117 protein-coding genes and 2 pseudogenes (2 of these 119 running past the window's edge) are annotated in these 107,673 nt (G+C 65.4%); 54 read left to right on the forward strand and 65 right to left on the reverse strand.

Annotated elements, in window-relative coordinates; translation table 11 throughout:
* Window positions 1–25, reverse strand: the 5' portion of a protein-coding gene (gene ahcY / locus AOA14_RS02670) for an adenosylhomocysteinase (protein WP_409372288.1). The gene continues 1,412 nt to the left of window position 1, outside the view; only the first 25 of its 1,437 coding nucleotides appear in the window; it begins with the start codon at window positions 23–25; its stop codon lies beyond the left edge, outside the window.
* A 432-nt stretch (window positions 26–457) separates the two neighbouring features.
* Here ahcY and AOA14_RS02675 point away from each other — a divergent pair, with 432 nt between their 5' ends.
* A complete protein-coding gene (locus AOA14_RS02675; RefSeq protein ID WP_062900658.1) occupies window positions 458–853 on the forward strand; it encodes a hypothetical protein in 396 nt (131 codons plus the stop codon).
* A 25-nt stretch (window positions 854–878) separates the two neighbouring features.
* Here the strand turns inward: AOA14_RS02675 and AOA14_RS02680 are convergent, their stop codons facing one another.
* Window positions 879–1,493: a YqgE/AlgH family protein gene (locus AOA14_RS02680; RefSeq protein WP_082819795.1), complete on the reverse strand. Its 615-nt coding sequence runs from the start codon at window positions 1,491–1,493 to the stop codon at window positions 879–881.
* A 112-nt stretch (window positions 1,494–1,605) separates the two neighbouring features.
* Here AOA14_RS02680 and AOA14_RS02685 point away from each other — a divergent pair, with 112 nt between their 5' ends.
* The 3 genes from AOA14_RS02685 (at window position 1,606) to AOA14_RS02695 (ending at window position 4,428) form a co-directional block, all read left to right on the forward strand.
* Window positions 1,606–2,088 carry a peroxiredoxin gene (locus tag AOA14_RS02685; protein ID WP_003040485.1) on the forward strand — a complete coding sequence of 161 codons (483 nt, stop codon included), beginning with the start codon at window positions 1,606–1,608 and terminating at the stop codon, window positions 2,086–2,088.
* Window positions 2,089–2,173: 85 nt separating this feature from the next.
* Window positions 2,174–3,658, forward strand: coding sequence for an AMP nucleosidase (locus tag AOA14_RS02690; RefSeq protein ID WP_003040488.1), 1,485 nt, complete (start codon window positions 2,174–2,176; stop codon window positions 3,656–3,658).
* Window positions 3,655–4,428, forward strand: coding sequence for an SDR family NAD(P)-dependent oxidoreductase (locus AOA14_RS02695; RefSeq protein WP_062900659.1), 774 nt, complete (start codon window positions 3,655–3,657; stop codon window positions 4,426–4,428). Before AOA14_RS02690 ends, AOA14_RS02695 begins: the two co-directional genes overlap by 4 nt.
* Window positions 4,429–4,434: 6 nt before the next feature.
* On the opposite strand, the gene AOA14_RS02700 is transcribed toward AOA14_RS02695, so the two are convergent.
* Window positions 4,435–4,917 (reverse strand): SRPBCC family protein, encoded by a 483-nt coding sequence (locus AOA14_RS02700; protein WP_062900660.1) that lies wholly within the window; start codon window positions 4,915–4,917, stop codon window positions 4,435–4,437.
* A 48-nt stretch (window positions 4,918–4,965) separates the two neighbouring features.
* On the opposite strand from AOA14_RS02700, the gene AOA14_RS02705 reads away from it, so the two are divergent.
* Complete coding sequence (locus AOA14_RS02705; protein WP_062900661.1) at window positions 4,966–5,292, forward strand: ArsR/SmtB family transcription factor; 327 nt, start codon at window positions 4,966–4,968, stop codon at window positions 5,290–5,292.
* A 46-nt stretch (window positions 5,293–5,338) separates the two neighbouring features.
* Here the strand turns inward: AOA14_RS02705 and AOA14_RS02710 are convergent, their stop codons facing one another.
* Complete coding sequence (locus tag AOA14_RS02710; protein ID WP_062900662.1) at window positions 5,339–6,445, reverse strand: fatty acid desaturase family protein; 1,107 nt, start codon at window positions 6,443–6,445, stop codon at window positions 5,339–5,341.
* A 118-nt stretch (window positions 6,446–6,563) separates the two neighbouring features.
* Here AOA14_RS02710 and AOA14_RS02715 point away from each other — a divergent pair, with 118 nt between their 5' ends.
* From AOA14_RS02715 to AOA14_RS02730, 4 genes are all read left to right on the forward strand, one after another.
* Window positions 6,564–7,733: a hypothetical protein gene (locus AOA14_RS02715; protein WP_062900663.1), complete on the forward strand. Its 1,170-nt coding sequence runs from the start codon at window positions 6,564–6,566 to the stop codon at window positions 7,731–7,733.
* A gap of 80 nt (window positions 7,734–7,813) precedes the next feature.
* On the forward strand, window positions 7,814–9,250 hold the full coding sequence (locus AOA14_RS02720) for a DUF1800 domain-containing protein (RefSeq protein WP_062900664.1): 1,437 nt from the start codon (window positions 7,814–7,816) through the stop codon (window positions 9,248–9,250).
* A gap of 3 nt (window positions 9,251–9,253) precedes the next feature.
* The gene (locus AOA14_RS02725) at window positions 9,254–10,387 is read left to right on the forward strand and encodes a DUF1501 domain-containing protein (protein WP_062900665.1); all 1,134 of its coding nucleotides are present in this window, start codon (window positions 9,254–9,256) and stop codon (window positions 10,385–10,387) included.
* Between the two features lie 94 nt (window positions 10,388–10,481).
* Window positions 10,482–11,408, forward strand: coding sequence for a class II glutamine amidotransferase (locus AOA14_RS02730; protein WP_082819796.1), 927 nt, complete (start codon window positions 10,482–10,484; stop codon window positions 11,406–11,408).
* A gap of 3 nt (window positions 11,409–11,411) precedes the next feature.
* Here the strand turns inward: AOA14_RS02730 and AOA14_RS02735 are convergent, their stop codons facing one another.
* The 8 genes from AOA14_RS02735 to AOA14_RS02770 form a co-directional block, all read right to left on the reverse strand.
* Window positions 11,412–12,404 carry a cyclic nucleotide-binding domain-containing protein gene (locus AOA14_RS02735; protein WP_062900667.1) on the reverse strand — a complete coding sequence of 331 codons (993 nt, stop codon included), beginning with the start codon at window positions 12,402–12,404 and terminating at the stop codon, window positions 11,412–11,414.
* Window positions 12,401–13,171 (reverse strand): exodeoxyribonuclease III, encoded by a 771-nt coding sequence (xth, locus tag AOA14_RS02740; protein ID WP_062900668.1) that lies wholly within the window; start codon window positions 13,169–13,171, stop codon window positions 12,401–12,403. The genes AOA14_RS02735 and xth overlap by 4 nt, the downstream gene beginning before the upstream one ends.
* 39 nt (window positions 13,172–13,210) lie before the next feature.
* Window positions 13,211–13,552 carry an iron-sulfur cluster insertion protein ErpA gene (gene erpA / locus AOA14_RS02745; protein ID WP_040589381.1) on the reverse strand — a complete coding sequence of 114 codons (342 nt, stop codon included), beginning with the start codon at window positions 13,550–13,552 and terminating at the stop codon, window positions 13,211–13,213.
* A 90-nt stretch (window positions 13,553–13,642) separates the two neighbouring features.
* A complete protein-coding gene (locus AOA14_RS02750; RefSeq protein ID WP_003040511.1) occupies window positions 13,643–14,272 on the reverse strand; it encodes a M23 family metallopeptidase in 630 nt (209 codons plus the stop codon).
* A gap of 184 nt (window positions 14,273–14,456) precedes the next feature.
* Window positions 14,457–15,248, reverse strand: coding sequence for a ferritin-like domain-containing protein (locus AOA14_RS02755; RefSeq protein WP_062900669.1), 792 nt, complete (start codon window positions 15,246–15,248; stop codon window positions 14,457–14,459).
* A complete protein-coding gene (locus tag AOA14_RS02760) occupies window positions 15,248–15,715 on the reverse strand; it encodes a peroxiredoxin (RefSeq protein ID WP_062900670.1) in 468 nt (155 codons plus the stop codon). Before AOA14_RS02760 ends, AOA14_RS02755 begins: the two co-directional genes overlap by 1 nt.
* Window positions 15,712–18,414 carry a bifunctional [glutamine synthetase] adenylyltransferase/[glutamine synthetase]-adenylyl-L-tyrosine phosphorylase gene (locus AOA14_RS02765; RefSeq protein WP_062900671.1) on the reverse strand — a complete coding sequence of 901 codons (2,703 nt, stop codon included), beginning with the start codon at window positions 18,412–18,414 and terminating at the stop codon, window positions 15,712–15,714. The genes AOA14_RS02760 and AOA14_RS02765 overlap by 4 nt, the downstream gene beginning before the upstream one ends.
* A gap of 54 nt (window positions 18,415–18,468) precedes the next feature.
* Window positions 18,469–19,263 carry a response regulator gene (locus tag AOA14_RS02770; RefSeq protein ID WP_062900672.1) on the reverse strand — a complete coding sequence of 265 codons (795 nt, stop codon included), beginning with the start codon at window positions 19,261–19,263 and terminating at the stop codon, window positions 18,469–18,471.
* Between the two features lie 211 nt (window positions 19,264–19,474).
* On the opposite strand from AOA14_RS02770, the gene AOA14_RS19575 reads away from it, so the two are divergent.
* Window positions 19,475–19,645, forward strand: a complete 171-nt coding sequence (locus AOA14_RS19575) for a NepR family anti-sigma factor (RefSeq protein WP_156000915.1) — start codon at window positions 19,475–19,477, stop codon at window positions 19,643–19,645.
* Between the two features lie 4 nt (window positions 19,646–19,649).
* Here the strand turns inward: AOA14_RS19575 and tgt are convergent, their stop codons facing one another.
* The 8 genes from tgt to AOA14_RS02810 all read right to left on the reverse strand — a co-directional run bounded on the left by tgt (window position 19,650) and on the right by AOA14_RS02810 (window position 27,297).
* The gene (gene tgt / locus AOA14_RS02775) at window positions 19,650–20,774 is read right to left on the reverse strand and encodes a tRNA guanosine(34) transglycosylase Tgt (protein WP_062900673.1); all 1,125 of its coding nucleotides are present in this window, start codon (window positions 20,772–20,774) and stop codon (window positions 19,650–19,652) included.
* Between the two features lie 89 nt (window positions 20,775–20,863).
* Window positions 20,864–21,352, reverse strand: a complete 489-nt coding sequence (locus tag AOA14_RS02780) for a hemerythrin domain-containing protein (RefSeq protein WP_003040526.1) — start codon at window positions 21,350–21,352, stop codon at window positions 20,864–20,866.
* 64 nt (window positions 21,353–21,416) lie between these two features.
* Window positions 21,417–23,540, reverse strand: coding sequence for a putative bifunctional diguanylate cyclase/phosphodiesterase (locus AOA14_RS02785; protein ID WP_234178548.1), 2,124 nt, complete (start codon window positions 23,538–23,540; stop codon window positions 21,417–21,419).
* 164 nt (window positions 23,541–23,704) lie between these two features.
* Window positions 23,705–24,730, reverse strand: coding sequence for a tRNA preQ1(34) S-adenosylmethionine ribosyltransferase-isomerase QueA (queA, locus tag AOA14_RS02790; RefSeq protein ID WP_062900675.1), 1,026 nt, complete (start codon window positions 24,728–24,730; stop codon window positions 23,705–23,707).
* Between the two features lie 25 nt (window positions 24,731–24,755).
* Complete coding sequence (locus AOA14_RS02795; protein WP_062763964.1) at window positions 24,756–25,502, reverse strand: peptidylprolyl isomerase; 747 nt, start codon at window positions 25,500–25,502, stop codon at window positions 24,756–24,758.
* A gap of 98 nt (window positions 25,503–25,600) precedes the next feature.
* Window positions 25,601–26,107 (reverse strand): pantetheine-phosphate adenylyltransferase, encoded by a 507-nt coding sequence (coaD, locus tag AOA14_RS02800; protein ID WP_003040543.1) that lies wholly within the window; start codon window positions 26,105–26,107, stop codon window positions 25,601–25,603.
* Window positions 26,107–27,006, reverse strand: coding sequence for a polyprenyl synthetase family protein (locus tag AOA14_RS02805; RefSeq protein ID WP_062900676.1), 900 nt, complete (start codon window positions 27,004–27,006; stop codon window positions 26,107–26,109). The genes coaD and AOA14_RS02805 overlap by 1 nt, the downstream gene beginning before the upstream one ends.
* 27 nt (window positions 27,007–27,033) lie before the next feature.
* On the reverse strand, window positions 27,034–27,297 hold the full coding sequence (locus AOA14_RS02810) for an exodeoxyribonuclease VII small subunit (RefSeq protein WP_058813173.1): 264 nt from the start codon (window positions 27,295–27,297) through the stop codon (window positions 27,034–27,036).
* 73 nt (window positions 27,298–27,370) lie between these two features.
* On the opposite strand from AOA14_RS02810, the gene AOA14_RS02815 reads away from it, so the two are divergent.
* The 5 genes from AOA14_RS02815 (at window position 27,371) to AOA14_RS02835 (ending at window position 32,087) form a co-directional block, all read left to right on the forward strand.
* On the forward strand, window positions 27,371–28,042 hold the full coding sequence (locus tag AOA14_RS02815; protein ID WP_062900677.1) for a hypothetical protein: 672 nt from the start codon (window positions 27,371–27,373) through the stop codon (window positions 28,040–28,042).
* On the forward strand, window positions 28,039–28,452 hold the full coding sequence (locus AOA14_RS02820; RefSeq protein ID WP_062900678.1) for a DUF2177 family protein: 414 nt from the start codon (window positions 28,039–28,041) through the stop codon (window positions 28,450–28,452). Before AOA14_RS02815 ends, AOA14_RS02820 begins: the two co-directional genes overlap by 4 nt.
* Window positions 28,453–28,584: 132 nt before the next feature.
* A complete protein-coding gene (locus AOA14_RS02825; protein ID WP_062900679.1) occupies window positions 28,585–28,881 on the forward strand; it encodes a hypothetical protein in 297 nt (98 codons plus the stop codon).
* Window positions 28,882–28,964: 83 nt separating this feature from the next.
* Window positions 28,965–31,220, forward strand: coding sequence for a phosphoribosylformylglycinamidine synthase subunit PurL (gene purL / locus AOA14_RS02830; protein WP_062900680.1), 2,256 nt, complete (start codon window positions 28,965–28,967; stop codon window positions 31,218–31,220).
* Window positions 31,221–31,346: 126 nt separating this feature from the next.
* The gene (locus AOA14_RS02835; RefSeq protein WP_062900681.1) at window positions 31,347–32,087 is read left to right on the forward strand and encodes a DUF72 domain-containing protein; all 741 of its coding nucleotides are present in this window, start codon (window positions 31,347–31,349) and stop codon (window positions 32,085–32,087) included.
* Window positions 32,088–32,104: 17 nt separating this feature from the next.
* Here the strand turns inward: AOA14_RS02835 and AOA14_RS02840 are convergent, their stop codons facing one another.
* A complete protein-coding gene (locus AOA14_RS02840) occupies window positions 32,105–32,923 on the reverse strand; it encodes a Coq4 family protein (protein WP_062900682.1) in 819 nt (272 codons plus the stop codon).
* A 151-nt stretch (window positions 32,924–33,074) separates the two neighbouring features.
* On the opposite strand from AOA14_RS02840, the gene AOA14_RS02845 reads away from it, so the two are divergent.
* On the forward strand, window positions 33,075–34,328 hold the full coding sequence (locus AOA14_RS02845) for a DUF418 domain-containing protein (RefSeq protein WP_062900683.1): 1,254 nt from the start codon (window positions 33,075–33,077) through the stop codon (window positions 34,326–34,328).
* On the opposite strand, the gene AOA14_RS02850 is transcribed toward AOA14_RS02845, so the two are convergent.
* The 6 genes from AOA14_RS02850 to panB all read right to left on the reverse strand — a co-directional run bounded on the left by AOA14_RS02850 (window position 34,321) and on the right by panB (window position 39,595).
* Entirely contained in the window at window positions 34,321–34,719 is a 399-nt protein-coding gene (locus AOA14_RS02850; protein WP_186402590.1) for an Hpt domain-containing protein, read from the reverse strand. The genes AOA14_RS02845 and AOA14_RS02850 overlap by 8 nt on opposite strands.
* Window positions 34,720–34,835: 116 nt before the next feature.
* Window positions 34,836–35,075: a sulfurtransferase TusA family protein gene (locus AOA14_RS02855; protein WP_062900684.1), complete on the reverse strand. Its 240-nt coding sequence runs from the start codon at window positions 35,073–35,075 to the stop codon at window positions 34,836–34,838.
* Window positions 35,065–36,441 carry a ribosome biogenesis GTPase Der gene (gene der, locus AOA14_RS02860; RefSeq protein ID WP_003040578.1) on the reverse strand — a complete coding sequence of 459 codons (1,377 nt, stop codon included), beginning with the start codon at window positions 36,439–36,441 and terminating at the stop codon, window positions 35,065–35,067. The genes AOA14_RS02855 and der overlap by 11 nt, the downstream gene beginning before the upstream one ends.
* Window positions 36,442–36,485: 44 nt before the next feature.
* Window positions 36,486–37,820, reverse strand: a complete 1,335-nt coding sequence (locus AOA14_RS02865; RefSeq protein WP_058813132.1) for an outer membrane protein assembly factor BamB family protein — start codon at window positions 37,818–37,820, stop codon at window positions 36,486–36,488.
* Window position 37,821: 1 nt separating this feature from the next.
* Complete coding sequence (locus AOA14_RS02870; protein WP_062900685.1) at window positions 37,822–38,604, reverse strand: tetratricopeptide repeat protein; 783 nt, start codon at window positions 38,602–38,604, stop codon at window positions 37,822–37,824.
* 124 nt (window positions 38,605–38,728) lie between these two features.
* Window positions 38,729–39,595, reverse strand: a complete 867-nt coding sequence (panB, locus tag AOA14_RS02875; protein ID WP_003040587.1) for a 3-methyl-2-oxobutanoate hydroxymethyltransferase — start codon at window positions 39,593–39,595, stop codon at window positions 38,729–38,731.
* A gap of 127 nt (window positions 39,596–39,722) precedes the next feature.
* On the opposite strand from panB, the gene AOA14_RS02880 reads away from it, so the two are divergent.
* The 3 genes from AOA14_RS02880 to AOA14_RS02890 are packed head-to-tail and all read left to right on the forward strand — an operon-like array spanning window position 39,723 to window position 40,851.
* Window positions 39,723–40,145 (forward strand): hypothetical protein, encoded by a 423-nt coding sequence (locus tag AOA14_RS02880; protein WP_062900686.1) that lies wholly within the window; start codon window positions 39,723–39,725, stop codon window positions 40,143–40,145.
* Between the two features lie 3 nt (window positions 40,146–40,148).
* Window positions 40,149–40,637 carry a DUF2178 domain-containing protein gene (locus AOA14_RS02885; RefSeq protein ID WP_234178545.1) on the forward strand — a complete coding sequence of 163 codons (489 nt, stop codon included), beginning with the start codon at window positions 40,149–40,151 and terminating at the stop codon, window positions 40,635–40,637.
* Entirely contained in the window at window positions 40,630–40,851 is a 222-nt protein-coding gene (locus AOA14_RS02890) for a helix-turn-helix transcriptional regulator (protein ID WP_040589196.1), read from the forward strand. The genes AOA14_RS02885 and AOA14_RS02890 overlap by 8 nt, the downstream gene beginning before the upstream one ends.
* Before the next feature lie 80 nt (window positions 40,852–40,931).
* Here AOA14_RS02890 and AOA14_RS02895 read toward each other — a convergent pair whose 3' ends face one another.
* The 4 genes from AOA14_RS02895 to AOA14_RS02910 are packed head-to-tail and all read right to left on the reverse strand — an operon-like array spanning window position 40,932 to window position 43,975.
* Window positions 40,932–41,876 carry an aldo/keto reductase gene (locus tag AOA14_RS02895; protein WP_062900687.1) on the reverse strand — a complete coding sequence of 315 codons (945 nt, stop codon included), beginning with the start codon at window positions 41,874–41,876 and terminating at the stop codon, window positions 40,932–40,934.
* Window positions 41,873–42,946, reverse strand: coding sequence for a glycerophosphodiester phosphodiesterase (locus AOA14_RS02900; RefSeq protein WP_062900688.1), 1,074 nt, complete (start codon window positions 42,944–42,946; stop codon window positions 41,873–41,875). Before AOA14_RS02900 ends, AOA14_RS02895 begins: the two co-directional genes overlap by 4 nt.
* Window positions 42,943–43,293, reverse strand: a complete 351-nt coding sequence (locus tag AOA14_RS02905) for an ArsC family reductase (RefSeq protein WP_062900689.1) — start codon at window positions 43,291–43,293, stop codon at window positions 42,943–42,945. Before AOA14_RS02905 ends, AOA14_RS02900 begins: the two co-directional genes overlap by 4 nt.
* Window positions 43,294–43,300: 7 nt before the next feature.
* On the reverse strand, window positions 43,301–43,975 hold the full coding sequence (locus AOA14_RS02910; RefSeq protein WP_062900690.1) for a cyclic nucleotide-binding domain-containing protein: 675 nt from the start codon (window positions 43,973–43,975) through the stop codon (window positions 43,301–43,303).
* Between the two features lie 257 nt (window positions 43,976–44,232).
* On the opposite strand from AOA14_RS02910, the gene AOA14_RS02915 reads away from it, so the two are divergent.
* Both AOA14_RS02915 and AOA14_RS19580 read left to right on the forward strand, forming a co-directional pair.
* Complete coding sequence (locus AOA14_RS02915; protein WP_062900691.1) at window positions 44,233–45,606, forward strand: class II 3-deoxy-7-phosphoheptulonate synthase; 1,374 nt, start codon at window positions 44,233–44,235, stop codon at window positions 45,604–45,606.
* Complete coding sequence (locus tag AOA14_RS19580) at window positions 45,603–45,773, forward strand: hypothetical protein (protein WP_003040612.1); 171 nt, start codon at window positions 45,603–45,605, stop codon at window positions 45,771–45,773. The genes AOA14_RS02915 and AOA14_RS19580 overlap by 4 nt, the downstream gene beginning before the upstream one ends.
* Window positions 45,774–45,799: 26 nt before the next feature.
* Here AOA14_RS19580 and AOA14_RS02920 read toward each other — a convergent pair whose 3' ends face one another.
* Both AOA14_RS02920 and AOA14_RS02925 read right to left on the reverse strand, forming a co-directional pair.
* The gene (locus tag AOA14_RS02920) at window positions 45,800–47,299 is read right to left on the reverse strand and encodes a M28 family peptidase (protein ID WP_234178544.1); all 1,500 of its coding nucleotides are present in this window, start codon (window positions 47,297–47,299) and stop codon (window positions 45,800–45,802) included.
* 82 nt (window positions 47,300–47,381) lie between these two features.
* Window positions 47,382–48,194 (reverse strand): HpcH/HpaI aldolase/citrate lyase family protein, encoded by an 813-nt coding sequence (locus tag AOA14_RS02925; RefSeq protein WP_062900693.1) that lies wholly within the window; start codon window positions 48,192–48,194, stop codon window positions 47,382–47,384.
* Between the two features lie 72 nt (window positions 48,195–48,266).
* On the opposite strand from AOA14_RS02925, the gene AOA14_RS02930 reads away from it, so the two are divergent.
* Both AOA14_RS02930 and AOA14_RS02935 read left to right on the forward strand, forming a co-directional pair.
* Window positions 48,267–49,187 carry an SPFH domain-containing protein gene (locus AOA14_RS02930; RefSeq protein WP_062900694.1) on the forward strand — a complete coding sequence of 307 codons (921 nt, stop codon included), beginning with the start codon at window positions 48,267–48,269 and terminating at the stop codon, window positions 49,185–49,187.
* Window positions 49,188–49,203: 16 nt separating this feature from the next.
* Window positions 49,204–49,650, forward strand: coding sequence for an NfeD family protein (locus AOA14_RS02935; RefSeq protein WP_062763996.1), 447 nt, complete (start codon window positions 49,204–49,206; stop codon window positions 49,648–49,650).
* 97 nt (window positions 49,651–49,747) lie between these two features.
* Here the strand turns inward: AOA14_RS02935 and AOA14_RS02940 are convergent, their stop codons facing one another.
* The 3 genes from AOA14_RS02940 to AOA14_RS02950 all read right to left on the reverse strand — a co-directional run bounded on the left by AOA14_RS02940 (window position 49,748) and on the right by AOA14_RS02950 (window position 51,912).
* On the reverse strand, window positions 49,748–50,278 hold the full coding sequence (locus tag AOA14_RS02940) for a GNAT family N-acetyltransferase (RefSeq protein ID WP_062900695.1): 531 nt from the start codon (window positions 50,276–50,278) through the stop codon (window positions 49,748–49,750).
* Between the two features lie 31 nt (window positions 50,279–50,309).
* Window positions 50,310–50,870 carry a hypothetical protein gene (locus tag AOA14_RS02945; protein WP_062900696.1) on the reverse strand — a complete coding sequence of 187 codons (561 nt, stop codon included), beginning with the start codon at window positions 50,868–50,870 and terminating at the stop codon, window positions 50,310–50,312.
* A 148-nt stretch (window positions 50,871–51,018) separates the two neighbouring features.
* Window positions 51,019–51,912: a metal-dependent hydrolase gene (locus tag AOA14_RS02950; protein WP_062900697.1), complete on the reverse strand. Its 894-nt coding sequence runs from the start codon at window positions 51,910–51,912 to the stop codon at window positions 51,019–51,021.
* A 77-nt stretch (window positions 51,913–51,989) separates the two neighbouring features.
* Here AOA14_RS02950 and AOA14_RS02955 point away from each other — a divergent pair, with 77 nt between their 5' ends.
* From AOA14_RS02955 to AOA14_RS02970, 4 genes are all read left to right on the forward strand, one after another.
* Window positions 51,990–52,598 (forward strand): TetR/AcrR family transcriptional regulator, encoded by a 609-nt coding sequence (locus AOA14_RS02955; protein WP_062902978.1) that lies wholly within the window; start codon window positions 51,990–51,992, stop codon window positions 52,596–52,598.
* 124 nt (window positions 52,599–52,722) lie between these two features.
* The gene (locus tag AOA14_RS02960; protein ID WP_003040638.1) at window positions 52,723–53,373 is read left to right on the forward strand and encodes an ATP-dependent Clp protease proteolytic subunit; all 651 of its coding nucleotides are present in this window, start codon (window positions 52,723–52,725) and stop codon (window positions 53,371–53,373) included.
* Between the two features lie 167 nt (window positions 53,374–53,540).
* Window positions 53,541–54,809, forward strand: a complete 1,269-nt coding sequence (gene clpX, locus AOA14_RS02965; protein ID WP_003040640.1) for an ATP-dependent Clp protease ATP-binding subunit ClpX — start codon at window positions 53,541–53,543, stop codon at window positions 54,807–54,809.
* 282 nt (window positions 54,810–55,091) lie between these two features.
* Entirely contained in the window at window positions 55,092–57,590 is a 2,499-nt protein-coding gene (locus tag AOA14_RS02970; RefSeq protein WP_062900698.1) for a TonB-dependent receptor, read from the forward strand.
* A 113-nt stretch (window positions 57,591–57,703) separates the two neighbouring features.
* On the opposite strand, the gene AOA14_RS02975 is transcribed toward AOA14_RS02970, so the two are convergent.
* The 10 genes from AOA14_RS02975 to AOA14_RS19585 form a co-directional block, all read right to left on the reverse strand.
* Window positions 57,704–58,114, reverse strand: coding sequence for a SufE family protein (locus tag AOA14_RS02975; RefSeq protein ID WP_062900699.1), 411 nt, complete (start codon window positions 58,112–58,114; stop codon window positions 57,704–57,706).
* Window positions 58,115–58,252: 138 nt separating this feature from the next.
* The gene (locus AOA14_RS02980) at window positions 58,253–58,507 is read right to left on the reverse strand and encodes a hypothetical protein (RefSeq protein ID WP_003040645.1); all 255 of its coding nucleotides are present in this window, start codon (window positions 58,505–58,507) and stop codon (window positions 58,253–58,255) included.
* A gap of 23 nt (window positions 58,508–58,530) precedes the next feature.
* The gene (locus tag AOA14_RS02985; protein ID WP_003040647.1) at window positions 58,531–58,800 is read right to left on the reverse strand and encodes a hypothetical protein; all 270 of its coding nucleotides are present in this window, start codon (window positions 58,798–58,800) and stop codon (window positions 58,531–58,533) included.
* Between the two features lie 33 nt (window positions 58,801–58,833).
* Window positions 58,834–59,082, reverse strand: a complete 249-nt coding sequence (locus AOA14_RS02990) for a hypothetical protein (RefSeq protein WP_003040649.1) — start codon at window positions 59,080–59,082, stop codon at window positions 58,834–58,836.
* A 16-nt stretch (window positions 59,083–59,098) separates the two neighbouring features.
* On the reverse strand, window positions 59,099–59,419 hold the full coding sequence (locus AOA14_RS02995; protein ID WP_003040652.1) for a hypothetical protein: 321 nt from the start codon (window positions 59,417–59,419) through the stop codon (window positions 59,099–59,101).
* A gap of 11 nt (window positions 59,420–59,430) precedes the next feature.
* Window positions 59,431–59,730 (reverse strand): hypothetical protein, encoded by a 300-nt coding sequence (locus AOA14_RS03000; protein ID WP_003040654.1) that lies wholly within the window; start codon window positions 59,728–59,730, stop codon window positions 59,431–59,433.
* Window positions 59,731–59,771: 41 nt separating this feature from the next.
* Window positions 59,772–60,152, reverse strand: a complete 381-nt coding sequence (gene pspC, locus AOA14_RS03005) for an envelope stress response membrane protein PspC (protein WP_003040655.1) — start codon at window positions 60,150–60,152, stop codon at window positions 59,772–59,774.
* A gap of 1 nt (window position 60,153) precedes the next feature.
* On the reverse strand, window positions 60,154–60,429 hold the full coding sequence (gene pspB / locus AOA14_RS03010) for an envelope stress response membrane protein PspB (protein WP_003040657.1): 276 nt from the start codon (window positions 60,427–60,429) through the stop codon (window positions 60,154–60,156).
* Window positions 60,430–60,441: 12 nt separating this feature from the next.
* Window positions 60,442–61,104 carry a phage shock protein PspA gene (pspA, locus tag AOA14_RS03015; RefSeq protein WP_003040658.1) on the reverse strand — a complete coding sequence of 221 codons (663 nt, stop codon included), beginning with the start codon at window positions 61,102–61,104 and terminating at the stop codon, window positions 60,442–60,444.
* Window positions 61,105–61,189: 85 nt separating this feature from the next.
* Window positions 61,190–61,330: a hypothetical protein gene (locus AOA14_RS19585; protein WP_156000919.1), complete on the reverse strand. Its 141-nt coding sequence runs from the start codon at window positions 61,328–61,330 to the stop codon at window positions 61,190–61,192.
* Between the two features lie 176 nt (window positions 61,331–61,506).
* Between AOA14_RS19585 and pspF the strand changes: the two genes are divergently transcribed.
* A complete protein-coding gene (gene pspF, locus AOA14_RS03025; protein WP_062900701.1) occupies window positions 61,507–62,550 on the forward strand; it encodes a phage shock protein operon transcriptional activator in 1,044 nt (347 codons plus the stop codon).
* A 1-nt stretch (window position 62,551) separates the two neighbouring features.
* Here the strand turns inward: pspF and AOA14_RS03030 are convergent, their stop codons facing one another.
* Window positions 62,552–63,067, reverse strand: a complete 516-nt coding sequence (locus tag AOA14_RS03030; RefSeq protein WP_062900702.1) for a hypothetical protein — start codon at window positions 63,065–63,067, stop codon at window positions 62,552–62,554.
* Between the two features lie 226 nt (window positions 63,068–63,293).
* On the opposite strand from AOA14_RS03030, the gene rplU reads away from it, so the two are divergent.
* The 3 genes from rplU (at window position 63,294) to AOA14_RS03045 (ending at window position 64,928) form a co-directional block, all read left to right on the forward strand.
* Window positions 63,294–63,764, forward strand: a complete 471-nt coding sequence (gene rplU / locus AOA14_RS03035; RefSeq protein WP_062900703.1) for a 50S ribosomal protein L21 — start codon at window positions 63,294–63,296, stop codon at window positions 63,762–63,764.
* A 47-nt stretch (window positions 63,765–63,811) separates the two neighbouring features.
* On the forward strand, window positions 63,812–64,081 hold the full coding sequence (gene rpmA, locus AOA14_RS03040; RefSeq protein ID WP_003040665.1) for a 50S ribosomal protein L27: 270 nt from the start codon (window positions 63,812–63,814) through the stop codon (window positions 64,079–64,081).
* Between the two features lie 250 nt (window positions 64,082–64,331).
* Entirely contained in the window at window positions 64,332–64,928 is a 597-nt protein-coding gene (locus AOA14_RS03045; RefSeq protein ID WP_003040668.1) for a GNAT family N-acetyltransferase, read from the forward strand.
* 18 nt (window positions 64,929–64,946) lie between these two features.
* On the opposite strand, the gene AOA14_RS03050 is transcribed toward AOA14_RS03045, so the two are convergent.
* Both AOA14_RS03050 and AOA14_RS03055 read right to left on the reverse strand, forming a co-directional pair.
* The gene (locus AOA14_RS03050; protein ID WP_062900704.1) at window positions 64,947–65,429 is read right to left on the reverse strand and encodes a hypothetical protein; all 483 of its coding nucleotides are present in this window, start codon (window positions 65,427–65,429) and stop codon (window positions 64,947–64,949) included.
* Between the two features lie 6 nt (window positions 65,430–65,435).
* Entirely contained in the window at window positions 65,436–65,987 is a 552-nt protein-coding gene (locus AOA14_RS03055) for a copper chaperone PCu(A)C (protein ID WP_062900705.1), read from the reverse strand.
* A gap of 163 nt (window positions 65,988–66,150) precedes the next feature.
* Here AOA14_RS03055 and dnaK point away from each other — a divergent pair, with 163 nt between their 5' ends.
* A complete protein-coding gene (gene dnaK, locus AOA14_RS03060; RefSeq protein ID WP_062900706.1) occupies window positions 66,151–68,055 on the forward strand; it encodes a molecular chaperone DnaK in 1,905 nt (634 codons plus the stop codon).
* Window positions 68,056–68,114: 59 nt separating this feature from the next.
* A complete protein-coding gene (gene dnaJ / locus AOA14_RS03065) occupies window positions 68,115–69,251 on the forward strand; it encodes a molecular chaperone DnaJ (RefSeq protein WP_062900707.1) in 1,137 nt (378 codons plus the stop codon).
* A 118-nt stretch (window positions 69,252–69,369) separates the two neighbouring features.
* Here dnaJ and AOA14_RS03070 read toward each other — a convergent pair whose 3' ends face one another.
* Window positions 69,370–71,679 carry a patatin-like protein gene (locus tag AOA14_RS03070; RefSeq protein WP_062900708.1) on the reverse strand — a complete coding sequence of 770 codons (2,310 nt, stop codon included), beginning with the start codon at window positions 71,677–71,679 and terminating at the stop codon, window positions 69,370–69,372.
* Window positions 71,680–71,858: 179 nt separating this feature from the next.
* Between AOA14_RS03070 and AOA14_RS03075 the strand changes: the two genes are divergently transcribed.
* Window positions 71,859–73,352 (forward strand): TadA family conjugal transfer-associated ATPase, encoded by a 1,494-nt coding sequence (locus AOA14_RS03075; RefSeq protein ID WP_003040680.1) that lies wholly within the window; start codon window positions 71,859–71,861, stop codon window positions 73,350–73,352.
* 26 nt (window positions 73,353–73,378) lie between these two features.
* On the opposite strand, the gene AOA14_RS19590 is transcribed toward AOA14_RS03075, so the two are convergent.
* Window positions 73,379–73,564, reverse strand: a complete 186-nt coding sequence (locus AOA14_RS19590; RefSeq protein ID WP_186402570.1) for a hypothetical protein — start codon at window positions 73,562–73,564, stop codon at window positions 73,379–73,381.
* A gap of 62 nt (window positions 73,565–73,626) precedes the next feature.
* Here AOA14_RS19590 and AOA14_RS03080 point away from each other — a divergent pair, with 62 nt between their 5' ends.
* Window positions 73,627–74,469 (forward strand): class I SAM-dependent methyltransferase, encoded by an 843-nt coding sequence (locus AOA14_RS03080; protein WP_062900709.1) that lies wholly within the window; start codon window positions 73,627–73,629, stop codon window positions 74,467–74,469.
* A 65-nt stretch (window positions 74,470–74,534) separates the two neighbouring features.
* Window positions 74,535–75,239 (forward strand): leucyl/phenylalanyl-tRNA--protein transferase, encoded by a 705-nt coding sequence (gene aat / locus AOA14_RS03085; RefSeq protein WP_238929716.1) that lies wholly within the window; start codon window positions 74,535–74,537, stop codon window positions 75,237–75,239.
* Between the two features lie 35 nt (window positions 75,240–75,274).
* On the opposite strand, the pseudogene AOA14_RS20040 reads toward aat, so the two are convergent.
* From AOA14_RS20040 to AOA14_RS03100, 4 genes and pseudogenes are all read right to left on the reverse strand, one after another.
* Window positions 75,275–75,511, reverse strand: a pseudogene (locus AOA14_RS20040) (DUF2155 domain-containing protein); the annotation flags it as partial.
* 170 nt (window positions 75,512–75,681) lie between these two features.
* On the reverse strand, window positions 75,682–76,068 hold the full coding sequence (locus tag AOA14_RS03090) for an NADH:ubiquinone oxidoreductase subunit NDUFA12 (protein WP_003040693.1): 387 nt from the start codon (window positions 76,066–76,068) through the stop codon (window positions 75,682–75,684).
* An 82-nt stretch (window positions 76,069–76,150) separates the two neighbouring features.
* Window positions 76,151–76,615, reverse strand: a complete 465-nt coding sequence (locus AOA14_RS03095) for a DUF192 domain-containing protein (RefSeq protein ID WP_062902980.1) — start codon at window positions 76,613–76,615, stop codon at window positions 76,151–76,153.
* Between the two features lie 74 nt (window positions 76,616–76,689).
* On the reverse strand, window positions 76,690–77,262 hold the full coding sequence (locus tag AOA14_RS03100) for a regulatory protein RecX (RefSeq protein WP_062900710.1): 573 nt from the start codon (window positions 77,260–77,262) through the stop codon (window positions 76,690–76,692).
* A 182-nt stretch (window positions 77,263–77,444) separates the two neighbouring features.
* On the opposite strand from AOA14_RS03100, the gene AOA14_RS03105 reads away from it, so the two are divergent.
* From AOA14_RS03105 to AOA14_RS03115, 3 genes are all read left to right on the forward strand, one after another.
* The gene (locus AOA14_RS03105; RefSeq protein ID WP_062900711.1) at window positions 77,445–79,196 is read left to right on the forward strand and encodes a fatty acyl-AMP ligase; all 1,752 of its coding nucleotides are present in this window, start codon (window positions 77,445–77,447) and stop codon (window positions 79,194–79,196) included.
* A 106-nt stretch (window positions 79,197–79,302) separates the two neighbouring features.
* On the forward strand, window positions 79,303–81,657 hold the full coding sequence (locus AOA14_RS03110) for a putative bifunctional diguanylate cyclase/phosphodiesterase (protein ID WP_062900712.1): 2,355 nt from the start codon (window positions 79,303–79,305) through the stop codon (window positions 81,655–81,657).
* 221 nt (window positions 81,658–81,878) lie between these two features.
* Window positions 81,879–82,442: a CHAP domain-containing protein gene (locus AOA14_RS03115; protein ID WP_003040706.1), complete on the forward strand. Its 564-nt coding sequence runs from the start codon at window positions 81,879–81,881 to the stop codon at window positions 82,440–82,442.
* 110 nt (window positions 82,443–82,552) lie between these two features.
* On the opposite strand, the gene AOA14_RS03120 is transcribed toward AOA14_RS03115, so the two are convergent.
* Window positions 82,553–82,822 (reverse strand): DUF3297 family protein, encoded by a 270-nt coding sequence (locus AOA14_RS03120; RefSeq protein ID WP_003040709.1) that lies wholly within the window; start codon window positions 82,820–82,822, stop codon window positions 82,553–82,555.
* 322 nt (window positions 82,823–83,144) lie between these two features.
* Between AOA14_RS03120 and AOA14_RS03125 the strand changes: the two genes are divergently transcribed.
* Both AOA14_RS03125 and AOA14_RS03130 read left to right on the forward strand, forming a co-directional pair.
* Window positions 83,145–84,077 (forward strand): hypothetical protein, encoded by a 933-nt coding sequence (locus AOA14_RS03125; protein WP_202988365.1) that lies wholly within the window; start codon window positions 83,145–83,147, stop codon window positions 84,075–84,077.
* 8 nt (window positions 84,078–84,085) lie between these two features.
* On the forward strand, window positions 84,086–85,726 hold the full coding sequence (locus tag AOA14_RS03130) for a ShlB/FhaC/HecB family hemolysin secretion/activation protein (protein ID WP_062900714.1): 1,641 nt from the start codon (window positions 84,086–84,088) through the stop codon (window positions 85,724–85,726).
* Between the two features lie 9 nt (window positions 85,727–85,735).
* Here the strand turns inward: AOA14_RS03130 and AOA14_RS03135 are convergent, their stop codons facing one another.
* Window positions 85,736–86,203, reverse strand: a complete 468-nt coding sequence (locus tag AOA14_RS03135) for a hemerythrin domain-containing protein (protein WP_082819801.1) — start codon at window positions 86,201–86,203, stop codon at window positions 85,736–85,738.
* A 194-nt stretch (window positions 86,204–86,397) separates the two neighbouring features.
* Here AOA14_RS03135 and AOA14_RS03140 point away from each other — a divergent pair, with 194 nt between their 5' ends.
* Window positions 86,398–87,126: an enoyl-CoA hydratase/isomerase family protein gene (locus AOA14_RS03140; RefSeq protein WP_062900716.1), complete on the forward strand. Its 729-nt coding sequence runs from the start codon at window positions 86,398–86,400 to the stop codon at window positions 87,124–87,126.
* A 36-nt stretch (window positions 87,127–87,162) separates the two neighbouring features.
* On the opposite strand, the gene AOA14_RS19600 is transcribed toward AOA14_RS03140, so the two are convergent.
* On the reverse strand, window positions 87,163–87,312 hold the full coding sequence (locus AOA14_RS19600) for a hypothetical protein (protein ID WP_202988366.1): 150 nt from the start codon (window positions 87,310–87,312) through the stop codon (window positions 87,163–87,165).
* 39 nt (window positions 87,313–87,351) lie between these two features.
* Window positions 87,352–87,555, reverse strand: coding sequence for a hypothetical protein (locus AOA14_RS03145; RefSeq protein WP_202988367.1), 204 nt, complete (start codon window positions 87,553–87,555; stop codon window positions 87,352–87,354).
* 327 nt (window positions 87,556–87,882) lie between these two features.
* Here AOA14_RS03145 and AOA14_RS03150 point away from each other — a divergent pair.
* Window positions 87,883–89,045, forward strand: a pseudogene (locus tag AOA14_RS03150) (IS30 family transposase).
* Window positions 89,046–89,083: 38 nt separating this feature from the next.
* Here AOA14_RS03150 and AOA14_RS03155 read toward each other — a convergent pair.
* Complete coding sequence (locus AOA14_RS03155) at window positions 89,084–89,467, reverse strand: hypothetical protein (protein WP_186402563.1); 384 nt, start codon at window positions 89,465–89,467, stop codon at window positions 89,084–89,086.
* Window positions 89,468–89,724: 257 nt separating this feature from the next.
* Between AOA14_RS03155 and AOA14_RS03160 the strand changes: the two genes are divergently transcribed.
* The gene (locus AOA14_RS03160) at window positions 89,725–90,219 is read left to right on the forward strand and encodes a GNAT family N-acetyltransferase (protein ID WP_062900719.1); all 495 of its coding nucleotides are present in this window, start codon (window positions 89,725–89,727) and stop codon (window positions 90,217–90,219) included.
* Here AOA14_RS03160 and AOA14_RS03165 read toward each other — a convergent pair.
* The 3 genes from AOA14_RS03165 to AOA14_RS03175 form a co-directional block, all read right to left on the reverse strand.
* Window positions 90,208–91,254, reverse strand: coding sequence for a S41 family peptidase (locus AOA14_RS03165; RefSeq protein WP_202988368.1), 1,047 nt, complete (start codon window positions 91,252–91,254; stop codon window positions 90,208–90,210). The genes AOA14_RS03160 and AOA14_RS03165 overlap by 12 nt on opposite strands.
* A 177-nt stretch (window positions 91,255–91,431) precedes the next feature.
* On the reverse strand, window positions 91,432–91,632 hold the full coding sequence (locus AOA14_RS03170) for a hypothetical protein (protein WP_062900721.1): 201 nt from the start codon (window positions 91,630–91,632) through the stop codon (window positions 91,432–91,434).
* A gap of 51 nt (window positions 91,633–91,683) precedes the next feature.
* Window positions 91,684–92,820 carry an acyltransferase family protein gene (locus AOA14_RS03175; RefSeq protein WP_062900722.1) on the reverse strand — a complete coding sequence of 379 codons (1,137 nt, stop codon included), beginning with the start codon at window positions 92,818–92,820 and terminating at the stop codon, window positions 91,684–91,686.
* Window positions 92,821–92,910: 90 nt separating this feature from the next.
* Between AOA14_RS03175 and AOA14_RS03180 the strand changes: the two genes are divergently transcribed.
* Window positions 92,911–93,762, forward strand: coding sequence for a LytTR family DNA-binding domain-containing protein (locus AOA14_RS03180; protein WP_062900723.1), 852 nt, complete (start codon window positions 92,911–92,913; stop codon window positions 93,760–93,762).
* 6 nt (window positions 93,763–93,768) lie between these two features.
* Here the strand turns inward: AOA14_RS03180 and AOA14_RS03185 are convergent, their stop codons facing one another.
* Window positions 93,769–95,286, reverse strand: a complete 1,518-nt coding sequence (locus AOA14_RS03185; protein WP_062900724.1) for an acyl-CoA carboxylase subunit beta — start codon at window positions 95,284–95,286, stop codon at window positions 93,769–93,771.
* A gap of 70 nt (window positions 95,287–95,356) precedes the next feature.
* Here AOA14_RS03185 and AOA14_RS03190 point away from each other — a divergent pair, with 70 nt between their 5' ends.
* From AOA14_RS03190 to AOA14_RS03205, 4 genes are all read left to right on the forward strand, one after another.
* Window positions 95,357–95,860 (forward strand): thioredoxin family protein, encoded by a 504-nt coding sequence (locus tag AOA14_RS03190; RefSeq protein ID WP_202988369.1) that lies wholly within the window; start codon window positions 95,357–95,359, stop codon window positions 95,858–95,860.
* Window positions 95,860–96,639 carry an SDR family NAD(P)-dependent oxidoreductase gene (locus AOA14_RS03195; protein WP_062900726.1) on the forward strand — a complete coding sequence of 260 codons (780 nt, stop codon included), beginning with the start codon at window positions 95,860–95,862 and terminating at the stop codon, window positions 96,637–96,639. The genes AOA14_RS03190 and AOA14_RS03195 overlap by 1 nt, the downstream gene beginning before the upstream one ends.
* A gap of 112 nt (window positions 96,640–96,751) precedes the next feature.
* The gene (locus AOA14_RS03200; RefSeq protein WP_062900727.1) at window positions 96,752–98,350 is read left to right on the forward strand and encodes a S10 family peptidase; all 1,599 of its coding nucleotides are present in this window, start codon (window positions 96,752–96,754) and stop codon (window positions 98,348–98,350) included.
* Between the two features lie 160 nt (window positions 98,351–98,510).
* Window positions 98,511–99,416 (forward strand): DMT family transporter, encoded by a 906-nt coding sequence (locus AOA14_RS03205; protein ID WP_062900728.1) that lies wholly within the window; start codon window positions 98,511–98,513, stop codon window positions 99,414–99,416.
* On the opposite strand, the gene AOA14_RS03210 is transcribed toward AOA14_RS03205, so the two are convergent.
* On the reverse strand, window positions 99,413–100,369 hold the full coding sequence (locus tag AOA14_RS03210) for an L-threonylcarbamoyladenylate synthase (RefSeq protein ID WP_062900729.1): 957 nt from the start codon (window positions 100,367–100,369) through the stop codon (window positions 99,413–99,415). The two genes, AOA14_RS03205 and AOA14_RS03210, sit on opposite strands and share 4 nt — an antisense overlap.
* A gap of 53 nt (window positions 100,370–100,422) precedes the next feature.
* On the opposite strand from AOA14_RS03210, the gene AOA14_RS03215 reads away from it, so the two are divergent.
* The 5 genes from AOA14_RS03215 to AOA14_RS03235 all read left to right on the forward strand — a co-directional run.
* Complete coding sequence (locus AOA14_RS03215) at window positions 100,423–102,165, forward strand: acyl-CoA dehydrogenase (RefSeq protein WP_062900730.1); 1,743 nt, start codon at window positions 100,423–100,425, stop codon at window positions 102,163–102,165.
* A gap of 113 nt (window positions 102,166–102,278) precedes the next feature.
* On the forward strand, window positions 102,279–104,570 hold the full coding sequence (locus AOA14_RS03220) for an EAL domain-containing protein (RefSeq protein WP_062900731.1): 2,292 nt from the start codon (window positions 102,279–102,281) through the stop codon (window positions 104,568–104,570).
* 666 nt (window positions 104,571–105,236) lie between these two features.
* Window positions 105,237–107,192 carry a ribonucleoside-diphosphate reductase subunit alpha gene (locus AOA14_RS03225; protein ID WP_062900732.1) on the forward strand — a complete coding sequence of 652 codons (1,956 nt, stop codon included), beginning with the start codon at window positions 105,237–105,239 and terminating at the stop codon, window positions 107,190–107,192.
* A gap of 12 nt (window positions 107,193–107,204) precedes the next feature.
* Window positions 107,205–107,594 (forward strand): SPFH domain-containing protein, encoded by a 390-nt coding sequence (locus AOA14_RS03230; RefSeq protein ID WP_062900733.1) that lies wholly within the window; start codon window positions 107,205–107,207, stop codon window positions 107,592–107,594.
* 31 nt (window positions 107,595–107,625) lie between these two features.
* Window positions 107,626–107,673, forward strand: the beginning of a protein-coding gene (locus AOA14_RS03235; RefSeq protein WP_062900734.1) for a ribonucleotide-diphosphate reductase subunit beta. Its footprint extends 1,014 nt past the window's final position; only the first 48 of its 1,062 coding nucleotides appear in the window; it begins with the start codon at window positions 107,626–107,628; its stop codon lies beyond the right edge, outside the window.

Below are 107,673 nucleotides of genomic sequence, written 5' to 3' on the forward strand. Positions count from 1 at the left end.
CGATTGCGGCATTGGCGGCGGTAATGGTGGCATTGGCTGCGGTGGTGGCCACGGGGGAGTCTCCATATTGGCGAGTACGGCCGCAGGCGAGCGGCCCCGAATTGTCGAGCAATTATGTTGCGCGCCCTAACCGAAAGCGCGTCGCCATTCAAATATAAACTTTTCTTTATATCTGCAAGGCGCGGGTCGCAGTCGGACGCGGCGCAGGCACGATTCGTCCGCCGCCAATCGCGAGGCAGCGCAAAATAAAATTCGGGCGCGCGCCAATGTTACAACCCGCGGGGCGCAATTGTGACACGGTCTTGCAACAGCCAACTTCCTAAGAAATTTGCCTTATAATGCGCCTTGCGCTCAGCATAGTCCGGCCATGTGACACCAATGTTACATAGCCGGCGATTCATTGACTTTCATCCCGACAAACGAGAAAATAGGTCAAAGTTTTCGGGGAGATACCTAGATGAAAAAAATTCTGCTCAGCCTGGCAGCCCTGGCCGTCGCGTCGCCGGCGATGGCTCAGTCGATCATCGTCACGGGCACCGAGGACAGCGCCTCGACGCCGCTGTCGGTTGCCTTTGAAGAATTGCAGGCGGGTGAAAACAAGGCGGCAGTGGCGAAGCTGACCGACGGCCGGGTCGATGCCCGCGATCCGTCGCGGCTGATCAATTTGGGCACCGCCTATGCCCGGCTTGGCCGCACCGCCGACGCCGCGACCGCCTATCGGTCGGCGATCGACAGCCCGATCCGCTACGACCTCGAGCTTGCGAACGGCGATTTCATGGATTCGCGCTGGGCCGCCCGCACCGCGCTCGCGCGGCTTGGCCAGGGGCGCCCGCTCCTCGCCCTGGCGCACTGACGCAGCGGATCGACGGGCGGCGATCCTACGCTTCGCCGCCCTCCACCGTCAGCAGGCGCGCATCGATGCCGGCTTCGGCAAAGGCCGCCTGCCACCGCTGCGCCGGCGGCGTGTCGAACAGCAACGCGTCGCTGCCGGGCGTCAGATGCCAGGCGTGGCGTACCATTTCCTCTTCGAGCTGCCCCGGTGACCATCCGGCATAGCCGAGCGCGACGAGCCATTGCGACGGCCCGCGCCCCTCGCCGATGGCGCGCAATATGTCGTGCGAGCTCGATATCATCCAGCGCCCCGACACCTGCACCGCGCCCTCGCCCGCCCAGTCGCGACTGTGGAGCACGAAACCGCGCGACGGTTCGACCGGTCCGCCCAGAAAGACCGGTTGATCGAGCGGAGCGTCGTGCGCGATATCGAGCTGATCGAGCACCGCACCGACGGTCATGCCGTCGATCGGATCGTCGATGCCGATCCCCATCGCACCATCCTCGTCGTGGCTGATCATCGCGATGACGGAGTGATCGAAACGCGGATCGCCGATGCCGGGCAGGGCGAGCAGCAATTGGCCGGTGAACCAGGTCGGCGCCTTTTCCATCGCCCCATCATGGACTGCCGGGCGCGCACGGTCCAGCGTCTTTGCGGCCATATCGACGAACGGCGGGGTCCATTGTGCAATGCGAACGCTGCGCCGCTTGACTCGCGGCGGCGCACACCCAATGTCTCGCCCGCACAAGACCCCCCAACGAAAGGATGCCAGCATGACCATCACTACCGGAGACTCGCTGCCCGACACCAAGCTGGTGAAGGTCACCGAAGGAGGCCCCGAACAGGTTTCGGCCGCCGATTATTTCAAGGGCCGCAAGGTTGCGCTCTTTTCGGTTCCAGGCGCTTTTACGCCGACCTGTTCGGCCAAGCACCTGCCCGGCTTCGTCGAGAAGGCAGCCGAACTCAAGGCCAAGGGCATCGACGAAATCGTTTGCACCGCGGTCAATGACGCCTTCGTCATGGGCGCCTGGGCGAAGAATGCCGGCGCGACCGACAGCGTGACGATGCTTGCCGATGGCAATGGCGATTTCGCCGAAGCGGTGGGGCTGACCATGGATGGCAAGGCGTTCGGCATGGGCAAGCGCGGCCAGCGTTTCTCGATGGTCGTCAACGATGGCGTCGTCGAGCAGCTCAATGTCGAAGCCCCGGGCGAATTCAAGGTGTCGAGCGCCGACCATATGCTCGAACAGCTTTGAGCGGTTTGCGGATTGAAATGAGGGGCGGCGCGGCGCGGCGCCGCCCCCCTTTCCTTTTGTCATATTTTCGTGCAACAGCGTCGCGATGACATCAGAATCATCGAACGAAAATATCGCCGACCCCACCACCCTTGTCGAAGGGGTCATCGCCGAACTTCAGTCGCGTTTCCGAACGTCGGTCGGCAATCTCAAATCCGCCATCGCCGCCTTCGTCCGTGACGGCACCTTGCCGCCCGCCGACGCCGCCGCGACCGGCCTGTTTGACTATCCGGCGCTGCGCCTCGTCACCAATGGCGAGTTTCGCGAAGGCCAGGGCGGCCACAACCTCGCCTTCGGTCATTTCGAGCGGGCGGGCGAGTTCGTCACGACGGTAACGCGCCCCGATCTGTTCGAGGCTTATCTGCGCGAACAGCTGACCCTGCTCGTCCGCCACTATGAGGTGACGCTGGAGGTGACGCGCACCGGGCAGCAGATCCCCTTCCCCTATGTGCTCGATGCCAGCGACGGGTCGGACATGGGCCGCGTCACTCCGCTCGAACTCGCGCGCCATTTTCCCACCACTGAGCTCGCCGATATCGGCGACGAGCTGGCCGACGGCCTGTTCGGCTTCGACCCCGCGGCGGCGCAGCCGCTCGCGCTGTTCGACGCGCTGCGCACCGATTTCAGCCTCGCGCGCCTGCGCCACTATACCGGCACCGCGCCCGAGCATTTCCAGCGCTATATCCTTTTCACCAACTATCACCGCTATGTCGACGAATTCGTCGCCTGGGCGGGAGCGCAGGTCGGCAAGGGGCGCTACACCGCGCTCGCCGGCGCGGGCGGCCTCTATGTCGACGAGCCGGATATCAATGCCAGCGCGCTCGCGAGCGACAGCGCGTGGCGGCGGCACCAGATGCCCGCCTATCACCTGATTGCCGAGGGCGGCAGCGGCATCACGCTCGTCAACATCGGTGTTGGCCCCTCGAACGCGAAGACGATCTGCGATCACCTCGCGGTGCTGCGGCCCGAGGCGTGGATGATGATCGGCCACTGCGGCGGGCTGCGTCCCAGCCAGCGGATCGGCGACTATGTGCTCGCCCACGCTTATCTGCGCGACGACCATATCCTCGACAGCGTGCTGCCGCCCGAGATTCCGATCCCGCCGATCGCCGAGGTCCAGCAGGCGCTGGCGAGCGCCGCCGAAGCGGTGTCGGGAACCAGCGGCGCCGACCTCAAGAAACGGATGCGCACTGGCACCGTCGTCACCACCGACGATCGCAACTGGGAATTGCGTTTCACCGATTCCGCGCTGCGTTTCTCGCAGTCGCGCGCGATCGGCATCGACATGGAGTCGGCGACCATTGCGGCGCAGGGCTACCGCTTCCGCGTGCCTTACGGCACCTTGCTGTGCGTGTCCGACAAGCCGCTCCACGGCGAACTCAAGCTGCCCGGACAGGCCAACCGTTTCTATGAAGAAGCGATCGCCGCGCATCTCCAGATCGGCATCCGCACCTGCGAATTGATGCACGACGAGGGCGCCAAGCTGCACAGCCGCAAGCTGCGCGCGTTCAACGAGCCGCCGTTCCGGTGACACAGGCAGCCGCCCTCTCGCGCTCCGTCGCGGGCCGCGTCGCAATCGTGACCGGCGCGGCGAGCGGCATGGGGCGGGCGACCGCACTGCTGCTGGCGCGCGAGGGCGCGAAGGTGGCGGTCACCGACCTTGACCCTGCCGCATGCGAGGCGGTTGCCGCGGAAGCCGGCGACGGCGCGCGCGCTTTCGCGCTCGACGTATCTGACGGCGAGGCGATCAAGCGTGTCGTCGCCGACGTCGCGGCGCATTTTGGCGGGATCGACATCCTTATCAACAACGCCGGCGTGTCGAGCTTCTGCCCGCTCGATGCAGGCGACGATTATGACGCAATCTGGCACCGCGCGATCACGGTGATGCTGACCGCGCACCAGCGCATGGTGCGCGCGGCACTCCCATGGCTGCAGCAGAGCGACGCGCCGCGCATCGTCAACATTGCCTCGACCGAGGGACTGGGCGCGACACCCGGCGACACGCCCTATGTCGCGGCAAAGACGGGCGTGACCGGGCTGACGCGTGGGCTGGCGGTCGATCTGGGCAAGGATGGCATCACCGTCAACTGCATCTGCCCCGGCCCGATCCGCACCGCGATGACCGACAAGGTGCCCGACGCGGACAAGGCGATCTTCGCACGGCGGCGCACCGCGCTGCGCCGCTATGGCGAGCCCGAGGAGGTCGCGCATGTGACGCTGAGCCTCGTCCTGCCCGCGGCGAGCTATATCACCGGCGCGGTGATCCCGGTCGATGGCGGGCTGATGGCGCGCAACGCGTAGACGGTATCAGACATAGAAATCGGCGCGCAGGTTTACGCCGCGTTCGACCCAGAGTTTGAGCGCGCAGAGCATCTGCGTCCAGCCATGGCAATTGCCGTAGCTGCCGTCGAGCGCCGCCTGCGTTTCGCGCCAGCCGCCTTCGGCGATTTCGACCAGCGTGCGGCCGTCGTCGAGCGGCTTGAAGGTCATCGTCACGCGGGTGCGGTAAGCGGCATCTTCCATCGTCCCGCCCTCTACCCCCGGCGCCTGGCCTTCATAGGCTGCCCATTCCAGCACGATCTTCTCATCCTGCACCACCTCGATTACATGGACCGGAAAGGCACCGGGATAATCGTGGAAATCCCACGTCACCACCGCGCCCGTCTCGAGCCGCCCCTGCGCGCCGCCGGTGGTGAAATAGCGCGAAAGCTGCGCGGGATCGGCAACCGCCTCGAACACCTCATGCACCGACTTGGCGATGCGCGCCGCGACCCTGAATTTCAGTTCCATCCTCATTCTCCGCTTGAGTCGCATTTAATTATGTTATAAATTTATAACATGTCAATCCACGACGATTTCGACCGCATCTTCAAGGCGCTCGCGCACGGCGTGCGGCGGCAGATTCTGGACGATCTGAAGGATCAGCCGCTCACGACAGGGGCGCTGTGCGACCATTTCGCCGATCTCGACCGCTGCACGGTGATGCAGCATCTGAAGGTGCTGGAGGAGGCGGGGCTGGTCATCGCCGAACGTCGCGGCCGCGAACGCTGGAACCATCTGAACGCGATGCCGATCCAGGACATTCACGACCGCTGGATCGGCCCGCATGCCGCAGCGGCGGCCGCGCGGCTTGCGCGGTTCAAGCAGGCTGTCGAAACGCAGTAGAAGCGGTCGCCGCCGGCCTTCTTTCAAGGGCCGACGCGGCCGAAGGTCAGCCGGCTGTTCCCTTGGCCGAGCCTGCGACCAGATTCATCACCAGCTTCGGCAGGCTGCGGTAATTGGCGGCATGATATTGCGAATCGCCCGGCAGTGCCGCCTGCAGGCGGCGGTGCGCCTCGGGCAACGCGTGATAGGGAACGCCGGGCAGCAGATGATGCAGCGCGTGATAGCGCAGTCCCACCGGCGCCCACAGCTCGGGAAGCAGGCCGGGCGGCGGGACGTTGACGCTGTCGAGGAACTGCGCGGTTACGGTCAGCACCTCGCCGTCATTTTCCCACAGATGCGCAACGAGCGTGCGGATCTGGTTGAGCACGAGGCTGGCCGCCGCGATGGCGCCGAAGATCAGTAGCGCGCGTAGCGGCACCCAGCCGAACACGCCCCCCGCAATCAGCAGCGTCGACCAGGCCCAGGCCCCGCCTTCCTGCCATGCCCACTGGCGGCGGAAATCGCCTTCGGGCCGGCGGCGACGGAACATCGGGTTGATGATCATCCCCGAATAGCGCTCCATCACCACGCGGCGAAGCGGCGGGATGACGAACGACAGCGGGGTCAGCACCGCAAAGCGGAAAAGCAGCGCCAGCGGCGCAAAGGCGGCCGCGACGACGAACAGCGGCACCGTCCACGGCTTCATCAGCGCCAGCGGCAGATATTCGGGATCTTCGACCGTGCCATATTTGGTACGGTTATGGTGGAGGCTGTGGATGCCTTCGTAAAGGAAGGAAGGGATAAGCAGCGGGATGCCGACGAGCAGGTTCCACACCAGCCGGAAACCGGGGAGCGCATTTTTGCGGATATGCGTCAGTTCATGGATGAAGCTGCCCGCGCGGTAGAGTGCTACGACGGCGATGAGCGCCGCGGCGAGCATCCATGCGGTCGATGGTGCCAGGATCGCAGCCGCGACACCGGCATAGCCGATGAACGCCGAACCGAGGAAATCGACCCAATAGATGCGCGCGTTCGGATTGACGAGATCGCGCGTCAGCTCCGAGGCCGCGCGGATCATCGCCATATCGTCGGCAATCGCCGATTTGGGGGGCTTGGTGGCCGGGGCCGCGGGGGGAGTCGCGATCCGTTCGGCAGCGGGATTGGTCGTGATCATGCCGGCGTCTTCACCATGATTTCGTGGCAGCATGATGGCCGAATACGGGTCGCCAGCGCCACAGCTATGCCCTAATGCGTCGCCACAAATATAGGCATCGTCATTCAGGAAACCAGCCATGGCCGCACATTCGCAAGGTCCCGTCTCCATCCATCCCGTCAAGGACAAGGCGGACAAGCGCGAATTCGTCGAACTGGCCTTTCGGCTCAACCGCGGCGATCCCGCCTGGGTGCCGCCGCTGAAAAACGAAGCGTTCGACCTGTTGACGCCAGGCAAGAACCCCTGGTTCGAACATGGCAAGGCGCAGCTGTTCCTCGCACGCCGCGACGGCCGCACGGTGGGACGCATTTCGGCGCATGTCGACTTCCTCGCGCTCGAACAGCCGGCGAGCCAGGGCATGGGTCCGGGGACGGGCAATTGGGGGCTGCTGGAGGCCGAGGATGCCGAGGTCGCGCACGCATTGATCGTCAGCGCCGAAGACTGGCTGCGCGGCCAGGGAATGAACCGCGCGCTCGGCCCGCTGTCGATTTCGATCTGGGACGAACCCGGGCTGCTGGTCGAAGGCTTCGACACGCCGCCGACGATCATGCTCGGCCACAACAGCCCGCTCTATCAGGGGTGGATCGAGGCCGAGGGCTATCGCCCGGTCAAGAAGCTGTTCAACTATGCGGTCGACATCGTCGACGGCTTTCCGCCGCTGGTAAACCGCATCGTCGCGGCGGGCGAGAAGAACGAGCGCATCCGCATCCGCCGCGTCGACAAGCGCAAGTTCGATGCCGAGGCGCAGCTGATCATGGGCATTTTGAACGACGCCTGGTCGGACAATTGGGGTTTCGTTCCGCTGACCGACAGCGAAATCGCCTATGTCGGCAAGAAGCTGAAGGACATTGTTTTCGAGGATCTGATCCGCGTCGCCGAAGTCGACGGCGAGGCGGTCGCGTTCATGATCGTGCTGCCCGACATCAACGAACTCCTGATCGGGATGGACGGATCGCTGTTCCCCTTCAACTGGGCGCGGCTGCTTTGGTGGCTGCGCAAGCCCAAGAGCAAGCGGCTGCGCGTGCCATTGATGGGCGTGGTCAAGAAGTTGCAGAACAGCCGCATGGCGAGCACCCTCGCCTTCATGATGATCGAATATATCCGCCGCGACGGCGTCGCCAAATATGGCGCCGAGCAGGGCGATATCGGTTGGGTCCTCGACGACAATCAGGGGATGAACGCGGTCGCCGACGCCATCAACGCGACGGTCAACCGCGTGTATCAGCTTTACGACAAGCCGCTGTCCTGACGCGGCGGGCCGCCATTCTGCTGGCATGATTTTGCGACAAAGGGCGGGCAGCTTCGGGGTCTGAACCCGAAGGATGCGCAATGCCCAGCCTTTATCTTGCCGCCAACCGCTTCGGCCTCGGCCGCCGCTTCGACGATCCCGCGACCGACGATCCGCAGGCCTGGCTGCTGCGACAACTTGACGACTATGACCCGGTTCCCGCACCGATCGCCGCCTTGCCCGGCCGCGCCGCCATCGCCGCCGCCTATGTAGAATATCAGGACGACCGGCGAGCGATGCGCCGCAATGCGCCGGATGATGTCGCCCGGAAGGACGGCACAGGCGCGGCGATGGACCCCGAACTGCAACGCCTGTCGCGCTCCGCAATCCGCACCCATTATGTCGATGCGGCCGCCGCGCGGCTTGCCAATGCGGTCGCGACGCCAACGCCCTTCCCCGAACGGCTCGTCCACTTCTGGTCCAACCATTTCGCCGTGTCGGCCGACAAGCTGCCGGTGATCGGTTTTGCCGGCAATTACGAGTTCGAGGCGATCCGCCCGCACATAATGGGCAAATTTTCGGACCTGCTGATCGCGGCGGTGCGGCACCCCGCCATGCTGCTCTATCTCGATCAGGCGCAAAGTTTCGGGCCCGACAGTCCGGTTTCCGATCGCATCCGCGCGCGAGGCCGGCGGCAGGCGCTGGGGCTCAACGAAAATCTGGCGCGCGAGATCATGGAATTGCACACGCTGGGGGTGCGTACCGGCTATACGCAGGCCGACGTCACTGCCTTTGCGAAGGTGCTGACCGGGCTGACCGTCGCCGGGCTTGGCCGCGGCGCCGGGCAGCGGATGATGCCTGCGGGCGCGGCCGACGGCGACACCGTCTTTATCGCACCGCTGCACGAACCCGGCGCGCAGTCGATCATGGGCAAACGCTACGCGCAGGGTGGCGCGGACCAGGCCGAGGCGGTGCTGCTCGACCTTGCGCGGCATCCGGCGACCGCGCGGCACATCGCCACCAAACTGGCCCGGCATTTTTCCGGCGACACACCGGCCCCCGCGCTCGTCGCGCGGCTCGAGGCCGATTTCCTTCGGACCGGCGGCGACCTGACCTCGCTCTACGGCACGCTCGTCGCCGCGCCCGAGGCATGGGCGGCCGAACCCGCGATGTTCAAATCGCCGTGGGACTGGACCGTATCGGTGATGCGAAGCCTGAAACTGCCGGCGCTTGGCGACCGGCAGAATGTCCCGGCGCTGTTCACCCAGCTCGGCCAGCCGATCTGGCGCCCCGGATCGCCCGCCGGCTATGACGATCTGGTCGCGACCTGGGCCGGATCGGCGGCGATGATGCAGCGCGTCGAGCTCGCCAGCCGGATCGCCGGTCGCATCGGCGACCGCGTCGATGCCCGCCAGCTCGCGCCGCTGATCCTTGCCGACGCCTTGACGACGCAAACCGCGCAGGCGGTCGCCCGCGCCGACAGCCCCGGCCAGGCGCTCGCGCTGCTCTATGCCAGCCCGGCCTTTCTGCGGAGATAGACGATGACCCTCTCGCGCCGCCATATGCTCATTAGCGGACTGACCATTGCCGCCGCCGGAGCGGTCCCGCGCTTTGCCTATGCCGCCGCGGCGACGCCGCGCCGGCTGGTGTTCGTGATCCAGCGCGGCGCCGCCGACGGCCTTGCGATCGTCGCACCGACGGGTGATCCCGCCTATGCCGCGGCGCGCGGCGCGCTCGCCGAAGAGGCCGGCGGCGCGAGCCTCAACGGCCTGTTCACGCTGCACCCGGCGCTTGCCGCCGGCGCCGATCTCTATCGCGCCAAGCAGGCGCATTTCGCGCACGCCGTCGCCACCGCCTATCGCGACCGGTCGCATTTCGATGGTCAGAATGTGCTCGAAGGCGGCGGCTCGCGCCCGTATGAAAAGAGCGACGGCTGGGTCGGGCGACTGCTGACGCTGCTGCCCGCCGCCGAGCGCGAGGCGCTCGCTATCGCGCCGGCGGTGCCACTGGCGCTGCGCGGCAGCGCCCCCGTCGCCACCTACGCCCCTAGCCGCCTGCCGCAGGCCGACGCCGATCTGATCGCGCGGCTGTCGGCGCTCTATGCCGGCGACGCACTGTTGCACCCGCTGTGGGACAGCGCGGTCAAGACACAGGAGCTGGCGGGCGACATCGGCGGCAACAATGGCCGCAATGGTGCCGATCTCGGCAAGCTCGCGGCATCATTGATGCTTCCTGCCGACGGGGCGCGGGCGATGATGATCGAAACCGGCGGCTGGGACACGCACAGCGGTCAGCGCGGGCGGCTGACGGCCCAGCTTCGCGGGCTCGACCAGCTGGTCGGCGCGCTGCAGGTCGGGCTTGGCCCGGCGTGGAACGACACGCTGGTCGTGGTCGCGACCGAATTCGGGCGCACGGTTGCGGTCAACGGCACCGGCGGCACCGACCATGGCACCGGATCGGCGGCGATGTTCTTCGGCGGTGCGCTGGCGGGCGGGGGGCCGGTCGCGGGCGGAATGGTCTCGGCCGACTGGCCGGGGCTGAGCGTCGCGAACCGCCTCGACGGCCGCGACCTCAAACCGACGCGCAGCCTCGAAAGCGTGATCGGCGCCGCGATCGCGCATCACTATGCGCTTGATCCCGCGCGGGTGATGCGGACGCTCTATCCCGACGCCTGAGACTATGGTGCCATCGCGACGGACCCGGCTGACGGCCTTTCATAACGGACCGAATGGTGTAGGCTGAACGCGAAGCAGCGGGCGGGGACCGATCATGTGCCGTGCGATGATGTATCTGGGCGAACCGGTGCAGCTCGACGATCTGTTGTTCAAGCCCGACTCCAGCCTCGTCAATCAGGCCTATATGCCGCGCATGTTGCACATGCTGAATCTCGCCGGGTTCGGGATGATGGCGTGGGATTCGACCAGTTTCGTGCCCGATGTGCCGCACCGTTACCGATCCCCCTCGCTGCCAATTTTCGACGGCAATCTGAAATCGCTGGCGATCAAGACGCGCGCCGAATGTGTGATCGCACATGTCCGCGGGGTGGCCTATTCGACCAGCGTCAAGGTGAGCGAACAGAATACCCACCCCTTTCATTTTCCCGGCGCCGCGGTGGCGATGGCGCATAATGGCGACATCTATCGCATCGGCGATCTCAAGCGCACGCTGGCGGAGGCAATCGCGCCCGACTTGCTCGCGCAGATCTCGGGATCGACCGACAGCGAATGGGTCTATGCGCTGCTGCTATCGCAGCTGGCCGACTGGCGCGCCGAGCCCGCGCCCGATGAACTGGTGGCCGCGGTCCAGCGGACGGTGGATCTGGTCGAGGCGGCGCGGCGCCGGCACGGCATCGCCATTTCATCGAGCTGCAATCTCTTTCTGACCACCGGCCGCCAGATATTGGGGCTGCGCCACTGTTTCGATTTCGGCCATTACCGCACCGGATCGCCCGACCAGCTCCACGAAGCCAATATGAACTTCCTGTCGATGTGGTTCACCACCGGGCGCGACTACGGTTTGCACGATGGCGAGTGGCAAATGGTCGGCGGCGAAGAGGAACCGCGCGCGATCATCATCGCGTCCGAACCGCTTTCGTCGAACAGCGCGACATGGATGCCGGTGCCCGAATATGCGATGGTCCACGCGGTTATGGACGGAAAGCGGCCCGATTTCCGGGTGATCCCGCTGGAGCGCTAGCGCCTAAGCGGCGACGGAATGTCCGCGGCGCATCGCCACGATCCGGGCCTCGACCTGATCGAGCGTATCGAGCGCGGTCACGAGATCGGCGTTGACCGACATACCGAGCTCGCGCGCCAGGCTGTCGCCGGTCGCCAGCAGTTCGGAAAAGATCGCGTGATCGAAAGCCAGCAGCGTGGTCTGCTCGCTGCTACGCAGCACCCGGTCGTGCGGGCTGTCCAACAGCGCGGGGGCCAGCCCGACGAGCTGCCCCGGTCCGGTCACGGTGAGCTGGTAAATGCCCGCGCGATGCGGCAGCGCGCTGCGCACCGCGCCGCGCACGACAAGCCAGATGCACGCGGGATCGCCGCCCGGCGCGGCCAGATCGCGATCGGCGGCCACATCGACACGGCGACCGGCATTCCAGAAAGCGAGCCGCTGGGCCGCGCTCATCGCCGCGCAGCAGGGCAGCCGCGCCAGAAAGGCTTCGGCGGCGAAATCATCTTCGGCGACAGGCGGCAGCGCGCGCTGCGGGCGGGCGGCAAAACTGTCCGGCCAGCGCGCGAGGAGCGCGGCAATGTCGCCGGTCTTCCCTTGGATGCGCTGCGCGATCGCACGGCCGAGGGCCGCCTGCAATTGCAGCGATGCCGGCCGAAGCTGCGCCAGCGCGGCGCGAAATTGTTCGGCCGGCAGGTGCCAGGTCGCCACCGGCCCGCGCGCGATGCCCATCGCCGACCGCCGAAGATCGCGGCCGATCAGCGCCATGTCGCCGATCACCTCGCCCGGCCCGGCCTGGGCCAGCGTGGCGAGCCCGCCACCGGGCAGCCGTTTGCCGATTTCGACGCGGCCGTCCGCGATCAGATAGAGACCGTCGGCGCGCTCGTTCTGGATCAGGATCGCCTCGCCGTCGGCGAAGTGGCGCGGCGCAAAGGCGGTCGCAAGTTCGTCCCGTTCGGCGTCACCCAGTCCGGCGAAGAGCGGGACGTCCGCCAGTTGATCGGCGGACAGCGGCGTCATGCAAAGGTGGCCCAGGTTGGCGCGTGGTCGCTCGCCTTTTCGCGGCCGCGATACGCCTTGTCGACCTGCGCATCGATCAGGCGGTCGGCCATCGCGGGGCTTAGCAGCAGATGGTCGATGCGGAAACCATGGTCGCGCTGCCACCCGCCGGCCTGATAATCCCAGAAGGTCCAGACATGCCCGGCCGGATGGCGGCTGCGGATCGCATCGGTCCAGCCATCGCCGAGAATTCGGAACCACGCGTCGCGCGATTCGGGCTGCATGAGCGCATCGTCCGCCATGCCGCGCACGTCCCACACATCGTCATCGTGTGGGATGACATTATAGTCGCCTGCCAGGATCGCGGGAATTTCGCTTGCGAGCAGCGCCTTCGCGCGTTCGCGCAGCCGGGCCATCCAGCGCAGCTTGTAATCGAATTTGGGGCCGGGATGCGGATTGCCGTTGGGAAGATAGATCGCCCCGATGCGGACGCCGAAAACATCCGCCTCCAGATAACGTGACTGTTCGTCCTCGGCCTCGCCGGCGAGTCCGCGCTGCACTTCGACCGGATCGGTCCCCTTGGCGAGGATTGCGACGCCGTTGAAGCCTTTTTGCCCGTGATAGAGGAAGCCGTAGCCCGCCGCCTCGATCTCCTTGGTCGGCATCGTTTCGTCGCTCGATTTCAGTTCCTGCAGGCAGACGACATCGGGCTGCGTTTCATCGAGCCATTCGACAAGACGCGGCATCCGCGCCTTGATCCCGTTGATGTTGAAGGTGGCGACTTTCATCGCCCCGCTATGGCAGGAAGCGCGCCGCTTAGAAAGGCGTCAGATCGAGAAGCTGGAGCCGCAACCGCAGCCCGAGGCGGCGTTGGGATTTTCGACCTTGAACGAAGATCCGCCGAGCGAATCGACAAAATCGACGATGCAGCCGCGCAACAGATCGAGGCTGATCGAATCGACCACCAGCTTGACCCCGTCGGTTTCGGTGACGCGGTCATCGGCGTCGATGCTTTCAGCCAGACCGAAGCGATAGGTGAAGCCCGAACAGCCGCCGCCGTCGACTGCAAGGCGCAGTGCAGGTTCCACGCCGCCCTTGCGTTCGGCGATCCAGCGGACGCGCGCCGCAGCGGCGGGAGACAGGGTGATATCGTCGATCTGCGTGGCCATCCTGTGAAGATAGGATTGCTAGCCCCAAAAGAAAAGGGCGCCCCGGCCGCTGGCCTGGGGACGCCCCTCCTCTCCGACCCAGAGAAACTGTTACTCGGGACCGCCCATGGCCAGCTTGTCGCCGGTGAGCGCCGCGATCGTCATCGAATCCGACCGCACGAACGGCATCGGGTTGACCGGTTCGCCGTCGATGCGGACTTCGTAATGGAGATGGTTGCCGGTCGAGCGGCCGGTCGAACCGACATAGCCGATGACATCGCCCTTCTTCACCTGCTGCCCGGGCTGCACGACGAAGGACGACATATGGCCGTAGCGCGTCTCGATCGCGTTGCCATGTTCGATTTCGACATAATTGCCGTAGCCGCCGAGGCGCTGGGCGCGGCCGACAATGCCGTCGGCGGTGGCGTAGATGGGGGTGCCATAAGGCGCCGGAATGTCGACGCCATTGTGACGCGCGAGCTTGCCGGTAATCGGGTGGACGCGCATGCCATACGAAGACGAGAGCGACATCTGCTCGATCGGACGGCGCGACGGGATCGCGATGCCAATATTGGCCGTCAGCCCCGTGTCGAGACGCTTCCACGCCTGAAAAATCGCATAGGCTTCGCTGTCGTCGCGCTGCGTCGGTGCCCCCGGGACGCTGTCCTCATCGGGTTCGTCGGGGACGACGATGCCCGCGTCGCTGCTGCCTTCGACCGCATGTGCAGCCGGAACAGTCATGCCTGTCAGTGCCAAGGCACCGAAAACAAGACCAAATCGGAACTTTTGCCCCAGAGAAGCGTTTCGCACGTATCGACCCCGCTATCGCCTTGTCGCCGACCCGTTTTACGGCGGTGTCGGCGCCGGTTGTTTCTCGTGGATGGGATTATTCCCTTGCCCGCGATGGTTACTGCGTGGGCGATCCTTACGAAGCAATAACAGCGTAGTATTCTTGCGTTAAACCGGCATCCCGGCGCGCCGAGTCGTTGAACGGCGGCTTCAGCACCCCGCGAAATCGCGATTTCACGAGGGTTTGCCATGTCGGCGCCGGGGCGAATCCCAATTCGTCGCACATCCAGTTGAACCAGACAGTGCCGGCGCTCACATGCCGGATCTCGTCGGTATAAATGCGCTCCAATATCTTTGCCGAAGCCTCGTCGCCTTGGGCGCGGAAGCGCGTGACGGTGGCGGGCGTCACGTCGAGGCCGCGCGCCTCCAGCACCATTGGCACAATCGCCAGCCGCGCGAGCGGATCGTCGGCGGTCGCCGCCGCCGCTTCCCACAGGCCTGCATGGGCGGGCAGCGCGCCATAGTGACTGCCAAGCGTGCGCAGGCGCCGCTCGAGCAGCGCGAAATGCATCGCCTCGTCGGCCGCGACGGCGATCCAGTCATCGACGAAGCCGCGCGGGAAGCGGTCGCCGAAGCGCCCCAACAGATCGACCGCCAGATCGATCGCGACGAATTCGATATGCGCCAGCGCATGGAGCATCGCGATGCGACCCCGCTCGGAGCCGCCCTTGCGGCGGCGCGGCATCTGGTTCGGCGGCAGCAGCGCGGGCTCGGCCGGCCAGGCGGGCTGATCCGGCATCGCCACGTCGCAGCGCTGGGCAAGCGCGCCGCGGCGCCACGCCCGCGCCAACGCCCGCGCCGCGCGGCGCTTGTCGTGCGGGTCCGCCGTCAGCAGGACCGCGCGCGCCGCTTCGCCCAGGCTTTGCATCAGAGCGTCTTTGCCGCCTCCAGCACCGCATCGGCATGGCCCTTCACGCGCACCTGGCGCCATTCGCGGGCGAGCTTGCCATCGGCCCCGAACAGGAAGGTCGAGCGTTCGATTCCCATATAGGTGCGGCCATAATTCTGCTTTTCGACCCAGGTGCCAAAGGCTTCGCACACGCTGCCGTCCTCGTCGGAGGCGAGCCGCACGGTCAGACCATATTTGTCGCGAAACTTGCACAGCTTCGCCGGCGCGTCGCGCGACACCGCGATCACCTGCGCATTCAGATGCGCGAAATCGGGTGCGAGCCGGGTGAAATCCTGCGCCTCGGTGGTGCAGCCCGGCGTATCCGCCTTGGGATAGAAATAGACGACCAGCGGCGCCCCCTTCAGCGCCTTGAGGTCGATCTCTGCGCCGTCGGCATCGGCAAGCGTGCCGGCCGGAATATCGTCTCCGATCGCGAGTGCGCTCATTCGTCCTTCTCCTTCTGGGGCGCGGCGGACCGAATCGCGGCCCACCAGTCGCCGACCTCCTGCCGCGCCGCATCGTGCGCGGCAAGCAGTTGCGGCCAGCCCGGTTCGCCGCAGGCGCTGGCGACCAGTTTGCGCGCCGCCGCGTTGGCGGGGGCGCCTTCGGGCGCGGTCAGTCGCAGCATGACGAGCATCCGCGCAAGCAGCGCATGCGCCGTCCCCATTCCGGTCGGCGCCAATGCCGCTGCTTCCAGGCAGGCGAGCGCGGTCGGGATATGCGGATCGCGACAGCGCCCGCTCGCCAGTTGCTCGGTCTGCATGGCAAATTCCAGATCGACGAGCCCACCGGGGCCGCCCTTGATGTCGAGCGCGCCCTGCGGCGGCTTATGCGCGGCGATCTTATCGCGCATCGTCGCGGCGTCAGCGACGACCGCGGCCCGGTCGCGCGGCGCCGTCAGGACCTTTTCGATCACGCGGCCCACCTCGGCGCGCGCCGCGTCGGAGCCATAGACAGCGCGCGCGCGCAGCAGCGCCATATGCTCCCACGTCCACGCCTCCTCCCGCTGATAGCGGTCGAAGCTGTCGACCGTGACCACCAGCGGCCCTTGCGCGCCCGACGGGCGGAGCCGGACATCGACGTCGTAGAGCTTGCCCGCCGCGGTCGGTACCGACATCGCCGCCGTCACCCGCTGCGCAAGCCGGTTGTAATAGGTGGTGGCGCCGAGCGGCCGCAGCCCGTCCGATTCCGCGAGATGGTCGCCGGTGAACAGATAGATGAGATCGAGGTCGGAGGCATGGGTCAGCGCGCTGCCGCCAAGCCGCCCGAGCGCGAGCACGACCAGTTCGCTGTTCGGAACGCGGCCGTGCGCGACGACGAATTCGGCAACCGTGGCGTCGGCGAGCACCTGCAACGCCGCTTCGGCCAGATCGGCATAACCGCGCGCGACGATCAGCGGGTCGGTCGATCCCGCGATCAGTTGTACGCCATAGGCAAAACGCCGCTCGCCCACCCGGTCGCGCACGCGGTCGAGCAACCGCTCATAATCGAGACCGGCAAGCGTCGGCGCCCATTCGGCGAGCAGTTCGGTCTTGCTGGCCGGTGCCTCGAACGCGCGCGCGTCGATCAGCCCCTCGATCAGCTCGACGCGCGCCGCGAGCGCATCGGAGAGCGCGGGCGCGAGCGCGAGGATGCGCGTCGCGATTTTCGCCAGCGCGGGCTGCGCCGCGAGCAGATGAAAGAAGCCCACCGCACTGGGCAGCCCCCCCACCAGCTTGTCGAAGCGGACGAGCGCCGCGTCGGGATCGGGTGCCGCGCCGAGCGCCCGAACGAGTTCGGGGAGCACCGTCTCCAGCGCCTCGAGTGCTGCCGGGCTGCGCAGCGCGCGCGCCTTGCCGCCGCGCCATTCGGTGATGGTGCGCAGCGCGGCGTCGGGCGGATCGAACCCCGCCGCGGCGAGCGCCCCCGCCAGCTCCCCCTCGCCCATCGGCAGCCCGCGCGCCACCGCGCGTTCGGCCACCAGCCGGTCGTAGACGGCGCCGACATCGGTAACCACAGGTTCGAGCGCGGCGAGCAGCGCGGCGCCGTTGGGCGCTCCGTCGAGCCGCGCCACAGCGTCGAGCGCGACGGGCTGGACCGGCAGGCTGTGCGTTTGCTGATCCTCGATCATCTGCAACCGGTGTTCGATCCGCCGCAGCACCGCATAATGATCGGCAAGCCGCGTCGCGATATCGGCATCGATCCGTCCTGCTCCGGCGAGCGCAGCGAGCGCGTCCACCGTCGCCGGCACGCGCAGCGACGGATCGCGCCCGCCGTAGATGAGCTGGTGAACCTGCGCGAAAAATTCGATCTCGCGAATGCCGCCGCGGCCGCGCTTGAGATCGAAACCCGGGCCGAATGCCTGCCCTTGCGCGAAATGGTCGCGGATGCGGTCGCTCATCGCGCCGATTTCCTTGAGCTGGCGGAAATCGAGGCTGCGCCGCCAGATGAAGGGCTGGATCGCGTCGAGGAAATGCTCCCCGAGCGCGCGGTCGCCCGCCGACGCACGCGAACGGATGAAGGCCGCCTGCTCCCATGCCAGCGCCTCCGACTCATAATAGGATATGGCGGCGCTTTCGGGCAGGACGATCGGCGTCACTTCGGGGTGCGGGCGCAGGCGCAAATCGACGCGCAACACATGGCCATCGGCAGTACGCGCCGACAGGATTTCGACCATCCGCCGCGCGATCCGCACCGCCGCCTCATCGGGGTCGTCGCGCGAGCGGCGCGGCATGGTGTCGGGGTCGAAGATCAGGATCGGGTCGATGTCCGACGAATAGTTGAGTTCGTGGCTGCCGAGCTTGCCGAGCGCAATGACGGCAATCCCGCGCGGCGCCTCTCCGGGGACGCGCTCGGCAAAGGCTGCGGCCAGCGCCGCGTCGCAGGCGGCATCGGCAAAGGCGGAGAGGTGGCGCGTCGTTGCCGCCACATCATGCTCGCCCGACAGATCGCCGAGCGCGAGCAGCAGCGCCGTGCGCCCGCGCCACCGGCGCAGCGCTGGCATGATGTCGTCGTCCGCCGCTGGCAGCGCCACCGGCGGCAGCGCCGCATCGGCCCCATCGGCCAGAAAGCGCGCCACGTCGTCGGGATAAAGCTCCGCGAGCCGCGCGAGAAACGGGGCGTTGGCGGTCAGGCGGTCGAGCGCGGACTGGCGGGCGGCTGTCATCGCCCGCCGCTATCGCCTGCTCAACCGGCGCTCGCAACCCTCACTGACAAAAGGTCAGGCCGGAACGGTGCTTTCGTCAAAGAACAGTACCTGCGAAATCGCGGCGCGGAGCGTGGCCGGCTGATAGGGTTTGGTCAGCAGGAAAGCCGGTTCGGGACGGTCGCCTGTGAGCAGTCGTTCGGGGAAAGCGGTGATGAAGATCACCGGCACGTTCATGCCGGTCAGGATTTCCTGCACCGCCTCGATGCCCGAACTATTGTCGGCGAGCTGAATGTCGGCGAGGACCAGGCCCGGCTTGTGCGTCTGCGCTTCGGCCACCGCCTCGGCGTGGGTGGTCGCCACCGCGACGACGTCGTGCCCCAGATCGCGGACGATCATTTCGATGTCCATCGCGATGATCGGTTCATCCTCGATGATCAGGATGCGCGCGCGCGTCTGGCGTTCGATTTCCTCGGTCGCCTCTGCAATCAGGGCGTTCACGGCATCGGTGTCGCGGCCGATGATCCTCCCTGTATCCTCGGCATCAAAGCCTTCGACCGCGGTGAGCAGCAGCGCCTGGCGTGCGAGCGAGGGGATACGGCGGAGCCGCGCGTCGGCGATCGCGATTTCGGGCGAGGCGCCATCGTCGTTCGCGGCCGCCTGTTCGGCGACGAGGCCGAAATTATCATGGACCATGCGATAGAGCTGGACGCGCAAATCATGATCGAGATCGACTGTGGCCGGGTTGGCCACCAGCGTTTCGAGCAAGCGTGCCACCAGCGCATCGCCCGCCGGCTGGCTTCCGGAAATCGCGCGGCCATAGCGCCGCAGATAGGGAAGATGCGGCGCGATCGCCTGACCCAAGGACATATATTACCTCCACATGCGGACGATGAACCCGCTTGAAAACCCGCAGAATATCGAGGGTCCGGCAAGGAAATGCGTGCGCCCCCGACATAATTTCACTTGATGGGAACGATTTAGCCGCAATTTGGTTTCATAGGGAAGGAACAAACGCGCCATTGCAGTTTGGTGAAGGCGCGGTTAGCAACGGGGCCCATGTCGCAAGGAAGCAACGATAATGACGTCTAAGGCCGGCTCGTCGCCCGAAAAGGCCGCCGGGAAAGACGCCGAGAAAAAGCTCCCCAGAAAGGCGCAGGATGTCAATCTTGCGCTTCGGCGCGCCTATGAGTCGGCGATCGACGAAACGATCCCGCAATCCATGCTCGACCTTCTGAACAAGCTCGACTGATTTTTCAGCGGTGGTATCGCGCCGCGAAATCGCTCTGGAAGGCGGCGAAACAGCCTTCGGCAATGGCGTCGCGCATCGCCTGCATCAACGCCTGATAGAAATGCAGATTATGCTGCGTCATCAGCATGGCGCCCAGCATCTCGCCCGACCGGACGAGATGGTGGAGATAGGCGCGCGACCAGGTCGTGCAGACGGGGCAGTCGCACGACGCATCGAGCGGCCCCAGATCCTCGGCATATTTGGCGTTGCGGATGTTGAGCGGCCCGTCCCAGGTGAAGGCCTGCCCGTTGCGGCCCGAGCGCGTCGGCAGCACGCAATCGAACATGTCGATCCCGCGCGCGACCGCTCCCACCAGATCGTCAGGCTTGCCCACCCCCATCAGATAGCGCGGCTTGTCGGCGGGAAGCTGGCCGGGCGCAAAATCAAGCACCCCGAACATCGCCTCCTGTCCCTCACCGACCGCCAGCCCGCCGATCGCATAGCCGTCGAAACCGATGTCGATTAGCGCCTCGGCCGATCGCGCGCGCAGCTTTTCGTCGAGTGATCCCTGCTGGATCCCGAAAAGCGCCGACCGCGCGGCGTGCGCCTCGCCCGCGTCGAAGCCCACGCGGCTGCGCGCTGCCCAGCGCATCGACCGCTCCATACTCGCCTCGGCGCGCTTGGCATCGACGCCGTTCGGCGGGCATTCGTCGAATGCCATGACGATATCGCTGCCGAGCAGTCGCTGGATTTCCATCGATCGTTCGGGGGTCAGCATGTGCCGCGATCCGTCCAGATGGCTCTTGAACGCCACGCCCTCTTCGCTCTGCTTGGTCAGCGCCGAGAGGCTCATCACCTGATAGCCTCCGCTGTCGGTCAGGATCGGCCGGTCCCAGCCCATGAAATCGTGCAGCCCGCCGAGGCGGGCCATGCGCTCAGCGCCGGGACGCAGCATCAGATGATAGGTGTTGCCAAGAATGATGTCGGCGCCCGTCGCGCGTACTTCGGCCGGGCGCATCGCCTTCACCGTCGCGGCGGTACCCACCGGCATGAAGGCGGGGGTGCGAATATCGCCGCGCTGCATCCGGATCACGCCGGTACGCGCGGCGCCGTCGGTCGCGGCGACCTGAAAAGCGAATCTGTCGGTCATGGCGCGCGCCTATGACGGGGACGGCGCCGAAAGTCGAGGTCAGAGCGCCAAGGACGCCGCAACGCTGTCCGGCAAACAGAGACCTCCGCCTAGGCGCGCTCGTGCTCGCTCGACGGTTCTTCCTCGGCCGCCTTGGCCTTTTCCTTCGGCTTTTCCTTTTCGAAGATGGCGAGCAATTCCTGCTTCTTCGCCTCCGAAAGATCCTTCTCGGCCTCCGGGAACATCTCTTCCTCTTCCTCGTCGATATGATGAAGATAGCGGTCCTTCATCGTGCGAAAGCGGGTGAGCCAGCCGGTCGAGGCAAAATCCATTTCGTAAAGCTCGGTCAGGAAATCCTCGATCTCCTTATGCTCCGACACGCTGTGCTGCGCATCGTCGCGCAGTTCAGGCTTGGCGAGCATCGTCGCATAGAGCGACATTTCCTCCGACGCGGCGTGCGCGGTCACTTCGACGCGGAACGCCTCGAACAAGGTGCGGCGCTCGTCGCTGTCGCCGTGGGTCTCGTCGATGCGCGCCAGCAGGTCGCGGTGGCGGTCGTGGTCGGCCTTCAGCCGCGCGAAAATCTTCGTCTCAGCCATGATGGTCTCCGTTCCGTGAATGGGATCGGAGGTAGAACGACCGACGCGCGGCGCGGTTCCCGGTTCAGGCGGCCTTCCAGTCGCTCGAGGTGCTGAACGCCGGCAGGACGAGCGTATTCGCAGCCTGCTGGCTCGCCGCCGCGATCAGATAGGGGGAGACGCGGTGGCGGGTGCAGAGCCCGCCATTGCCGTCGCTGACCATCGATTGTTCGAATTCGATGCCCTGCTGATGATTGATCGAGCGCCGCACCGTCGCCGTCGCGAGCTGGCCTTCGCCGAAGTCGATCACAAATTGCGTCCCGACCGGAACATCCAGAATTCCCTCGATGAAGGCGCCGGTGCGCGACAGGTTGCGGATCACCACCGCGTAGCGATGATTGTCGTGAATCGCATGCACCTTGCGGAACATCTGGAAGCGGTCGTTGCGCTGACGCGCCGGGCCCGACGGCTTGATCGTCCACGCGCCGCCCTCGGTACGCTCCACCAGTTCGGCATTGGCGACCGGTTTGCTGTAGACATAACCCTGGACGTGACTGACGTTGAGTTTGCGGATCAGGTCGAGCTGATCGAGCGATTCGATGCCTTCTGCCGTCGTTTCCATGTCGAGCGCTTCGGCGAGCGCGACGATTGCCGCAATGATCGCCGCATTGCGCGATCCCTTTACGGTCGCACCGCGCACGAAGCTCTGGTCGATCTTGATCTTGTCGAACGGCGCCGATTGCAGATAGCCGAGCGACGAATAGCCGGTTCCGAAATCGTCGAGCGCCAGCCGCACGCCAAGCGCCTTCAGCGCCGTGAACATCCGCGCCGTCTCGCTGGAATCGGCCAGGAATACGCTTTCGGTGATTTCGAGTTCGAGCCGGTCGGCGGGCAGTCCGGCGTTGGACAGCGCGCTGGTGATAATCTTGGGCAGGTCTCCATTGGCGAACTGGATCGCCGACACATTGACCGCGACACGCAAGTCGCCCGGCCAGCGCGCAGCATCCTCGCACGCCTTGCGCAGCACCCATTCGCCGAGCGGCCAGATCAGATTGGCCTCTTCGGCGATCGGGATGAACAGTGCGGGCGAGATCGGGCCGCGGTCGGGATGGTTCCAGCGCAGCAGCGCCTCGACGCCGGTCACCATATTGCTCTTGGCATTGACGACTGGCTGATAGGTCAACTCCATCTGCCCGCGCGCCAGCGCGTCGCGCAGGTCCTCCTCCAGCGCGCGGCGATCCTCGGCCGATTGATGCAGGTCGCTCGAATAGAAGCGGAACCGGCCGCGCCCGTTGCCCTTTGCGGCATAAAGCGCAAGATCGGCGTTGCGCACCAGATCCTCGCTCGACTGTCCATCGAAGGGCGCGATCGCGACCCCGACCGACGCGCCGATGATGCAGCGGCTGCCTTCGACCGAATAGGGCTGCGACAGGCTGCCGATAATGTCGGCGGCCATATCGCCGAGGCGCCCGCGATCCTCGATATCGGGCAGGATGATCTGGAATTCGTCGCCGCCCAACCGGCTGACCATCTCCTTGTCGCCGACGATCTTGAGCAATCGCTCGGCAACCTGCTTGAGCAGCGCATCGCCCGCCGGGTGACCGAGCGTGTCGTTGACCTGCTTGAAGCGGTCGAGGTCGAGCAGCATGATCGCGCAGCTCCGCTGCTGCTGCGAAAAGGCCGCGAGCGTCGTGTCGAGCTTTTTGGAGATGTGGAAACGGTTGGCGAGTCCGGTCAGCGAATCATAGAGCGCGAGCCGCGAAGCATCCTCGGCCGATCGGCGCTGCGCGGTGATGTCGGTGCCGCTGCCGCGATAGCCGCAGAAATTGCCCCGATCGTCATGGTGCGGCCGCCCCGAAATCGCCCACCAGCGATCATCGCCCTCAAAGGCGCTGCGCAGGGGCAGATCGTCGAATTTGGACTGGCGCGTCAGCAGGAACGGCAGCGTGCGCTGCCGCTCGCCATGGCTTTCGGGCGGCAGGAACAGATCGGTGAGCGGCGTGCCGAGCAGTTCGCCGCTCGACCGGCCCATCAGGCGTGCGACGGCATCGGTGATATAGGTCAGCCGGCCCTGGGTATCGGTCGACCAGAACCAGCCGCGGCCGCTTTCCTCGTAATTCTGGAGCAGCAGCAGCGCTTCGCGGGTGTGCAGATTGGGGATCGCTTCAGCGCCCGAACGCGCGGCGCGCGCGCCGAACTTGCCGAGCAAGCCGCGACTACCCGTCGCAGCGCCCCCATCGACATGTTCCCCGTCCCCGCGAAATGGCATGATTACAACGACACTCGTGCTGGTCCCCACTAGCGGAGATATTTGGGGCCAATGCCTTGCCATAATGTAAATATCCGCTTCCCGGCCGCGGAAAATTGTCCCGTTCAGGGTAGGAGCAAGCTCGAATCGCCGTAGCTGTAGAACCGGTATCCACCGGCAATCGCATGCGCATAGGCCGCCTGCATCGTCTCCAATCCCATCAGCGCACTGACCAACATGAACAAGGTCGATCGCGGCAGGTGGAAGTTCGTCATCAGTCCGTCGATGGCGCGGAAGCGGTAGCCGGGGGTGATGAAGATCGCCGTATCGCCTTCGAAGGGCCGGATTACCCCCTCCTCGCCCGCCGCGCTTTCGAGCAGGCGCAGGCTGGTGGTGCCGACCGCTATGACCCGGTTGCCGCGGGCGCGCACCGCGTTCAGCCGCTCGGCGGTCGCGGAATCGATCACCCCCCATTCGGCGTGCATGACATGATCTTCGGTATCGTCGGCCTTGACCGGCAGAAAGGTGCCCGCGCCGACGTGCAGCGTCAGCGTCTCGCTCTCGATCCCCGCCGCGCCGAGCGCCGCGAGCAGATCGGGCGTGAAGTGCAAGGCCGCGGTCGGCGCGGCGACGGCGCCGTCCTTTTGCGCGAACATCGTCTGATAATCGCTGCGGTCGGCATCGTCCGTGGCGCGCTTGCCCGCAATATAGGGCGGCAGCGGCATCGTGCCCGCGCGTTCGAGCAGCAGCTCGACCGGCTCTTCGCCCGGGAAGAAGAGGATGAAGCTGCCGTCGGCCAGCCGGTCCTCGGCGAGTGCGCCGACGCCTGCGCCGAAATCGACCGTCTCGCCGATGCGCAGCCGCTTGGCGTTGCGGACGAACGCCTGCCAGCGGCGCAGGTCGATCCGCTTGTGGAGCGTGGCGCCGATGCGCGCATCGCCGCGACGCCCTTCGAGCTGGGCGGGAATGACGCGGGTATCGTTGAAGACCAGACAGTCGCCCGGCCGCAGCCATAGCGGCAGGTCGCGCACCCCGGCATCGGTCATCGCACCGCCCGCCACGACGAGCATGCGTGCCGCATCGCGCGGACGCGCCGGACGGAGCGCGATGCGCTCGGGGGGCAGATCGAAATCGAAGGCGTCGACGCGCATTATCAGGATCGCGCGTGCGGCAAGGTCAGCGCTGGATCGGCGCGTTGAGCTGATCGGCCGTGATATCCGTGGCGGGCTTTGCCGGCTGATCCTCGGTCAGCATCGATGCCGGCGGCATCGGCTTGTTGTCGGCGGCCACCGACACCTGGACCATGCGGGACATCACCGCCGGCGGCTCGCCCTTGTGCACGGCATCGACGAATTGCATGCCCGACACGACGCGGCCGAAGGCGGTGTAATTATGGTCGAGGCTGAAGCGCGGCTGCAGCATGATGAAGAACTGGCTGTTCGCGCTGTCGGGGCTCTGCGCACGCGCCATCGACACGGTACCGCGCAGATGCGGCGTATCGTTGAACTCGGCCTTGAGGTCGGGAAGCTCCGATCCACCCTGCCCGGTCGCGGTCGGATCGCCCGTCTGCGCCATAAAGCCGTCGATCACGCGGTGAAACTTCACCCCGTCGTAAAAGCCGGCCCGCGCAAGCTGCTTGACGCGTTCGACGTGATGCGGCGCGACATCGGGATAAAGCTGCACCACGACGCGGCCGCCGGTCGAAAGGTCGAGGTTGAGCATATATTCGGGATTGCCCAGATATTGCTCGGGCTTGATCGTCGGCGCGGCTTCGGTCGCGGTATCGGTTGCCGGCGCCGCTTCGGTTGCGGGTGCGGCGGCCGCCACGGGGTCCGTCGTCGCCGGGGCCTCCTGCGCCATGGCGGGAAGCGCGAGCCCGAACGCAAGCGCCGTCAGGACCATGGGTCGGATAATCATCTTCATGCTGGGTCAGGCCTCTATCAAAAACTGCTTCGCGCCCCGTTGGCGCGACCTAGCGGGAAAAAGCTGAACGCTCAATGATCGGATTGCCGGCGACGGGATCAGCCCTCGCCCTGGCGAAGTCCGCGTTCGGATATCCGCGCGACGACGGCATCGCGAACGGCGGGGGTAACGAATTTGTGGATGTCGCCGCCGAAGATCGCGATTTCCTTGACCAGCCGCGACGCGATCGGCTGCAGGCTGACGTCGGCCATCAAAAACACGGTTTCGACGCGGTTGTTGAGCTGCTGGTTCATCCCCGCCATCTGATATTCATATTCGAAATCGGCGACGGCGCGCAGCCCGCGGACGATCACCGTCGCCCCCTCGCGCTCGGCAAAGTCCATCAGCAGCGAATTGAAGCCGACGACGCGAATGTCGCCATCGATCCCTTCTACCTCGCGGCGGACCATTGCCAGCCGTTCCTCGTCGTCGAACATCGGCGATTTGGTGATATTGGTCGTCACCCCGATTACCAGCCGATCGACCAGCTTGGCGCCGCGGCGGATGATGTCCATATGGCCGAGCGTGATCGGGTCGAAGGTTCCGGGATAAACCCCAATGCGCATCAACGGTCCCTTTCCACCACAAAGCGCGCGATCGCGCGCAGCAGCGCCGCCTCTTCGCCGAAACCGGCCAGATGCGCAATTGCCTGATCGACGAGCAGCCCGGCCTGTTCGCGCGCGCGGTCGATCCCCATCAGCGTGACGAAGGTCGCCTTGCCCGCATCCGCGTCCTTGTGCAGCGCCTTGCCGGCCAGCGCCTCGTCGCCCTCGACGTCCATGATGTCGTCGGCGATCTGGAACGCGAGGCCGATGTCGCGCGCATAGCCGCGCAGCGGGCGCCGCCCTTCGGCCGGAATACGCGCGAGGATAGCCCCCGCCTCGACCGAAAAGCCGATGAGGGCGCCGGTTTTGAGCTGTTGCAGCCGTGTCACCGTCGGCAGGTCGAAATTCGACGTTTCGGCCATCAGGTCCATCATCTGCCCGCCCGCCATGCCCGCCGGTCCGGCGGCCAGTGCGAGTTCGCGAACAAGCTCGCTGCGCACGAAAGGATCGGCATGCGTCGCCGGATCGATCAGCCATTCGAAGGCGAGCGCATGCAGCGAATCGCCCGCCAGCACCGCGGTCGCATCGTCGAACGCCTTGTGCACGGTCGGCTTGCCGCGCCGCAGATCGTCATCGTCCATGCACGGCAGGTCATCGTGGATCAGCGAATAGACATGCATCGCCTCGACCGCGGCGCCGACGCGCAGGCTGAGCTGACGGTCGACATGGAACAGGTCCGCCGCCGCGCAGACCAGCAGCGGGCGCAGCCGCTTGCCGCCGCCGATCGCAGCATGGCGCATCGCTTCATAGAGGCGCGCGCGCGGGTCTTGCGGGACCGCCAGCAGGCGATCGAACAGCGCGTCGATGCCCGCCGCCACTTCGACCAGCGCATTGCGGAGAAGATCGGAAGAATTCTGCATTGCCCCCTCGGCCAGTGCCACCGCGCCTCAGCCTTCGCCGAAAGGCTTGGTTCCGGCGGGCTGTCCGTCGGCGCCGAGCCCGACCTGCTCGATGCGCGCCTGCGCCGCGGCAAGCCGCGCTTCGCAGTGCGCGCGCAGGGCATGGCCGCGTTCGTACAGCGCCACCGATTCCTCGAGGCTGACATCACCGCTTTCGAGGCGGCGGACGATGGTTTCGAGTTCGCCCATCGCGGCTTCGAAGGACAGCGCCGCAATATCGGCGGCAGCGGCGGTATCGGGGGTATCCGTCATCCCCCAGCTTTGGCCCGCGAAGGGCGCTGCGGTCAAGCTTGACGTCGCCCTTTTCGTCGATAGCATCGCCGTCATGTTCGTCGGCCATTTCGCCCCGGCGCTCGTCGCCGCCACCCGGCCCAGGGCCCCGGGGCTCGGAACGCTGTTCGTGGCGGCGCAACTCGTCGATATCGGCTTCGCCGCGCTGCTGATCCCGGGGGGCGAGGCGATGCGCGTCGTTCCCGGCATCACGGCGATGAACCCGATGGACCTCTATCACATGCCCTACACGCACAGCCTGCTCGGCGCGCTGCTGTGGGGTGCGGCGTTCGGCGCGCTGGTCGGGGCGATTACCCGGCGGCGGGAGGCGGCGTTGCTGACGGCACTGGTCGTCGTTTCGCACTGGTTCGCCGACCTGATCGTCCATATCCCCGACCTCACCCTCTATGGCGCGCCGCCGAAACTCGGGTTCGGGCTGTGGAATTATCCGCTCGCCGAAATGCCGCTCGAGATCGGACTGACCGCCGCAGCGATGATCTATTATGCACGCCGGACCAGCGCGCCGACCGGCAACCGGCGATTGTGGATCCTCGGCGGCTTGCTCGCGGCGGTCCAGGCGGTCGACTGGTTCGGCGCCAAGGCGCCCGACTATTCGATCGAAATCCCGCTGACGATGCTCGCCGCCTATATCGTCCTTGCGCTCGTCGCGGCGTGGGCGGGCGCGAACCGCGCTGTCGTGATGGCGCAGGAGGAGGCCTCGACATGATCCATTACGCGATCGGCTATGTCGCCACCGCGATCCTTTTCGGCCTGCTCGACGCCTTGTGGCTCCGCACGATGGTGCCCGCGGTCTACCGCCCCGAAATCGGTACGTTGCTTATGGACGGATGGCGGCCCGCGCCCGCGCTGATCTTCTACGCCCTCTATATGCTGGGCATCCAGATTTTCGCGGTCGCCCCCGCGATCGAGGCCGGGCGTTGGCAGGTCGCGGCGCAATGGGGGGCGCTGTTCGGCTTCTTCTGCTACATGACCTACGACCTCACCAATCATGCCACGATGAAGATCTGGTCGACCAAGGTGACGCTGCTCGACATCGCCTGGGGCAGCGTCGCGACCGGCCTCGCCGCCGGCGCGGCGGCCTGGATCGTGCTGACCGTCGCGCCGCGCACCACCTGAAACGCAGCCTCCTTTTGCAATCCCGATAAAGTTTTTTGCAATTGCTGCGCCGTGCGCGCGCCGTCATGCTGCGGCGCACAATAAAGAGGGGCTTAAAGGCAAGTTTTGTTCATCAAGACAAGGACTTGCACGATGAAAATTATCCTATTTCCCGCGTTCGCCGCCGCCGTGCTGGCGCCCGCCTTTGTCGCGGCTGCCGAACCGGCGCAGCAGCGTTTCGAACATGCCGGCCATGTATATGCCTATTCGGTGACCGAAACCGACGGCTATCGCATCATCAGCGGGATCGAGGAGAAGAGCGGCAAGCCGTTCAAGCTGCGCGTCGGCACTCACCGCGTGCGCGGCACCGTCGGCACCCAGCAGGTCAATTTCTCGCTGCGCGACGTCGAACCGCTCGGGAAAGCGGCAGTGACGCTCGCCGCGCGCTGAGACACCTCTCCGACCCGGACCCCATGGTGCGAAAAGCATCGTGGGGTCTGTTCGTTTCGCGCGTACATCGCTAAAGGCGCGCCATGACTCAGACAGCAAGCGCGCCCGCCTCCGTCATCACCCCCGAGATCGTCGCCGACCATGGCCTGTCTCCGGAAGAATATGAGCGCGTCCTCGCCGCGCTGGGGCGCGAACCGAACCTTGTCGAACTCGGCATCTTTTCGGTCATGTGGTCCGAGCATTGCAGCTACAAAAGCTCGCGCCTCCACCTCAAGAAACTGCCGACCGAGGCGCCGTGGGTGATCTGCGGCCCCGGCGAAAATGCCGGCGTCATCGACATCGGCGAAGGTCCCGACGGCACGAAGCTCGCGGCGATCTTCAAGATGGAGAGCCACAACCACCCCTCGTACATCGAACCCTATCAGGGCGCGGCGACCGGGGTCGGCGGCATCCTGCGCGACGTCTTCACGATGGGTGCGCGTCCGGTCGCGAACCTCAACGCGCTGCGCTTCGGCCGCCCCGACCATCCGAAGATGAAGCATCTCATCTCGGGCGTCGTCCACGGCATCGGCGGCTACGGCAATTGCGTTGGCGTTCCGACCGTCGGCGGCGAGGTCAATTTCCACAAAGCCTATGACGGCAACATCCTGGTCAACGCGATGACCGTCGGCGTCGCAGAGCAGGACAAGATCTTCTATTCGGCCGCCAGCGGCGTGGGCAATCCGATCGTCTATGTCGGATCGAAAACCGGCCGCGACGGCATCCACGGCGCAACGATGGCGTCGGCCGACTTCGGCGAGGATGCCGAGGAGAAGCGCCCCACGGTGCAGGTCGGCGATCCCTTTACGGAGAAGCTGCTGATCGAGGCATGCCTCGAGCTGATGGCGTCGGACGCGATCGTCGCGATCCAGGACATGGGCGCTGCGGGACTCACCTCCTCGTCGGTCGAAATGGCGTCGAAGGGCGGCGTCGGCCTCCACCTCAAGATGGACGATGTGCCGCAGCGCGAAACCGGCATGACCGCCTATGAAATGATGCTGTCCGAGAGCCAGGAACGCATGCTGATGGTCCTGAAGCCCGGCAAGGAAGAGTTTGCGAAGGCGATCTTCGAGAAATGGGAACTCGACTTCGCGGTTATCGGCACCGTCACCGATACGGGGCGCATGGTGCTGGAACATCATGGCGAGATCGTCTGCGACATCCCGCTCGCCCCGCTCGCCGACGATGCGCCGCTCTATGACCGGCCGCACGTTCCGACGCCGAAGCAGCCCGACCTGACCGACGTCCCCGAAACCGCCGATGTCGCGGCCGACCTCAAGACGCTCATGGGATCGCCCGACATCGCAAGCCGCCGCTGGATCTACGAACAATATGACAGCCAGGTCGGCGGCGACACGGTGCAGATCGGCGGCGACGCAGCGCTCGTCCGCATCCACGGCACGGGCCGCGCGCTCGCGATGAGCACCGACTGCACCCCGCGCTATTGCTATGCCGACCCGGTCGAGGGCGGCAAGCAGGCGGTCGCCGAAACCTGGCGCAACATCAGCGCGGTCGGCGCGACCCCGCTCGCGATCACCAACTGCCTCAACTTCGCCAATCCGCAGCGCCCCGAGATCATGGGGCAAATCACCGGGTGCCTCGACGGCATGGGCCAGGCGTGCCGCGCGCTCGACTATCCGATCGTCTCGGGCAATGTCAGCCTCTATAACGAGAGCAAGGCGACCGGCGGCGGCAGCGCGATCCTGCCCACCCCCGCGATCGGCGGCGTCGGCGTGATCGACGATCTGTCGAAGGCCGTCGGCATCGGCTTCAAGCGCACCGGCGATATCGTGCTCGCGGTCGGCGAGCGCGCCGGCCACCTCGGCCAGTCGGTCTGGCTACGCGAAATCCTCGGTCGCGAGGAAGGCCCGCCGCCGCCGGTCGACCTGCGCGCCGAAAAGCGCACCGGCGATTTCATCCGCCACGCAATCAACGCCGGCTGGATCACCGCCTGCCACGATGTGTCGGACGGCGGCGTCGCGGTTGCACTCGCCGAAATGGCCCTGAAATCAGGCATTGGCGTGCTCGTCAGCGAGGAACAGCCCTTCGGTATTGCCGAAAGCTTTTTCGGCGAGGATCAGGGCCTCTATCTCGTCACCGTCTGCGACACCTGCCTCGCCGACTTCCTCGACGCTGCGAACCGCGCCGACGTGCCGGTCGATCCGCTTGGTCGGACGATCAAGGACCGCATCGTCTTCGAACTGCCCGAGAGCGATTTTTCGGTGACGCTCGCCGAGCTACGCGAGGCGCATGAGGGCTTTTTCCCGGCGCTGATGGGGGCTGACGCAGCGCTTGCCTAGGTCGTCATTGCGAGCGTAGCGAAGCAATCTCCGGCGACCGGTCGTGCGAGACGATGGCTGGGGATTGCCGCGTCGCTTCGCTCCTCGCAATGACGACGCTCCATTTTGCGCGGAGGTGACCGACTCATGACCATCCACATCGGCATCGGCGGCTGGACCTACGAACCGTGGCGGGGCACCTTCTATCCGCCGAAACATCCGCAAAAGCGCGAGCTCGACTATGCCGGGCAGCATCTGACCGCGATCGAAATCAACGGCACCTATTATGGCAGCCAGAAGCCCGAAAGCTTCGCCAATTGGGCGGCCGCGGTCCCCGACGGGTTCAAATTCAGCGTCAAGGCGTCACGCTTCTGCACCAATCGCAAGCAGCTCGCCGATGGCGCGGCGTCGGTCGAGAAATTTCTGACGCAGGGACTGACGCGCCTTGGCGACAGGCTCGGGCCGATATTGTGGCAGTTCATGGCGACCAAGACCTTCGATCGCGATGATTTCGCGCGCTTCCTCGACCTGCTGCCCGAAAGCCAGGACGGGCTACCGCTGCGCCACGCACTCGAGGTGCGGCACGAGAGCTTTCGCGACGCCGCCTTCGTCGACCTGGCGCGCGAGCGCAACATGGCGATCGTCTTCGCCGACAGCGACGAATTCCCGTGCATCGACGAGGCGACGGCGGACTTCAGCTATGCGCGGCTGCAGCGCAGCCGCGACGATGTCGCGACGGGCTACGACGAAGCGGCGCTCGACCATTGGGAGGCGCGCGCGAAGGCTTGGGCGACCGGCGAGCGCGACGCTTATGTCTTCTTTATCGCGGGCGCCAAGGTGCGCAATCCTGCAGCGGCGCAGGCCCTGATCGCCCGATTGGGCGGCTGAGCAAGAGCAAGCGGCGTTCAGGCCGCCTGCGCGAGTTCGGGCTGCGTCGCCGCTTCGGCGGCCTCTTTGGTACCGAGCAGGTCATAGGGATCGACCCCATCGGCGCGCATCATCGCGTGGACCTGCTTGTAGATTTTCGGCTCGGCGATCCCCAGACGCTGGCGCGCCGCGTCGATCGGTTCGGCCAGCAGCGCCTCGATATTCTGAAAGGCGATCTGCTGTGCGACGCGGCCGATACGCTGGCCTTCGCGGACCGCACCGTAGATCGGGTAGCGGCTGCCGAAACCCTTGCGGATCTCGCGCGCGCCCGCCCAGGCGATGAACAGTGTTCCCCAGCTTGGCGTCTGGCTGTACGAGAAGGCAAGCACGCATTGTTCGCCCAGCGCGTCGCGGCCATAGCCGGTCAGGATGTGGAAGAGGTCGTGCGTGTCGCGCAGCCGGTCGCCATAAAGCTCCACCATATCGTCGAAGCGCGGCTTGGTGCGGCGGAACTTCATCGATTCATCGACAAGTCCCTGCGCGGTCAGCCCTTCGCGTTCCATGAAATCGACATAGACGCGACCGACGCTGCCTTCGGGCAATTTGCGCAGCGCGTCATGATCGTCGAGCATCGCCGGCAGATAGGGGCGATCGGCTAGGACCTTCTGACCTTCCGCGGTCGCAAAGAAACGCGCGACCGACCGTTTGAACCGATTGTCGCGCAGCGCGTCGAGAATGTGAAACACCTGTTCGGTGTCCTCCTTGTCGGCGATCAGCTTGCGGAAATGGTGCAGCGCCTTCAGCGGGCGAAAGCCGGTGTCGGTGCGGTCGGGGTGGATCAGCGGGATAGCGGTCATAGCGTATCTCTTGCGGTTGGGGCCGTGAAGTCTCGATCTAGTCACTACTGACACAAATGTCAATATATCGTGAATGGCCGGTATGTGCGGGCCGGACAAGCCGCTGGACGCGGCCGTCGGCCTCGGCGATAGACGTGTTGGGGGACGAAGCATGACCGACCGGTACGAAAGCCTCGACGCGATTCGCGGCGTTGCGGTGATGGGCATATTGGCAATGAACATCGTCGCCTTTGCGATGCCGATGAGCGCCTATTTCAACCCCGCCGCGGGCGGCGCGCCGGGCGGGGCGGACCTTGCCGCATGGGCGTTCAATTTCGTCTTCGTCGATTCGAAGATGCGCGGCCTGTTCTCGATGCTCTTCGGGGCGAGCACGCTGCTGGTGATCGAGCGCGCCGAGGCGGCGGGCCGCAGCGCGGCGGCGACGCATTATGCGCGGATGCTGTGGCTCGGCCTCTTTGGCCTCGCGCATTTCTATTTCATCTGGTTCGGCGACATATTGTCGCTTTATGCCGTCTGCGGCCTGCTGCTCTTCCTGTTCCGCGGTCTGTCGGTGCGCGCGCTGCTTTGGTGGGCGGCGGGCTTCCTGCTGGTCGCGATGGCGCTGATGGGATCGATGTGGCTGTCGATGACGCTGCTCGAAGCGGGGCAATTGCCCGGCACTGCGGCCGCCGAGGCGCGGGAACAGATGGCGCAATTCAACGCGATGATGGGTCCGGACTCGCCCGACTATGCCAGGGATGTCGCCCATTATCTGGGAAGCTACGGCGCGATCGCGGGGATGCGGTTCGGCGCGGGTGCGCTCGAACCGCTGACACAGGTGATGCTGTTCCTTTGGGAAAGCATGGCGCTGATGCTGATCGGCATGGCGCTGTTCAGGGCGCGGATGCTGACGGGCGAATGGGTCGCCGCGCGCTATCGCAAATGGGCGATCGCGGCCTTCCTGTTATCCGCGCCGCCGCTCGCGCTGCTGGCCTGGCATAGCGCAGCCACGGGTTTCGGTACCGTCACGGTGTTCGGTGCGGCACTCGTCTGGTCGACCCCGTTCGATTTCGTGATGACGGTCGGCTGGGCCGCGCTCATCGTGCTGCTCATCAGGACCGCGGCATCGCCTGCGCTGCGCGCCCGGCTTGCGGCCACCGGACGCATGGCCTTCACCAACTATCTCGCGACGTCGGTGGTGATGACGACGATCTTCTACGGCTATGGGCTGGCGCTGTTCGACAGCGTGCCGCGCGCGGCGCTCTACCTCTTCTGCTTCGCCATGTGGGCGGCGATGCTGCTGTGGTCGAAGCCCTGGCTTGAGCGTTTCGAATATGGCCCGCTCGAATGGCTTTGGCGCAGCCTGTCGCGCTGGCAGCGACAACCGATGCGGCGTGCGCTGGCCGAAGGTCCAGCGCTTAGCTGACGGCGCGGCCGAAAGTCGGGCGGCGCTGGACGAGCGGGTTCGCTTCGCGTTCGAGCGCGGTCAGCGTTTCCTCGAACAGCGGGCGCAGTTCGACGACGCGCGGCAGATATTCTTCCGGGCTGACCTGCGCCTCGACGCAGTGGCGCGCGAACATTTCGATATCTTCGGCCAGCGCGCCGAGCCGTTCGGCGCCGAACTGGCGCGCCTCGCTCTTGAGCGTATGGGCAGGCATGACGAGGCCGCCGGCGCTGCGCGCGCGCATCGCCTCTTCGATCGCGGCGACCGACTTGATGCCGTCCTCGCGAAAATAGCCCAGAATCCGCACGAATGCCGCCCCCAACTGGGTGCGAGTCGCGCGAAATTCACTCCAATCGACCAGGATCTCGTCCAATTTTCCGTCCCTCGGTGTTCAGTCTGGTCCGTGGTCCCGTCCTGCACATGCACCGAAGTCGGTAAAAAAGAGGTTACGCGCGCAAAGCGGACACCGCCGAATCGCCCCGAAACGGGTCAGTCGCGCCGGACGCGCCAACGCGCGGCGTCGCTCATCGACCCGGCGTCATCGATCCGCCAGCCCTGTTCGGCGGCAAGTGCCGCAACTTCGCGCGCGGCGTTGGGGTCGTCGGCGATCAGCACGACATCCTGGGCGGCGCGCATCGCGCGGGCGAGCCGCAACGCCGGCCAGGGGCAGCGCATGCCGCGCGCATCGACGGTCAGCGCCGCCGAAGTGCCCGCAGCGTCATTCGTCATAGGGGTTGCGCGTGTTGCGGAAATTGATGCGGATCGGCACGCCTTGGAACCCCAGTTCCTTGCGCATCCCGTTGACCAGATAGCGCTGGTAGCTTGCGGGCAGGGAATCGGTCCGGCTTCCGAAGATGATGAAGGTCGGCGGACGCGTACGCGCCTGCGTCATGTAGCGCAGCTTGATCCGCTTGCCGCCCGGCGCCGGCGGCGGATTGGCGTCTACCGCGCGTTCGAACCAGCGGTTGAGCTTCGCGGTCGAGACACGGTTGGTCCAGATCGCGCGCTGTTCAAAGGCGACGCGGACCAGCGTGTCGATCCCCTTCCCCGTTGCGCCCGAAATGCTGAGCAGCGGCACGCCCTTGATCTGGCTGAGCCCGTCGTCGAGCGCCGCACGGACGCCGTTGAACAGCGACGACGGGTCTTCGGCGACGTCCCATTTGTTGAGCGCGATGATCAGCGCACGCCCTTCCTCCAGCACGCGGTCGGCGATGCGCAGATCCTGCGCCTCCAGCCCCTTTGTGGCGTCAAGAAGCAGCACGACGACCTCGGCGAAATCGACCGCGTGCAGCGCGTCGGCTACCGACAGCTTTTCCAGCTTGTCCTGAACCTTCGCCCGCTTGCGCATCCCCGCGGTGTCGAAAAGCTGGATCGGATGGACCTCGCCATCCTTTTCCCATTGCCAGTCGACGCGGATAGAATCGCGCGTGATCCCGGCCTCGGGTCCGGTAATCAGTCGGTCTTCACCGATCATCCGGTTGATGAGCGTCGATTTGCCCGCATTGGGCCGCCCGACGATCGCGAGCTTGAGCGGGCCGAGCGGCGCATCCTCGTCCGCATCTTCGCCGACCGCCTCTTCGTCGGCGTCCATGAAGGGTTCGACGATCGGGCGCAGCGCGTCGAACAGATCGACCAGTCCCTCGCCATGTTCGGCACTGAGCGCAATCGGCGATTCGAAGCCGAGCGAATAGGCCTCCATCAGCCCCGCCTCGCCCTGCTTGCCTTCGGCCTTGTTGGCGCACAGGATGATCGGCGTGTCTTCGCTGCGCAGCCAGCGCGCAATTTCTTCGTCAAGCGGGGTCACGCCCGCGCGCGCGTCGATCATGAACAGCGCCGCATCGGCTTCGCGCACCGCCTTTTCGGTTTGCACGCGCATCCGGCCAGGCAGCGTGGCCGCGTCTTGATCCTCGAACCCCGCGGTATCGACGATCAGAAATTCCAGGCCGAGCAGCTTGCCATCGCCCTCGCGCCGGTCGCGCGTCACGCCTGGCTGGTCGTCGACCAGCGCCAAGCGCTTGCCGACCAGCCGGTTGAACAGCGTCGATTTGCCGACATTGGGTCGGCCGACAATGGCGATCGTCGCGGATCGCGCCATGCGTCTATCCTATCTTCGCGGCGGGCCAACCCGGCCGCGCCCTGTTATTGCCAGGCGGTGATCGTGCCGTCGTCCGCCAGGATATAGAGCCGGTTGTTCGCAACCACGGGTGGCTGCGACAAGGGCGACTTGAACTCGGTGGTCGCGAGCGTCGAACCGTCGGTCGGCGAAAATTCGACGAGCTGTCCCTCGCTGTTCACCGCGATCAGGCGTCCGCCGGCCAGAATCGGGCCGGTCCAGCGGATCGGATCTTTTTTCTTCTTTTCGGTTTCGACGCGATAGCGCGCGAGCTGCTGGATCCAGCGGACCTTGCCCGAACCGCGCGCGACGCACAGCAGCTTGCCGTCGTCGGTCATCGCATAGACCCACTCGCCGACGACATAGGGCGTCGAGATACCGGCGATCGAGATTTCCCAGATGCGCTGCCCGGTGAGCAGGTCATAGCTCGCCATACGGCCGCCCTGGCCGAGCGCGAAAACGCGGCCGCGGTCGATCACCGGGTCGGCATCGACGTCGGTCAGCGTCGAAACCGACAGCGCCATCGAGGTGCGCGCGAGCGCGTCTTCCCACAGGTCGCGGCCGTTTTCGTAACGATAGGCCTGAACCTCACCCGACGAAAAGCCGGCGACGATCGTTCCCTGCCCGGCCGCGGGCGATGCCGCGCCGAACACGCTGCCGGGCTCGAGCGACGCGGTGGCCTGCCACTGCACCGCGCCGTCGCCGGCATTGAGCGCGAAAATCTGGTTGTCCTGCGTGATCACATAGACGCCGCCGAAGGCAACCGTCGGCGCGCCGCGCAGCGGCCCCGCGGGTTTGACCTTCCACAACAGCTTGCCATCCTCGGCGTTCAGCGCGGCGACGTCGCCGACGCCGCTCGTCGCATAGACGACATTGCCGTCGACCGACGCGCCGCCGCCGAACAGCGAGTTTTCGAAATCCTTGCCCGTGCTGCCGATCGACACGCTCCACAGCTTCGCGCCGGTATCGGCGGCGAAGGCCGACACGACGGCATCGGTATCGACGGCGAACAGCCGGTTGTTCGAAATTACCGGGGCCGCGGCGAGCCGCTGTTTCTTGGTGCTGCCCGCGATCGACGCTTCCCACGCCTTGGTACGCGCGGCGCCGAGCGCTGGATGCCCCATCGACTTGGACGCATTGCCGCCCGATTGTGCCCAATCGGCGTTGAGCACCGGATCGGGCAACACCACCGCAATCTCGGCGGTTGTCGGATCGACCTTGATGCTGTTGTCGTTCGACAGAATCGAAACGCGCTCGCCGACCGTCGGGGTGCGCGGGCCGCCCTTGCCCTTGAACGCGCCGCAGCCCGCAAGCGGCAGCGCGAGCATCATGGCGCAAATCACATATTGGCGTTTCCGCATCTTATTTGGCTTCCTCACTCTTGGCGGCGGCCGCTGCGCCCGGGGCGGCACCGCCTTGCTGGTCCTTTGTCGTGTCCTTGGCGGCGCTTTCCGCCGCGCGATCCTCGACCGCATCGACGCCGAGCATCCCCGCCATCTGCACCGTCCGCGACTGCAGCGATTTGAAGGTGGCGGGCGCCTTGGCGATACGCGCATAGAGCGCGCCGGCCTTGTCATATTGGCCGAGGTGATAATAAGCCGCGGCCGTCAGCTCGGCCGCGCTGCCGAACCAGCTCGATACCGGGTCGGTCGCATCGACGAGCGGCTTCATCCGCGCGATTACCGCCTCAGGCTTCATCGTATCGAATTCGAGCGCGGTCTGGCGAACCAGCGCCATATCGCGCATCGACTGGTCGAGCTTGGCGTCGCCCGCGACCTGCGCGAGCAGCGCGGCGGCGGCTTTCAGGTCTCCGTCCTTCGCCTTCATGTTCGACTGTTCGATCAGCGCGGCGGCGCGATAGGCGGCATTGCCTTCGCCTGCCAGCGTCTTGAGATCGGCGGTCGCCGCCGTCGGCTGCGCCGCAGCCTTGTCGAAAGCAGCCAGCAGCTGTTCGGCCTTTTCGCCGCGCGCCACCGTCTGACGGTGCTCCCAATAGAGATAGCCGCCGAACGCCAGCAGCGCCGCGATCGCCGCGCCGACGATCCAGCGGCCGTAGCGCTGCATGATGGAGCTGAGCTGATCCTTGCGGACGGCCTCGTCGACTTCCTGCAGGAAGGCCGCATTGTTCGTCGGGCTCAGGGCCAATCAATCCTCCATAACTCGTTCGCGAGCGATGCCCGCTTCGGGTTCGCCGGCCGTTCCTTAGCGGTCATGCCGAAAAAGGCCAAGCGATTCACTTGACCCCTGCAGGCACCCGTCCGGGGCGCCATCAACCCTTGTAGATTTGATCGTCGGTCGGGAATGAACGGGACCTGACCTGCTGGGCATATTCCTTCACTGCGCCGTCGATCACACCCGCCATATCCTGGTACCGCTTCACGAATTTGGGGACGCGTTCGAACATGCCGAGCATGTCGTCGGTGACGAGCACCTGCCCGTCGCATTGCGCCGAGGCACCGATACCGATCGTCGGACAGGCAACCTTGCCGGTAATCTCGATCGCGATCGATTCGAGCACGCCTTCGATAACGATCGAAAAGGCACCGGCCTGCGCGACAGCGACCGCATCCTCGACGATCGTGCGCGCTTCCTCGTCGCTTTTGCCGCGCACGCCATAGCCGCCGAGGATGTTTACTGCCTGCGGCGTCAGCCCGACATGCCCCATCACCGGAATTCCGCGCTGGGTCAGAAATTCGATCGTCGGGGCGAGCACCTTGCCGCCCTCGACCTTCACCGCCGCCGCGCCGGTTTCCTTGAGCAGGCGTGAGGCATTGGCGAAGGCCTGTTCGGGGCTCGCCTCATAGCTGCCGAAGGGCATGTCGACGATCACCGCGGCATGATAGCTGCCGCGCACCACCGCGGCGCCGTGCAACGCCATCATCTCCATCGTCACCGCGACAGTATGCGGGAGGCCATAGATCACCTGCGCCAGCGAATCGCCGACAAGCAGCATGTCGCAATGCGGGTCGAGCAGCTGCGCCTGCCGCACCGTATAGGCGGTCAGCATCACCAAAGGCTCGCCGCCGCCCTTGCGCTGGCGAATGCGCGGCACCGTCAGGCGCTTCATCGGCTGCGGCGTCGGATTGGCGCGGCTGGTGGAGGTGTCGAGGGTGAGCGTTTTTGGGAGCGTGGACATGGGGCGCGGGTTTAGCGGCTTATGCTGCGCTGCGAAAGGCCGCAAAGCGGAGCGATGTCCGCAAAGATTGACGCCATGTCAAAAATTATTTACATAGAGTCGCATATTATGAACATGGAGACGCCAAATGTCGTTCCGCGAAAAAATTCACTGGGTGACGCTGGTCACGATGATCGCCGCCTTCGGCTGGTATTTTCTTGCCTATCCGTGGGGGATCGCAGCGAGCCCGGCGGGCCTTTGGGCGAGTGCGGGGATGCTGCTGCCGGTCACCGTCGCGATCATCATCGCGATGACGATCGCATCGGCCTGGATGGCGATCCGCACCCCGGCCGAGGCCAACCTCAAGGAAGACGAGCGCGACCGTTCGATCCATTATCGCGGCACCCATTATGCCTATTATCCGCTCGTCGTCGGCGTGTGGGTCAGCATCTTCGCCCTGTTCTGGAACGCGGGGCCGGCGGTGCAGCTCAACCTGCTGCTTGCGACGGTCGTCCTCGCCGAACTGACGCGGATCGGCGTCCAGCTTTACCTCTATCGCCGGGGCTATTGACCCATGCCCCGCGCGACCCTTGAAACGACGCTGCAGCTTGCCGGCGCAGGTACCGGAGACTTGTCCATGAATTTCCGCGAAAAGTCGGCGTGGCTGAACGTCTTGGCCATGCTTGCCGCCTATAGTCTCTATTTCGGACTCATCATCGCTGGGCATCCGGCCGGGCGCGAAATTTTCCCCATGCTGTGGCTGTTCGGCTCGATCGCCTTGGCGCACGCGGCCATCGTCATCGTCGGCACCATCATCCTGTCCGCGCGGGCGCCGAAGTCGGAGCGGGTCCGTGCTGATGAGCGCGACCGCGCGATCCGCCGTCGCGGCGCCACGATCGCCTATTATGTCCTGCTGGCGGGGATGATGGTCGTTGGCGTCTATCTGCCCTTTGTGGAGCAGGGCGTGCCGCTCGCGAACACAGGCCTGTTCGCAATCGTTCTCGCCGAACTGGTGAACAGCGCGGTAGTCCTCATCAGCTATCGCCGGGGTTGGCATGGCTAGGCTGCCTTTCTCCAACGACATCCGCACCTTGCGCTTCCTCGCGGGAGAAATGACGCAGGCCGAACTCGGCGAGCGCGTCGGCGTGACCCGCCAGACGATCGCCGCGATCGAACAAGGCAAATATTCGCCCTCGCTCGAAGTCGCCTTCCGTATCGCGCGCACCTTCGGCAAGCCGCTCGAACAGGTGTTCGGGTGGGACGAGGAAAGCGGCTGATCCGATGCGCGGCCGCGCTGGCCCGGCTCGTCTCTCCCCGGGGGCCGGCCGGGCCGAAACGGCCGCGTGCGCGGCGAACCTTATGCGGTGCCGCGCCCCGCTTCGTTCAGCGCCGCCAATTGCAAGTCGGTCAGCGTGACCGTCTCGCTGTCCATGATCTCGTCGAGTTGCGCGACCGAGGTGGCGCTCGCGATCGGCGCGGTGACGCCCGGCTGCGCGGCGACCCAGGCGAGCGCGATCTGCGACAGGGTGGCGCCGGTTTCGGCAGCGATCGCGTCCATTGCGGCGAGCACCGCCGGCCCCTTGCCCTCCAGATAGGCTTTGGCGCGCGCGCCGCGCGGGCTCTTGCCGAGATCCTCGGCGCTGCGATATTTTCCTGACAAATAGCCCGACGCGAGGCTGAAATAGGTGACGACGCCCAGCCCTTCGGCGATGCAAAGCTGTTGCAGCGCGCCTTCATATTGATCGCGGTCGAGCAGGTTCAGTTCGGGTTGCATCGCGGTGAAACGCGGCAGGCCCCCGGCGTCGGCGACGCGCAGCGCCTCGGCCAGCCGCTCGGCACTATAATTGGATGCCCCGATCGCGCGCACCGTCCCCGCATCGACCAGTTCGCCGAACGCGCCGAGCACTTCGTCCAACGGCACATCGGGGTCGTCCTTGTGCGCGAAGTAGAGGTCGATCGTATCGACGCCGAGCCGATCGAGCGAGCCTTTCACCGCTTCGCGGATGCGATCGGGCTTCAGCCCGCCGGGCATCATGCCGACCTTGGTGGCGATCAGCACATGGTCGCGCGCGCCGCTATCCTTCAGCCACGCACCCATCATGCTTTCGGATTCGCCGCCCTTGTGCCCCGGCACCCACGCCGAATAGACATCGGCGGTGTCGATCATCCCGCCGCCGCGCTCGACGAAGCGGTCGAGGATCGCGAAACTTGCGGCCCGATCGGCGGTCATCCCGAAGACATTGCCGCCCAGCACGAAGGGACGGACCGACAGGCCGCTCTGGCCAAGGGGACGCTGCGTCATTGCGATACTCCTGCATGGACCACCGGCACCGCTTCGCGCGAATTGTCGCTGAACAGGCCGTCGATCCCGGTCTTCAGATAGGTGCGGATCTCGTCCGCCAGATCGCCGTGGCCGGCGGGGTTGATGCCGCTCTTGTCGCCAAGCGGCAGGAAATAATTCTCGCGGCGAAAGGTCCACGGATGGACCTTCAGTCCGGCGGCATGGGCATCGCGCACCAGATGGGTCGGATCGCCGAGCGTGCCGAGCGCAGTCCGCGGGATGATCATTGTCTTGTTGGGTCCGATCCCGTCGGCATAGGCGGCAATCGCCTTCAGCCCCGCAGGCGTCGCCATCGCGGCGTAGCGTTGCTGCGCATGGTCGGCCGGACCGCCCTCGCCGTCCATGAGCTGGATCAGCGGCAGGTCGCTTTTCGCCCGGATCGCTTTCAGATTGCCGACCTCGAAACTCTGGATGAACACCGGCGCGCTGCGGCCATGATAGCCATAGCGCGCCAGCATGGCGAGCAGCGGCGCTTCGTGCGGCAGGCCGATGCTGGCGAAATAGCTCGGATGCTTGGTTTCGGGATAGACGCCGACCGGATGCTCGCGCCCCTTGTTGACCCGCACGAGCAGGTCGAGGATCTCGGCAAAGGTCGGGATCTGGTAGCGCCCGTCAAATTCAGTCGCGCGCAGTTGTGGCAGCCGCTCCTTCGCACGCAGCGTCTTGAGCTCGGCCAGCGTGAAATCCTCGGTGAACCAGCCGGTCACATCCTGGCCGTCAATCTGCTTCGTCGTCTTGCGCGCGGCGAATTCGGGGTGGTCGGCGACGTCGGTCGTCTCCGAAATCTGATTCTCATGCCGCGCGACGAGCACGCCGTCCTTGGTCAGTACCAGATCGGGCTCGATGAAATCGGCGCCCTGTTCGATCGCGAGTTCATAGCTTGCGAGCGTATGTTCGGGCCGTTCGCCCGACGCCCCGCGATGCGCGATGACGATCGCGGGCTTTCCGTCGAGGGTGGGCTGCGCCGCCATCGGTTCAGCCCCGCAGCCGGCGAGCGCGAGCAGCGCCAGCGCGGCGCGCCAGGCCTTCATGCCGCAAAGCGCTGTTGCCAGTCACCGGCGGAAAATCCCACACTATACGCGCCGTCCGCATCGACGAGCGGGCGCCGTATCATCGCCGGCTGATCGAGCATCAGCGCCTTCGCCTTCGCCGCATCGATCCCCGCCTTGTCGGCATCGGGCAGCTTGCGGAAGGTCGTCCCGCTCTTGTTGAGGAGCTTTTCCCAGCCGAGCGCATCGACCCAGCGATCGAGCAAGGCGGGATCGAGCCCGTCCTTGCGATAATCGTGAAACGCATAAGCCACGCCCCGCTCGTCGAGCCAGCGCCGCGCCTTCTTCACCGTGTCGCAGTTCGGAATGCCATAGAGAGTCAGTGCCATGCCGCCGTCATAGCGACGGCGCCTCGGCAATGCGAGCGTTTGCGCTTGCCAATTTTCCGCGCAGCGCCCGGGCAAAGCCTTCGTGCAATGCCGCGGCGATGTCGGGATTGGCGGCAAGATAGTCGCGTAGCACCGCGGCGGGGATGAACCACAGCCTGGCGTTGGTCGATAGCGTCACCGTCCCCGTCGCCTGCGCGCCGTCGAGCACAGTCGCCTCGCCGATCAGCGCGCCGTCGCTCACCGCGCCGACCTCGACCCCGTCGCGCAGCACCGACGCCGCGCCCTGGCTCAGATAGAAAAGGCTGGGTGCCGCCTGATTTTCGCGGATCAGCACCTCGCCCTGCCGCGCCGAAATCCAGTGCCCCTGATCGATCAGCCCGCGCGCCGCCGTCGCGCTCAACCGGTCGAAATGACGGGCGCGAAGCTGCTCCTCCTCGGACGAGAAGCGGATGCTCAGATTGCGCAGCCAGTCGCGCCAGCCGAACGCGATATTGGCGAGGATGATCGCGAGCAGCAGCAGACCCGCGACCAGCGCCTGCCCCGCGACGAGCGCCAGCGGCAGGGCGACGAGCGCGGCGAGCGCCAGCCCGGCGCGCACATATTCGATGCGCACCGCAAAGCTCGCCGCAAGCAGGATGAACAGGGCCAGATAGCCAAGAAGGGCCGGATCGAAATTCGCCATAGCCAATCGTTTTACAGCGGTCCCTGTGCTTAGATTGCTAGGGACCAAATCTTACCGATTACCGAAGACGGACGCGCGACCCGTAAAAGCGTCCTGATTTGCGAAAGAAACTAACAGTTTTTTGCAATGAAGAAAAGCATAGGTGCGCGAAAGCCACCATCATGCTAATTTTATCGCCCGCGCTTGCTTTGGCGGGGCAATCGCGCCAAGGCACCCGGCGAATCGATTTTGACGCAGAAAACGTAAGAAGACCGCATATGACGCACCAATGGCAACCGCAAAGCTGGCGCTCGCACGAAGCCCGTCAGCTGCCGACCTACACCGACGAAGCCGCGCTTGCGGCCGCCGAGCGTGAGCTTGCCGGATATCCGCCGCTCGTCTTTGCCGGCGAGGCGCGCGAGCTGACCAGCGAGCTGGGCCGCGTTGCGGAAGGCAAGGCGTTTCTACTTCAGGGCGGCGACTGCGCCGAGAGCTTTGCCGAATTCCATCCGAACAATATCCGCGATACCTTCCGCGTCCTGTTGCAGATGGCGGTGGTGCTGACCTTCGCGTCGAAGATGCCCGTCGTGAAGGTCGGCCGCATGGCGGGCCAGTTCGCCAAGCCGCGCTCGGCCGACATGGAAGAAGTGGGCGGCGTCGAACTGCCAAGCTACCGCGGCGACATCATCAACGACATCGCTTTCGAAGCCGCAGGCCGCGCCCCCGATCCGCAGCGGATGATCCGCGCGTACAACCAGTCGGCGGCGACGCTCAACCTGCTGCGCGCCTTTGCGAACGGCGGCTATGCCAATCTGCATCAGGTCAACGCCTGGACGCATGATTTCATGGACCGCAGCCCGTGGGCGAAGAAATATCAGGAGACCGCCGCGCGCATTTCCGAAGCGCTCGCCTTCATGGAAGCGTGCGGCGTGACGCCCGAAACGGTGCCGCAGATCAAGGGCACGAGCTTCTACACCAGCCACGAGGCACTGCTGCTTCCCTATGAGCAGGCGCTGACCCGGCAGGACAGCCTGACCGGCGGCTGGTACGACACGTCGGGCCATATGCTATGGGTTGGCGACCGCACCCGCTTCGAAGGGTCGGCGCATATCGAATATCTGCGCGGCATCGGCAATCCGGTCGGCATGAAATGCGGCCCCAGCCTCGACCCCGACGTGCTGCTGCGCCTGCTCGATACGCTGAATCCCCAGCATGTCCCCGGGCGCATAACGCTGATCACCCGCTATGGCCACGACAAGATCGAAGCGCATCTGCCGGCGCTGGTGCGCGCGGTGAAGGCGTCGGGGCACCCGGTCGTCTGGTCGTGCGATCCGATGCACGGCAATGTCATCAAGACGGGCAATGGCTACAAGACGCGTCCGTTCGAGCGCATCCTCGCCGAAGTGCGCGGCTTCTTCGCGGTCCACCGCGCGGAAGGCACGCATGGCGGCGGCATCCATATCGAGATGACCGGCCAGAATGTTACCGAATGCACCGGCGGCGCGATGGACGTGACGCAGATGGATCTCGCTGACCGTTACCACACGCACTGCGACCCGCGCTTGAACGCCGGGCAGAGCCTCGAACTCGCCTTCCTGCTCGCAGAAATGCTCAATCAGGAAATGACCGACCGGGCGAAGCAGGCCGCATGAGCGAACGCCGCATCATCGTGCAGAAGGAAGTGATCCGCAACGGGGTCGGCTTCGGCAGCGCGCTGGCGATGGCGATCAGCTTCACCACGCACAAATCGGTGCTGTGGGCGATCATCCACGGCATCTTCAGCTGGTTTTACGTCGCCTATTTCGTGCTGACCCGCTGACCAGCGCGCGGCGGCGGGGCCTGAACCTAGTCCGCCGTTCCCGGCCAGCGTTTCGTGTCGGCGAAGGCGCGGCCCAGCGCGACGTGCAGATCCGCATCCTCGGCGGCGCCGCCGAGCGGCACCTTGTCCGAAAATTCGTCGGCCGGACGATGATAGTCGCTGCCGAGAAACGCCTCGAGCAGTTTCATGTCCGAAAAACTGCCGCCGACCATCAGCGAGGTGACGCCCTTGGCGCCGAGCGCCCAGCCATCCTGCCGCTGGACGAAGGCATCGGCCTCGCCGTCGCTGTCGATCGTCCGGCCGAGTGACGTCGCAACGTTGCGCACCATCGCGTCATAGGCGGGCTTGCCGCGTCCGATCGTCGCGACCGGCGTGCCGCGCGGCGAAATGGCGATAGTGTCGATGTTGAGCGCGACAGTGATGCCGGACAGCGGCACGACCGGATGGTCGGCGAACCAGCGGGCGCCAAGCAGCCCCTTCTCTTCCGACGTGGTCGCGAGGAAATAGATGTCGCGGTCGGGACGCGGCCCCCCTGCAAGACGCTTGGCCACCTCGATCAGCACCGCGATCCCGCTCGCATTGTCTACCGCGCCGTTGCAGATGCGATCGGCGGCGCCTTCGGGCCGGCAGATGCCGAGATGGTCCCAATGGCCGAGGAACAGCACTGCCTTGCCGTCGGGCTTCGCGCCCGGCAGCTTGGCGACGATATTGTTGCTGGCAAAATTGCGCACCGCGGCGGTCGCAGTGAAATCGCCCGTCACCGGCAGCAGCGTGCCGCGATAATCGCCCGCCTCGGCTGCTGCGCGCAGCGCCACGCCGTTCTTCCCCGCCTTGGCGAGCATGGCATCGAGCGCCGCCGGAGCGATATAGCCGCTGATCGTCGGCCCTGCCGGCGCCGACCCCATGCGCACGCTCTTGGCGCCCAGGCTCTCGCGAATCTCGTTCCACGGCATCGAATCCGGCGCGACGATCAATACGCCCGCCGCGCCCGCGTCGGCGAGCATCTGGCGCCGCTCACGGTAGCGCGGCAGCTTGTCGCCGAAGGGCGGCGTATCGAACAGCATGACCGCGACCTTGCCCGCTACATCGGCGTTGACCCGGCCGTCCGCATCGACGCCATAGCCGACGAAGACGAGCGGCGTATCGGCCAGCGCCACCGACGCCTCGCTGCCGGTGACGATGATACCCTCGTCGCCGATCGCGAAGGGTTGGCCGGTCACCTTGAACCGCGCGCTTCCGCCCGTCGTCTGCGTTTCAACGAAAGGAACCGGCTGCAGCCAGGGCGTGTCGCTGCCCGGCACCGCCTGCAATCCAGCCTTTGCCCATTCGCCGACAATATAGGCGATGGTGCGGTCCTCGCCCTCGGCACCCGGACCGCGGCCCTCGAAGGCATCGCTCGCAAGAACGCGGATATGCTGCGCCAGATCGGCTTCGGCGACGGGCGTATTGCCCTTCGCATAGGCGGCGGGCGTGACGGCAAGCAGGGCGGCGGCCGCAACGGCGGCGCGAAATGGCGACAATGTCATGGATGTGCCCGATGGCATGGCCATGCCGAAGCGGCAAGGCGCGTTTGTCGAACGATGAACAGCATCGACGGAAAGCAGGCCGCTATTGCGCCCGCGCCCGCGCCAGCAGCGCCTTCGCCGCCGCGACGTGCATATCTTCGATCATATGGCCCGCGTGCCGCTGCGCCCCGCCGGTTGCTGCGGCGACCAGCGCTTCGGCAGAGGCTATCTCGCGCGCCGACGGGGCGAAGGCGCGGTTGCACGGATCGACCTGCGACGGGTGGATCAGCGTCTTGCCGTCGAAACCGAGCCGCCGCCCCTCGCGCGCTTCGGCCGCAAAGCCCTCCGCGTCGTCGATCGCATTATAGACCCCGTCGAAGCACCAAACGCCGCCTGCGCGCGCCGCGAGCACAATCGCCTGGATCGCATGGCCCATCGCGCCGCGATCCATGCCGTCGGGCAGCTTGAGCTCATAGGCCAGATCGTTGAGCCCGGCGATCAGCCCCTGCACCGCGGCATCGGCGGCGATTCCCTGCGCCGCATAGATGGCGGTCGGCGTTTCGATCATCGCGAGCAGTGGTAGCCCCAGAGCGCGCAGCGGGTCGAGGTCCGAGAGCGCGTCGACCTTTGGCAGCACCACCGCGTCGAGCACGAGGCCGTCCAGCGCCGCGAGATCTTCCGCCTGCTCGGCGCTGCCACTGGCGTTGACGCGCACGGCCACGCGCTTGCCCGCAAAGCCCGCCGTCACCGCGGCGCGCATCGCCGCGCGTGCCTCTGCCTTGCGCTCCGCGGGCACCGCATCCTCCAGGTCGATGATCAGCATATCGGCGGCGAGCCCGCCCGCCTTTTCGAGCGCACGGGCGTTGGAGCCGGGCACATAGAGGAGCGAGCGCGGGGCGAAGGCGGCATGGGTCATGCGCTTTTCTGTGGCGCAGCTGGACCATTGCCGCAATAAGGAAGCGGGATTGCGATCGAATTTGCAAAGGGGATGATCATGTATTTCGCACTTGCACTGGTGGTGCTGGCGCTGGTGTTTCTGATCTGGGCGCTGACGCCGGTGCGGCAGGGTTTCGCCTATACTATCGAACGCTTCGGCCGCTACACGCACACCGCGCAGCCGGGCCTCAACTTCATCATGCCGATCTTCGACCGCGTCGGTCGCAAGGTGAACATGATGGAGCAGGTGCTCGACATTCCGGGGCAGGAAATCATCACCAAGGACAATGCGATGGTCGCGGTCGACGGCGTCGTCTTCTTCCAGGTGCTCGACGCCGCGAAGGCGGCCTATGAGGTCAGCGACCTGTACCTCTCGATCATGAACCTGACGACGACCAACCTGCGCACCGTCATGGGGTCGATGGACCTCGACGAGACGCTGTCGAAGCGCGACGAGATCAACGCGCGCCTGCTGCATGTCGTCGACGATGCGACGACGCCATGGGGGGTGAAGATCACCCGCGTCGAGATCAAAGACATCCGCCCGCCGGCCGACATTTCGAACGCGATGGCGCGCCAGATGAAGGCCGAGCGCGAAAAGCGCGCCGCGATCCTCGAAGCCGAAGGGCTGCGCGCCTCCGAAATCCTGCGCGCCGAGGGCGAGAAGCAGGGCCAGATCCTGCAGGCCGAAGGGCGGCGCGAAGCCGCCTTCCGCGACGCCGAAGCGCGCGAGCGCGAGGCCGAAGCCGAAGCCAAGGCGACGCAGATGGTCAGCGACGCGATCGCGAGCGGCAATGCGCAGGCCATCAACTATTTCATCGCGCAAAAATATGTCGAGGCGGTAAGTCAGTTCGCGACCAGCCCCAACGCCAAGACGATCCTGTTCCCGGTCGAGGCGACGCAGCTCATCGGCACGCTGGGCGGCATCGGCGAACTCGCCAGGGATGCGATCGAACGCGGCAAGGCAAGCTAAGGCAGGGGAAGCGGATATGCCCGACTTTATCGCCAATATGGAACCGCACTGGGCGTGGCTTTCGCTCGGCGTCCTGCTTGCCGCCGCCGAAATCATCGCGCCCGGCTTTTTTCTGATCTGGCTCGGCGGCGCGGCAGTTATCACCGGCGTCGTCGCGTGGGTTTTGCCGATCGGCGTGCCGCTTCAGCTCGGCATCTTCGCCGTGCTGGCGGTGATCATCCTCTATGGTGCGCGCAAATGGCTGCGCGACAATCCGATCGTCTCGACCGACCCGCTACTCAACCAGCGCGGCGGCCGCCTCGTCGGTGAGGTGCTGACGGTGACCACGGCGATCGAGGACGGCCGCGGCCGCGCCCGGGTTGGCGACGGCGAATGGCCGGTGCGCGGACCCGACGCCGCCGAAGGCGCCAAGGTCCGCGTCGTCAGCGCCGACGGCGGCGTGCTGGTCGTCGAGGCGGTTTGATCCAAATCGTCATTGCGAGGAGCCGAAGGCAACGCGGCAATCCAGCGTAGCGCAAACCTCTCTGGAGGGCTTCGCTCCGCTCGCAATGACGACCAATTCAGCCACCCCGCGGCCGCGAATAAATCCCCACCACATGCCCCAGCGCGTCGCTGTCGCCGATGCGGCGAAAGCCCAGTTTTTCGGCGACACGCTCCGATGCGGCATTGCCCGGATCGATGATGCAGCGCACCTCGGGCGCGTCGAGCGTCGCGTCGGCCCAGCCGAGCGCCGCGCTCATCGCCTCGGTCGCTAGCCCGCCGCCCCAATGGTCGGCGTCGAACGCCCAGCCCGCCTCGGGTAGATCCTCAAGTTCGGGGATGCCGCGGCAGAAATAGGAAAGCCCGCCCATGCCGATCAGCGCATTGCTGTCGCGGTCGGCGAACACCCAATAGCCAAAGCCCATTACCGGCCACAGCCCGGCAGAGCTCAAAAATTTGCCCCAGCTCACGTCCGGCGCACGCGGTTCGCCGCCGATGAAGCGCGTGACGCGCGGATCGGCCCACATTGCGATATGGACAGGCTTGTCCAAAAAATGCGGCGGGCGCAGGCGCAGCCGCGCGGTTTCGATCGTGGGAGGCGAGGTGATCATCGTGCCGACATGCCCAGCGCGGCGGGCATGGTCAATCGGGGTCGAAGAAATGGTCGAACAGGTCGTGCAACACGGCCTTGCCGTCGACCTGCGGCCGGACGCGCAGCACCGCCAGCGTATCGACGCGTGCCAGCACGTCGCAATGGTTCAGCACGAGATGATAGGCGGCGCGGTCCCTGAAATCGTGAAACAGGAGCATCGCGTCGGGTTTGCAGTGGACGATCGCCTGCAACAGGCAGGCGACACGAAAGCGCCCGTCGATCAGTACCGCGTCAGGGCTGCCGGTCAGGTGGCGCCAGATATGCGTGTGATAGCGCGGCCAATCGCGCAGGCGCGCCGGGTCGGTGGGCCGGCCCTCCGCATCGACCGGACCGATTTCGGGCTGATAGGGCGTGTAGCCCTCCGCCTCTTCGCCCAGTCGGCGCGCGATGGCGGCGAGCCGCTCGCGATCGCCGTCGACCGCCACGATCCGCCGGGCCTGCCGCGCGGCGACGAGCGTCGCCTCGCCGCATCCGAATTCGAGCAGCGATTGGCGTCCGGCGAGTTGCAGTTCGAGCTGCACGAGCTCGGTCGCGGTCCAGATCGATGGCATGAACGGTCCCCTGTTCCCCCCCCGCAGGAGATATGGGACTTCGCCGCAGCCGTCCAGCTATGGAACACCCCCACGAAGGCAGAGACCCGGAGAGGGAGAGAGAGGCCTCTCCGGCCGCCCGCCTTCGCGGGGGTGCCGGGCCGCGGCCTCAGGCCGCGGCCGTTGCCAGCTCGGGCGCACCCGACGAATGCGACGGCATCACCGCATCGGAATAATCGCTCTCGAATTTCTTGATGAGTTGGCGGTCGTCATGGTTCCAAGGGTGAAAGCCCGGCATGAAATAGGCCAGCCAGGGCAGAAAGCTTTTGCGCAGGATGCCCGGATAGCCGAGCATGAACCACCAGATGCGCGCGCTGACGCGCCAGCCGGTCAGCCCGTCCTGCTGCAAGAGCGCCTTCATGCCCCGGATGCGCTTGGGCCAGAAGCGCGCGGTGATCGCGACCATCATCAGCGACTTCGCCTTCCAGCGCCGCCAGCGGCTCCAGTCGCGCGTCGCGTGGAGCCAGGTGTCGTAAGCGACGCCCTTATGCTCGATTTCCTCGATCGCGTGCCATTTCCACAGCGCCGCCCATTCGGGCTCGGCGCCGTCGTACATCGCGGAATCCTTGAGCATGATCGCCGCCATCATCGCGGTATAATGTTCGAGCGCGATCGTCGCCATCAGGTTGACGATGGGCGGGCGCGTCTTGATGAGTTCCATCACATTGTCGACATCGGCCTCTAGCTCCGACAGGTCGTAGCCCGCCTCCGCCGCCTTGCGATTGAAGACGACATGTTCGCGGCTGTGAATGACTTCCTGCTGGGTGAAGGCGCGGATTTCGCGCGCCAGCTTTTCGGGCACGCCGTCGCGGTGCGCCTTCACCGCCTCGATGAACATCGCCTCGCCTTTCGGAAAGGTGACCGACAAAGCGGTATGAAAAACCGAGGCGATCGGGTCGCCGTTCATCCACCAGCGCCCCTGCCGGTCGTCGCGGCCGAAGCGGCGATCGCGCGGGGTGATCGACAAATCCTGCGGCGTCGGCGTGCGGGAAAGGCTGGACATATGGTTCTCACCGTCGAAAAGGGGGCTCAGGGCGTGGGGACGCCCGACGGGGCAAGAAATAGGAATTACTTACAGTGGTGTCAATAGTAAAGAAACGGCTCAGCCCGGAGGAAAGCCGGTCGGTGGCGCTCGAGGCCGCGCGGCTGATCCTGATCGAGATGGGGCCGCAGGCGGTGACGTTGAAAGCCGTGGCATCGCGCATCGACCGCACTCACGCCAATCTGCTCCACCATTTCGGCAGCGCCGCCGGTCTGCAAAAGGCGCTCGCCGCCTATCTCGCCGAAACGGTGTGCGGCACGATTGCTGCGAAGATGACGTCGTCGCCGCCGGGCGAACGCAATGTGCGCGAGATCGTCGACCTTGCCTTCGACGCCTTCGACAGCGGCGGCGCCGGGGCGCTCGCCACCTGGATGGCGGCGACGGGCAATGAGGACGCGCTCGACCCGATCCTCGATGCCATCCACCGCCTGATCGACGGAACGGCGCCCGACGCGCACGAAAAGCGGCTGATGCACGAAGACACGTTGGCGCTCGTGCTGATGGCGATGGGCGATGCCCAGCTTGGCGGCCCGATGGCCGAAGCGCTGGGCCTGCCCCGCGATACCGCGCGCACGCTCGCGACCGAACTCATCACCGGCCGCATCGCCGCCTTCTGGACCGAACAGGGCGGCAAGCCCCCGCAATAGCGGGGCGCGCCGGCACGCGATATTTGCCCCCTTGAATCCCTTACGCCACGCGCCGATGTAAGGCGCCGAGGGGCAGCCCGCCGGTTCGCGGCGGGCATCCCGGATACTGAAGGACGAAATTTCCATGATCGACCCGCTCGCCGCCCTTGTTCCCGTCGTCGTCGAACAGACGAGCCGCGGCGAACGCAGCTTTGACATCTTCTCGCGCCTGCTGCGCGAACGGATCGTCTTCGTGACGGGCGAGGTCGAGGACAATATGGCGTCGCTGATCGTCGCGCAGCTTCTGTTCCTCGAATCGGAAAATCCGAAGAAGGACATCTATATGTACATCAACTCGCCGGGCGGCGTCGTCACGGCGGGCATGGCGATCCACGACACGATGCAATATATCCGCCCCCGCGTCGGCACCGTGTGCATCGGCCAGGCGGCGTCGATGGGCAGCTTCCTGCTCGCCGCCGGCGAACCCGGCATGCGCGTCGCGCTGTCGAACGCCCGCATCATGGTCCACCAGCCCTCGGGCGGCGCGCGCGGCATGGCGTCGGACATCGAAATCCAGGCCAAGGAAATCCTGCGTATCCGCAAGCGGATGAACGACCTCTATGCGCAATATACGGGCAAGCCCTTGAAAGACATCGAAAAGGCGATGGATCGCGACACTTTCCTCGAAGCCGAGGAAGCGCGCGCATTCGGGATCGTCGATCATGTCTACGACCGCCGCCCCGCGCTCCCCGGCGACGAGGCGCCCAAGGAAATCAGCGAAGGTCCGACGCCCTGACGCCGGCCAGCCCGCTTTCGGTAACCGCGTTTGTTGACGCCCCCGTTCGCGGGCCGTCGTCAGGTTGGACATGTCCCAATGTCACCTAATTGCCATATTGTAATTGGGTGATCGCGGGCTAGGATGAAGGACGGCAGCGCCCTTTTGCGGCTGCCAGAGGAAGATTTATGACGAAATTGAGCGGCTCGGACAGCAAGAGCACTCTTTACTGCTCCTTCTGCGGCAAGTCGCAGCATGAAGTCCGCAAGCTGATTGCCGGCCCCACCGTGTTCATCTGCGATGAATGCGTCGAACTGTGCAACGACATCATCCGCGAGGAAATCAAGGGCGGGGTCGCCGCGCGCAAGGATGGCGCGGTGCCGACGCCGCTCGAAATCTGCCAGCACCTCGACAATTATGTGATCGGCCAGAACACCGCCAAGCGCGTGCTGTCGGTCGCGGTCCACAACCATTACAAGCGCCTCGCCAATTCGGGCCGCGGCGATGATGTCGAACTGGCGAAGTCGAACATCCTGCTCGTCGGCCCGACGGGCAGCGGCAAGACGCTGCTCGCACAGACGCTGGCACGCTTCCTCGACGTGCCTTTCACCATGGCCGATGCAACGACCCTCACCGAAGCCGGCTATGTCGGCGAAGATGTCGAGAATATCATCCTGAAGCTGCTGCAGGCCAGCGACTATAATGTCGAAAAGGCGCAGCGCGGCATCGTCTATATCGACGAAATCGACAAGATCAGCCGCAAGGCCGAGAATCCCTCGATCACGCGCGACGTGTCGGGCGAAGGCGTGCAGCAGGCGCTGCTCAAGCTGATGGAAGGCACCACCGCGAGCGTGCCGCCGCAGGGCGGGCGCAAGCATCCGCAGCAGGAATTCCTGCAGGTCGACACGACCAATATCCTGTTCATCGCGGGCGGCGCCTTTGCCGGCCTCGAAAAGATCATCGGCGACCGCCTGCAGGGCAAGTCGATCGGTTTCGGCGCGCATGTCGCCGGCCCCGACGAACGCCGCGCGGGCGAGGTGCTCAAGAATATCGAGCCTGAAGATCTCCTCAAGTTCGGCCTGATTCCCGAATTCGTCGGCCGCCTGCCGGTGATCGCGACGCTCGAGGATCTCGACATCGACGCGCTGGTCAAGATTTTGGGCGAGCCCAAGAATGCGCTGATCAAGCAGTATAAGAAGCTGTTCGATCTCGAAGAAGTCGCGCTGACCTTCACCGACGACGCGCTAGTCGCGGTCGCCAAAAAGGCGATCGAACGCAAGACCGGCGCGCGCGGGCTGCGCTCGATCGTCGAGGCGATCCTGCTCGATACCATGTTCGACCTGCCCGACCTCACCGACGTGATCGAAATCGTCGTCGACAAGGACGTCGTCGAAGGCCGCAAGGCGCCGGTGCGCGTCTACGCCGACAAGGCGAAGGAAGCAGGCGACGCCGCCTGAGTCGAGTCGCGGCGCGCACCCGCGCCGCGGTTTCGCCCCTGCCAATGTTGCATTGCAGCAACAGTTGCACGAAAAAACGCAGCGCTGCCTTTCGATAATTCTGCCGCAGCGACGGAAATTCGCGCTTTTTTGACCTTTTCCCGCGCCTGGGCGCCGGCGCGGCTTGCACTGTCACATTTGCTGTCACAATCGTGCCACATGCGGGCTTCAGGGGCGCTCGCAGGTCAAGCGCGCCCCAAGCCGCGCGCCTGCCGAATGCCACAATCAAGGGGACAACCTGTCATGAATTTCCGCAACACGCTCGCCGCTGGCGCCGCGCTGCTTCCGCTTGCGCTGCTTTCCACGCCGGCCTTTGCCCAGTCGACGGGCTCGGTCGATTTCGACAACGAAATCGTCGTCACCGGCACCTCGGCGCAGGACGTCGCCGGCATCCAGTCGCCCGATACGTCGAAGGCGAAGTCGGTTCTGGGTCAGGAAGTGATCGCGCGTCAGAACCCCGGTCAGACCATTCTCGACACCATCAACCTGGTCCCGGGCGTCGTCTTCACCAACAATGACGCTTATGGTTCGTCAGGCGGTCAGCTGACCATCCGCGGCTTTTCGGCCGACCGCATCAGCCTGACCTTCGACGGCGTTCCGCTGAACGACTCGGGCAACTATGCCATCTATTCGAACCAGCAGCTCGATCCCGAACTGATCGAACAGGTCAACGTCAACCTCGGTTCGACCGACGTCGACAGCCCGACCGCCGCGGCAACCGGCTCGACCGTCAACTACCGCACGATGACCCCAACCGAAGAATTCGGTGTCAAGGTCTCGGGTTCGGCGGGCGAATACAGCTTCTTCCGCGTTTTCGGCCTGATCAACACCGGCGAATTCACGCCGTTCGGCACCCGCGCCTTCATCTCGGCTTCGAGCGCATCGAACGACAATCCGTTCAACAACTATGGCCGCGTTCGCAAGAAGCAGTTCAACGGCCGCATCTGGCAGCCGATCGGCAGCAACGGCGACTTCATCTCGGTGGCCGGTCACTATAACGAGAACCGCAACAACTTCTTCGGTTCGGTTAGCCTGCGTAACGATCGCGCCGTTCCCTCGGGCTTCCCGCAGTCCTCCGACGAGCGCGAATATAACATCAACTATCCGTGCACGATCGACACGCCGCAGGCCGGCGCTCCTGACTCCACCAACGGCTGCGGCACCGAATTCGATCGTCGCTACAACCCGTCGAACACCGGAAACATTCGCGGCGCATCGAAGTTCACCCTGTCGGACGGCCTCACCCTGACCGTCGATCCGAGCTACCAGTATGTGAAGGCGAACGGCGGCGGCACGGTTACCGGCCGCGAAGACCTCCGCAACGTCGGTGGCACAAACATCCCCGGCTTCGTCGGCGGCCGCTATTATTTCGGCGTTGACCTCAACGGCGACGGCGATCTGCTCGATCAGGTCACGCTGCTTGCACCGAGCCAGACCCAGACGCACCGCTATGGCGTGATCGCCAACCTGCGTTGGGATATTTCGGACGGTCAGACCGTTCGTATCGGCTACACCTTCGACCGCGCGCGTCACCGTCAGACGGGTCAGGTCCTGGGGCTCCAGCAGAATGGCGAACCGCTTGACGTCTTCCCGGTCAACAATCCGCTGATCGATTCGACCGGCACCGTCATGCAGAAGCGCGATCGCCTGTCCTACGCGACGCTGAACCAGATTTCGGGCGAATATCGCGGCGAATGGATGGACGGCTCGCTCGTCACCACGCTCGGCATTCGTGCGCCTTTCTTCAAGCGCGACCTGAATAACTACTGCTTCACGACCAGCGACTCCGGCTTCCTCGATTGCTTCGGTCAGAATGCCGCGTCGAACGCGATCTACGCGGCCGCGAACCCGGCAGTTCAGGGTCCGCAGCGCCGCGTGCTCAAGTATGACGACATTCTTCCGAACGTCGGCCTGCTGTTCAAGCCGAGCAACCGCATGTCGATCTTTGCGAACTATTCGAAGGGTCTGCAGGTTCCGGGCACGGACTCGCTTTACAACGCGTTCTTCTTTGCACCGAACACCGCATCGGCGCGTCCGATGCCTGAAAAGTCGGATAACTTCGACCTTGGCGTTCGCTATCGCACCGGTCAGGTTCAGGCGCAGCTTTCGGGCTGGTTCACGAAGTACAGCGATCGTCTGGCTTCGGCTTATGACCCCGTCACCGAACGCAACGTGTACCGCAACCTCGGCCGCGTCGACAAATATGGCATCGATGGCAGCATCGCCTATCAGCCGGTATCGAACCTCGCGCTCTATGTGTTCGGTTCGTACCTGAAGTCGGACATCAAGGACGACGTCCAGTCGGGCGTGGATGGCAATGGCGATCCGGTTTTCGCACCGACCGCCGGCAAGCGCGAATCGGGAGCGCCCGCCTACACCTTCGGTGGCTCGGCGCGCGGCACCCTCGGCCCGGTCGAACTGGGCGTCACGGCGAAGCGCACCGGTGGCCGTTACATCTACGACACCAACCTGCCGGTCACGGCGACGGTCAATGGAACCAGTGTTGAAGTCTATCCGGCCAAGACCAATGCGTATTGGCTGGTCAACCTCGATGCGCGCCTGAGCCTGGAATTCCTGGGTCTGAACGACAAGACCTTCTTCCAGCTCAACGTCTACAACCTGTTCGACAAGCTCTACGTCGGCAGCTACACGACCTCGCTCGCTCAGGGCACGTCGTCGCCGCCGTTCGCCCAGATCGGCGCACCGCGCACGATCAGCGGCACGCTGACCGTCGGCTTCTAAGCCCCCAGCAGTATGCGAAAATCAGGGCGCGGGAGGAAACTCCCGCGCCCTTTTTCGTGCTTGTCAGTAGGACGTGCCGACCTCGTTGGCGATGGATAGTTGAATCGGGATGCTCAGGCGCCGGCGATGCGCCGCGCCGTGTCCTGGACCAAGGCAATCATGTTGGGGACGCCCTGCGTGCGGTTCGACGACAGCTGGCGGGTCAGGTCGAACGGGGCGAGCGCGGCGGCGATGTCCATCGCGGCGACCTCTGCCGCGGGCTTGTCCTGCACCGCGGCGAGTACGAGCGCGACGATCCCCTTGGTGATCGCGGCATTGCTGTCGGCAAGGAAGTGCAACCGGTCGCCGTCATGCGGCAGCGGGTAGACCCAGACGCTCGCCGAGCAGCCGCGGACCAGCGTCGCGTCGGTCTTGAGCGGATCGGGCATCGGCTCCAGTTCGCGACCGAGATCGATCAGCAGGCGATAACGATCGTCGCCGTCGAGGAAGTCATATTCTTCGAAAATGTCGTCGAGGCTGCGCATGGTCGCGGCCGTGGCAGAAAGCGCGTTGGAAGGAAAGCCTCTCTCACGGCGTCATTGCGAGCGTGGCGAAGCCATCCGGAGGAAGCGTGGGCCGCCCTGGGTCGCTTCGCTACGCTCGCAATGACGGAGGCAGGCTGATCAAAGATCGACCCCCGCCGCAATGGCTTCGAGCTTGCGCAGCCGTTCCTTGAGGTCGGCGATCTCGATCCGCGATCCGGCGTTCGGCACCGCAGGGTCCTGGCCGACGCTGTGGCAGATGGCGAGTTCTTCGCGCTTGAGCTGGATCCAGTCGCGCCAGCCGCGCAGCGCGGCGAGGCTGACGATGCCGAGAGCGGACAGCGCCACTGCGGCGGTGACAAGATTGGTTGCGAGGTCAGAAGTGATGGCGGCCATGACAGGGCTCCTTCTTCGTCACATCAGGGGTGCGAACGATCGCGCAGCTTCTCGATTTCCTCGTCGAGGCTGACGGCGCGATTATTGTCGGTGGCGATCCGTTCGAGCACCTGGATGCGCTCTTTCAATTGACGGATTTCGGCTTGCAGCGCCTTGGTCTCGGCATCCTGATTCGCGTTGCCGACGAAATACTCGTTGCCGCGGCGGTCGCGGTGGACGCCATATTTCGCCCGGACAATGCTGCCGATCGTCACGATCAGCACGATGCCGATGACCATTTCAAAGGGGTTCATGGGGAGCGATCCTTTCGGTCTTGTCTTGTCTTGTCAGTTCAGCGGGGCTTCGCGCAGCTTCTCGATCTCGTCGGCGACGTCGATTCCCTTGTCGGTAACGATGCGTTCGAGGACGCGGACGCGCGCTTCCAGCCGCTCGGTCTGCGCCGCATATTGCGCGGCCTTTTCGGCGGTGAGTTCGGACTGCTTCTCGATCATCTTCTGCTGGTGCTTGGACCAGATGGCGAAGCCGCCGAGGAGAAAGGGGGCAAGCGGGATCAGGATCCAGATGGTATCGCTCATGACGGCTGCTCCTTCCTCAGTTCGCCGGACGCCGCAGCGCCTCGATCTCGCGCTCCAGCCGGTGGCCTTCGTCGGTGACGATGCGTTCGACCACCGCCAGGCGATCCTTGACCGATCCGAGTTCGGCGCGAAGCTGGGCATTTTCCTGGCTGATCAGCTTGACGCGTTCCATCGCCTCGTCGCTGGTCTTGGGATAGATCGCCTTGCCCCAGCTGTTTTCGAGGGGATAGCCGTGCTTGATGCGCAGCCAGGTGGTGAAAATCCAGCCGCCGATTGCCGCGAGGCCGATGATCGCCGCGACCGGCGCGATTGCTTCCTTCAGGATGATGAAGTCCATGGTTATTCCCCTCAGCGCAGGCTGTCTATCTGACTGGCGAGCTGCGCCGCCTGTCCGTTGGTGTCGGTCGCAATGCGTTCGAGAACCGAGATGCGTTCCTCCAGCCGGACGATCTTGCCGGCGAGCTTGGCATTGTCGCTTTCGAGCAGTGCGATTTTTCGATCAGCGTCGGCGTCGGTTCGATGAACCGTGCCGCCCCATTCATTTTCAACCGGATAGCCGTGTTTGGCGCGGATCCAGGTGGTGAACATCCAGCCGGCCATCGAGATGCCGATGATGGCGAGGACGAAAGCGGGACCACCGAAATTCATGTTTCAACTCCCTGTTGCCATGGTTCCGGGCGTCGCCGGGATCAGCGCAGTGCGTCGATCTCGTCGGCGAGGCGGCGGTTGTGGCTCGTGTAGTAAAGTTCGATGTCGGCAAGCCGGCGATCGATGTCGCGGAAGCGCGAGCGGATGTCGCGGGTGGAGGCGCTGGGGTTCGAGCGCACGCCCTGCCAGAATTTCGCCTCTTCCTGCGAGCCATAGAGCGCGAAGGGCTTCGGCTGCGCCATCCAGGCAACGAGCCAATAGGCGATCAGCGTCCAGGGGAAGCCCCCCATTAGCGTCAGCAGCACCGCGCCGACGCGGACCCACAGGGCGTCGATCCCGCTATAGTCGGCGATGCCCGCACAGACGCCGCTCCATTTGGCGTTCTGTTTGTCGAGATAGAATTTCGTGCGGCTAGCGGACATCTCAGTTCCTCCTGCTGATGTTTTCAAGCTGCGCCAGATCTTCATCGCTGCGAACCGCGGGGCGGAAATCGGGATGGTCGGCGCTGATGATCCGTTCGACGGTATGCAGGCGGGCTTCGAGACGGCGCGCCGTGTCATACATTTCGTCGAGCAGCTGTTCATCCTCTCCGGTCAATGTCTTGGCCTGCTTCCACTTGGTTATGTAGTGGAGGATCAGCCAGGGCAGACCGAGGAAGAGCGTGCCGATGACGATCGGGACAATGATCACTTCTTCCATCGGTCCGGCTCCTTAGTTCTTGCCCTGCGCGGCTTTCAGCGCGGCGAGTTCGTCGGCAACCTTGTCGGCCGCCTGCAGCTCGGCGATTTCTTCGTCGAGCGACTTCTTGTAGCCGAGGCCCAGCGCGTCGGCACGGCCTTCGGCTTCGTCGACGCGGCGTTCGAGCGTTTCGAAGCGCGAGAAGGCGTCCTGGACGCGGTCGCCATTGGTCATTTCGCGCAGGCGATAGCGGTTTTCGGCGCTTTCGAGGCGATTGACGACGCTCGACTGACGCGCGCGCGCTTCGCTGAGCTTCTTCTGCAACTTGGTGATGTCGGCTTCATAGCCCTTGAGCGCATCGTCGAGCACGGCGATTTCGGCCTTCAGCTTTTCGGCCATGTCGCCGGCCTTCTGCTTTTCGACCAGCGCGGCGGTGGCCAGGTCTTCGCGATCTTTCGACAGCGCCAGTTCGGCCTTTTCCTTCCAGCTGTCCTGAAGGCTTTCCAGCTTCGCGATGTGGCGACGCATTTCCTTCTGGTCGGCGATGGTGCGGGCGGCCGAGGCGCGGACTTCGACGAGGGTTTCGTTCATCTCAAAGATGATCTGGCGGATCATCTTTTCGGGATCTTCGGCCCGGTCAAGCAGATCGGTGACGTTGGCGGCGATGATGTCGCGGGTTCGTGAAAAAATACCCATGGTCTATGCTCCTGTCGAAATTCGTCGAAAATGGCTGGTGCCGGGGCGGGGCAAGGGGGGAGAGTGCCCCGGCACCAGTTTTCGGTCAGGCCACGAGGCTGACCGCCGGGGTTGCAGCAGCGACGTCGTAAACGACCTGCGGATGGTCGATCACCCCGACAAGGATGGCCAGCGCACCGACCGCGCTGAGCGCGAAAGTGGCAGTCTGGGCAAACAGCGTCTTCATGATCGTTCCTTCCTGTTTTTCGCTGCACCGGAGCTTTCTGCGCCGGTTCGCAAATATCGATGCATGAGGCGTGCCAATTGCCGAAAGCGGCGGAAAGGCGCCCAAATTCACACGGAATCACCCCGTCCGAACAAAATGACTTGCCAATCAGCGGGAAATTTTGCCAATGATTGGGAATGGAGCGCGAAACGCAGTTCATCGGCCAGTCGGTCGCCTTTCAGGATGCGGTCGAACGCGCGAGCCAGGCGGCGACGCTTGACCGTCCGGTGCTGGTGATCGGCGAGCGCGGCACCGGCAAGGAACTGATCGCCGAACGCCTGCACCGCCTGTCGGCGCGCTGGGACCGGCCCTATGTGATCATGAATTGCGCCGCGATGCCCGAGACGCTGATCGAAAGCGAATTGTTCGGGCATGAGGCGGGGGCCTTTACCGGCGCGACCAAGACGCGCGCGGGGCGCTTCGAGGAGGCCGACGGCGGCACCTTGTTCCTCGACGAGCTCGCGACAATGTCGATGGGCGCGCAGGAGCGGCTGCTCCGCGCGGTCGAATATGGCGAGGTGACGCGCGTCGGTTCGTCGCGGCCGATCCGCGTCGACGTCCGCATCGTCGCCGCGACCAACGAGCATCTGCCCGCGCTGGTCGATGAAAACCGCTTTCGCGCCGACCTGCTCGACCGGCTGTCTTTCGAGGTCATCACCCTGCCCCCGTTGCGCGCGCGCGAAGGCGATATCGAGGTGCTCGCCACCTATTTCGGACAGCGCATGGCCGCGGTGCTCGGCTGGGACGAATGGCCGGGCTTCGGCCCGCGCGCGCTCGCGGCGATGGAGGGCCACGACTGGCCGGGCAATGTCCGCGAACTCCGCAACGTCATCGAGCGCGCCATCTATCGCTGGGCCGACCCGACGCGTCCGGTCGACACGCTGAGCTTCGACCCCTTCGCCAGCCCGTGGCAGCCCGCAGTGCGCAACACGCAGGCGAAAGCCGACGCGGCGCCCCCTGCCCCCTCCGCGCCCGGTGACGATAGCGCAATGGCAACCCCGGCCCCGCCCACCGGCGGCGCCGTCAGCGATCTGCGCGCGGCGGTCGATGCCTATGAACGGCAAATCCTGTCGGACACGATGGCGCGCTGCCGGTTCAACCAGAAGGTCGCCGCCGAAGCGCTGGGTCTGAGCTATGACCAGATCCGCCACGCGCTGAAAAAGCACGGGCTCAACAACTGAGCTATTGCCCAGGCAGCCGCCGCTCGAGCGCGGCCAGGACATCGTCCTGCGCCGCCAGCATCGCCGCGAGCTTGTCGCGCAGCGCATAGATTTCGGGCAGGCCGTCGACCGATTCGGCGATGCTGCGTTCAAGATAGAGGCGGTCGATGTCCGCTAGCGCGTCGGTCAACGGCGCGCGCGCCGCCTGAAGGCGCGAGATCGCCTGTTGCGCCACGACCCAGCTTTCGCTGGAAATCGCCGCGCCGCCCGCTGCGGTGACGGCCGCCTCGGTCGGCGCCCGTTCGCGCGCGAAGGCCTGCTGCGCGCCCGCCGCGTCCGATTCCCACCGCGCCAGCCGCCCGGTCAGATCGGTCGGCAGCGGCCCCGGCGGCGGCACGACGACAGACGGCGGCGCGACGTCGAAACGTCCCTCGACCGGACGTTTCGCCAGCGAAGGATAGTCGCCGCCCTGTGCAGCGGCGCAGGCCGACAGCGGGATTGCGGCCATCAGCGGCAGGATTGCAAGGATTGGCTTCATCGCCGCCCCTGATATGGGCGCAGACGCATCGCAGCAAGCCGAATCGGAGGAGCGGCGCCGCGCGCCCCGAACCGCCCCTTTCGCGATGAAAAGCGCGGAAATATGCGGTTGACAGCATCGCCGTTCGCCGCTAGTGGCGCTGACTTTCCCGCATGCCGGAAAAATCGGTCGCTTCGGCGGCTGACCGGGAGCGCGGGTGTTTTAGTTTCTGATTGGATGGAAGACCATGTTCGCAATCGTGCGCACGGGCGGCAAGCAGTATCGCGTCGCCGCTGGAGACAAGATCGCCGTCGAGAAGATCGAAGGCGCGGCCGGTGACACCGTGTCGCTGGGTGACGTTCTGCTGGCCGGTGACGGCGGCGATGTGAAGGATGCGAAGGGTCTGACCGTTTCGGCCGAGATCATCGCCCAGACCCGCGGCGAAAAGGTCATCGTCTTCAAGAAGCGCCGCCGGCACAATTATCGCCGCCGCAACGGCCATCGTCAGTCGCTGACGCTGCTGCGCATCACCGCGATCGGCGAAGCCAAGAAGGCCGCTCCCAAGAAGGAAGCGGCGCCGAAGGCCGAAGAAGCCGCCGCTGCGCCCGCGCCCGAAAAGAAGGCTGCTGCACCGAAGAAGGCCGCTGCGCCCAAGGCCGAAGCTGCCGCCGAAAAGAAGCCCGCTGCCAAGAAGGCGGCCCCCAAGAAGGACGCCTGAGCGCGATCACGCGGCTCGGCTGAAGAACGAAACAAGGAGTTTAGGTCATGGCACATAAGAAAGCAGGCGGTTCGTCGCGCAACGGTCGCGACTCGCAGGCCAAGCGCCTTGGCGTGAAGAAGTTCGGCGGTCAGGAAGTGATCGGCGGCAACATCATCGTGCGCCAGCGCGGCACCAAGGTGTACCCGGGCGTCAACGTCGGCATCGGCAAGGACCACACGCTGTTCGCGACCGCGGACGGCCGCGTCCGATTCCACGATGGCAAGCTTGGCCGCAAATATGTGTCGGTCGACGCCATGGCGGAAGCCGCCGAATAAGGACGATCTTCCAGGGTCGTCCACCAAGGGACGACCCGGAACGGTCCTTTCCGCCCAGGCGGGAACAAAGTTCGAAAAGAGGGAGACGGGTCGCCCCCGGTCTCCCTTTTTTCTTGCCCGGGATCCGGACCAACCCGGTCCCTTTGAATTTCCGGCGCGAAAACAGGGCCATCCATCTCCCTCGCATATCGACTGTCGTCAAAGCGTCACCATCTGGCGCCACGGCGACAGGCAAATGGGAGTGACGAAAATGTTTGCGCGTACTGAAAGACTGTTGCTGCGGCCCGGCTGGCTCGAAGATGCCCCCGCACTCGCCCGTGCAATCGGCGAGGAAGCGGTGGTGCGCAACCTGGCGCGGGCGCCCTGGCCCTATGGCATGGACGAGGCGCAGGACTTCCTCGGCCGTCCGGTCGATCCGGCGCAGCCGAGCTTCCTGATTTTCGCGCGCACCGGCGGCGCCCCGCGCCTCGTCGGCGGCTGCGGCATCGCGCCGAGCCCCGAAGGTCCGCTCGAAATGGGCTATTGGATCGCCCGCCCCTATTGGGGCCTTGGCTTTGCGACCGAAGCGGGTCGCCAGCTCGTCCGGATCGCGCGCGCGATGCAATTGCCGAAGCTGACCGCGGGGCATTTCCTCGACAACCCGGCCTCGGGCGCGGTGCTTCGCAAGCTGGGCTTCCGTCCCACGGGGCAGATCGCACAGCGCTACAGCGTCGCGCGCGGCCGCGACGTTGCGTGTGCGCTGTTCGAAGAGGGCGAGGGTGACGGCAGCGATGTCGTCACCCCGATGCGCGGCCGTATCGACAGCGACGCCGATTTTCGCGAACAGTTCCGGCTGATCGCTGCCTGACGCCGCGCGGCGCGGCACCTATGCCGCCGCCCCGCCGTCCGCGAAGGGCAGGATCGCGCGATAGGCCTCTACCCCCGGCGCGCCGGCGATCGTCGCGCCTTGGGTAAGCAGCCAGTAATGGCGCACGATCTCTGCCTGCTGTTCGAGCCCGTAGCGTGCAAGCGGCCAGCCCGGCTTGACGCTGTAACCATAGCTCGCGAAGGGATGGCGCATCAGCACCAGATACCAGCGCCCGCGCGTCTGCGCCTGCCACACATGCGTCATTTCGTGGACGAACAGGCCCTTCAGCGACCGCGACGCGGCGGCGAAATCGTCGCAGTATAAATCGCCGTGCGGGTGGAAATGCAGCGACCCCATCGGCGCCATCACGACGCGGCGCGGCTGGAAGAATATCCATTTGCGATGGCATATGCGCACCCGGTCATAGGCGATCGCATCGCCGAAGACCGACCGGGCCAGCGCAATTTCGCCCGCCGTCAGGGGCCGCGACGGCCTTGCCACGAGTACTTACTTCTTCGCCGCGTCCGTGTTGGCCGCGCCATGGTCCATCGAGCCATGCTCCATCCCGGCCATCGCACCCGTCGGCGCGTCGCCGCTGCCGTCGGCGCTCGCGCCCGGCGCCGGCTTGATCGGCAGGTCGAAGAGGATGCGGTCATTGTTATAATTGGTGAAGACGAACTGCATCGGCAGCTTGCCGGCGCGCACCGCGGCGCCGTTGATGTGCCAGATCATCAGATGCTTGCCGCCGGGCTTGAATTCCAGCTCGCCCTTCGCGGGGACGGTCGCCGTGGTCAGCGGCTTCATCGTCACCACGCCATTTTCCTTGACGCTTTCGTGCATTTCGACGCGCTGCGCGAGGTCGGCGGTCACCGCGACCAGTTCGACATCCTGCGGACCGCCCTTGATCGTGAAGTAGCCCGCGGCGGGGCTGTCGGGGGTCGCGCCCATCTGAATATAGCCGGCGACCACCGCGAGCTGCGGGTCGCTGCCGATTTTACCGTTGCAGCCGGTGAGGGCGAGGGCGCTGGCTGCAAGGGCGGCGATGGCGAAAGGCTTCATGATGCGGGACTCCCGAAATGCGTCGATTTTCGATCCACAGTAAGCGGTCAAAACCCTTGTGCCAAGGATTAGCGCACCTATATCGCGCCCATCAAACCCGCAAGGGAACCCATGTGCGGCGCGCCTCTTTAGGGCGCCGGAAAATGATAAGGACGTTGAGACTATGGCCAAAGTGATCGGGATCGACCTCGGCACCACGAACAGCTGTGTCGCGGTGATGGAAGGCGGCAAGCCCAAGGTTATCGAAAATGTGGAAGGCACGCGGACGACCCCGTCGATCGTCGCCTTCGCCAAGGATGGCGAGCGCCTGATCGGCCAGCCGGCAAAGCGCCAGGCCGTCACCAATCCCGAAAACACCATTTTTGCGGTGAAGCGCCTGATCGGCCGCCGCTTTGACGACCCCATGACCAAGAAGGACATGGAACTCGTCCCCTACACCATCGTCAAGGGCGCCAACGGCGACGCATGGGTCAAGGCGGGCGGCGAAGATTATTCGCCGTCGCAGATCAGCGCTTTCATCCTTCAGAAGATGAAGGAAACCGCCGAAGCCTATCTGGGCGAAAAGGTCGAGCAGGCGGTGATCACCGTTCCGGCTTACTTCAACGACGCGCAGCGCCAGGCGACCAAGGACGCCGGCAAGATCGCCGGCCTTGAAGTGCTGCGCATCATCAACGAGCCGACCGCGGCCGCGCTCGCCTATGGTCTCGACAAGAGCGAGAACAAGACCATTGCGGTCTATGACCTTGGCGGCGGCACCTTCGACATCTCGGTGCTCGAAGTGGGCGACGGCGTGTTCGAGGTGAAGTCGACCAACGGCGACACCTTCCTGGGCGGCGAGGATTTCGACAGCAAGATCGTCGAATATCTGGCCGACGGCTTCAAGAAGGACGAAGGCATCGACCTGCGCGGCGACAAGCTGGCGCTTCAGCGGCTGAAGGAAGCCGCCGAAAAGGCGAAGATCGAACTGTCATCGGCCGCGACGACCGAGGTCAACCTGCCCTTCATCACCGCCGACGCCAACGGGCCGAAGCACCTCGTCAAGACGATCACCCGCTCCGATCTGGAAAAGCTGGTCGAAGAGCTGATCAAGCGGACCCTCGAACCGTGCAAGAAGGCGATCAAGGACGCAGGCGTTTCGGCTAGCCAGATCGACGAAGTCGTGCTGGTCGGCGGCATGACCCGCATGCCGCGCGTGCGCGAAGTCGTGAAGGATTTCTTCGGCAAGGAACCGCACACCGGCGTCAACCCCGATGAAGTCGTCGCGATCGGCGCGGCGATCCAGGCGGGCGTGCTGCAGGGCGACGTCAAGGACGTGCTGCTGCTCGACGTGACCCCGCTGAGCCTCGGCATCGAGACGCTGGGCGGCGTGTTCACGCGCATGATCGACCGCAACACGACGATCCCGACTAAAAAGAGCCAGGTCTATTCGACCGCCGACGACAATCAGTCGGCGGTGACGATCCGCGTGTTCCAAGGCGAGCGCGAAATGGCCGCCGACAACAAGATGCTCGGCCAGTTCGATCTGGTCGGCATCCCGCCGGCGCCGCGCGGCGTGCCGCAGATCGAGGTGACCTTCGACATCGACGCCAACGGTATCGTCAACGTCAGCGCGAAGGACAAGGGCACCGGCAAGGAACAGCAGATCAAGATCCAGGCTTCGGGCGGACTTTCGGATGCTGACATCGACCAGATGGTCAAGGACGCCGAACAGTTCGCCGAAGAGGACAAGAAGCGCCGTGAGGCAGCCGAGGCGAAGAACAACGCCGAAAGTCTGATCCACACGACCGAGCGCCAGATCGCCGAGCATGGCGACAAGATCGACGCCGGGCTGAAGTCGGAAATCGAAGCGGCGATCGCCGAAGCCAAGACGGCCGTCGAAGGCGGGGACAGCGCTGCGATGACCGAAAAGGCGCAGGCGCTGGCGCAGGTCGCGATGAAGCTGGGCCAGGCGATCTACGAAAAGGAACAGCAGGCCGCGGCATCGCCCGCCGCCGATGCTGACGAGAAGAAGGCCGACGACGATGTCGTCGATGCCGAATTCTCCGAAGTCGAAGACGACAAGAAGTAAGCATGAAACTCTCCCCGTCGCGCTTCCCGGCGCGGCGGGGCAGAGGGGGCCGATAGACCATGTCGCTCGACATCGATTATTACGAACTGCTCGAATGCGAGCGCGGCGCCGACGACGCGACGCTGAAAGCCAGCTACCGCAAGCTCGCCATGAAATACCACCCCGACAAGAATCCGGGGTGCGGCGACAGCGAAGCGCGGTTCAAGGCAATCAACGAAGCCTATGATTGCCTCAAAGACCCGCAAAAGCGGGCAGCCTACGACCGCTTCGGCAAGGCGGCGTTCCAGAATGGCGGCGGCCCGGGCGGCGGCTTCGGTGGCGGCGCCGAATTCGGCGATATCGGCGACATTTTCGAATCGATCTTCGGGTCGGCTTTCGGCGGCGGTCGGCAGCAGCAGCGCGGCCCCGCGCGCGGCGCCGACCTGCGCTACGACATGGAAATCCGGCTCGAAGACGCTTTTGCCGGCTGCAGCCGCGAGATTCAGGTCGATGTCGCTGCGCGCTGCGACGTCTGCGACGGGTCGGGCGCGAAGCCCGGCACCGCGACGCACCGCTGCACCACCTGCAACGGCCACGGCAAGGTCCGCGCGCAGCAGGGCTTTTTCATGGTCGAGCGCACCTGCCCGCACTGCCAGGGATCGGGCGAGGTCATCACCGACCCGTGCGGCACCTGTCACGGCGAAGGCCGTGTCGACCGGCGCAAGACGCTGACCGTCGAAATCCCGCCCGGCGTCGATGAAGGCACGCGCATCCGCCTGCAGGGCGAAGGCGAAAGCGGCGCGCGCGGCGCAGCGGCTGGTGACCTCTACATCTTCCTCCACATGGCGCGGCACAAGCTGTTCGAACGCGAAGGCACGACGTTGTTCACGCGCGCGCCGATCAGCTTCACCACCGCCGCGCTCGGCGGCTGCATCACCATCCCCGGCCTCGACGGGCGCAAGCATGACATCAGCATTCCCGCGGGCATCCAGTCGGGCAAGCAGCTTCGTCAGCGCGGCGCCGGGATGCCTGTGCTCAACGGTCGCGGCCACGGGGACCTGGTGGTTCAGATCGACGTCGAAACCCCGACGCGGCTGAATGCCAAGCAGAAGGAATTGCTGCAGGCGTTCCGCGAAACCGAGACCGGCGAAGAATGCCCGGCAAGCCAGGGCTTTTTCGGACGGCTCAAGGAAATGTGGGACGATCTGACGGATTAGGCTTCCATACTTCTCACCTCGTCATTGCGAGGAGCGCCGCGACGAAGCAATCTCCAGCCATCGTCCTACCACCTCGATAGCTGGAGATTGCTTCGCTTCGCTCGCAATGACGGGTGAGTTACCCAATCTGGCCCCGCAATTCGGCAATCAGCGCCGCGACCTTGGGTAAGCGCGGTTCCTCTTCATCGAGGATCGCGTAGAAAGCCCGGCGTTTGAGCGCCGCCAGTTCGTCGGTGCGCAGCGCACCCTCGCCGCCGACGCTCGACGCGACGATGTCGATCAGCCGGTCGGCACCGTGGAGCCGCCCCCACAGATAGTCATTCTCGCGATAGGCGCGGCTGAAGAAGGCGCCGAAGCTGTTGAACTCGATCCCCTTGAGCATCGACGCCGCGCCGCCGGTGCGGATCGCGGTCGCGTCCGACGGCGAGATGCGGTCGATCTTGATGGGATCGAATTCGTCGAACCCCTCGCCCTGCAACAGCGGCAGGGTGGCAATGTCGTAAAAAGGATAGCCGAGATAGGCGAGCAGCATCGTGCGCCGGTCGTCCTTGGGCAGGCTGCCGAGCGCGGCGGCGATCAATATATCGGCATCGGCATCGACGCTGACCAGATCGCGCCGTTCGGCGATCGCGTCGATCCACTGCGCCGCGCTGGCGTCGGCGGGCACGTCGAGCCGCTCGAGCCACTGGTCGCCCTCGCGTTCGAGATAGAGGCCGAGCGCGGTGTAGATCGCGCCGCGCATCGTCTCGCACGCCGGATCGGGCGCATCGCGCTTTGCCTCGACCGCGGCGTCGAGTTCGCGCGCGAGGAAGCGCAGACGCCGGATGCGAAAGCCAAGGTCGTGGGTGCGGAAAAAGGCAATCGCGTCGGTGCTCGCGCCCGAACCGCGCTTGCCCGAAATGCGGTCGAGCCCGCGGCTGCGGATTTCGTCCCACACGGCGTCGCGCCGGTTGCGCTGATGGATGTCGCCCTCGGGCGGTGCCAGCCGGTCGATCAGCGCGACCAGCTCCTCGACCACCGCCGAGAGCTTGAGGTGGCCATAGGGCGCATAGGCGAAGCCGGCGCGCGCCGCCGCCTCGGCCTGCGCCTTTGCGCGCCAGCGGTCGAGCCGCGCCGGGGTCGGGGTGTTGAGGAAGAAGGTCGTGCCGAACAGCGCCGCCACCTGCTCCTCGACCTCGACCTTCATCGCATCGACGACGCGCTGCATGCGGCGGATGCGCCGCGACATATTCTCGATCGCCTCGACGCTGTCGCGGATCGGCTGTTCGCGCGGAATTTCGGACAGTGCGCCGAGGATGGTCGAAAAAAAGCCCGGCGGGCGGCGCGCTTCGCCCTCGCCTGCCTCGCCAGGCTTGCCGAAGCTGATCGAGCGATAATCGGGCTTGGGATCGATATAGACGAAGCGCCGGTCGATCTCGCGCCGCGCCGGCCGCTGCTTGAGCGCCGCGATCGCCGGACGGAACGGCGCGTTTGCGAGCACCGACCCGTCGATGAGCACCCGGTCGGAGGGGTCGGCCTCGCTCCCCGTCGGAAGCTGGACGCGGACGAAATCGGCGCGCGCCGGCCAGGCGATGCCGCGCTTTTCGAGCACGCTGTCGAGTTCGCGCAGCGTGAAGGGCGGAAAGGCGCCGGGAAAGCTGGCGGTCGCGCGCGCCGCGGCAGCGAGGCCGGGGACGTCGTCGAGCCGCTTGCCCGCGCGGCCGTCCTGCCGGAAATGCATGATCAGCCGGTGTTCCTGCTCGGTCACGCGCGGCGGACTGTTGAGCGCGAGCGGCATGCTGTGCCCCGCATAGTCGGTCACCGAGACGAACAGGTCGACCGGCTGACCCGCCGGCAGCAGCGGCCGCCCCTGCGGCCCCGACGCCATCGCATCGAAGGCATCGAGCAGCAGGCCGGAGAAAATCTGTCCGCCGAAGGGCGGTTCGAACCAGCGCGCGCGCACGAAGCGCGACAGCTTGGCGCGCACCTCGTCCTGCGCGCCCTCGCCCACCGTGCGGTCGATGACATTGCCGCGCCGCTTCATCGCCCAGCCGGCGATCGGCACCGCCCAGAATTTGGTTGCCGCCGACAACGGCCGCGCATCCGGGTCGATCAGCCGGTCGACATCGGCATCGTCGAGCCATAATTCGGTGAGCGGGTCGAGCGACTGGCCGGTCGCCATCGCCCGCGCGAGGAAAATGCCGTTGATGCCGCCCGCGCTGGCGCCCGCGATGATGTCGGCCAGGACGCGCAGCTTGATCCCGCTGCGCGCCGCGAGCGCGACCAGCAATTCGCCATAGGCATCGACCGCCGCCGGTTCCGCCTCGTCATGAAAGGTGCGCGACGCCGCCGCGAGCCGCCACACTTCCTTGGTGATGCCGTGCATGTAGACGGCAAGGCTGATGCCGCCGTAGCAGATCAGGGCAAAGCGTAATTCCTTCTCGCGCATCGGCGACCTGATAGCGCGCTTCCGCACGCCGCGTCACCCCTTGCCGGTCGGTTCCCGAAAAGCCGGGCGGCGCATTAGGACAATATCAAAGTTTCCGATTTATTCACCGTGTCGAATGGGGGTTTGGCCATCAAATGTGGCCGATTTCCCAGTCTGTAGAGTCGAAGCAGGAAGAAGCGATGAGTGCATTCGGACGCCGTCCCGGAACCGCAGGCCGCCCCGCCTTTGGCGTGGCCAAGCCGATGCAGGCTGGCCCCGGCATGGCCGGCGGCGCGCAATTTCCTGCGATCGACACGCCGGCCGCCGAGGCACCCCCGCCGCCGTCGAACCTGAGCCCCGAAATGGAGGCGATGGAGCGGCTGAACCAGCGGTCGACTGCCGAGGCGATGGAGCCCGAAAAGGCGCAGGGCTTCGAAGCCAGCGTCCACAAAATCAAGGAACAGGTGCTGCCGCGCCTGCTCGAACGCGTCGATCCCGAGGCCGCGGCGACGCTGTCGAAGGACGAGCTAACCGAGGAATTCCGCCCGATCATCCTCGAAGTGCTCGCCGAGCTGCGCATCACGCTCAACCGCCGCGAGCAATTCGCGCTCGAAAAGGTGCTCGTCGACGAATTGCTCGGCTTCGGCCCGCTCGAAGAGCTGCTCTCCGACCCCGACATCAGCGACATCATGGTCAACGGCCCGTATCAGACCTATGTCGAGCGCAAGGGCCAGCTCGTCATCGCACCGATCCAGTTCCGCGATGAACAGCATCTTTTCCAGATCGCCCAGCGCATCTGTAACCAGGTCGGCCGCCGCGTCGACCAGACAACGCCGCTCGCCGACGCCCGTCTGAAGGACGGCAGCCGCGTCAACGTGATCGTGCCGCCGCTCTCGCTTCGCGGAACCGCGATCTCGATTCGTAAATTCTCGGCCAAGCCGATCACGCTCGACATGCTCTGTCAGTGGGGCGCGATGAGCCAGAAGATGTGCACCGCGCTGAAGATCGCAGGCGCGAGCCGGTTCAACATCGTCATCTCGGGCGGTACGGGTTCGGGTAAGACGACGATGCTCAACGCGCTCTCCAAGATGATCGACCCCGGCGAGCGCGTGCTGACCATCGAGGATGCCGCCGAATTGCGGCTACAGCAGCCGCACTGGCTGCCGCTCGAAACGCGCCCCGCGAACCTTGAAGGCAACGGTGCCATTCACATGGGCGATCTCGTCAAGAACGCGCTGCGTATGCGTCCTGACCGCATCATCATGGGCGAAGTCCGCGGCGCGGAGTGTTTCGACCTCCTCGCCGCGATGAACACCGGTCACGACGGGTCGATGTGTACGCTGCACTCGAACAGCCCGCGCGAATGCCTTGGCCGTATGGAAAATATGGTGCTGATGGGCGACATCAAGATTCCGAAGGAAGCGATCTCGAAACAGATCGCCGACTCGGTCGACCTGATCGTCCAGATCAAGCGTCTGCGCGATGGCTCGCGCCGCGTGACCAACGTGACCGAGGTAATCGGCATGGAAGGCGACGTCATCGTCACCCAGGAATTGTTCAAGTTCGAATATTTGGACGAGGACAAGGACGGAAAGATCATCGGCGAATATCGCTCGATGGGCCTGCGTCCCTATACGCTGGAAAAGGCGCGCCAGTACGGCTTCGATCAGCCGTACCTCGAGGCCTGCCTGTAAACTCCGCCTGCGGGGGGAGGTGACGCTTAGGGCTTGAGCGCCAGCGCCGCCGCTACGATCGCGACCGCTACGCTCACCAGCGCGATGCCGCGCCACGGCATGAAACCGACGTTGTCGACGTCGTGGCGATTGCGGCGGCGCCACTCGGCGAGTTCGGCGACACCGAACAGGATCGCAGCAGTTACGCTCACCGACAGCATCGACACTTGCATTGACGCTCAACCCTTCGCAAACAGGGGATCTTCCCCCCCCCCCCCAGTGACGAGGTGCCGATATGCGTTCGCTTCCGATTATTGCAACCGCTCTTCTTGCCGCCACCGCTCCGGCGTTCGCGATGGCCGATCCGCACGCCGGACATGGCGATCATGGTGCACACGGTGCCGCGCCGGACGGCGCGATCGCCGCAGCGGTGGCGGCGCCGACCCGCACCCCCGCCAACGTCGCGCGCGACGCGGCGCGCCATCCCGCCGAAACGCTAGCCTTCTTCGGCGTGAAGCCGGGCGATACGGTCGTCGAGCTGTGGCCGGGCGGCGGCTGGTATACCGAGATTCTGGCGCCGCTGACCCAAAGCGGTGGCGGCACGCTCTATGCCGCGGCCCCGTGGGAGCGCGGGCTGAATACGGTCCGCAAATGGCAGGAGGCCAAGCCCGACGCCTATGGCGCGGTCAAGCTCGCCGAATTTCCTGCAACCGGTGCCGGACCCAAAGTGCCCGACGGCAGCGCCGACGTGGTGCTGACCTTTCGCAACGTCCACAACTGGCGCTTCGGCGGCATGGACAAGACCGCCGAAGCATTCCAGCAAATCTATGCGATGCTGAAGCCCGGCGGCGTACTCGGCGTCGTCGACCACCGCCTGCCCGAGGGGATGGATTCGGCACTCGAGGAAAAGAGCGGCTATATGAAGCGCTCGTCGGTCGTCGCCTTTGCCGAAGCCGCCGGCTTCACGCTGGCGGGCGAAAGCGAGGTCAACGCCAACCCCCGGGACACGCACGATTATGAAAAGGGCGTGTGGAGCCTGCCGCCGACGCTGACCAACAAGGATATCGACCGCGAAAAATATGTCGCGATCGGCGAATCGGACCGCATGACGCTGAAGTTCGTGAAGCCGGCAAGCTGAGCAAGCCGCTCGAAACGATCGACCCCGCGCTGCTGCTCAGCGCCTATGCGCAGGGGATATTCCCGATGGCCGACGGGGCGGACGACCCGTCGGTCCATTGGGTCGAACCGCGGCTGCGCGCGATCCTGCCGCTCGATGGCTTTCACCTGTCGCGCAGCCTGCGCAAGCTGCTGCTCGCCGAACGTTTCCGCGTCACCACCGACACCGCCTTTCCCGCGATGACGGCGCTGTGCGCCGAAGCCGCCGACGACCGGCCGACGACGTGGATCAACCCGGTGATCCGTGCGAGCTACGAACGATTGTTCCGCATGGGCCATGCCCATAGCGTCGAATGCTGGTACGACGGGGAGTTGGTCGGCGGCCTCTATGGCGTGTCGCTGGGGCGCGCCTTTTTCGGCGAGTCGATGGTCAGCCGGATGCGCGACGCCTCGAAAATCGCGCTCGCGCATCTCGTCGCGCGGCTCAGTGCCGGGGGCTTCGAGCTGCTCGATTGCCAGTTCATGACGCCGCACCTCGCCAGCCTGGGCGCGATCGAAATGCCCCAGGCCGCCTATCTCGCGCGGCTTTACTCGGTGCTGTCGGGGGCCGGCGATGCGGCCTTGGGCGCCGCCGCGGGAGCGGCCGGAGCCGGAGTACCCTCGCCGCCATTCCCGGCGGGCGACTGGTCGGCGCTCGATGCCTTGGGCGCCGATACTGCCTTGGGCGCGGAGCGCGCGACGGGTTCGCCGCCCGGATATGTCATCGCACAGCTTTTGACGAAGACATCATAGATCGGGTGCTGGATCACATTGCGCTCGGGGCGTTCCTTGAACACCCAGCCCGAAAAGACGCGATACCATTTATTGTCGCGCTGATCCTGCACCGACAATTGCACGAAGGCGCCGGTTTCGGGGGGATCTTCCCACGGCGCCGTCTGTTCGCAGGCGCGCAGGCGAACGATCGCGCGGCCGACACGCGCGGTATCGCCCGGCTTCATCGTCAGATCCTGCACCAGCCCGTTGCGCTTGTTGAGCAGGCCCACCACTGCAACGCGTTCGGCCATCGGGGTCGCGCCTTCGATCCCGCCGACTTCCTGCGGCACGGTTTCGGACTTGGCGATCTGCGGGATGTTGCTCGTCGTCTTGGTCTGGTTGCCGCGATCGCAGCCGGCCAGCGTCGTCGCCGCGAGCAGCGCGATCAGCGCGGAACGGAAAAGCGGCGTCGCCACGGCGCTCAGTCGGCGCCGGGCCGCCAGGCCTCGTAATCGCCAGTCGCGGCGGCGCGATGCCCGCCGCGTTCGAGCGCGCCGGCGGGGCGATAGGCACCCAGGCTGCCGGTCAGATTTGCAGTCGGCTCGGCGAGCCAGGGGCGTGGCGCGGGCAGCACGTCGGACGGCAGTTCGTCGAAGGTGCCGTGCAGCCAGCCGTGCCATTCGGGCGGCACGCGGCTCGCGTCGTTCGATCCCTTGTAGAGCACCCAGCGGCGCTTGCCGTCGCGCGACCGGAAATAGCGGTTGCCAAGGCCGTCCTCGCCTACCTGCTCGCCATTTTTCCAGCTGCTCAGCAGCGTGCCGACGGTCGCGCCGTCCCACCAGGTGAAAATCTTGCCCAAGATGCTCATGGCGGTGGCGTTTACAGGCAAGCGTGCGGGCTTCGCAAGCGGTCTTTGGCGAAAAGCGGCGCCATTAGCGCCTGCCCCGCCCCTACTTTGCGTCCTGCCACGTCACCTTCGCGCTTTCATCGATCCCCAGCTTCGCCGCGGTACCGCCCGCCAGCTCGAGCACCGCCGCCACTTCGCCGCCGCTGACGACGGGATCGAGCGATTCGGGGATGGCGTTTTCGGCGATCCGGTCGATGCTGCCGTCGGCGCGCACGAAGATCATGTCGAGCGGGATCAGCGTGTCCTTCATCCAGAAATTGGCGATCTTCGGCTTGGCGAACGGAAACAGCATGCCGCCATCGGCGGGCAGCGACGTGCGGAACATCAGCCCCTTTTCCTGTTCGGCCTCGGTTCGCGCGACCTCGACGCGAAAGCGGTGGGTGGTGCCCGCCATCGCGATGATCAGCGGCACCGTCGCCTCGGCGCCGGCTTCGGCCTCGGCGCCCTTGTCGCAGCCCGCGACGGGTAGCGCGAGCGCCAGGATGAGGGCGGTCAGCATGGCTCGCATCGGCATCTCCTTGTCGACTTTCTGGTCGCCTTCTTGTCGCCGGTCTCGGGGTACCGGACGTTCAGCGCCGCTGCCTAATCGAGCGCCACCTCGGCGTCCAGCGCGGCCAGCGCCGCCGCGTCCCCCGGCGGGACAGCGAGGATGCGCCGCGCGAGCGCCGGCGAATGGCCGGCGCGCGCGAAGGCGGCCATCTGGCGCTCGCGCTGCGCGGGATCGTCGAGCGGCTGGCGCGCGAACGGACCGAAGCGGCGGCGACGCGCAAATCCGAGGGCTGAAGCCATCGCCGCGCCCTCGGCGGCGTCGATCGCCTCGCCCGCATCCGCTTCGTCGATGCCGTCGACGAAAAGCTGCGCGCGCACGCGCCGCGCGCCCAGCCCGCGCCGCGTCATCGCGGCGCCGCGCATCGCGGCGTATTGCCGGTCATCAAGGTAGCGCAGCCGCTCCATACGGTCGGCGATCGCGTCGCAAGCGGCACGCGGATCGGCCGCATCGGTCCATTCGGCCTCGCGCTGCTTGCGCCCCAGATAGCGCAGCAATTTCGCCCGGCTGGTGGCGAATCGCGCCACATAGGCGAGCGCCAATTCGTCGAGTCGCGATGCGTCGAGCGGCTTTTTGCTTCGGTCGGAAGGAGTGCGGCGGTTGGCCATATGCCATGTTTATGCCACAGTCGGGTCCGATTGAGAACGATCAGAGCCCCTATGCCCGGCGGAAAGCCCGGAAAAATGGGCGATTATGTTCAAACAGTCAGGGATCGCGCACGCTCATCATGGCACCGGAAGATGACATGCTTGTTGCCGCATCCCCCGTTTCCCGGGATTCGACACCCCTTATGACCGAAAATTCCGCTCCTGCGGTGGAGGCGCTTGTCCCCACCCCGACCGAATGCGCCCAGCCGCGCCGCTTTTCGAACTTCGCCACCGTCGGCGAAGCGCTCGACTATGCCGCCGCGGGTACGCGCGGGCTCAATTTTCACGATCCGCGCGGGCGCCTGATCCGCCCCTATCCCTATAGCGAGCTCAAGGCCGATGCGCTCGAGGCTGCCTATCGCCTCGTGGCGGCGGGGGTACAGCCCGGCGACCGCATCGCGCTGGTCGCCGAAACCGGCGCCGAATTTGCCGCGCTGTTCTTCGGCACCATCTATGCCGGCGCCTGGCCGGTGCCGCTGCCGCTGCCGACCAGCTTCGGCGGGCGCGATTCCTATGTCGGACAGCTTGTCGTCCAGCTCACGAGCTGCGACCCCAAGATGCTGTTCTTCCCGCCGGAAATCGCCGCCATGGCGACCGAAGCCGCCGAACAGCGCGGCGTCCAGCCGATGGACTGGAGCGAATTTGCGGCGCGCCCGGCCCCCGTCGCGGACCTGCCGGAACAGAAGCCCGACGAAACCTGCTATCTGCAATATAGCAGTGGCTCGACGCGCTTCCCGCACGGGGTCGCCGTCACCCATGCGGCACTGCTCAACAATCTCGCGGCGCACGCGCACGGAATGGAATTGCGGGACAGCGACCGCTGCATTTCGTGGCTGCCCTGGTATCACGACATGGGGCTCGTCGGCTGCTTCCTGTCGCCGGTCGCGAACCAGGTCTCGGTCGACTATCTGAAGACCGAGGATTTCGCCCGCCGTCCGCTCGCCTGGCTCGATCTCATCAGCCGGAACAGCGGCACGACGCTCAGCTATTCGCCGACCTTCGGCTACGACATCTGCGCGCGCCGTATTTCCAGTCAGACGCATGTCGCCGACCGCTTCGACCTGTCGCGTTGGCGCGTCGCCGGCAACGGCGCCGACATGATCCGCCCCGACGTGATGCAAAGCTTCGTCGACGCCTTCGCCGACGCGGGTTTCAAGGCGAGCGCTTTTCTGCCGAGCTACGGCCTCGCCGAAGCGACGCTGGCGGTCAGCATCATGCCGCCGGGCGAGGGGATCGTCGTCGAACTGGTCGAGGAAACCGAATTGTCGGGGGCCAGCGGCGACGCCGGACGTCCGACCCGCTACCGCGCGATCGTCAATTGCGGCCGCGCGGTGCGCGACATGACGATCGAGGTTCGCGACGAGGACGGCAATATCCTTCCCGACCAGACCGTCGGCAAGGTGTGGTGCACCGGCCCGTCGCTGATGACCGGCTATTATCGCGATCCCGAATCGACCGCCGCCTGCATGAAGGACGGCTGGCTCGATACCGGCGATATGGGTTATCTGTCAGATGGTTACATCTATATCGTCGGCCGCGCCAAGGACATGATCATCATCAACGGCAAGAATCACTGGCCGCAGGATATCGAATGGGCGGTCGAACAATTGCCGGGCTTTAAGTCGGGCGACATCGCCGCCTTCGCGATCACCACGCCGGGCGGTGAAGAGACGCCGGCGGTGCTCGTCCAATGCCGCACCAGTGACGAAAAGGAACGCGCGGCGCTGCACGAAACGATCCGCGACCGGGTCCGCGCGATCACCGGCATGAACTGCCTCGTCGAGCTGATCCCGCCGCGCACGCTGCCGCGAACCAGCTCGGGCAAGCTCAGCCGCTCGAAGGCGCGCGCGCAATATCTGGCGGGCGAGATCCAGCCCTTCCGGATCGCCGCCTGAGCCGAACGGTGCGCAGCGCCAATTCTGTTCCGCGTCGGTACAGAAAATGCGACGAAGCGAAGCTCGCGGTTACTTTCGGGTAACCCGCTTTCGCTATGCAAGGGGCGTGAAAAGCCTGTTTAGCGACCAGATTTCGGACGATGATCTTCCGCTGCGCACCCTGTTGGGCCTGACCCGGCAGGACGAAGCGGTCGGCGACCTGCGCCAGCTCCAGATCGCGCCGCTGCGCGGCCGGGGCGCACTGCGCCTCCTTCTCAACGGGGGTATGGCGCTGGTCGCGGGGTTCACCATGATGATGGAAACGGCGTGGCCGGTCGTCGTCGGGTGGCTCCTCGTCACGCTCGCCTTTTCGATATGGTCGTTCCGCACCTTCGACAGGTTGCCGCTCGACGATCCCAAATTCGCGACCGCGGCAGAGTTTCGCCTTTGTCATCGCCATGCGCTGTATTCGGCGCTGCTCTGGGGCGGCGCCTTCTGGTTGCAGGGTCTGACGCCCACGCTCGACCACGTCCTTTCGCTGTGGACGATCGCGCTGCTGCTGATGCTCGCGCTGACGATGGTCGCGCACAGCATGCCGCTGACCTGCATTCTCTATATCGCGCCCGTCACGCTTTCGGCCTCGCTCGCGACCGCGGCGGCAGGCGCGCCGCAGCTGACCGGCGTGACGATGGTTGCGGGGCTGCTCCTCGCCACCTTCTGCCTTCGCTTTGCGCAGACGCACATCCGTATCCGCCGGGCCGAAACGGTGCTGCACGAAAAGTCCGAGACGGTCAGCCTGCTGCTGCGCGAGTTCGAGGACACCTCGGCCGACTGGCTGTGGCAGACCGACAATTCGCGCCGGCTGGTCCATGTATCGCCGCGCCTTGCCTATGCGCTCGGCGGCAGCGCCGAGGCACTCGAAGGCATTCCGCTGCTTCGGGCGCTGTCGGGCGACGCATGGGAAAGCGCGACCTTTCCCAAGGCGCTGCACGACATGGCCGAACGGATGAAGCGGCGCGAAAGTTTTTCAAACCTGATCGTCCCCGTGACGATCGCCGGCAAGCGCCGCTGGTGGGAATTGTCGGCATCGCCGCGCCTCGACGAGAGCGGCAAGTTCCTCGGCTTCCGCGGCGTCGGATCAGACGTCACTGAACAACATGCCACCGCCGAACAGATTGCCAAGATGGCGCGCTTCGACAATCTGACAGGCCTGCCCAACCGGCTGAGCCTGCACGAAGACCTGGCGCGCGCACTGACCCACGCGCTCGAGGCGAAATCACGCTGTGCAATGATGATGATCGACCTCGATCGCTTCAAGGCGGTGAACGATACGCTCGGCCATCCGGTCGGCGACAAATTGCTCGCGCAGGTCGCCGCGCGGCTCAAGAGCATGATGGAACAGGGCATGACCTGCGGCCGCCTGGGCGGCGACGAATTCGCGGTCGTGCTTCACAATATCGTCTCGTCCAAGGAGATCGAGGATCTGGCGCGGCGGATAATCGCGACGATCAGCCGGCCCTATGTGGTCGACAATCACCAGCTCTTCGTCGGCGCCAGCGTCGGCTATGCGATCGGGCCGCAGGACGGCAATACGGTCGAAACGCTGACCCGCAACGCCGACCTTGCACTCTACAAGTCGAAGGACAAGGGCGGCAATGTCGTCGCCGCCTATGTCGCCTCGCTTCACGCCCAGGCCGAAGAACGGCGCGTGATGGAGCAGGAATTGCGCGGCGCGCTCGATCGCAAGGAGTTCGAGCTCTACTACCAGCCCGTCGTCACCGCCGAGGACGGCACGCTCAACGGCTTTGAGGCCCTGATCCGCTGGACCAACCAGAAACTCGGCAGCGTATCGCCCGGCCGCTTCATTCCGCTGGCCGAGGACAGCCGCCTGATCGGCCCGATCGGCGAATGGGTGCTGCGCACCGCCTGCGCCGAAGCGATGCGCTGGCCGTCGAATCTGAAGATCGCGATCAACGTGTCGGCCGAACAGCTCACCGATCCCAATTTCGCCTCGGTTGTCGTCTCCGCGCTCGCGCAGAGCGGCCTGCCTCCACAGCGGCTCGAGATCGAAGTGACCGAAAGCGTCTTTTTGCGCGACGGCGGCGGCGCAGCGCAGCTGCTCGACCAACTCATCGGCCTCGGCGTCCGGCTGTCGCTCGACGATTTCGGCACCGGCTATTCGTCGCTCGGCTATCTGCGCAAGACGCAATTCTCGACCATCAAGGTCGACCGCAGCTTCGTCGTCGGCGCCGCAAAGGGCAGCATCGAATCGATCGCGATCATCCGCGCCGTCGTCGCGCTCGCCGACAGCCTCGGCATGTCTACGACCGCAGAAGGCGCCGAAACCGAAGTCGAGGTCGACACGCTACGCACGCTCGGGTGCAGCAATATCCAAGGCTATTATTATGGCCGTCCGATGCCGGCAACTGACGTGCTGACGCTGTTCCGGCCGCCCGAATCGATCGCGACCGCGGCGGCCTGACCGCCCTCGGTTCACCGCTTCCGCATCGGTCCGCCGCGGCGCCGAAACGCCCGTTCGGCGACGAAGCGAAGAGCCTGAGCGACGAATTGCACGGCTTAACAAAAGGTTCCCCCACCCACCGCACCAACGGCGCAACTCACCGCTAGACGGGTGGTGGTTGCGAAAGCCTGTGGCAGAGACGCTGCAACGCTTGAAGACAAGCCAATGGGGGGTCGCCTTTCATGCTTCATCGCCGCTTTCTGGGTGCATTTGCGCTGTGTGCTTCGCTGCTCGTCAGCCTTCCTGCCGCCGCGCAGAGCTATCTCCAGTGCGTCCCCTTCGCCCGTTCGGAATCGGGTGTCGAAATCCGCGGCAATGCCAAGACCTGGTGGTCGCAGGCGGCCGGTGAATATAAGCGTGGCCACGAACCCCGGAAGGGTGCCGTCATGGCATTCGCCGCGACCCGCGGCATGCCGCTGGGCCATGTCGCCGTCGTGAAAAAGGTCATCAGCGACCGCGAAATCCTGATCGACCATGCCAATTGGTCGCCGATCAACGGCCGCCGCGGCCAGATCGAGCGCAACGTCCGCGTCGTCGACGTCAGCGACGCTGGCGACTGGAGCGCGGTGCGCGTCTGGTATGCGCCGATCGGCGATCTCGGCCTGCGCGCCAACCCGGTGCAGGGCTTCATCTATCCCGACAGCGACAGCGCGCCCGACAGCTCGACCTTCGACGCACCGGTGTGGGCGAGCAACAATTGGAAGCCGGGCAACGGCCTCGACGTCGTCGCCGCTTCGCTGCGCTGAGTTGAACTGAGCAAAGTCTAACCGCTAATCGTCATTGCAAGCGCAGCGAAGCAATCTCCAGATCGACAGCCGGAGATTGCTTCGCTGCGCTTGCAATGGCGAAAGGCCGTTCAGTCGTCCGACGCGTCGTCGCTCTCGGCCCCGGCATCTTCGAACCAGGCTTCGACCGGGCCCGACAGCTTGATCGTCATCGGCTGGCCGAAACGATCCTTCGACTTGCCCGCCGCGACGCGGATCCAGCCTTCCGAGATCGAATATTCCTCGACGTCGGTACGTTCCTGGCCCTTGAACCGGATGCCGATGCCGCGTTGCAGCACCTCCATGTCGAAATGGGGCGAGCGGGGGTTGGTCGACAGGCGGTCGGGGGGCGTATCGGTCATCTGAAATCTCCGTTTTCTGGCCGCTGCCGCTAGGCGAGCCAGCCTCGCAAATCAAGCGCCGCGGCGCCCTGCCATGCCGCCGCGCCTTGCGTGCCATAGCGGAACAGAAGCGCTACCCCGCGCCGCGCGCGCAACGTCCCGTCGCGAAATAGAGGGTTAATGCCCGATATTTCCGGAACCGGCCGAATGGCGCGCATTTGCGTGGCCCAAGCGGCAACAGGCGCGCCGAAATCCGAATTAACCATAGGAAAAGACGAAACTTTTTTCGGGGAGGCGGCGTCTTCTGGACAGGGACCAGATCCACGCGTGAAGGAGAACGTCCATGGTTTCGACGCGTCTTGATCGTCGCATTTCCTTGCTCATCGCCCTGCCCGTCTGTCTGGCGCTCGGCGCCTGCGAATCGTCGGGAAGCTACCGCGTCGGCGCGGTCGGCCCGGCCGGACCGACCGGCGCTGCCGGCCCGCAAGGCCCCGAAGGGCCCGCCGGACCGCAAGGCCCCGCTGGCCCCGCCGGCCCCGCGGGCGGCGCGCTCGGCCTTGGGGATGCGGGCGCGCTGGCTGTCGGCGGTCTGGTCGGGCCGGGCGGTATCGCGGGCACCGGCCTGCTTGCCAACACCGGCGACCCTGCGAACGTCAATCCGGTGATCGGCGGCGTGCTCGTCAAATCGGGCGGCCTCGTCAATGTCGTCGCCGACAAGACGTTGCTCCTCGCCAATGCGGTCGACAGCAAATTGCCCGGCGGCACCAACCTCGTCGGCACGGTCGTCGGCGTGGTCAAGAGCACCGGCGTCGCGCTCGTCCAGACGGGCAACGGCCAGCAATATCTGCTCGACGGCCTTGCCGCCGCGCCCGGCGAACTTGTCACCGCGACGATCGGCAAAGCCACCGCGATCGGGTCGCCCGACGCCTCGCCGCTGATCGGGGCGAGCATCCTGTCGCCCGGCCAGACCAACGGATCGCTGCTGACCGTCGGGGTCGGGTCGAACGGCAACCTCGTGACGCTGCAACCCGGCGGCAGCGGCAATCTGCTCGGAGGTCTTGGCGGCGCGGTGCCGGGGACCGGCACACCGGGCAGCGGGGCGGGCAATCTGGTCGGCACGCTGACCAGCACGGTCGGCACCACCGTCGGCGGCGTAGTCGGTCAGGCAGGCGGTCAGGCCGGGGGTTCAGGCACCGAAAAAGGCGGTCTGGTCTCGGGCGTCACCCAGGGTGTCGGCGGCCTCCTCGGCGGGTTGAAGCCGCCGCGCGGGGATTGATCGCGATCATGCGCAGCCCGAACCGGTGCGGCGCCGCGGCGTTGGCAGCAGCGATGCTCCTGCCCGCCGCGGCGTCCGCCGCCCAATCGTCGACCACCCCGCTCGAACCGGGGCGCCCGCCGCTGTCCCCGACCAGCGACCGGCCTTTCCCGCTTCCCGATCCCCAGATCGCAGCGCCGTCGCCGGCACGCACGGCGCCGCAGGGGCGCCCCGACATCGCGATCCGCAAAGTCCGCTTCATCGGGGCAGGCGTTCCCGCCAATGTCGCCAAGGCAGCCGAGCGCTATATCGGCCGCCCCGCCTCGACCGAAAATCTGAAGCGCCTCGCCGCCGCGATGACGCGCGCCTACAACCGGTCGAGCGTCGCGCTGTTCACGCTCGTCATCCCCGAACAGGATTTTGCGGACGGCGTCGTCACCGTCGCCTCGGCCGAGGGGCATATAAGCCGCGTGACGATCAGCGGCGATGCGAAGGGCGGCCCCGCCCCGCTAATCGCGCGCATGGCCGCACCGCTGCCGGGGCAAGCCCCATTGCCGCGCGCCCGGTTCGAACGCGCGCTCGGCACTATCGCCGACATTCCGGGCACCAAGGTCACCCCGACGCTGGCGCTCGGCGACAGCCCCGGCGCGGTGGCGCTCGATCTGGCGGTCGACGCCAGCCGCCCGACGCTCGGCGTCGGCTTCACGACGCGGTCGAGCCCCTATGTCCGCGACGGCATCGTCGAGGCGACCGCGCGCGGCTACAGCCTCCTGCGCAGCGGCGACGAGAGCCAGCTCGGCGGCGCGGCGGCGGTCGATTTCAAATCGCTGCTCTATATCACCGCGCGCCATTCGACGCCGCTGGGCGCCGCGGGCACGCGCGCCGAGCTGTCGGTCGCGGCGCTGCGCACCCGGCCGCGTGCGCTCGCCATCGACGGCAAGGCGTGGAGCGGCGGGCTGGCGGTCACCCACCCGCTGATCCGCAGCACGCGGCGCACGCTCACCCTGTCGGGGCGGCTCGACTATCTCGATTCGCGCAACGCCCTGTTCGGCACCACTCTCGCGGCGGAGAAAAGCTGGACCGCGAGCGGCGCGCTGGCCTTTCGCCTGACCGAGGACCGCAGCGTCGTCGGCGCCCGCCTCGGCGTCTCGCGCGGCCTCGACATTGCGGGCGCGCACGTCGATCCGGCGGTGGGGGAAGCGGGGTTCCTCCATGCCGACGCAGCGGTCGAGGCGAATCAGGCGATCGGCAAGCGCGTCGTGCTGCGCGCGGCCGCCACCGGACGCTGGACGCGCGACCGCCTGCCGGCGGCACAGCGCTTCAGCGTCGGCGGCGCCAGCTTCGGGCGCGCCTTCGACGACGGGCTGGTTAGCGGCGACCGCGGCTATGCAGGCTTCGGAGAATTGGCGCTGCGCCCGCTGGCGAAGGGCGCGCTGGCGAAGAGCGAGGTCTATGCCTTCGCCGACTATGCCGATGTGACGCTGCTCGCGCGCCCCACGACATCGCGCAGCCGGTTCGATCTGGGAAGCTGGGGGGGCGGGGTGCGCCTGTCCTACCGCGACAATGCGACGATCGGGGTCGAGTTCGCCGATGCGTGGAACCAGCCCACCCCCGGCTTCGATCAGGGTTGGCGCGTCGCGCTCGCCTGGAAAGTGTCGATCCGCCCCTGACCGGCGCTCTCAGGCCGTGCGGCGCCCACGCTCGCGGGGTGGCGGCGCCTCGGCCTTGAACAGCGTTTCGGCCACCGGGTAAAGCTCGCTTTCCTCGCGCGCGATCCGGTCGCCCAGCGCGGTGAGAATCGCGCGCGTTTCGCCGCAGAAGCCCGGCCAGTCGGCCTCGACGCGCAATTGGGTCCAATAGCTGTCATAGGCCTCGAACGCCTCGGCGATATGGCCCATCTCGTCGACGAAGCGCGCGGCAAGTTCGGCAAGCACCGGCTCGCTCTTCGCCTGCAACCGCGGATATAGCGCCCAATCCTCGCACTTCAGATGGCGCACCAGCGTGTCGCGAAACATGCCGCGCACCGCGGCCAGCTCGGTCGGCCGCGGCGGGCGCCGCGCTGCAACAAATTCGATCATGAAACCCGACAGGGTGACGAGCGCCGCATGTTCGGCGCGCAATCGGCGCATTTCCTGCGTCAAAGGCATGAACCACCCTCCAGTCGAGCGGTCCCTCGCTTGTCTAAATAGCGCCGCATGCTGAAAAGAGCGTTAAGCACGCGCCGCCATGCGCCCACCGGGTCCGCCGCCGCGAGCGGCGCCGTCGGCGTCGGCGTCGGCACCGACTGGACTTGCCCACAGCGACCGCCCATGCTGGCGCGAAACGGGATGGAGATCGGGTGATGACGGATCTGGTATTGCGCGCCGACGAAGGCGGGATCGCGACGCTGACGCTCAATCGAGCCGACAAGCGCAATGCGCTGAACCTCGCGCTATGGGCTGAACTCGACGCGCATATTTCGAACCTCGCGGCCGCGGGCGATGCGATCGGAGCGGTCATTTTGCGCGCGAACGGGCCGGTTTTCTGCGCCGGCAACGACCTCAAGGAACGCGGGGTCGAAGCGCCGCGGCTGCATTATCAGGCGTCGATCGTCACCCGCCTCGCCGAGCTGCCGCAACCGGTGATCGTCGCGGTGCAGGGCGGCTGCTTTACCGGCGGGCTCGAACTGGCGCTGGCCGGCGACATCATCATCGCGGCGGAAAGCGCGCATTTCGCCGATACGCACGGCAAGTTCGGGCTGGTCCCCATCTGGGGGATGAGCCAGCGCCTGCCGCGCCGCGTGGGCGAATGGAAGGCGCGGGAGATGAGCTTCACCGGGCTGCCGGTCGACGGGCACGAGGCGGCCCGCATCGGCCTCGCCAATCATTGCGTCGCCGACGAGCGGCTCGACCTTGTCGCCCGCACCCTCGCCGAAGCCATCGCCGCCCAGTCGCGCCACAGCGTCCTCGCCTACAAGCGGCTGTACCGCGAACAAGCCGACCTTCCCCTCGCCGCCGGCCTCGCGCACGAAGTGTTCAACAGCGCCGGCGTTGCGCCGGACGTCGCCGAAAGGGTGGCGCGGCAGTTCTGACGGTCGCGGGGTGGCAGTTTGGGGTGGGAGCGGACGTTAGTTTATGAGATACAGCACGATTGAAACGGGTACGCTAATCAGGACCGAAATGCTTAAAATTGCGACGATCCAAGCTGCCGCGCGGCCATGGCGGTCGTCCACATGCTCAATGGCCGTTTGCGCAAGATCTACGATCAAGATTTCCATATCGACATTACCGGGGCCAAACATGTCTGCAATCGGTCGTCAGGCGCCGCTCCGAAGCCAAGGCGTCGTTGCAGTAATCTCCGCCAGCGCGGCGCCTTCTGTGCCGAACATACCGGATTGATATCCGGACGACCAGTAGGTCCCGGCGATCTGATCGAACGCTTCAAAAACCTCTTCATACTCGAAAAAGCCATCCGTCCGCTTGTAGACGCGCACCTTCCTCTCGCCGTTCGGACTGATCATTTCGTGAATTAGGTCCATGCGGCCCCTCTTCGCATTGGGGTGTAAGTTCCGCAATCGGTCGCTTCCGGTCGTGCTTTCCATTTCGGCGACGAACGGCTGAAATGGGGTGGATGCTGTTGAAAAAGTCCGAAGGGGGTTTTGACGGGCAACATCGGAATCGGCCTAGTGCATTGTGAGCATCAATCATTCGCGAGCCCGAGCAGCCGTGAATCATTCTTGCTGAGAATCGATGTGCGCGTCGCCGCGGCCGACTTTTTCAACAGAATCGGGTGGTGGGTTCAAGGGGTCGTCGCAACACTTCATTCTTTGAGGAGAAGGAGTGTTGGGATGAAGCAGCGTCAGCGGATTTATTACTCGGCGGCACAGCGATCCGAGATTTGGGACTGGTGGCAGCGCGGGGAGTCGATGAGTTCGATCGGGCGGCGGTTTGATCGGCAGTCGTCGTCGATTTTCTCGGTGCTGTCGCCGTCGGGCGGCATTCGTCCGTCGGAGCGCAAGCGGTCGGAGCGATCGCTCAGCCTGAGCGAGCGCGAGGAGATATCAAGAGGCCTTGTCGCCGGCCGCTCGCTCCGAACGATCGCAGCCGAGCTTGGTCGGGCGCCTTCGACGATCAGTCGGGAGGTCGGGCGGGGTGGCGGTCGCGATCGGTATCGCGGGACCGTTTCGGATCAGGCGGCGTGGGACCGCGCGCTGCGGCCCAAGCGGTGCAAGCTGGCTTGCTATCCCGCCTTGCGCCGAACAGTATCGCGCAAGCTGCGCCGCAGTTGGTCACCCGAGCAGATCGCTGGCTGGCTAAAGCGCGGCTTTCCCGACGGAGAGCAGCACCGCGTGTCACACGAGACGATCTACAAAAGCCTGTTCATCCAGGCGCGCGACGTCCTGAAGAAGCAGTTGCTCGAGCATCTGCGGGCGAAGCGCACGATCCGCCGCTCGCGACACGCCAGCTTGAAGCGCGACGGGCTTGGCCAAATCAAGGATGCGATATCGATCAGCGAGCGCCCCGCTTCGGTCGAGGACCGCGCCGTGCCCGGACATTGGGAGGGCGATCTCATCTCGGGCGCGCGAAACAGCCATATCGTGACGCTGGTCGAACGCCAGTCGCGCTATGTGATCCTGGCCAAGGTGGCGAACAAGGATGCCGCCAGCGTCGTCACGGCCCTGATCAAACAGGCGCGCAAACTGCCTCGCGAGCTCTATCAGTCGCTGACCTGGGACCGCGGCAAGGAGCTTGCCGATCACCGCGGCGCTTCACCTTGGCTACCGAGGTCGAAGTCTATTTTTGCGATCCCCAAAGCCCGTGGCAGCGCGGCACCAACGAAAACACCAATCGCCTGCTGCGCCAGTACCTGCCCAAGGGAACCGATCTCTCCTTGCACAGCCAGGCCAAACTCAGCGCCATCGCTCGCCAGCTCAACGAGCGACCAAGAAAAACCTTGATGTACCAGACACCAGCTGAAATGTTCGCCGAGCGTGTTGCGGCGACCCGTTGAACCCACCGTGGAAAGCTGACATTGATATATCATACGTTTTAGGCAGCACCCACAATGCTGTCTGGCGCAATGATTGCCTCAGCAATATCCCTAAACACCACCATCTTATATTGCTCTCGGAATCTGTAATTTAGCTTCCAGAAATCATGAATCTCTTCGCGGAAGTCGACGCCGCACTGAAAAATGAACGAGCTGAGCGGCCCCATTCCAAAAACATCGTCGACCGGGTCTACCCGCTCATCGCGTGAGATGTTTTTGAGGGCCTCCCATGCCATAGAGGGTTGCGCGAATATCAGTCCATCGAGCAAATCTGTATACTCAACCTCAATGGGCTCTCCTTGAGCGACCGTGAGGTTTGCAAGTCTCTCGGCTATCCACGCTTCCGCGATTGCCTCGGTATCTGGACATTCTGTCATCCGCATAGCGTAGCGGAAGCTGCAATGTCCGCAATCGGTCGATGCTGTTGAAAAATTCCGAAAGGGGTTTTGGCGGGCAATATTGGAATCAAGTTATTTACCTATGCGCATCGATCGTTCGCGCAGCCGGGACTTCATGAATCATTATTACTAAAATTCGACGGGCGCCGTGCGGCGGCCAACTTTTCAACAGTATCGGTCGTTTCCAGACATCCCCGCCCCCGAAAATTGACAACCGCTCTGCTGCCCGACAAAGCGCCGGCATGACCCTTGCCATACGCTCCGCCACCCGCGCCGACCTGCCGTTGATCGCCGACTTGATTCGCGCGCTCGCCGACTATGAAAAGCTAGCCCACGAAGTCCGCTTCGACGACGCCACACTCGGTGCCAAGCTGTTCGGCGAACGCCCTTATGCCGAAGTAGTGATCGGCGAGGTCGATGGCGTGGCGCAAGGTTTCGCGCTCTTCTTCCACAATTTTTCGACCTTCGAGGGCAAGCCGGGCATCTATCTCGAAGATTTGTTCGTCCGTCCCGAAGCGCGCGGCGCCGGACTCGGCAAGGCGCTGCTCGCGCATCTGGCGCAGCTTTGCGTGGAGCGCGACTGCGCGCGTCTCGAATGGTCGGTGCTCGATTGGAACGCCCCCGCCATCGGCTTCTACCATAGCCTCGGCGCGCGGATGATGGACGAATGGACGGTGATGCGCGTCGATGGCGACGCGCTTCCCGCCCTCGCCCGCGCTGCGCCGTCAGCTGCCTGACGCACCGGGGCGGCGGCGCCGCTCCATCGGCCAGCTCGGCATGTGCGCGTCGGACAGGCGCTTCGCCTCGCCCGGCGCAATCCCCAATTCGGTCAGCGCGCGCTCCAGCGCCGCCGCAGCCGGAACCGCGATATCGGGCTGCACCCCTGCGCCTTCCCAATCCTTGCCCGTCGCCGGATCATAGGTCCGCCCGACCGGGATAAAGGCGGTAAAACCACCGCCCAGTTCTTCGCCGCGCCCGAAATGATTGGCGCCGCCGGTCGGCGCGCCGATCAGCACCCCGCGCCCGCTCGCCTTCATCGCCAGCGCGAAATGTTCGGCCGCCGACGCGCTCGCGCCAGACGTCAGCACATAGACTTTCGCCTGCGTCAGCCGCGGGTCGCCGTTCGGCATCGCCCAATGTTCGCGCGTCACCATGGCCGGGTCGCCTACGACCGGCCGCATCGAGGAAATGCCGTCAATCGGCGAGCCGCCTTCGGCGTCGACCGATGCGCGCGTTGCCATCGCGACGAGCCGCGTCGGCTTGGCGAACAGCCAGGGAAAGATGACGTCCATCTGCTCGATCCCGCCGCCATTGTGCGACCTTATGTCGAAGATGATCGCCTTGGCGTCGGCGTGATCGGCCATGAACTGCGCCGCCGCCTGCGTGACCGCCGCGTCGTCCGGAAAGACGTTGAAGCGGATGAAGGCGATGCCCGGCGCGATCCAGCCGGGCTGTTCGATCGCGGGCTTTTGCGGGCGCGGCGCGGCGGGCGTTCCGGGCGCCGCATCCGCGCCCTCGGGCGGCTTCACGCGCAGATGCCCGTCGGGCGACACGCCCTGCACCGCCGCGCCCAGCGCCTCGGCGAGCGCCGCGCCGGTCAGGGGGGCATAGCGCCCCGCCGCAATCCCGGCGCGCAGGGCAGCGGCGTAACGCTTGCCGATATCGGGATAGACATAATTGGCTTGGAGCTGCGCGGCATAATGTTCGGCGACGACGTCGGACGGCACCGCCGCACCGGCATCGGCCGCCATCGCGGCGGGTATAGGCAGCATTAGTGCCGCGGGGCTCGCCGCGAGCAACAGCAGGGACAGGGGAAAACGGCCAGGCATCATATCGGTCTCCATCGAAAGGATATTCGGCGCGACCGGTCCCCGTCCGGCGCCGCGCCGTCCGACGAAGCTGTATCATATCTGCAATACAGATCAACTACAATTGTAGTCGATGGATGATCAGGCGCGTTTGCGCCCCACCCAGATCAGCACGACGCCCAGCACCGCCAGGACTGCGCCGTTGCGCGTCCACACGATGTCGCCCAGCATGAAACTGCTCGCGGGCCAGCGCACGATGTCGAGTCCCTGCAATATCCACAGCAAGCCCATCAGCACCATCGCGACCCCGACGATCGCCGCCAATCCTCTAACGATCTGCATGTCAGCCTCCCCTTTTTCTTGCAGGGAAGCTGACACAAAGCCGCGCCGCTGTCACGCGCGGCGCTGAAGCCCGATCAGCGGCCGCAGCCAGTCGATCCGCCGTCCGCCGAGATAAAAGGCCCAGCATCCCGCGACCGTCGCCGCGACGAGGATCAGGAAGGCCGGCAACGCCGCGACCTGCCCCTGCAACAGCCACCAGCCGACGACGACGATGATCGTCTGATGGATGATGTAAAAGGGGAACACCGCCTCGGCGAGCATGGCGCGCCTTGGATGGTCGCGGTTCGCAAAGCGGTCGGCAATCCCGACCAGCGCGACGATCGTCGCCCAGCCCTGCACCAGTCGCACGACCATGAAGATCGTCACGATTCCCGCCGGGGCCGGGCCTTCGTCCGGCGTGCTCCACATCGCCCAGGCGATATAGCCATAGGCGGCGACCGCGAGCAGCGCCGCCGCCGGCCAGCAGCGCGCGACGCTTTCGAAAAGCACCGGCCGCTCGCGAAGTAGCCAGCCGATAAAGAAGGGAACCAGGTAATGGAGATGGTTCGGCCCGTCGTCGACCAGCGCGTGCGTCTCGTGATAGCCAGGAAAGGCGAACAGGATGGCGAGCCATATAGCGAGCGGCGCAATCAGCAACCCCCAGCCGCCACACAACCGCGCCGCACCATCGGCGATCTTGGTCCGCGCCCGCTCGGGCACCAGCACAAGAGCCGCGACCGCGAGCAGCGTGTAAGCGAACAGATAGACGACGAACCACAGATGCTGCCACGTCGGCAGCACGATCCCGTCGAGCGTTCCGAAGCGGAAATAGTCGTGGACCCAGAAGTAGCCGAAACCATGCGCATAACCATGCTGGGTCGCCAACTCGATCCACGGCTGCACCGGAATGACGACGATGATCCCGAAGGCGAGCGGGATCAGCAGCCGTGCGCTACGCGACCGCAGGAATGCCCCCGCGCCGCCGAGCTTGGCGAACAGCGCGGCGCTGGCATAACCCGACACGAGGAAGAGCAGCGGCAATCGCCAACTGTTCGTCGCCATCATCGGGATTTGCACCCAGTCCATCGGATGCGGCGTTTTGACATGCCACCCCCAAGGCACGAAATACATCCCGATATGATAGAGGATGAGCAACGCGAACGCGCCGATGCGCAACCAGTCCATCCCATAATGCCGTGTCGTCACCATACCCAAATCTCCTTTGCCGGGCCCCGCCGCAGCCGCTAATCGGGATGGCGGCAGCCGGGCGACGGCGGCGGGACGAATTGCGGAGCCGATGTGACGGAGAAGGACGGGCGAGGGACGAGCGGCGGCGCGACCGGGACGAGCGGTTTCGGCCCGCGCGCGCTGACCTTGCTCGCCTTCGGGGCGCTGCTTGCCTACGGACTCATCCGTATCACCTCGAATGTCTATTCCTATCTTGCCGACCGCCGCGCGGCGGGCGTCGATGTGACCGCGGCGACCGCATGGACTTACGAAAGCACCAGTCTGCTCGCCTGGGCGTTGATGATGATCGTCTGCTGGTTCAGCGTCCGCACCGTCCGCCCACCGCGCTTCGGCTGGCGCACGGCGGTCGCGATCCATGCCGCGCTCGCCTTTCCTGTGTCGCTCGCGCATATCGCGCTGATGGTCGGCTTTCGCATGCTCGCGTGGCGGCTATCGGGCGGCACCTATCATTTTGAATCGCCCGACGGGACGCCGGTCTTTTATGAATTGCGCAAGGATCTGGCGACTTATGCCGAGCTGATCCTGCTCATGTTCCTGATGCAGTGGCTGATCGACCGTTACGCCATGCCGCCGGTCGCAATCGTCGCGCCGACGACGCTCGCGGTCGGCGACGGATCGGTAACGCACCACTTGCCGGTCGCCGAGATCGAGCATGTCACCGCAGCGGGCAATTATGTCGAGATCGCATGGCGTGGCCAGCGCCTGCTCCACCGCGCGACATTGAGCGCGATCGAAGCCGAACTGGCCCACGCGGGTTTCGTCCGCATCCACCGCGGACGCATCGTCCGCAAACAGGCGGTCCGGCGCGTCGTCACACATAAGAGCGGCGATTTCGAGGTCGAGATGGAAAGCGGCGAGATGCTCCGCGGCAGCCGGCGGTTTCGGGAGAAGCTGGAGGGCTGAAACGCCTTAATCGAGCACCCGCCACGCCAGCTCGGCGAACTCGCAAAGCAGCGGCCGCGTATCCCTGGGATCGATGATGTCCTCGACCCCGAATTTCTCAGCGGTGCGGAACGGCGAGCGGACGAGGTTGAGCCGTTCGCGGATCGCTTCCAGATGCGCCGCTGGATCCTCCGCCGCCTCGAGCTCGCTCTTGTACGCGACCTCGACCCCGCCCTCGATCGGCAGGCTGCCCCAGTCGCCCGAGGGCCACGCAAAGCGGTACTGGAAGCGCTCGGCGTTCGACATCGCGCTGCCCGCGATGCCATAGGCCCGCCGCACCACAACCGACGCCAGCGGCACGCTCGCGCGGTAGATTGCGTTCATCGCCTGCACGCCATAGCGGATCGTCCCCGTCCGCTCGGCCTCGCCGCCGATCATGAAGCCCGGATTGTCGACCAGATGGACGATCGGCAGCCGGAACTGGTCGGCGAGCTTCACGAAGCGCTCGGCCTTCTCGCTCGTCTTGGCGTCCCACGATCCGCCCAGATAGGTGGGATCGCTCGCCAGCACCGCGACCGGATAACCGTCCAATCGCGCAAATGCGGTGATCACCGCTCGCCCCCAACGCGCGCCCATTTCGAAGAAGCTGCCCTGGTCGAACACCGCTCCCGCGATGCGCCGCATCGAATAGACCTGCTTTGCCTCGCGCGGAACGACCGACAGCAGCGCCTCGTCGCGTCGGACGACCGGGTCGCTGCACGGCGTCCGCGTCGCGCGCTCATGGATCGACGACGGCAGGTAGGACAGGAACCAGCGCGCCCGCGCAAAGGCCTCGGCCTCGGACGCCACCTCGTCGTCGACGACGCCGTTGCGCGTATGGACGTCGACCCCGCCCAGCTCCTCGCGGTCGAGCGTGTCGCCGATCGCCGCGGCGACCGCGGGCCCCGCCGCGAATAATTGCGACAGCCCGCGTACCATCACGCTGTAGTGGCTCGCGACGACGCGCGCGGCACCCAGTCCTGCGGTCGGCCCCAGCGCCAGCGCGACGACCGGCACGGCATCGAGATTGGCGATGATCTCGTCCCAGCCGGGTACGTGCGGGATATAGGTATAGCCCATATCCTCCAGCGTCTTCACCGACCCGCCGCCGCCGGTGCCGTCGATCATGCGGATCAGCGGCAGGCGATATTCGTGCGCCATCGCCTCGCACTGGATGAACTTGCGGTGCAGCGCCGCATCGGCCGCGCCGCCGCGCACGGTGAAATCGTCGGCACTCGCGACCACCGGCCGCCCGTCGATATTGGCCCGCCCGAAGATGAAATTGGACGCGGCGAGGTCTTCAAGGGTGCCGTCGGGGCCATAAGCCCCCCGCCCCGCGATCTTGCCGATCTCGCGAAAGCTGCCCGGATCGACGATCGCGGCGAGCCGCGCGCGCGCGTCCATCTTGCCGCGGCTGTGCTGGCGCGCGACCTTCTCTTCGCCGCCCATCTTTTCGGCCATCGCGCGCCGCGCGGAAAGCTCGTCGACTTCCTTTTTCCAGCTCATGCCGATCAGGCTAGCTTACGTTGACGGAAACGTCATTCCGATTCTTCGCGCGCGCTGCTACCGTCGCGCGATGACCCGCCGCTTCGCCCTCGCGCTTGCCGCCGCGCTCGCTCTGACATCCCCTCTTTCCGCCGCAGCGGCGGCGCGCGCGATGCCCGGTTTTGCCGAACCCTACAAGACCGACGCTTTCCATCCCGACGACGATCCGATGACCGCCATCGACGCCGCGCTCGCTGCCGCCAGAGCAGCGGGCAAGCACGTGCTGCTCGTCATGGGGACGGGCACCTGCCACGACAGCGCGTGGCTCGCCAATCTGCTCGCGACAGATCGGTTCGCCCCGGTGCGGAGCCGCTATATCGTCGTGTTCGCCGATGTCGGGATGCCGCACGCCGGCCTCGTCCGGCATCCCGAGGTTCCGGCGCGCTTCCGCTTCAAGATCAAGGGCACCCCGACCGTCGCGATCCTCGACGGCGACGGCCGCGTGCTCAACCGCAAGGCGGCGCCCAGATGGCGCAACGCCGCGAGCCGCAGCGACGACGACATCTATAACGAACTTATGGGAGAGGAAAACTGATGGCGGATATGAACCTTGGCGGTCGCACCGCGCTCGTCACCGGGGCATCGCGGGGGATCGGACGCGGCATCGCGCTGGCGCTCGCCGGGGCGGGCGCCGACGTTGCGGTCAACTACACCCGCGACGCGGACGCCGCAGCCGAAACCGTCGCGGCGATCCAGGCGCTCGGCCGCAAGGCCAAGGCCTATCAGGCGTCGGTCACCGACGAGGCGGCGAGTGCCGCGATGGTCGCTGCGATCGAGGATGATTTCGGGCCGATGTCGATCCTCATCAACAATGCCGGCATCGCCAGCCGCGGCCGGACGGTCGCCGACACCGACGCCGCCGAGGTCGAAAAACTCCTTGCCGTCCACGCGGTCGGCGCGCACCGGCTGAGCCGCCTCGCGCTGCCGCAGCTTCGCCAGCATGCGCGCAGCGACGTGATCGTCATTTCCAGCGTCGCCACGCTCCAGCACAGCGCCAACAGCGCGCCCTACACCATGGCCAAGGTCGCGGGCGAAGCGCTCGCCCTCGCGCTTGCCAAGGAAGAACTGCGGAACGGCGTGCGCGTCAATATTGTCGCTCCGGGCCTGACGATCAGCGACATGGGCGAACGACTGGCGCAGGCGATCACGGGTAATCCGGACATTCACCATCTCGACGCCAAATTCCCCTTCGGCCGCGTGTCCGATCCCTCCGACGTCGCTGCGGCGGTGCTCTGGTTCGTCAGCGATGCCAACCCCTATTGCTCGGGTCAGAAACTCAACATCGACGGCGCGGGGCAGGCGACTTTCCGATAGGCCCTTCTCGTCATTGCGAGCGGCGGAGCCACGTGGCAATCGAGAGTAGTGCAAACCACCCTGGATTGCTTCGCTCCGTTCGCAATGACGACCTAATGCAGAGATCGACCGTATGAAATTCATCGCCGCCGCCGCGCTCGCGCTCACCCTCGCCGGCTGTACCACGGCGCAGTCGCGCGAACCGCGCGCAGCCGCCGAGAGTCCCGCCCCCGACGAACCGATGTTCACCCCCACCGAGGTCGAAAGCCGCGGTTCGGTGGAGGTCGGCGGCGTCGCCATCCCCTATCGCGCCGTCGCGGGCACGCTGATCGTCCACCCCAGGGGCTGGGACGACACCGTCGCCATCGAACGCAAGCGCAACAAGGATGCAGCCGCCGAGGTTCCGGCGTCCGAAGCCTCAATGTTCTACACCGCCTATTTCAAAGAGGGCGCGCCCGCCGAAACGCGGCCGATCACCTTTCTGTTCAACGGCGGGCCCGGATCGCCGACCTTGTGGCTCCACATGGGCGCCTATGGCCCCCAGCGCGTCGAAACCCCCGATCTTGCTCATGGCAGCGCGCCCTATCGCACAGTTCCCAACGAGCACAGCCTGCTCGACGTCTCCGACCTCGTCTTTATCGATGCCCCCGGCACCGGCTTCAGCCGCGTCGCCGGCAAGGACAAGGAAAAGGCATGGTTCGGCGTCGATCAGGATATCCACGCCTTCACGGTCTTCGTCCGCGATTTCCTGTCGAAATACGGCCGCTGGAAATCGCCCAAATATCTTTACGGCGAAAGCTATGGGACGATGCGCGCCGCCGGGATGACGCTGGCGCTGCAACGGCAGGACATCGACCTCAACGGCGTGATCCTGCTTTCGGACATTTTGAACTGGGATCTCGTTCCCGACGATCCGCAAGTCAATCCGGGGGTGGACCTTCCCTATATCGTCTCGCTGCCGACTTATGCCGCGACCGCCTGGTATCACAAGCGCGCGGGCGCGGGACGCGAGCTCGCGCCGTTTTTGAAAGAGGTCGAGGCCTTTGCGACCGGCGACTATGCGCTCGCGCTGCTCAAGGGCAATAACCTGCCCGATGCCGAACGACAGGCGATGGCGGCCAGGCTCCACGGATATACCGGCCTGCCGGTCGACTATCTGCTCAAGACCAATTTGCGCATCGAATATGGCGCGCTGCAAAAGGAGCTGCTCGCCGACAAGAGCGAAACCACCGGCACGCTCGACACCCGCTTCACCGGGGCAACGCTTGATCCCTTGAGCAAGACCGCATCCTACGATCCGCAGGGCAGCGCGATCGGCGCCGCCTACACCGCCGCGTTCAACGATTATGTCCGCGGCACCCTGGGCTATGGCGCAGGCAAGCATTATGAAGGCGGGCTCGATGTCTATGGCAGCTGGGATTACAAGCACCAGCCGCCCGGCGCCGGCCAGCCGCTGATCGCGCTCCCCAACGTCCTCCCCGACCTGGCGGTCGCGATGAAGCAGAATCCGAAGCTGAAGCTGCTGGTAACGGGCGGCTATTTCGACATTTCGACGCCCTATTTCGCCGGCCGCTACGAACTCGCGCACTTGCCCGTACCCAAGCAATTGCAGGCGAACATCGCCTATAAATATTACCCCTCGGGCCACATGGTTTACGTGAACCCCGCGCTGCTCGGCGAGATGCACGACGACGCCGCGGCCTTCATCCGCGGGACCGACGGGATCGATTAGAAAGCGCCGCTCGACTTATTCAGCTCGTCATTGCGAGGAGCCGAAGGCGACGCGGCAATCTCAAGCTATCGGCCTTGTACAAGGCCGATAGCTTGAGATTGCTTAGCGTCGCTCGCAATGACGATTCCAACCCATGTCAACCGGCTCTACAGCACCACCCATGCGCCCCGATTCGCCCTCGCCCGTCATCCCCTTCCTGATCGCCTGCGCGGGGATCGCGACCTTTTCGGCGATGGATGTGCTGATGAAGGGGCTGTCGATCGACATCGGCGCCTATAATGCCGTGCTCTGGCGGACCGGCGCCGGCACCCTGTTTAGCGGCCTTCTCTACCTCGCCTCTCGACCGGCCGCCTGGCCCGATACCGCGACGATGAAGATCCACGCGGTGCGCGCGCTGTTCGTCGCGGGGATGGCAATCACCTTCTTCTGGGCGCTCGCGCGGTTGCCGATGGCCGAAGCGATCGCCCTTGCCTTCGTGGCGCCGCTGATGACGCTCTACATGGCGGCGATCTTCTTGGGAGAGAAGATCGGCCCGCGATCGATCGCCGCTTCGTTGCTCGGGCTGGTCGGCGTCGTGGTCATCGTCGCGGGCAAGCTCGGACAGGGGCAATATGAGGCGGAGGCGTTGCTCGCGGTCGGTGCGGTGTTCCTGTCGGCGATCTTCTATGCCTACAACCTCATCCTCGCGCGGCGGCAGGCCAAGATGGCCGAACCGATGGAAATCGCCTTCTACCAGAATCTGTTCGTCACCCTGTTCCTCGGCCTCGGCGCGCCGTGGTTCGCATTGCCGCCGGGCAGCGCCCATGCGCCGCACATCGTCGGCGCCGCGATTCTCGCGACGATCTCGCTGCTGCTCCTGAGCTGGGCCTATGCCCGCGCCGAGGCGCAGATCCTTGCGACTACCGAATATACCGGCTTCCTCTGGGCGATGATGTTCGGCTGGTATTTCTACGCCGAACCGGTGACGCTGCCGACCATCGCCGGCGCGCTGCTGATCGTCGCCGCCTGCCTGATCGTCGCGCGCAAGACCCCGCAGCTCGATCCGATCGAGCCGGCGGCTGCCTAGACCGCCGCGCGCGCCAGCCGGTCGTTGATCGCCGCGCCCAGCCCTTCGGCCGGGATCGCCGCCACCGCGATGCGCGGCTTCGCGCTCGCCGCCCCCGCGTGCAGCGCATCGAACAGATGCGCCGCAGCCTCGGTCAGGTCGCCCGCCGCGCTTAGATTATAGTCGCCGGCCAGCGCGCCGAAGCCGATGCCATATTCGTCCGCCGCGAAGTCGTGTGCGCCCAGCCGCACGGGCTTGCCTGGCGCATAATGGCTGGCGAGCATCCCCGGCGCGACGATCTCCGGTCCCGCAACGCCCGTCACCGGCAGGCCGCTCGCCGCGCCCAGCATCGCGGCGGTCACCGGCCCCGGCCGCAGCATCTCGGCCGCGCCGTCTTTCACCCGCGCGATCGTCGATTCGACCCCGGCGCGCGTCGCGCCGTCGTCGATCACCAGCGCGACCCGGCCGTCGAGGCTCGCCAGCACATGCTCCGCCTTGGTCGGGCTCACGCGGCCGCTCGCATTGGCGCTCGGCGCGGCGAGCGGCGCGCCAGTCGCGGCGAGCAATGCCTGCATCGCGCGGTGTTCCGGCACACGCAGCGCGATGGTATCGAGCCCCGCCGTCGCGATACGCGCCACCGGACAATCGGCCGTGCGCGGCACCACCAGCGTCAGCGGCCCCGGCCAGAACGCCGCCGCGAGCGCCCGCTCGGTCGCGCCGAACACGCCCAGTCGCTCGGCCGCCGCCAAGTCGGGGACATGGACGATCAGCGGGTTGAAATCGGGGCGCCCCTTCGCGGCATAGATGCGCGCGACGGCTTGCGGGTTGCGCGCGTCGGCGGCAAGCCCATAGACGGTCTCGGTCGGCACCGCGACCGGCCGCCCTGCCGCGACAAGCTCCGCAGCGCGCGCAATGGCATCGGCCCCGTAGGGCGCGACCTTTGTTGCCACACTCTCGTTTTGACGCTCGGCCATGCCGCGCTATAGCGCCGGGCGCAACGGAATCACCCCCAAAAGCGGGAAACCCCATGACCTATACGGCGCCGACCACCGAACAGCTCTTTGTCCTCCAGCATATCGCGCGCATCGATGCGATGGCGCAGCACGACCGCTTTGCCGCGGCGACTCCCGACATGGTCGAGGCGATCGTCACCGGCATCGGCGACTTCGCGGCCGAGGTCTATGCGCCGCTCAACCGCGTCGGCGACGTCCAGAACCCGATATGGCAGGACGGCAAGGTCACGATGCCCCCGGGCTTCAAGGAAGCCTATAAGCAGTTCGTCGAGGCCGGCTGGGGCAGCATCGACGGCCCCGCCGCCTATGGCGGACAGGATCTGCCCTTCACCCTCGCGACGGTGATCATTGAGGCGCTGGGCAGCGCCGACATGGGCTTCACCCTTTGCAACATCCTGACCCCCGGCGCGATCCACGCGCTGATGGCCTATGGTACCGAGGAGCAGCGCCAGACCTGGCTGCCTAAGCTCGTCACCGGCGAATGGAACGGGACGATGAACCTGACCGAGCCTGCCGCGGGCAGCGACGTCGGCGCGCTGCGCTCGACCGCGGAAAAGGTTACCGAAGGCCCCAATGCGGGCCTCTACAAGATCAAGGGCCAGAAAATCTTCATCACCTTCGGCGAGCATGACCTCACCGACAATATCGTCCACCTCGTTCTCTCCCGCACACCCGGTGCGCCCGAAGGAACGCGCGGCATCTCGCTCTTCCTCGTGCCCAAATACCGCCTCGACGACGCCGGCAATCCCACCATCTCGAACGGCGTCCATTGCGCCTCGATCGAGCACAAGCTCGGCATCCACGGCTCGCCCACAGCGGTGATGGTCTATGGCGAGGGTGAGGATTGCCTAGGCGAGATCGTCGGCGACGAGATGGGCGGTATGAAGGCGATGTTCGTGATGATGAACAACGCGCGCCTGATGGTCGGCTGCCAGGGCGTCCAGATCGCCGAGCGCGCGACGCAGCAGGCGCAGCGCTACGCCGCCGAGCGCGTCCAGTCATCGCTCGCAGGCAGCGCCGACCGCACCCCAGTCACGATCGAGCACCACCCCGACGTCAAGCGCATGCTGTGGCGGATGCGCGCCCAGACCGAGGCGGCGCGCGCGCTCATCTATTATGCGTCGGCACAGACCGATTTCGGCAAACTCGGCGACGAAGCCGCCGCGCTGCGCGCCGAAGTCCTCATTCCGCTGGCAAAGGCGCACGCAACTGACATCGGCTGCGAGGTCGCCAGCCTCGGCGTGCAGGTGCATGGCGGCATGGGCTTCATCGAGGAAACCGGCGCCGCGCAGCATTATCGCGACGCGCGCATCGCGCCGATCTATGAAGGCACCAACGGCATCCAGGCCGCCGACCTCGTCGGGCGCAAGCTCGGGATGGCGGGCGGCGAAGGCGTGCGCAGCCTGCTCGCCGACATCACGCACGGCGCCGCCGGCCATCCCGAACTCGCCGACCTTGCCGCGGCATGCACCGCGGTCACCGACTGGCTCGAACAGGCGAACGCGCCCGACCGGCTCGCGGGCAGCTACCCCTATCTCACCATGCTCGCGACCGCGACCTGCGGCTGGCTGATGGCCGTCGAGCAGCAGGGCGCGCGCGCCGCGCTCGACGCGGGCGATAGCGATACCGCCTTCCTCGAAGCGAAAATCGCCTCGACGCGCTTCTATCTGCAACAGATCGTCCCCGCGGCCACCGGCCTCGCGCCCTCGGCGCTCGCCGGCGACGCCGCGCTGGAGCCACTGCCGCGCCTTGGTTGACGCCGGAAAAGCCGCGCCGCGCACCGCGATCGGGCGGCGCGGTTTCCCGGCATGATTAACGCGATGCTAACCAGGTTCAGTTAATGCCAACGGGTCATTTTGGAGACCCGTGCGTGCCAGTTAAGGTCAAGAGCCTTTTCATCAGTTGGCGAACGATCGCGCTGGCGCTGTTGCTCAGCGTGGCCGCGGGCCTGTCGTCGATCGCCGAACCCGTCGACCGCATCCTAGAAAGCGCCGTCGGTGCTGTCGCTTGGCGCCCAGTGTCGGGCGACATCGTCGTCGTCGCCCTCGACGACCGGACAATCGAAAAATATGGCCGTGACGATTTTTCAGTCGGACGCCACGCTCAAGTCATTGATGCAGTCGACCGGGCCGGCGCCAACCGGCTGTTTGTCGACTTTACCTACGAACGGCGCCGCAACGATCGCGACCTTCCGCTGCTTACCAATGCCGTAAAACGAATGCATGACCGTATCATCCTTGCCGCGGCCACAAAATCGGTCCGCGGGACGACGGCCGAGCTGAATAAACTGCCTGGTCCAGCATTCGGAAATGAATTTCAGGTTGGCGTTATAGGCTGGGAATTCGCGTTTTGGCAGGTCTGGCGAATTCCTGCGGCGGTAACGGTCGACGGGCGGTTGATGCCCAGCTTTTCGGCAATGATGGCGCATTATCATCCTCTTGCCGCGAGCGTCTATGCGCTCGACTATTCGTACAATGTCGATTCCATTCCGACCTACAGCGCGGCTGACCTGCTTTCGGGCAAGGTCGGCAGGCGCGAACTGGCGGGCAAGGATGTCATCTTTGCCGCGACAGCCGAAGCATTTCAGGACATCCATTATCTGCCCGGCAAAGATCGCGTGCCCGGCGCCTATGTTCATGTCGTCGGCGCCGAAACATTGAAGCGCGGCACGCCGTTCGACATCGGTTGGACGCCGGCCTTCGCGCTCGCCGCCATCGCCCTTATCACCGCCTTGTCACTACGCCAGACGCGGTGGTACAATCTTGCAGTCGCCGCCACGGTTTCGGCGTTGATCGTTGGCAAGTTTGTTTTGATGACGATGCTGATCAGCAGTTCGATTGGTGCTGGCCTGTTTTTCGTTGCGACTGTTACTGCCAATGTTTCGCGGTCGAGGCGTCGCCGGTCGGCGCAGCGTGAGAATCCTTTGTCCGGCTTGCCCAATTTCGAGGCACTGCGCACCCAGCAGTCTTTCGGCAGTGCGACCGTAATATCCGCTAAGGTCGTAAATTTCGAAGACCTTGCCGCCTTCATTCCAGGCGAGGGACTGAGCAAGCTCGTCGGGCAGGTGACCCGCCGGCTTCAGCTCGCATCGCAAGGAACCACCCTCTATCACGATCTCGACGGCACCTTCGCGTGGCTCGTCCCCTATTATCAGCACAGCCAGATCGAGACGCAACTCATGGGGCTCGCCGCGCTGTTCAACGCGCCGCTGACGATCGACGAGTTGAAGGTCGACGTGTCGATGGCTTTCGGGGTCAATGACGAGTTCGAAGGCTCGAACGCGCAGCGTCTCGCCGCCGCGCTCGTCGCCGCCGAAAAATCGATCCGCAGCCGCGTCCTGTGGACCAAATATACGCCGCAGCAAAAAGACGATGCGGGTTGGCAGCTCAGCTTCCACTCGCAGCTCGAGGATGCGCTGAATGCTGGCGACATCTGGGTCGCCTTCCAGCCGCAATATCAAATCGCGACGCGGCAGCTCGTCGGGGTCGAGGCGCTCGTGCGCTGGACGCACCCCACGCGCGGACCGATCTCGCCCGACGAATTCATCGTCCAGGCCGAAAAGAGCCAGGACATCTATCGCCTGACCCTGTTCGTCATGGACCAGGCGATCCGTTCGGCGGCGCAGTTGCAGAAACTCGGCACCGAAATTCACATGTCGGTTAATCTCTCTGCGACCCTACTCGATCACAAGGATCTCGTCTCGACGATCCGCGTCATGCTTAGCGCGCATCATCTGCCGCCCGAACGGCTGACCATCGAAATCACCGAAACCGCGCAGATCGAAAACAGCCTCCAGGCGCGTCAGACGCTCGCGCAGATCCGCCGCGCCGGCATGCGCCTGTCGATCGACGACTATGGCACGGGGCAGTCAAACCTCGAATATCTGACCGAAATCGAGGCTGACGAGATCAAGATCGACAAGCGATTCGTCATGACCATGCGCGATTCGCAGCGCAACCTCGAAGTGGTCAAATCGACCATCGATCTCGCCCACCGCCTGGGCGCCACCGCAGTCGCCGAAGGCATCGAAGATGCGCAGACAATGGCGCTCCTCGACCAGCTTGGCTGCGATATCGGCCAGGGCTATCTGCTTGGCAAACCACAGCTAATTAGCGACCTGCTCGCCAGCCTCTCCACCCCCTCCGACAGCCGCCGCGCCTAAGCTGCCAGATTGGCCGGGAATTTATAGTTAAGACTCGATTTACCATGTCGATTAAGGTATATGCTCCGTTAACTGTTCTTCGTGGGCAGTACCGACAGGAGATCTGACATGGGTTGGTTTTGGCGATTCCTGGGTGGCGGCGGCTCCGGCAACGGCGGCACGTCGGCTTAACCCGAACGAATTTCAAAGATTGGGCCTCGGCATTGCCGGGGCCTTTTCTTTTTGGGGTAAAGCCCTTCTCCCGAGGCACCCGACATCTTGTGCCGCCGCACCGATTTTTTGCGACAGCGATGCTCTTTCGCCACATATGGCCGAACCCCGCGGAAACGCTGGCGATCGCTCCCTGAGGCGTGCTTTTCCATCGACGAGTTGAATCAAATCAGCGACGAACCGAGTCCCTAATCTGTCATTTACTCTCTTGCATCGTCGCGCCGACGTGGCACTATAGATGGTGGGTAGACCACGGGGGCACCCCAAGAATTAGTATGCGGCCGAAAGTGGCGGATTTCCGCGCTCCATCCCATATGGGGGCGGGAAGCAGCTTTTTGCGTCCGAAAATAAGTGCCACCCGGCGGTCGAATGGTGCTAGGCTGGGGCTTCGCCCTGAGTCGAACAAGACGGGAACAGACTGCGCCGCTGCGCGGTCGGAAAACGGGGCATTGAAACATGGATTTTCGCGAGACCGAACGGGTGGAGACAAGCGACGTGGCGACGGTGGAACTGACAAAGAATGACGCTCCGGCAGCGCCCGAATCGGGTGCCGAATCAAAGGCTGCGGCACCCGCCGCAAAGCTCAACGATTCGTCGGAGCCCAAGGTGCATGCGCGCCGATTCGAGGTCGTCACTGATTCGTCGCGCGATTCGCTGCTGACCGATTTCGGCAAGGAAACCTTGCAGGACCGTTATCTGCTCCCCGGCGAATCCTATCAGGATCTCTTTGCCCGCGTCGCCTCGGCCTATGCCGATGATGCCGAGCATGCGCAGCGCCTCTACGACTATATCTCGAAGCTGTGGTTCATGCCCGCGACCCCCGTTCTTTCGAACGGCGGCACCGGCCGCGGCCTGCCGATCAGCTGCTACCTCAATTCGGTCGACGACAGCCTCGAAGGGATCGTCGGCACTTGGAACGAGAATGTCTGGCTCGCGTCGCGCGGCGGCGGCATCGGCACCTATTGGGGCGCGGTGCGCGGCATCGGTGAACCCGTGGGCCTCAACGGCAAGACCAGCGGTATCATCCCCTTCGTCCGCGTGATGGACTCGCTCACCCTCGCCATCTCGCAGGGCAGCCTTCGCCGCGGCTCGGCCGCCTGCTATCTCGACATCTCGCACCCCGAGATCGAGGAGTTCCTCGAGGTCCGCAAGCCGTCGGGCGACTTCAACCGCAAGGCGCTGAACCTCCACCACGGCGTCCTCATCACCGACGAATTCATGGAAGCGGTGCGCGACGGCAAGGAATTCAACCTCCGCTCGCCCAAGGACCAGAGCGTCCGCGGCACCGTCGACGCGCGCAGCCTGTTCCAGAAGCTCGTCGAGACGCGCCTCGCGACGGGCGAGCCCTACATCATCTTCATCGACCAGGTGAACCGCATGATGCCCAAGCATCATCGCGATCTCGGGCTCAAGGTGTCGACCTCGAACCTCTGCTCGGAAATCACGCTGCCGACGGGCCGCGACCATCTCGGCAACGATCGCACCGCGGTCTGCTGCCTCTCGTCGCTCAACCTCGAAACCTGGGACGAGTGGAACGGCGACAAGCGCTTCATCGAAGATGTCATGCGCATGCTCGACAATGTCCTCCAAGACTATATCGACCGCGCGCCGCCCGAAATGGCGCGCGCCAAATATAGCGCCAGCCGCGAACGCTCGGTCGGCCTCGGCGTCATGGGCTTCCACAGCTTCCTCCAGGCGCGCGGCCTGCCGTTCGAGGGGGCGATGGCGAAGTCGTCGAACCTGCGTATCTTCAAGCATATCCGCGCGCAGGTCGATCAGGCGTCGATGCTGCTCGCCAACGAGCGCGGCCCCTGCCCCGACGCCGCCGACCAGGGCGTGATGGAGCGTTTTTCGTGCAAGATGGCGATCGCGCCGACCGCGTCGATCAGCATCATCTGCGGCGGCACCAGCGCGTGTATCGAGCCGATCCCGGCGAACATCTACACGCATAAGACGCTCTCGGGCAGCTTCTCGATCCGCAACCCGCACCTCGAAGCCCTGCTCGTCGACAAGGCGAAGAACAGCGACAATATCTGGAACTCGATCCTCGAGCGCGGCGGCAGCGTCCAGCACCTCGACTTCCTGACGCAGGACGAAAAGGATGTGTTCAAGACGAGCTTCGAGATCGACCAGCGCTGGCTGCTCGAACTCGCCGCCGACCGCACGCCCTATATCGACCAGGCGGCGTCGCTGAACCTGTTCATCCCGGCGGACGTCGAGAAATGGGATCTGCTCATGCTCCACTACCGCGCGTGGGAACTCGGCATCAAATCGCTCTATTATCTCCGCTCGAAATCGGTCCAGCGCGCCGGCTTCGCGGGCGGGGTCGAGGCCGACAACACGCCCGAGGCGGCGAAGTTCGAGCTTTCGGCCGAGAGCACCGATTATGACGAGTGTCTGGCCTGCCAATAAGGATCTAACCCCATGAACAAGAATGCGGGTTGTACCCTCGCGGCGGTCGGAGCAGCGATCATTCTACTGCTCGTCTTCCTGATCGGCTATCCGCAGTATCGCGTCTATTCGCAACGCCTGGCGGGCGAGGCGGCGCTAGCCGAGGCGCAATCCTCGCGCCAAGTCGCAATACTTGAAGCTCGCGCAAAAAAGGAAAGCGCCATCTCGCTCGCCGATGCTGAGGTTATTCGTGCCAAGGGCGCCGCTCAGGCCAACGCTATCCTGCAGAACAGCCTTGGTGGCCCCGAGGGGTATCTGCGCTACCTTCAAATTCAGGCGCTCGAAGGGACCAAGGCCAGCCTGATCTATGTTCCGACCGAGGCGGGTTTGCCCGTCACCGAGTCACGTCGTCTTGACCAATAATCACACGCCATTCTGATCCGAGGAAACGCCGATGCCATTGCTCGAAGCCCGCAAAACCTACAAGCCCTTCGAATATCCC

Origin of the sequence: Sphingopyxis terrae subsp. terrae NBRC 15098, from assembly GCF_001610975.1 — a bacterium.
Classification (GTDB): domain Bacteria; phylum Pseudomonadota; class Alphaproteobacteria; order Sphingomonadales; family Sphingomonadaceae; genus Sphingopyxis; species Sphingopyxis terrae_A.

What these genes read in the sequence shown, in the direction of transcription:
- AOA14_RS19585 (WP_156000919.1), bottom strand. Translation starts at nt 61,330, where the DNA reads ATGAAGACGCTGTTTGCCCAGACTGCCACTTTCGCGCTCAGCGCGGTC.
- AOA14_RS03100 (WP_062900710.1), bottom strand. Translation starts at nt 77,262, where the DNA reads ATGGCCAACCGCCGCACTCCTTCCGACCGAAGCAAAAAGCCGCTCGAC.
- AOA14_RS03185 (WP_062900724.1), bottom strand. Translation starts at nt 95,286, where the DNA reads ATGAGCTGGAAAAAGGAAGTCGACGAGCTTTCCGCGCGGCGCGCGATG.
- AOA14_RS02795 (WP_062763964.1), bottom strand. Translation starts at nt 25,502, where the DNA reads ATGAAGATGATTATCCGACCCATGGTCCTGACGGCGCTTGCGTTCGGG.
- pspB (WP_003040657.1), bottom strand. Translation starts at nt 60,429, where the DNA reads ATGGAAGAAGTGATCATTGTCCCGATCGTCATCGGCACGCTCTTCCTC.
- queA (WP_062900675.1), bottom strand. Translation starts at nt 24,730, where the DNA reads ATGCGCGTCGACGCCTTCGATTTCGATCTGCCCCCCGAGCGCATCGCG.
- AOA14_RS03030 (WP_062900702.1), bottom strand. Translation starts at nt 63,067, where the DNA reads ATGAAGCCAATCCTTGCAATCCTGCCGCTGATGGCCGCAATCCCGCTG.
- AOA14_RS02780 (WP_003040526.1), bottom strand. Translation starts at nt 21,352, where the DNA reads ATGGCTGAGACGAAGATTTTCGCGCGGCTGAAGGCCGACCACGACCGC.
- AOA14_RS03140 (WP_062900716.1), top strand. Translation starts at nt 86,398, where the DNA reads ATGACGGATCTGGTATTGCGCGCCGACGAAGGCGGGATCGCGACGCTG.
- AOA14_RS02940 (WP_062900695.1), bottom strand. Translation starts at nt 50,278, where the DNA reads ATGATCACCTCGCCTCCCACGATCGAAACCGCGCGGCTGCGCCTGCGC.
- AOA14_RS03215 (WP_062900730.1), top strand. Translation starts at nt 100,423, where the DNA reads ATGACCTATACGGCGCCGACCACCGAACAGCTCTTTGTCCTCCAGCAT.
- AOA14_RS02905 (WP_062900689.1), bottom strand. Translation starts at nt 43,293, where the DNA reads ATGGCACTGACTCTCTATGGCATTCCGAACTGCGACACGGTGAAGAAG.
- AOA14_RS03080 (WP_062900709.1), top strand. Translation starts at nt 73,627, where the DNA reads ATGCGTTCGCTTCCGATTATTGCAACCGCTCTTCTTGCCGCCACCGCT.
- AOA14_RS02715 (WP_062900663.1), top strand. Translation starts at nt 6,564, where the DNA reads ATGGCCGCACATTCGCAAGGTCCCGTCTCCATCCATCCCGTCAAGGAC.
- AOA14_RS02985 (WP_003040647.1), bottom strand. Translation starts at nt 58,800, where the DNA reads ATGAACCCCTTTGAAATGGTCATCGGCATCGTGCTGATCGTGACGATC.
- AOA14_RS02690 (WP_003040488.1), top strand. Translation starts at nt 2,174, where the DNA reads ATGACATCAGAATCATCGAACGAAAATATCGCCGACCCCACCACCCTT.
- AOA14_RS02815 (WP_062900677.1), top strand. Translation starts at nt 27,371, where the DNA reads ATGTTCGTCGGCCATTTCGCCCCGGCGCTCGTCGCCGCCACCCGGCCC.
- AOA14_RS02735 (WP_062900667.1), bottom strand. Translation starts at nt 12,404, where the DNA reads ATGACGCCGCTGTCCGCCGATCAACTGGCGGACGTCCCGCTCTTCGCC.
- panB (WP_003040587.1), bottom strand. Translation starts at nt 39,595, where the DNA reads ATGTCCACGCTCCCAAAAACGCTCACCCTCGACACCTCCACCAGCCGC.
- AOA14_RS02750 (WP_003040511.1), bottom strand. Translation starts at nt 14,272, where the DNA reads ATGACTGTTCCGGCTGCACATGCGGTCGAAGGCAGCAGCGACGCGGGC.
- AOA14_RS02760 (WP_062900670.1), bottom strand. Translation starts at nt 15,715, where the DNA reads ATGAGCGCACTCGCGATCGGAGACGATATTCCGGCCGGCACGCTTGCC.
- AOA14_RS03095 (WP_062902980.1), bottom strand. Translation starts at nt 76,615, where the DNA reads ATGCGAGCCATGCTGACCGCCCTCATCCTGGCGCTCGCGCTACCCGTC.
- AOA14_RS02935 (WP_062763996.1), top strand. Translation starts at nt 49,204, where the DNA reads ATGCCCGACTTTATCGCCAATATGGAACCGCACTGGGCGTGGCTTTCG.
- AOA14_RS03105 (WP_062900711.1), top strand. Translation starts at nt 77,445, where the DNA reads ATGACCGAAAATTCCGCTCCTGCGGTGGAGGCGCTTGTCCCCACCCCG.
- AOA14_RS02990 (WP_003040649.1), bottom strand. Translation starts at nt 59,082, where the DNA reads ATGAGCGATACCATCTGGATCCTGATCCCGCTTGCCCCCTTTCTCCTC.
- AOA14_RS02915 (WP_062900691.1), top strand. Translation starts at nt 44,233, where the DNA reads ATGACGCACCAATGGCAACCGCAAAGCTGGCGCTCGCACGAAGCCCGT.
- AOA14_RS02910 (WP_062900690.1), bottom strand. Translation starts at nt 43,975, where the DNA reads ATGGCGAATTTCGATCCGGCCCTTCTTGGCTATCTGGCCCTGTTCATC.
- pspA (WP_003040658.1), bottom strand. Translation starts at nt 61,104, where the DNA reads ATGGGTATTTTTTCACGAACCCGCGACATCATCGCCGCCAACGTCACC.
- AOA14_RS02890 (WP_040589196.1), top strand. Translation starts at nt 40,630, where the DNA reads ATGGCTAGGCTGCCTTTCTCCAACGACATCCGCACCTTGCGCTTCCTC.
- AOA14_RS02900 (WP_062900688.1), bottom strand. Translation starts at nt 42,946, where the DNA reads ATGAAGGCCTGGCGCGCCGCGCTGGCGCTGCTCGCGCTCGCCGGCTGC.
- AOA14_RS02855 (WP_062900684.1), bottom strand. Translation starts at nt 35,075, where the DNA reads ATGACGAATGACGCTGCGGGCACTTCGGCGGCGCTGACCGTCGATGCG.
- AOA14_RS03205 (WP_062900728.1), top strand. Translation starts at nt 98,511, where the DNA reads ATGCGCCCCGATTCGCCCTCGCCCGTCATCCCCTTCCTGATCGCCTGC.
- AOA14_RS19590 (WP_186402570.1), bottom strand. Translation starts at nt 73,564, where the DNA reads ATGCAAGTGTCGATGCTGTCGGTGAGCGTAACTGCTGCGATCCTGTTC.
- AOA14_RS03070 (WP_062900708.1), bottom strand. Translation starts at nt 71,679, where the DNA reads ATGCGCGAGAAGGAATTACGCTTTGCCCTGATCTGCTACGGCGGCATC.
- AOA14_RS02975 (WP_062900699.1), bottom strand. Translation starts at nt 58,114, where the DNA reads ATGCGCAGCCTCGACGACATTTTCGAAGAATATGACTTCCTCGACGGC.
- clpX (WP_003040640.1), top strand. Translation starts at nt 53,541, where the DNA reads ATGACGAAATTGAGCGGCTCGGACAGCAAGAGCACTCTTTACTGCTCC.
- AOA14_RS03000 (WP_003040654.1), bottom strand. Translation starts at nt 59,730, where the DNA reads ATGAATTTCGGTGGTCCCGCTTTCGTCCTCGCCATCATCGGCATCTCG.
- AOA14_RS03175 (WP_062900722.1), bottom strand. Translation starts at nt 92,820, where the DNA reads ATGGTGACGACACGGCATTATGGGATGGACTGGTTGCGCATCGGCGCG.
- AOA14_RS02675 (WP_062900658.1), top strand. Translation starts at nt 458, where the DNA reads ATGAAAAAAATTCTGCTCAGCCTGGCAGCCCTGGCCGTCGCGTCGCCG.
- AOA14_RS02980 (WP_003040645.1), bottom strand. Translation starts at nt 58,507, where the DNA reads ATGGCCGCCATCACTTCTGACCTCGCAACCAATCTTGTCACCGCCGCA.
- AOA14_RS02725 (WP_062900665.1), top strand. Translation starts at nt 9,254, where the DNA reads ATGACCCTCTCGCGCCGCCATATGCTCATTAGCGGACTGACCATTGCC.
- AOA14_RS19575 (WP_156000915.1), top strand. Translation starts at nt 19,475, where the DNA reads ATGACGTCTAAGGCCGGCTCGTCGCCCGAAAAGGCCGCCGGGAAAGAC.
- pspC (WP_003040655.1), bottom strand. Translation starts at nt 60,152, where the DNA reads ATGTCCGCTAGCCGCACGAAATTCTATCTCGACAAACAGAACGCCAAA.
- AOA14_RS03055 (WP_062900705.1), bottom strand. Translation starts at nt 65,987, where the DNA reads ATGAAGCCTTTCGCCATCGCCGCCCTTGCAGCCAGCGCCCTCGCCCTC.
- AOA14_RS03195 (WP_062900726.1), top strand. Translation starts at nt 95,860, where the DNA reads ATGGCGGATATGAACCTTGGCGGTCGCACCGCGCTCGTCACCGGGGCA.
- purL (WP_062900680.1), top strand. Translation starts at nt 28,965, where the DNA reads ATGACTCAGACAGCAAGCGCGCCCGCCTCCGTCATCACCCCCGAGATC.
- AOA14_RS19600 (WP_202988366.1), bottom strand. Translation starts at nt 87,312, where the DNA reads ATGGAAATCTTGATCGTAGATCTTGCGCAAACGGCCATTGAGCATGTG.
- rplU (WP_062900703.1), top strand. Translation starts at nt 63,294, where the DNA reads ATGTTCGCAATCGTGCGCACGGGCGGCAAGCAGTATCGCGTCGCCGCT.
- AOA14_RS03090 (WP_003040693.1), bottom strand. Translation starts at nt 76,068, where the DNA reads ATGAGCATCTTGGGCAAGATTTTCACCTGGTGGGACGGCGCGACCGTC.
- AOA14_RS03075 (WP_003040680.1), top strand. Translation starts at nt 71,859, where the DNA reads ATGAGTGCATTCGGACGCCGTCCCGGAACCGCAGGCCGCCCCGCCTTT.
- AOA14_RS03130 (WP_062900714.1), top strand. Translation starts at nt 84,086, where the DNA reads ATGCGCAGCCCGAACCGGTGCGGCGCCGCGGCGTTGGCAGCAGCGATG.
- AOA14_RS03230 (WP_062900733.1), top strand. Translation starts at nt 107,205, where the DNA reads ATGAACAAGAATGCGGGTTGTACCCTCGCGGCGGTCGGAGCAGCGATC.
- AOA14_RS02835 (WP_062900681.1), top strand. Translation starts at nt 31,347, where the DNA reads ATGACCATCCACATCGGCATCGGCGGCTGGACCTACGAACCGTGGCGG.
- AOA14_RS02770 (WP_062900672.1), bottom strand. Translation starts at nt 19,263, where the DNA reads ATGTCCTTGGGTCAGGCGATCGCGCCGCATCTTCCCTATCTGCGGCGC.
- AOA14_RS02825 (WP_062900679.1), top strand. Translation starts at nt 28,585, where the DNA reads ATGAAAATTATCCTATTTCCCGCGTTCGCCGCCGCCGTGCTGGCGCCC.
- AOA14_RS03160 (WP_062900719.1), top strand. Translation starts at nt 89,725, where the DNA reads ATGACCCTTGCCATACGCTCCGCCACCCGCGCCGACCTGCCGTTGATC.
- AOA14_RS02960 (WP_003040638.1), top strand. Translation starts at nt 52,723, where the DNA reads ATGATCGACCCGCTCGCCGCCCTTGTTCCCGTCGTCGTCGAACAGACG.
- AOA14_RS03125 (WP_202988365.1), top strand. Translation starts at nt 83,145, where the DNA reads ATGGTTTCGACGCGTCTTGATCGTCGCATTTCCTTGCTCATCGCCCTG.
- AOA14_RS02930 (WP_062900694.1), top strand. Translation starts at nt 48,267, where the DNA reads ATGATCATGTATTTCGCACTTGCACTGGTGGTGCTGGCGCTGGTGTTT.
- AOA14_RS02710 (WP_062900662.1), bottom strand. Translation starts at nt 6,445, where the DNA reads ATGATCACGACCAATCCCGCTGCCGAACGGATCGCGACTCCCCCCGCG.
- AOA14_RS02680 (WP_082819795.1), bottom strand. Translation starts at nt 1,493, where the DNA reads ATGGCCGCAAAGACGCTGGACCGTGCGCGCCCGGCAGTCCATGATGGG.
- rpmA (WP_003040665.1), top strand. Translation starts at nt 63,812, where the DNA reads ATGGCACATAAGAAAGCAGGCGGTTCGTCGCGCAACGGTCGCGACTCG.
- AOA14_RS03145 (WP_202988367.1), bottom strand. Translation starts at nt 87,555, where the DNA reads ATGATCAGTCCGAACGGCGAGAGGAAGGTGCGCGTCTACAAGCGGACG.
- AOA14_RS02885 (WP_234178545.1), top strand. Translation starts at nt 40,149, where the DNA reads ATGCCCCGCGCGACCCTTGAAACGACGCTGCAGCTTGCCGGCGCAGGT.
- AOA14_RS02700 (WP_062900660.1), bottom strand. Translation starts at nt 4,917, where the DNA reads ATGGAACTGAAATTCAGGGTCGCGGCGCGCATCGCCAAGTCGGTGCAT.
- erpA (WP_040589381.1), bottom strand. Translation starts at nt 13,552, where the DNA reads ATGGCCACGCAGATCGACGATATCACCCTGTCTCCCGCCGCTGCGGCG.
- AOA14_RS02945 (WP_062900696.1), bottom strand. Translation starts at nt 50,870, where the DNA reads ATGCCATCGATCTGGACCGCGACCGAGCTCGTGCAGCTCGAACTGCAA.
- AOA14_RS02880 (WP_062900686.1), top strand. Translation starts at nt 39,723, where the DNA reads ATGTCGTTCCGCGAAAAAATTCACTGGGTGACGCTGGTCACGATGATC.
- AOA14_RS03155 (WP_186402563.1), bottom strand. Translation starts at nt 89,467, where the DNA reads ATGCGGATGACAGAATGTCCAGATACCGAGGCAATCGCGGAAGCGTGG.
- dnaJ (WP_062900707.1), top strand. Translation starts at nt 68,115, where the DNA reads ATGTCGCTCGACATCGATTATTACGAACTGCTCGAATGCGAGCGCGGC.
- dnaK (WP_062900706.1), top strand. Translation starts at nt 66,151, where the DNA reads ATGGCCAAAGTGATCGGGATCGACCTCGGCACCACGAACAGCTGTGTC.
- AOA14_RS19580 (WP_003040612.1), top strand. Translation starts at nt 45,603, where the DNA reads ATGAGCGAACGCCGCATCATCGTGCAGAAGGAAGTGATCCGCAACGGG.
- AOA14_RS02845 (WP_062900683.1), top strand. Translation starts at nt 33,075, where the DNA reads ATGACCGACCGGTACGAAAGCCTCGACGCGATTCGCGGCGTTGCGGTG.
- AOA14_RS02810 (WP_058813173.1), bottom strand. Translation starts at nt 27,297, where the DNA reads ATGACGGATACCCCCGATACCGCCGCTGCCGCCGATATTGCGGCGCTG.
- AOA14_RS02730 (WP_082819796.1), top strand. Translation starts at nt 10,482, where the DNA reads ATGTGCCGTGCGATGATGTATCTGGGCGAACCGGTGCAGCTCGACGAT.
- coaD (WP_003040543.1), bottom strand. Translation starts at nt 26,107, where the DNA reads ATGCGCATTGGGGTTTATCCCGGAACCTTCGACCCGATCACGCTCGGC.
- AOA14_RS02840 (WP_062900682.1), bottom strand. Translation starts at nt 32,923, where the DNA reads ATGACCGCTATCCCGCTGATCCACCCCGACCGCACCGACACCGGCTTT.
- AOA14_RS02970 (WP_062900698.1), top strand. Translation starts at nt 55,092, where the DNA reads ATGAATTTCCGCAACACGCTCGCCGCTGGCGCCGCGCTGCTTCCGCTT.
- AOA14_RS03045 (WP_003040668.1), top strand. Translation starts at nt 64,332, where the DNA reads ATGTTTGCGCGTACTGAAAGACTGTTGCTGCGGCCCGGCTGGCTCGAA.
- AOA14_RS03200 (WP_062900727.1), top strand. Translation starts at nt 96,752, where the DNA reads ATGAAATTCATCGCCGCCGCCGCGCTCGCGCTCACCCTCGCCGGCTGT.
- pspF (WP_062900701.1), top strand. Translation starts at nt 61,507, where the DNA reads ATGGAGCGCGAAACGCAGTTCATCGGCCAGTCGGTCGCCTTTCAGGAT.
- AOA14_RS02685 (WP_003040485.1), top strand. Translation starts at nt 1,606, where the DNA reads ATGACCATCACTACCGGAGACTCGCTGCCCGACACCAAGCTGGTGAAG.
- AOA14_RS03210 (WP_062900729.1), bottom strand. Translation starts at nt 100,369, where the DNA reads ATGGCCGAGCGTCAAAACGAGAGTGTGGCAACAAAGGTCGCGCCCTAC.
- AOA14_RS02805 (WP_062900676.1), bottom strand. Translation starts at nt 27,006, where the DNA reads ATGCAGAATTCTTCCGATCTTCTCCGCAATGCGCTGGTCGAAGTGGCG.
- AOA14_RS03135 (WP_082819801.1), bottom strand. Translation starts at nt 86,203, where the DNA reads ATGCCTTTGACGCAGGAAATGCGCCGATTGCGCGCCGAACATGCGGCG.
- AOA14_RS02920 (WP_234178544.1), bottom strand. Translation starts at nt 47,299, where the DNA reads ATGACATTGTCGCCATTTCGCGCCGCCGTTGCGGCCGCCGCCCTGCTT.
- aat (WP_238929716.1), top strand. Translation starts at nt 74,535, where the DNA reads ATGGCCGACGGGGCGGACGACCCGTCGGTCCATTGGGTCGAACCGCGG.
- AOA14_RS02820 (WP_062900678.1), top strand. Translation starts at nt 28,039, where the DNA reads ATGATCCATTACGCGATCGGCTATGTCGCCACCGCGATCCTTTTCGGC.
- AOA14_RS03190 (WP_202988369.1), top strand. Translation starts at nt 95,357, where the DNA reads ATGACCCGCCGCTTCGCCCTCGCGCTTGCCGCCGCGCTCGCTCTGACA.
- tgt (WP_062900673.1), bottom strand. Translation starts at nt 20,774, where the DNA reads ATGACCGACAGATTCGCTTTTCAGGTCGCCGCGACCGACGGCGCCGCG.
- AOA14_RS03115 (WP_003040706.1), top strand. Translation starts at nt 81,879, where the DNA reads ATGCTTCATCGCCGCTTTCTGGGTGCATTTGCGCTGTGTGCTTCGCTG.
- AOA14_RS02765 (WP_062900671.1), bottom strand. Translation starts at nt 18,414, where the DNA reads ATGACAGCCGCCCGCCAGTCCGCGCTCGACCGCCTGACCGCCAACGCC.
- AOA14_RS03225 (WP_062900732.1), top strand. Translation starts at nt 105,237, where the DNA reads ATGGATTTTCGCGAGACCGAACGGGTGGAGACAAGCGACGTGGCGACG.
- AOA14_RS03120 (WP_003040709.1), bottom strand. Translation starts at nt 82,822, where the DNA reads ATGACCGATACGCCCCCCGACCGCCTGTCGACCAACCCCCGCTCGCCC.
- AOA14_RS02995 (WP_003040652.1), bottom strand. Translation starts at nt 59,419, where the DNA reads ATGGACTTCATCATCCTGAAGGAAGCAATCGCGCCGGTCGCGGCGATC.
- AOA14_RS02705 (WP_062900661.1), top strand. Translation starts at nt 4,966, where the DNA reads ATGTCAATCCACGACGATTTCGACCGCATCTTCAAGGCGCTCGCGCAC.
- xth (WP_062900668.1), bottom strand. Translation starts at nt 13,171, where the DNA reads ATGAAAGTCGCCACCTTCAACATCAACGGGATCAAGGCGCGGATGCCG.
- AOA14_RS02925 (WP_062900693.1), bottom strand. Translation starts at nt 48,194, where the DNA reads ATGACCCATGCCGCCTTCGCCCCGCGCTCGCTCCTCTATGTGCCCGGC.
- der (WP_003040578.1), bottom strand. Translation starts at nt 36,441, where the DNA reads ATGGCGCGATCCGCGACGATCGCCATTGTCGGCCGACCCAATGTCGGC.
- AOA14_RS02720 (WP_062900664.1), top strand. Translation starts at nt 7,814, where the DNA reads ATGCCCAGCCTTTATCTTGCCGCCAACCGCTTCGGCCTCGGCCGCCGC.
- AOA14_RS03170 (WP_062900721.1), bottom strand. Translation starts at nt 91,632, where the DNA reads ATGCAGATCGTTAGAGGATTGGCGGCGATCGTCGGGGTCGCGATGGTG.
- AOA14_RS02755 (WP_062900669.1), bottom strand. Translation starts at nt 15,248, where the DNA reads ATGCAAAGCCTGGGCGAAGCGGCGCGCGCGGTCCTGCTGACGGCGGAC.
- AOA14_RS02865 (WP_058813132.1), bottom strand. Translation starts at nt 37,820, where the DNA reads ATGCGGAAACGCCAATATGTGATTTGCGCCATGATGCTCGCGCTGCCG.
- AOA14_RS02895 (WP_062900687.1), bottom strand. Translation starts at nt 41,876, where the DNA reads ATGACGCAGCGTCCCCTTGGCCAGAGCGGCCTGTCGGTCCGTCCCTTC.
- AOA14_RS02950 (WP_062900697.1), bottom strand. Translation starts at nt 51,912, where the DNA reads ATGTCCAGCCTTTCCCGCACGCCGACGCCGCAGGATTTGTCGATCACC.
- AOA14_RS03165 (WP_202988368.1), bottom strand. Translation starts at nt 91,254, where the DNA reads ATGCTGCCTATACCCGCCGCGATGGCGGCCGATGCCGGTGCGGCGGTG.